This is a genomic window from Xanthomonas sacchari (assembly GCF_040529065.1).
Taxonomy (GTDB): domain Bacteria; phylum Pseudomonadota; class Gammaproteobacteria; order Xanthomonadales; family Xanthomonadaceae; genus Xanthomonas_A; species Xanthomonas_A sacchari.
In genome coordinates this window covers 4,827,333-4,935,000 of record NZ_CP132343.1, presented here as the reverse complement: position 1 = coordinate 4,935,000, position 107,668 = coordinate 4,827,333, and the positions used below count along the sequence as shown (strand labels likewise).

General features: G+C 69.9%; 88 protein-coding genes, 2 rRNA genes and 2 pseudogenes (1 of these 92 running past the window's edge). 59 read left to right on the top strand and 33 right to left on the bottom strand.

What is annotated here, in order from left to right:
• Together RAB71_RS21020 and rrf are read left to right on the top strand one after the other, a co-directional pair.
• A 23S ribosomal RNA gene (locus tag RAB71_RS21020) occupies positions 1-1,893 on the top strand; it begins 987 nt to the left of the window's first position.
• A gap of 154 nt (positions 1,894-2,047) precedes the next feature.
• Positions 2,048-2,162, top strand: a 5S ribosomal RNA gene (gene rrf, locus RAB71_RS21015).
• 223 nt (positions 2,163-2,385) lie between these two features.
• On the opposite strand, the gene RAB71_RS21010 is transcribed toward rrf, so the two are convergent.
• The 9 genes from RAB71_RS21010 to RAB71_RS20970 all read right to left on the bottom strand — a co-directional run bounded on the left by RAB71_RS21010 (position 2,386) and on the right by RAB71_RS20970 (position 17,059).
• Complete coding sequence (locus RAB71_RS21010; protein ID WP_087943468.1) at positions 2,386-3,486, bottom strand: alginate lyase family protein; 1,101 nt, start codon at positions 3,484-3,486, stop codon at positions 2,386-2,388.
• A gap of 376 nt (positions 3,487-3,862) precedes the next feature.
• On the bottom strand, positions 3,863-5,218 hold the full coding sequence (locus RAB71_RS21005; RefSeq protein WP_010342276.1) for a substrate-binding domain-containing protein: 1,356 nt from the start codon (positions 5,216-5,218) through the stop codon (positions 3,863-3,865).
• Between the two features lie 153 nt (positions 5,219-5,371).
• Complete coding sequence (locus RAB71_RS21000) at positions 5,372-6,247, bottom strand: methylglyoxal synthase (RefSeq protein ID WP_010342275.1); 876 nt, start codon at positions 6,245-6,247, stop codon at positions 5,372-5,374.
• Between the two features lie 104 nt (positions 6,248-6,351).
• Positions 6,352-7,407, bottom strand: a complete 1,056-nt coding sequence (locus RAB71_RS20995) for a glycoside hydrolase family 5 protein (protein ID WP_010342274.1) — start codon at positions 7,405-7,407, stop codon at positions 6,352-6,354.
• A 190-nt stretch (positions 7,408-7,597) separates the two neighbouring features.
• Positions 7,598-8,650: a glycoside hydrolase family 5 protein gene (locus RAB71_RS20990; RefSeq protein ID WP_010342273.1), complete on the bottom strand. Its 1,053-nt coding sequence runs from the start codon at positions 8,648-8,650 to the stop codon at positions 7,598-7,600.
• Positions 8,651-8,923: 273 nt separating this feature from the next.
• The gene (locus RAB71_RS20985) at positions 8,924-9,982 is read right to left on the bottom strand and encodes a glycoside hydrolase family 5 protein (protein ID WP_010342272.1); all 1,059 of its coding nucleotides are present in this window, start codon (positions 9,980-9,982) and stop codon (positions 8,924-8,926) included.
• Between the two features lie 417 nt (positions 9,983-10,399).
• Entirely contained in the window at positions 10,400-11,890 is a 1,491-nt protein-coding gene (locus tag RAB71_RS20980; protein ID WP_010342271.1) for an FAD-dependent oxidoreductase, read from the bottom strand.
• Between the two features lie 126 nt (positions 11,891-12,016).
• The gene (gltB, locus tag RAB71_RS20975; RefSeq protein WP_010342270.1) at positions 12,017-16,471 is read right to left on the bottom strand and encodes a glutamate synthase large subunit; all 4,455 of its coding nucleotides are present in this window, start codon (positions 16,469-16,471) and stop codon (positions 12,017-12,019) included.
• A gap of 192 nt (positions 16,472-16,663) precedes the next feature.
• Positions 16,664-17,059: an I78 family peptidase inhibitor gene (locus RAB71_RS20970; protein WP_010342269.1), complete on the bottom strand. Its 396-nt coding sequence runs from the start codon at positions 17,057-17,059 to the stop codon at positions 16,664-16,666.
• Between the two features lie 289 nt (positions 17,060-17,348).
• Here RAB71_RS20970 and RAB71_RS20965 point away from each other — a divergent pair, with 289 nt between their 5' ends.
• Positions 17,349-18,569, top strand: coding sequence for a DNA topoisomerase IB (locus RAB71_RS20965; protein ID WP_010342268.1), 1,221 nt, complete (start codon positions 17,349-17,351; stop codon positions 18,567-18,569).
• Positions 18,570-18,614: 45 nt separating this feature from the next.
• Here the strand turns inward: RAB71_RS20965 and RAB71_RS20960 are convergent, their stop codons facing one another.
• Positions 18,615-18,971, bottom strand: coding sequence for a hypothetical protein (locus RAB71_RS20960; RefSeq protein ID WP_010342267.1), 357 nt, complete (start codon positions 18,969-18,971; stop codon positions 18,615-18,617).
• A gap of 140 nt (positions 18,972-19,111) precedes the next feature.
• Between RAB71_RS20960 and RAB71_RS20955 the strand changes: the two genes are divergently transcribed.
• Both RAB71_RS20955 and RAB71_RS20950 read left to right on the top strand, forming a co-directional pair.
• Positions 19,112-19,345 carry a hypothetical protein gene (locus tag RAB71_RS20955; protein WP_010342266.1) on the top strand — a complete coding sequence of 78 codons (234 nt, stop codon included), beginning with the start codon at positions 19,112-19,114 and terminating at the stop codon, positions 19,343-19,345.
• 71 nt (positions 19,346-19,416) lie between these two features.
• Positions 19,417-20,451 carry an SDR family oxidoreductase gene (locus RAB71_RS20950; RefSeq protein ID WP_010342265.1) on the top strand — a complete coding sequence of 345 codons (1,035 nt, stop codon included), beginning with the start codon at positions 19,417-19,419 and terminating at the stop codon, positions 20,449-20,451.
• Between the two features lie 351 nt (positions 20,452-20,802).
• Here RAB71_RS20950 and ligD read toward each other — a convergent pair whose 3' ends face one another.
• The 3 genes from ligD to RAB71_RS20935 form a co-directional block, all read right to left on the bottom strand.
• Entirely contained in the window at positions 20,803-23,436 is a 2,634-nt protein-coding gene (ligD, locus tag RAB71_RS20945; protein WP_010342264.1) for a DNA ligase D, read from the bottom strand.
• A gap of 19 nt (positions 23,437-23,455) precedes the next feature.
• Positions 23,456-23,632 (bottom strand): DUF3606 domain-containing protein, encoded by a 177-nt coding sequence (locus RAB71_RS20940; RefSeq protein WP_010342263.1) that lies wholly within the window; start codon positions 23,630-23,632, stop codon positions 23,456-23,458.
• A gap of 167 nt (positions 23,633-23,799) precedes the next feature.
• Positions 23,800-26,127 (bottom strand): TonB-dependent receptor, encoded by a 2,328-nt coding sequence (locus RAB71_RS20935; protein WP_010342262.1) that lies wholly within the window; start codon positions 26,125-26,127, stop codon positions 23,800-23,802.
• Positions 26,128-26,743: 616 nt separating this feature from the next.
• Between RAB71_RS20935 and RAB71_RS20930 the strand changes: the two genes are divergently transcribed.
• Entirely contained in the window at positions 26,744-27,130 is a 387-nt protein-coding gene (locus tag RAB71_RS20930) for a BlaI/MecI/CopY family transcriptional regulator (RefSeq protein WP_010342261.1), read from the top strand.
• 3 nt (positions 27,131-27,133) lie between these two features.
• Positions 27,134-28,219, top strand: a pseudogene (locus RAB71_RS20925) (M56 family metallopeptidase); the annotation flags it as partial.
• A gap of 1,026 nt (positions 28,220-29,245) precedes the next feature.
• Here RAB71_RS20925 and RAB71_RS20920 read toward each other — a convergent pair.
• A pseudogene (locus tag RAB71_RS20920) lies at positions 29,246-30,052 on the bottom strand (ribonuclease H-like domain-containing protein); the annotation flags it as partial.
• 296 nt (positions 30,053-30,348) lie between these two features.
• On the bottom strand, positions 30,349-32,862 hold the full coding sequence (locus tag RAB71_RS20915; protein ID WP_010340950.1) for a DEAD/DEAH box helicase: 2,514 nt from the start codon (positions 32,860-32,862) through the stop codon (positions 30,349-30,351).
• A gap of 240 nt (positions 32,863-33,102) precedes the next feature.
• Between RAB71_RS20915 and RAB71_RS20910 the strand changes: the two genes are divergently transcribed.
• A complete protein-coding gene (locus tag RAB71_RS20910) occupies positions 33,103-33,759 on the top strand; it encodes a hemolysin III family protein (protein WP_010340949.1) in 657 nt (218 codons plus the stop codon).
• Positions 33,760-33,832: 73 nt separating this feature from the next.
• Entirely contained in the window at positions 33,833-34,336 is a 504-nt protein-coding gene (locus RAB71_RS20905; protein WP_010340948.1) for a hypothetical protein, read from the top strand.
• A gap of 184 nt (positions 34,337-34,520) precedes the next feature.
• Here RAB71_RS20905 and RAB71_RS20900 read toward each other — a convergent pair whose 3' ends face one another.
• Together RAB71_RS20900 and RAB71_RS20895 are read right to left on the bottom strand one after the other, a co-directional pair.
• Entirely contained in the window at positions 34,521-35,078 is a 558-nt protein-coding gene (locus tag RAB71_RS20900) for a lysozyme inhibitor LprI family protein (RefSeq protein WP_010340947.1), read from the bottom strand.
• Between the two features lie 97 nt (positions 35,079-35,175).
• A complete protein-coding gene (locus RAB71_RS20895; protein ID WP_010340946.1) occupies positions 35,176-36,999 on the bottom strand; it encodes a family 43 glycosylhydrolase in 1,824 nt (607 codons plus the stop codon).
• A gap of 152 nt (positions 37,000-37,151) precedes the next feature.
• On the opposite strand from RAB71_RS20895, the gene RAB71_RS20890 reads away from it, so the two are divergent.
• The 6 genes from RAB71_RS20890 to RAB71_RS20865 all read left to right on the top strand — a co-directional run bounded on the left by RAB71_RS20890 (position 37,152) and on the right by RAB71_RS20865 (position 43,314).
• A complete protein-coding gene (locus tag RAB71_RS20890) occupies positions 37,152-38,060 on the top strand; it encodes a DUF4424 family protein (protein WP_010340945.1) in 909 nt (302 codons plus the stop codon).
• A gap of 159 nt (positions 38,061-38,219) precedes the next feature.
• Positions 38,220-39,614 (top strand): MFS transporter, encoded by a 1,395-nt coding sequence (locus RAB71_RS20885; protein WP_010340944.1) that lies wholly within the window; start codon positions 38,220-38,222, stop codon positions 39,612-39,614.
• A gap of 121 nt (positions 39,615-39,735) precedes the next feature.
• Entirely contained in the window at positions 39,736-40,551 is an 816-nt protein-coding gene (locus RAB71_RS20880; RefSeq protein WP_175300576.1) for an EcsC family protein, read from the top strand.
• Positions 40,552-40,655: 104 nt separating this feature from the next.
• Positions 40,656-41,480 (top strand): NYN domain-containing protein, encoded by an 825-nt coding sequence (locus RAB71_RS20875; protein WP_010340942.1) that lies wholly within the window; start codon positions 40,656-40,658, stop codon positions 41,478-41,480.
• 73 nt (positions 41,481-41,553) lie between these two features.
• The gene (locus tag RAB71_RS20870; protein ID WP_010340941.1) at positions 41,554-42,156 is read left to right on the top strand and encodes a DUF938 domain-containing protein; all 603 of its coding nucleotides are present in this window, start codon (positions 41,554-41,556) and stop codon (positions 42,154-42,156) included.
• Positions 42,157-42,531: 375 nt separating this feature from the next.
• Positions 42,532-43,314, top strand: a complete 783-nt coding sequence (locus RAB71_RS20865) for a hypothetical protein (RefSeq protein ID WP_010340940.1) — start codon at positions 42,532-42,534, stop codon at positions 43,312-43,314.
• Positions 43,315-43,614: 300 nt separating this feature from the next.
• Here RAB71_RS20865 and RAB71_RS20860 read toward each other — a convergent pair whose 3' ends face one another.
• Positions 43,615-44,223, bottom strand: a complete 609-nt coding sequence (locus RAB71_RS20860; protein ID WP_010340939.1) for a hypothetical protein — start codon at positions 44,221-44,223, stop codon at positions 43,615-43,617.
• A 311-nt stretch (positions 44,224-44,534) separates the two neighbouring features.
• A complete protein-coding gene (locus tag RAB71_RS20855; RefSeq protein ID WP_010340938.1) occupies positions 44,535-48,257 on the bottom strand; it encodes an indolepyruvate ferredoxin oxidoreductase family protein in 3,723 nt (1,240 codons plus the stop codon).
• A 190-nt stretch (positions 48,258-48,447) separates the two neighbouring features.
• Here RAB71_RS20855 and RAB71_RS20850 point away from each other — a divergent pair, with 190 nt between their 5' ends.
• Positions 48,448-49,059 (top strand): M48 family metallopeptidase, encoded by a 612-nt coding sequence (locus RAB71_RS20850; RefSeq protein WP_010340936.1) that lies wholly within the window; start codon positions 48,448-48,450, stop codon positions 49,057-49,059.
• Between the two features lie 315 nt (positions 49,060-49,374).
• Positions 49,375-50,289, top strand: coding sequence for an AEC family transporter (locus RAB71_RS20845; protein WP_010340935.1), 915 nt, complete (start codon positions 49,375-49,377; stop codon positions 50,287-50,289).
• A gap of 237 nt (positions 50,290-50,526) precedes the next feature.
• On the opposite strand, the gene RAB71_RS20840 is transcribed toward RAB71_RS20845, so the two are convergent.
• Complete coding sequence (locus tag RAB71_RS20840; protein ID WP_010340934.1) at positions 50,527-52,020, bottom strand: AAA family ATPase; 1,494 nt, start codon at positions 52,018-52,020, stop codon at positions 50,527-50,529.
• Positions 52,021-52,162: 142 nt separating this feature from the next.
• Between RAB71_RS20840 and RAB71_RS20835 the strand changes: the two genes are divergently transcribed.
• The 9 genes from RAB71_RS20835 to RAB71_RS20795 all read left to right on the top strand — a co-directional run bounded on the left by RAB71_RS20835 (position 52,163) and on the right by RAB71_RS20795 (position 61,470).
• Positions 52,163-52,795, top strand: coding sequence for a ParA family protein (locus tag RAB71_RS20835; protein ID WP_010340933.1), 633 nt, complete (start codon positions 52,163-52,165; stop codon positions 52,793-52,795).
• Between the two features lie 15 nt (positions 52,796-52,810).
• Entirely contained in the window at positions 52,811-53,287 is a 477-nt protein-coding gene (locus RAB71_RS20830; protein WP_010340932.1) for a histidine phosphatase family protein, read from the top strand.
• A gap of 56 nt (positions 53,288-53,343) precedes the next feature.
• On the top strand, positions 53,344-53,898 hold the full coding sequence (locus RAB71_RS20825; RefSeq protein ID WP_234006675.1) for a YceI family protein: 555 nt from the start codon (positions 53,344-53,346) through the stop codon (positions 53,896-53,898).
• Between the two features lie 11 nt (positions 53,899-53,909).
• Positions 53,910-55,904, top strand: coding sequence for a phospholipase D family protein (locus RAB71_RS20820; RefSeq protein WP_010340930.1), 1,995 nt, complete (start codon positions 53,910-53,912; stop codon positions 55,902-55,904).
• Positions 55,905-56,049: 145 nt separating this feature from the next.
• Positions 56,050-56,469, top strand: a complete 420-nt coding sequence (locus tag RAB71_RS20815) for a hotdog fold thioesterase (RefSeq protein ID WP_010340929.1) — start codon at positions 56,050-56,052, stop codon at positions 56,467-56,469.
• Between the two features lie 114 nt (positions 56,470-56,583).
• Complete coding sequence (locus RAB71_RS20810) at positions 56,584-57,378, top strand: 1-acyl-sn-glycerol-3-phosphate acyltransferase (protein ID WP_029561821.1); 795 nt, start codon at positions 56,584-56,586, stop codon at positions 57,376-57,378.
• A gap of 67 nt (positions 57,379-57,445) precedes the next feature.
• Positions 57,446-58,438, top strand: a complete 993-nt coding sequence (locus tag RAB71_RS20805) for a YheT family hydrolase (protein ID WP_010340927.1) — start codon at positions 57,446-57,448, stop codon at positions 58,436-58,438.
• A 324-nt stretch (positions 58,439-58,762) separates the two neighbouring features.
• On the top strand, positions 58,763-60,838 hold the full coding sequence (locus RAB71_RS20800) for a tetratricopeptide repeat protein (protein WP_010340926.1): 2,076 nt from the start codon (positions 58,763-58,765) through the stop codon (positions 60,836-60,838).
• A gap of 20 nt (positions 60,839-60,858) precedes the next feature.
• Positions 60,859-61,470, top strand: coding sequence for a YbhB/YbcL family Raf kinase inhibitor-like protein (locus RAB71_RS20795; RefSeq protein WP_010340925.1), 612 nt, complete (start codon positions 60,859-60,861; stop codon positions 61,468-61,470).
• Between the two features lie 381 nt (positions 61,471-61,851).
• On the opposite strand, the gene RAB71_RS20790 is transcribed toward RAB71_RS20795, so the two are convergent.
• Positions 61,852-62,643 carry an undecaprenyl-diphosphate phosphatase gene (locus RAB71_RS20790; protein WP_010341074.1) on the bottom strand — a complete coding sequence of 264 codons (792 nt, stop codon included), beginning with the start codon at positions 62,641-62,643 and terminating at the stop codon, positions 61,852-61,854.
• Positions 62,644-62,869: 226 nt separating this feature from the next.
• Between RAB71_RS20790 and glnA the strand changes: the two genes are divergently transcribed.
• The 7 genes from glnA (at position 62,870) to RAB71_RS20755 (ending at position 70,818) form a co-directional block, all read left to right on the top strand.
• The gene (gene glnA / locus RAB71_RS20785; protein ID WP_010341075.1) at positions 62,870-64,279 is read left to right on the top strand and encodes a type I glutamate--ammonia ligase; all 1,410 of its coding nucleotides are present in this window, start codon (positions 62,870-62,872) and stop codon (positions 64,277-64,279) included.
• Positions 64,280-64,604: 325 nt separating this feature from the next.
• On the top strand, positions 64,605-64,943 hold the full coding sequence (locus RAB71_RS20780; RefSeq protein WP_010341076.1) for a P-II family nitrogen regulator: 339 nt from the start codon (positions 64,605-64,607) through the stop codon (positions 64,941-64,943).
• 19 nt (positions 64,944-64,962) lie between these two features.
• Positions 64,963-66,402: an ammonium transporter gene (gene amt, locus RAB71_RS20775; protein ID WP_010341077.1), complete on the top strand. Its 1,440-nt coding sequence runs from the start codon at positions 64,963-64,965 to the stop codon at positions 66,400-66,402.
• Positions 66,403-66,736: 334 nt separating this feature from the next.
• On the top strand, positions 66,737-67,768 hold the full coding sequence (locus RAB71_RS20770; protein ID WP_010340047.1) for a nitrogen regulation protein NR(II): 1,032 nt from the start codon (positions 66,737-66,739) through the stop codon (positions 67,766-67,768).
• Positions 67,769-67,778: 10 nt separating this feature from the next.
• On the top strand, positions 67,779-69,209 hold the full coding sequence (ntrC, locus tag RAB71_RS20765; protein WP_010340048.1) for a nitrogen regulation protein NR(I): 1,431 nt from the start codon (positions 67,779-67,781) through the stop codon (positions 69,207-69,209).
• A gap of 322 nt (positions 69,210-69,531) precedes the next feature.
• The gene (locus RAB71_RS20760) at positions 69,532-70,113 is read left to right on the top strand and encodes a superoxide dismutase family protein (RefSeq protein ID WP_029561675.1); all 582 of its coding nucleotides are present in this window, start codon (positions 69,532-69,534) and stop codon (positions 70,111-70,113) included.
• Positions 70,114-70,191: 78 nt separating this feature from the next.
• The gene (locus RAB71_RS20755) at positions 70,192-70,818 is read left to right on the top strand and encodes a superoxide dismutase family protein (protein WP_010340050.1); all 627 of its coding nucleotides are present in this window, start codon (positions 70,192-70,194) and stop codon (positions 70,816-70,818) included.
• Positions 70,819-70,981: 163 nt separating this feature from the next.
• Here the strand turns inward: RAB71_RS20755 and RAB71_RS20750 are convergent, their stop codons facing one another.
• Positions 70,982-71,548 (bottom strand): NADAR family protein, encoded by a 567-nt coding sequence (locus RAB71_RS20750; protein ID WP_010340051.1) that lies wholly within the window; start codon positions 71,546-71,548, stop codon positions 70,982-70,984.
• A gap of 212 nt (positions 71,549-71,760) precedes the next feature.
• Positions 71,761-72,648: a hypothetical protein gene (locus tag RAB71_RS20745; protein WP_010340052.1), complete on the bottom strand. Its 888-nt coding sequence runs from the start codon at positions 72,646-72,648 to the stop codon at positions 71,761-71,763.
• Positions 72,649-72,753: 105 nt separating this feature from the next.
• On the opposite strand from RAB71_RS20745, the gene RAB71_RS20740 reads away from it, so the two are divergent.
• Positions 72,754-74,034, top strand: a complete 1,281-nt coding sequence (locus RAB71_RS20740) for an acetyl-CoA C-acetyltransferase (RefSeq protein ID WP_026143786.1) — start codon at positions 72,754-72,756, stop codon at positions 74,032-74,034.
• A gap of 98 nt (positions 74,035-74,132) precedes the next feature.
• Positions 74,133-74,759: a hypothetical protein gene (locus RAB71_RS20735; RefSeq protein ID WP_353940068.1), complete on the top strand. Its 627-nt coding sequence runs from the start codon at positions 74,133-74,135 to the stop codon at positions 74,757-74,759.
• A 172-nt stretch (positions 74,760-74,931) separates the two neighbouring features.
• On the opposite strand, the gene RAB71_RS20730 is transcribed toward RAB71_RS20735, so the two are convergent.
• The 3 genes from RAB71_RS20730 to RAB71_RS20720 all read right to left on the bottom strand — a co-directional run bounded on the left by RAB71_RS20730 (position 74,932) and on the right by RAB71_RS20720 (position 78,072).
• Positions 74,932-76,200 (bottom strand): heme biosynthesis HemY N-terminal domain-containing protein, encoded by a 1,269-nt coding sequence (locus RAB71_RS20730; protein WP_010340055.1) that lies wholly within the window; start codon positions 76,198-76,200, stop codon positions 74,932-74,934.
• On the bottom strand, positions 76,197-77,177 hold the full coding sequence (locus RAB71_RS20725; protein ID WP_010340056.1) for a uroporphyrinogen-III C-methyltransferase: 981 nt from the start codon (positions 77,175-77,177) through the stop codon (positions 76,197-76,199). The genes RAB71_RS20730 and RAB71_RS20725 overlap by 4 nt, the downstream gene beginning before the upstream one ends.
• 112 nt (positions 77,178-77,289) lie before the next feature.
• Positions 77,290-78,072, bottom strand: coding sequence for a uroporphyrinogen-III synthase (locus RAB71_RS20720; protein WP_029561676.1), 783 nt, complete (start codon positions 78,070-78,072; stop codon positions 77,290-77,292).
• 33 nt (positions 78,073-78,105) lie between these two features.
• Here RAB71_RS20720 and RAB71_RS20715 point away from each other — a divergent pair, with 33 nt between their 5' ends.
• The 5 genes from RAB71_RS20715 (at position 78,106) to RAB71_RS20695 (ending at position 81,180) form a co-directional block, all read left to right on the top strand.
• Positions 78,106-78,576 carry a YiiD C-terminal domain-containing protein gene (locus RAB71_RS20715; protein ID WP_010340058.1) on the top strand — a complete coding sequence of 157 codons (471 nt, stop codon included), beginning with the start codon at positions 78,106-78,108 and terminating at the stop codon, positions 78,574-78,576.
• 45 nt (positions 78,577-78,621) lie between these two features.
• Positions 78,622-79,041: a hypothetical protein gene (locus tag RAB71_RS20710; protein ID WP_029561677.1), complete on the top strand. Its 420-nt coding sequence runs from the start codon at positions 78,622-78,624 to the stop codon at positions 79,039-79,041.
• A gap of 53 nt (positions 79,042-79,094) precedes the next feature.
• A complete protein-coding gene (locus RAB71_RS20705) occupies positions 79,095-79,529 on the top strand; it encodes a rhodanese-like domain-containing protein (RefSeq protein WP_010340060.1) in 435 nt (144 codons plus the stop codon).
• 88 nt (positions 79,530-79,617) lie between these two features.
• Entirely contained in the window at positions 79,618-80,136 is a 519-nt protein-coding gene (secB, locus tag RAB71_RS20700; RefSeq protein WP_010340061.1) for a protein-export chaperone SecB, read from the top strand.
• An 18-nt stretch (positions 80,137-80,154) separates the two neighbouring features.
• Positions 80,155-81,180 carry an NAD(P)H-dependent glycerol-3-phosphate dehydrogenase gene (locus RAB71_RS20695; RefSeq protein WP_010340062.1) on the top strand — a complete coding sequence of 342 codons (1,026 nt, stop codon included), beginning with the start codon at positions 80,155-80,157 and terminating at the stop codon, positions 81,178-81,180.
• Between the two features lie 177 nt (positions 81,181-81,357).
• Here RAB71_RS20695 and RAB71_RS20690 read toward each other — a convergent pair whose 3' ends face one another.
• Complete coding sequence (locus RAB71_RS20690) at positions 81,358-81,930, bottom strand: Ax21 family protein (RefSeq protein WP_010340063.1); 573 nt, start codon at positions 81,928-81,930, stop codon at positions 81,358-81,360.
• Positions 81,931-82,299: 369 nt separating this feature from the next.
• A complete protein-coding gene (locus RAB71_RS20685) occupies positions 82,300-82,776 on the bottom strand; it encodes a TetR family transcriptional regulator (protein WP_234006625.1) in 477 nt (158 codons plus the stop codon).
• A gap of 215 nt (positions 82,777-82,991) precedes the next feature.
• Here RAB71_RS20685 and RAB71_RS20680 point away from each other — a divergent pair, with 215 nt between their 5' ends.
• The gene (locus RAB71_RS20680; RefSeq protein WP_010340065.1) at positions 82,992-83,681 is read left to right on the top strand and encodes a DUF1349 domain-containing protein; all 690 of its coding nucleotides are present in this window, start codon (positions 82,992-82,994) and stop codon (positions 83,679-83,681) included.
• An 84-nt stretch (positions 83,682-83,765) separates the two neighbouring features.
• Here the strand turns inward: RAB71_RS20680 and trmL are convergent, their stop codons facing one another.
• Positions 83,766-84,245 (bottom strand): tRNA (uridine(34)/cytosine(34)/5-carboxymethylaminomethyluridine(34)-2'-O)-methyltransferase TrmL, encoded by a 480-nt coding sequence (trmL, locus tag RAB71_RS20675; protein WP_010340066.1) that lies wholly within the window; start codon positions 84,243-84,245, stop codon positions 83,766-83,768.
• A 41-nt stretch (positions 84,246-84,286) separates the two neighbouring features.
• Positions 84,287-84,763, bottom strand: coding sequence for a hypothetical protein (locus tag RAB71_RS20670; RefSeq protein WP_010340067.1), 477 nt, complete (start codon positions 84,761-84,763; stop codon positions 84,287-84,289).
• 411 nt (positions 84,764-85,174) lie between these two features.
• Between RAB71_RS20670 and RAB71_RS20665 the strand changes: the two genes are divergently transcribed.
• The 6 genes from RAB71_RS20665 (at position 85,175) to RAB71_RS20640 (ending at position 92,759) form a co-directional block, all read left to right on the top strand.
• Positions 85,175-88,048: a pitrilysin family protein gene (locus RAB71_RS20665; RefSeq protein ID WP_010340068.1), complete on the top strand. Its 2,874-nt coding sequence runs from the start codon at positions 85,175-85,177 to the stop codon at positions 88,046-88,048.
• A 125-nt stretch (positions 88,049-88,173) separates the two neighbouring features.
• Positions 88,174-88,491 (top strand): DUF4156 domain-containing protein, encoded by a 318-nt coding sequence (locus tag RAB71_RS20660; protein ID WP_010340069.1) that lies wholly within the window; start codon positions 88,174-88,176, stop codon positions 88,489-88,491.
• 102 nt (positions 88,492-88,593) lie between these two features.
• Positions 88,594-89,610 (top strand): 3-oxoacyl-ACP synthase III, encoded by a 1,017-nt coding sequence (locus RAB71_RS20655; protein ID WP_010340070.1) that lies wholly within the window; start codon positions 88,594-88,596, stop codon positions 89,608-89,610.
• Between the two features lie 187 nt (positions 89,611-89,797).
• Complete coding sequence (gene fic / locus RAB71_RS20650; RefSeq protein WP_010340071.1) at positions 89,798-90,961, top strand: protein adenylyltransferase Fic; 1,164 nt, start codon at positions 89,798-89,800, stop codon at positions 90,959-90,961.
• A gap of 162 nt (positions 90,962-91,123) precedes the next feature.
• A complete protein-coding gene (locus RAB71_RS20645; RefSeq protein ID WP_010340072.1) occupies positions 91,124-92,029 on the top strand; it encodes an alpha/beta fold hydrolase in 906 nt (301 codons plus the stop codon).
• A gap of 250 nt (positions 92,030-92,279) precedes the next feature.
• Complete coding sequence (locus RAB71_RS20640) at positions 92,280-92,759, top strand: hypothetical protein (protein WP_010340073.1); 480 nt, start codon at positions 92,280-92,282, stop codon at positions 92,757-92,759.
• Positions 92,760-92,875: 116 nt separating this feature from the next.
• Here RAB71_RS20640 and RAB71_RS20635 read toward each other — a convergent pair whose 3' ends face one another.
• Positions 92,876-93,250 (bottom strand): YkgJ family cysteine cluster protein, encoded by a 375-nt coding sequence (locus RAB71_RS20635; RefSeq protein WP_010340074.1) that lies wholly within the window; start codon positions 93,248-93,250, stop codon positions 92,876-92,878.
• Between the two features lie 149 nt (positions 93,251-93,399).
• Here RAB71_RS20635 and oleC point away from each other — a divergent pair, with 149 nt between their 5' ends.
• Together oleC and RAB71_RS20625 are read left to right on the top strand one after the other, a co-directional pair.
• The gene (oleC, locus tag RAB71_RS20630; RefSeq protein WP_010340075.1) at positions 93,400-95,061 is read left to right on the top strand and encodes an olefin beta-lactone synthetase; all 1,662 of its coding nucleotides are present in this window, start codon (positions 93,400-93,402) and stop codon (positions 95,059-95,061) included.
• A gap of 9 nt (positions 95,062-95,070) precedes the next feature.
• Positions 95,071-96,639, top strand: coding sequence for a winged helix-turn-helix transcriptional regulator (locus tag RAB71_RS20625; protein ID WP_010340076.1), 1,569 nt, complete (start codon positions 95,071-95,073; stop codon positions 96,637-96,639).
• Here RAB71_RS20625 and RAB71_RS20620 read toward each other — a convergent pair.
• The gene (locus tag RAB71_RS20620; protein WP_010340077.1) at positions 96,623-97,747 is read right to left on the bottom strand and encodes a serine hydrolase; all 1,125 of its coding nucleotides are present in this window, start codon (positions 97,745-97,747) and stop codon (positions 96,623-96,625) included. The genes RAB71_RS20625 and RAB71_RS20620 overlap by 17 nt on opposite strands.
• A 194-nt stretch (positions 97,748-97,941) precedes the next feature.
• Here RAB71_RS20620 and oleD point away from each other — a divergent pair, with 194 nt between their 5' ends.
• The 8 genes from oleD to RAB71_RS20580 all read left to right on the top strand — a co-directional run bounded on the left by oleD (position 97,942) and on the right by RAB71_RS20580 (position 105,724).
• Entirely contained in the window at positions 97,942-98,952 is a 1,011-nt protein-coding gene (oleD, locus tag RAB71_RS20615; RefSeq protein WP_010340078.1) for a 2-alkyl-3-oxoalkanoate reductase, read from the top strand.
• A 63-nt stretch (positions 98,953-99,015) separates the two neighbouring features.
• The gene (locus RAB71_RS20610) at positions 99,016-99,174 is read left to right on the top strand and encodes a DUF1328 domain-containing protein (protein ID WP_003468167.1); all 159 of its coding nucleotides are present in this window, start codon (positions 99,016-99,018) and stop codon (positions 99,172-99,174) included.
• A 176-nt stretch (positions 99,175-99,350) separates the two neighbouring features.
• A complete protein-coding gene (locus RAB71_RS20605) occupies positions 99,351-101,306 on the top strand; it encodes a S9 family peptidase (RefSeq protein WP_029561679.1) in 1,956 nt (651 codons plus the stop codon).
• A gap of 79 nt (positions 101,307-101,385) precedes the next feature.
• Positions 101,386-102,027 carry an SCP2 domain-containing protein gene (locus RAB71_RS20600; RefSeq protein WP_010340080.1) on the top strand — a complete coding sequence of 214 codons (642 nt, stop codon included), beginning with the start codon at positions 101,386-101,388 and terminating at the stop codon, positions 102,025-102,027.
• On the top strand, positions 102,024-103,682 hold the full coding sequence (gene ubiB, locus RAB71_RS20595; protein ID WP_010340081.1) for a ubiquinone biosynthesis regulatory protein kinase UbiB: 1,659 nt from the start codon (positions 102,024-102,026) through the stop codon (positions 103,680-103,682). Before RAB71_RS20600 ends, ubiB begins: the two co-directional genes overlap by 4 nt.
• A 26-nt stretch (positions 103,683-103,708) precedes the next feature.
• The gene (locus tag RAB71_RS20590) at positions 103,709-104,284 is read left to right on the top strand and encodes an O-methyltransferase (protein WP_236614862.1); all 576 of its coding nucleotides are present in this window, start codon (positions 103,709-103,711) and stop codon (positions 104,282-104,284) included.
• Between the two features lie 154 nt (positions 104,285-104,438).
• Positions 104,439-105,224, top strand: coding sequence for a pseudouridine synthase (locus RAB71_RS20585; protein WP_010340083.1), 786 nt, complete (start codon positions 104,439-104,441; stop codon positions 105,222-105,224).
• Positions 105,225-105,394: 170 nt separating this feature from the next.
• The gene (locus RAB71_RS20580) at positions 105,395-105,724 is read left to right on the top strand and encodes a hypothetical protein (protein WP_138985687.1); all 330 of its coding nucleotides are present in this window, start codon (positions 105,395-105,397) and stop codon (positions 105,722-105,724) included.
• Positions 105,725-105,912: 188 nt separating this feature from the next.
• Here the strand turns inward: RAB71_RS20580 and RAB71_RS20575 are convergent, their stop codons facing one another.
• The gene (locus tag RAB71_RS20575) at positions 105,913-106,437 is read right to left on the bottom strand and encodes a DUF2059 domain-containing protein (protein WP_010340084.1); all 525 of its coding nucleotides are present in this window, start codon (positions 106,435-106,437) and stop codon (positions 105,913-105,915) included.
• Between the two features lie 161 nt (positions 106,438-106,598).
• On the opposite strand from RAB71_RS20575, the gene arfB reads away from it, so the two are divergent.
• Together arfB and RAB71_RS20565 are read left to right on the top strand one after the other, a co-directional pair.
• Positions 106,599-107,030 (top strand): alternative ribosome rescue aminoacyl-tRNA hydrolase ArfB, encoded by a 432-nt coding sequence (arfB, locus tag RAB71_RS20570; RefSeq protein WP_010340085.1) that lies wholly within the window; start codon positions 106,599-106,601, stop codon positions 107,028-107,030.
• 51 nt (positions 107,031-107,081) lie between these two features.
• Positions 107,082-107,636 (top strand): lysophospholipid acyltransferase family protein, encoded by a 555-nt coding sequence (locus RAB71_RS20565; RefSeq protein WP_019800999.1) that lies wholly within the window; start codon positions 107,082-107,084, stop codon positions 107,634-107,636.
• Positions 107,637-107,668 lie beyond the last annotated feature (32 nt).

The window sequence follows — 107,668 nt, the reverse complement described above, 5'->3', positions numbered from 1 at the left end:
CAAATTCACTGCTAAGTGGAAAACGATGTGGAAAGGCATAGACAGCCAGGAGGTTGGCTTAGAAGCAGCCACCCTTTAAAGAAAGCGTAATAGCTCACTGGTCGAGTCGGTCTGCGCGGAAGATTTAACGGGGCTAAGCAGTGAACCGAAGCTTGGGGTGCATCGCGATAAGCGATGCGCGGTAGAGGAGCGTTCCGTAAGCCTGCGAAGGTGGATTGAGAAGTCTGCTGGAGGTATCGGAAGTGCGAATGCTGACATGAGTAACGACAATGCGGGTGAAAAACCCGCACGCCGAAAGCCCAAGGTTTCCTTGCGCAACGTTAATCGGCGCAGGGTGAGTCGGCCCCTAAGGCGAGGGCGAAAGCCGTAGTCGATGGGAAGCAGGTTAATATTCCTGCACCTCGCGTAAGTGCGATGGAGGGACGGAGAAGGTTAGGTGTACCGGGCGTTGGTTGTCCCGGGGAAAGGCGGTAGGTTTGGATCTTTGGCAAATCCGGGATCCTTTAAGACCGAGCACCGAGACGAGTCTTTTAGACGAAGTCACTGATACCACGCTTCCAGGAAAAGCTCCTAAGCTTCAGCTTACGCAGACCGTACCGTAAACCGACACAGGTGGGTAGGATGAGAATTCTCAGGCGCTTGAGAGAACTCGGGTGAAGGAACTAGGCAACATGGCACCGTAACTTCGGGAGAAGGTGCACCCTTTTTGGTGGCTCGTGCGAGCTATAGCTGAAGAGGGTCGCAGAAACCAGGCCGCTGCGACTGTTTATCAAAAACACAGCACTCTGCAAACACGAAAGTGGACGTATAGGGTGTGACGCCTGCCCGGTGCTGGAAGGTTAATTGATGGGGTCAGCCGCAAGGCGAAGCTCTTGATCGAAGCCCCAGTAAACGGCGGCCGTAACTATAACGGTCCTAAGGTAGCGAAATTCCTTGTCGGGTAAGTTCCGACCTGCACGAATGGCGTAACGACAGCGGCGCTGTCTCCACCCGAGACTCAGTGAAATTGAAATCGCTGTGAAGATGCAGCGTTCCCGTGGCAAGACGGAAAGACCCCGTGAACCTTTACTATAGCTTTACACTGAACGTTGAGTTCGTCTGTGTAGGATAGGTGGGAGGCTATGAAACTGTGGCGCTAGCTGCAGTGGAGCCATCCTTGAAATACCACCCTGTCGTGCTTGACGTTCTAACCTAGGTCCGTAATCCGGATCGGGGACCGTGTATGGTGGGTAGTTTGACTGGGGCGGTCTCCTCCTAAAGAGTAACGGAGGAGCACGAAGGTACGCTCAGCGCGGTCGGACATCGCGCACTGTGTGCAAAGGCATAAGCGTGCTTGACTGCAAGATCGACGGATCAAGCAGGTACGAAAGTAGGTCTTAGTGATCCGGTGGTTCTGTATGGAAGGGCCATCGCTCAACGGATAAAAGGTACTCCGGGGATAACAGGCTGATACCGCCCAAGAGTTCATATCGACGGCGGTGTTTGGCACCTCGATGTCGGCTCATCACATCCTGGGGCTGTAGTCGGTCCCAAGGGTATGGCTGTTCGCCATTTAAAGTGGTACGCGAGCTGGGTTCAGAACGTCGTGAGACAGTTCGGTCCCTATCTGCCATGGGCGTTGGAGATTTGAGAGGGGCTGCTCCTAGTACGAGAGGACCGGAGTGGACGAACCTCTGGTGTTCCGGTTGTCACGCCAGTGGCATTGCCGGGTAGCTATGTTCGGAAGCGATAACCGCTGAAAGCATCTAAGCGGGAAGCGCGCCTCAAGATGAGATCTCCCGGGACACAAGTCCCCTAAAGGAACCATGTAGACTACGTGGTTGATAGGTCAGGTGTGTAAGTGCAGCAATGCATTGAGCTAACTGATACTAATGATCCGTGCGGCTTGACCATATAACCTCAAGATGCTTCCTCGAAGCATCCCTTAGCGCGACACACGTCGATCGCTCTCACTCGCTCGCTACATCACACCCCATGAGAGGCTGGCGCCCTGCCGTCCTCGGTCCAACAACCGAGAACATGCACGCGGCGACACTCCAACCGTCTCCCTGGTGAAATTAGCGCTGTGGAACCACCCGATCCCATCCCGAACTCGGAAGTGAAACGCAGCTGCGCCGATGGTAGTGTGGCTCAAGCCATGCGAGAGTAGGTCATCGCCAGGGGCTTTACCCCAAATCCCCGTCCGAAAGGACGGGGATTTTTTATTGCGCGTGGAAAAAACAACACCACGCGCGCGCAGATGATCGGGGACGGGCGAAACCGCGCAATGACGGATCGGCGAGGCGCTGCGCGCGCCGCACCCTCACCCCAACCCCTCTCCCGGGGGGAGAGGGGCTCGGTTCCCTTGCCCCTCGGAGGTGGGGGGCCGAAGGGGCGGATACGGCGCTAGCGCTTCGAATCCGGCAAGGTGCTGATCGCCAGGCGCCAGGACGGCGTGCCGTGGCCGAGGTGTTGGGCCAGGCCGGCACAAGCAGGATCGTAGGCCGCCGCAAGCACCAGCAGCGGCACCGCGCTCTCGGCCGCGTAAGGTGCGCCGATCACGTGGCCCGCTTCCCCGTTAGCAGAGCGTGCCTTGTCGAACGGCACCTGGCTGCCGACGAACTCGGCGTGGCTGCGGTCGCCGCGCAGATACGGCAGCAGCCAGTCGACACTGCGTGCCAGCGATGCGCCGTTCGGTGCGCGCCAGTGGTACAGATCCTCGCCGCGTTCGGAGAACAGCAGTGCCAGCGTCACCAGCGGACGCAGGTCGTAGACGTGATAGGACAGCGCATCGCGTTCGACGAAGTCGATGCTGCGGCCGTCGGGCAGCAGGTTGTCGGCGATCTGCTGGCGAAAGCCGGTGCGGGCGTAGTCCAGCAAGCGCTGATCGTCGAGCGCGGCGCCGATCATGCCCACGGTCTTCAGCCGGTGGCTGTGCCAGTTGTTGGTGGCGGTCTTGCGCTTGAGGTCGCGCGAACCGATTTCGGCGTCGGCGATCTTGCGCATCCATGCGTCGATGGCGCGACGTTGTGCGTCTGGCAACGCCGGGCGCACGATGCGGTAAGCGAAGATCGCCGGTTCCAGCCCGGTTTCGTCGATCGGATTGCCGTTGGGCACATTGCGCGCGGCCCATTGTGCGAGCTGGTCGCCGGCGACCAGTGCGTCGGCGCGCTCGCCATCCAGGGCGTAGCGCAGCGCCAGCGCCTGGATGCGTGGCATGTCGCCCAGGCTGGTCTCGGTCGCCGCCTTCACTGGATCGCCGCGCAGGCGGCCGCCGGTGCTCAGCTTGTCGAGCGGGTGCGCACCTTGTGTCCGCGCCGCATCGGCCAGCCGGGCTTGCGCTGCTTCGATCTCGCGCCAGGCTGCATCGGTTGAAGCCGATGCATGCAGCTGTTGCCATTGCGCTGCGGTCGGCCATAGCCGCTGCACCGCGGCGGCGGGCGTGCTGTGGGTCAGCACGAGTCCGGCAAGCACCACGCCGAGAACGGCGTGCGATGGACGAGGCATGGCGATCTCCGGAAGCGCTGGCGAGGATGTCGGGCGACTGTAGGCGCGATGCGGTGAACGCCGGATGGCCGGAGTCCGGAGCATGGTCGCCAGCATGCGCTCGCCGGTGCGCGGATGACGACGGGTCGTATCGGCGCCAGCGTGGCGTCATGCGCACGCGGCTGCCAATGCCTGACACGCTGACCTCCCATCTTCCGCCGGCTAGAGCGCTTCGCGCTCCGTACCCTCACCCCAACCCCTCTCCCGTCGGGAGAGGGGCTTTGGCGTTCCCTTTTTCTCTTGGGATCACGGCCTGCTTTTCGGGGGAAAGGCTACGGAGGGGATGAGCGGCCGAGCGATGTCGTGCCCAACCGGCCGCCACCACGCTCCGGCTGTCCTACCGCGCCCGATCCAGCAACCACACTTCGACGCGTTCGTTGCGCGCCTTGGCCGCCGCGTCCTCGCCGCCGATCAGCGGACGCAGTGCGCCCAGACCGCGTACCCGTTCCACGGCGACACCGCGTTGCACCAGGTAGGCGGCGACGACGTCGGCGCGGTCGTTGCTGGCGATGGTCGGGTACAGCCGGTTGGCGCTGTCCGGTGTGGCGAAGCCGATCACCGCCAGGGCGCGGCCGTGCATCGCCGGCTGTTGCATGAAGGCGACCAGCCGGTCGAGATCCTGGGCGCTGCGCGCTTCGTACATGCCATTGAGCGACTGCAGGCTGAAACGCAGCGTGGTGGTCAGGCGCCGGGCAGCGGCGCTGGCCTGGACATAGGCGCCGTCCGCGCGGGCAGCGGCGGTGGCGCCGTGCGGCGCGGCGGGATCGACGTCGATCGTCATGGCGATCGGGCCGAGTCGGCGCACCACCCGTTGCGCCTGCGGGCCGATCGCGTACAGCGCCAGGCTGCGGCCGAGCGCCGACATCATCTGGCCGCCGTACAGGCTGTAGCGCTGGACCAGCGGATAGTCCTCGCCGCGCACGGCGGCGTCGGTCGGGAGCACGGCGATACCGCCGTCGGCGATGGCCAGCGCGCGCGACCCGGCCGGCACCGGCGTGGTCAGGCCGACGACCGCCAAGGCGTCGGGATGGCCGGCGACGGCGCATGCCGCCTCGGCCAGGTCGGCATGCAGGACGTTCCCCGGCGTGCGCAGCGCCGGCAGCGCCAGGCGTTCGCGCAGGAAGTCGTCGAGACCGCCGGGAATAGCACTGCGGTGCAGCGCGATCGGCAGGTCCGCGCCGCCGAGTTGCGACCAGCGCGTCGTCCGGCCGCTCAGGATGTCGCGCAGTTGCGCGACGCTCAGCGTGGCGATGGGGTTGTCGGCGGACACCAGCACCCGCGCGCCATCCAGGGCGACGACGAACTGCTGGTCCGGCGAGCCCAGGTCGCCGAGCTGCCAGGCGGCCTCGCGTTCGCGCGCATCGGGCTGGCGCGCCAGCATCGCCAGTTCGGCGTCGCCATGCACCAGGTCGGCGAAGCCGGCGGCCGCGCCGGTGCCGGCGATCTCCACGACCAGCGGCGCCTCGTCGCGGACCGCGGCGATCTCCAGCGTCGTCGCATCGATGCGATGCCGTTGCAGTTGCCGGTAGCCCATGCTCTGCAGCCAGGATTCCACCAGCGCCGGCATCAGCCGCGCACCGAGGCTGTTGGAGCCGTGCACACGCAGGCGTTCGGCCGATTGTGCGAACGCGGCCGGCAGCACGCACAGCATTGCCGCGCCGAGCAGCAGCAGGCGCAGGGTGAAACGCAACATGGGATCCCCCCTGGGATCTGGACAGGCGCGGCAGTGTTGGCGATCGGCGTGACATCGCAGTGACTGTGCGCATGGTCACGCACGACACCGCCGCGTCGCGGCGTGTCCTGCAGACGGTCAACGCGCGACGCGATCGCGCGGGACCGTCGAACCTCAGGCCGATCCGAGCCGGCGTGCGGCGGCCTGCGCCCAGCGCGCGGCGATCGCCGGCGAGGTGATGCACACGGCGCTGTCGGTGACCGTGGTGACCGCGCGTTCCAGCAACTGGATGTCGGCCTCGTGCTGACGCGCGACGTGCGGATCCTCGAAGAAGATCGCGCGATGGCAGCGCCGTTCCAGGACGCGATCGGCGATCTGCGCGTCGCCGCCCATCGGACCGCTCTGGTAGCGGTGCACCCAGTCCTGGCCCTGCGGCCAGCCGCGGCTCCAGGCCAGTTCGTTGAGCCGCTGCCCGGTGGTGCCGGTGGCCACGCGCTCGGCGAAGCGCGACAGCAGTTCGAAATGTTCGCTGGCGAAGGCCAGCATCTGCGGCTTCATCGCATCGTGGGCGATCAGCGCAAGGGTCTGCCGCGGCAGCGCGTAGAGATCGTCGGCGCCGGGATCCGGTGGCAACCCGGCGTGGATGCGCTCCATCTCGACCCAATCGCGGGCGCTGGCCACGGTGGAAATGAACGGCTTGCCGTGGATCACGCACTGGCGCTTGAGCGCGATCGCCTCGGGGAAGATCGAGGACGGGTCGACCGGATCGATCAGGTAGATGGCACCGTCCAGGGTCCGCTCGGCGCCTTCCAGGCCCACGACCTCGGCCACCAGCTTCATCAGTCCGCCCTCGCGGCCGAACGGGTAGCGCCTGAGGCCGGCATGGCCGACCAGCAGGCCGGCACGAACGATCGCCTCGTGGGTACGGCCGACCGCGTGCAGGCCGAGCTGCAATTCGCGGATACCGGCTTCGCTGGCGCGCAGCCAGCGGAACAGCGCGGCATCCTTGCCCTGGTGGTGCAGTCGGTTGGCGGCCAGGCCCAGGCGCATGCGTCGATCCGTGCGGGAAAGGTGCGACAGTCTGCGCCCGATGGCGGTGTCGACTCAATCGCCGCGATCGCCGGGCCGCCGCTGCGGACCCGGCGTTGCCGCAGTCACTGCGTGACTTGCTGGGCGCGCACCGCCAGTACGTCCATCTGCGGCTTGTCGGCGCCGCTCTTGTCCGGCTGCAGGTTGAACGCGTAGTCGCTGCGCCACCACGCGCCGCCGGCCCAGGCGGTCCAGCCCAGCCAGACGTCGCGATTGTCGTGGACGTAGCCGAGCATGGTGTCCAGCGCGGCCAGACAGGTGGGGTCGCTGCTGCCGCCGAACTCGCCGAGGAAGCCGCGATAGCCATTGGCGCGCAGCCATTGGGTGAACGCTTGCAGGCGTTCCGCGCCGATGCTGGTGCTGACGCAGGCGGCACTGGTGCCGGAGGAGTCGGCATCCAGGTACTGGTGCACTTCGAACGCCAGGTTGCCGGCCGGGTCGTGGACCGTCAGCAACCCCTGTGCATTGGAGACGCCGTACCAGGTGCTGTTCCAACTGTGCGCGCCGCTGAAGGCGGTGCCGGGCACCAGGATCAGGTTGTCGGCGCCGGTGCCGCGGATCGCGTCGATGGCCGCCTGCGCGATGGCGGCCCAATCGCCGGAGGGCAGGCCGTTGGGTTCGTTCATCAGCCCGAACACCACGCTGCCGTCGTTGCCGAACACAAACGCCAGGCGCCGCCACAGATCGGCCAGTGCCGCCGCCGGCACCGCGTCGCCGCCGATGCGCACGCCGTCGTACTTGGCGTAGTTGTGCACGTCGAGGATCAGCTGCAGGTCGTAGCGCTTGGCGCGTTCGACGGCGGTGCGCAGGGCGTCGAGTTGTGCGGCATCGAGCGGGCCGTTGGCCTGCGGCTGCAGCCGCTCCCACAGGAACGGCAGGCGCACGATGTTCATGCCCTGCGCCGCGGTGTACGCATAGTCGGCGTCGGTGGGATACACGTAGTCCTTGAACAGCACGCCCGGCTTTTTCGCCGAGTTGAATTCGGCACCGGCGAGGTTGATGCCGGCGTAGCGCAGCGTCTGTTGCGCGTGGGCGAACGGCGCGCAGGCGGCCAGGAGCAGGCACAGCGCGGCGCGCTGCCGCCACTGCGGGGAACGGGAAACACGGGTAATGCGTGGCATGGCGGATCCTTCGTGGGGAAGAGCGGCAGGCACCGCCGCGATGCGGCGTGCGCGGCCGTGCACAACGCTGCAACCGCCATGCCAGAGCGATCGTCGTCGTGGGAAATGTGCGACGCATTGCACGTCGCACGTCATGCGTTCGCGCGCACCGCGTTGTGCGCGTTCGTCGCTCTGGCGGCGTCGGCCGCGCTCAGCGCGTGATGCGCTGCGCCCAGGGCGCGAGGATCGCCATCTGCGGACGGTCGTGGCCGTCGGCGTCGGGCTCCACATTGAACGGATAGTCGGCGCGCCACCAGGCGCCGCCTGCCCAATAGCTCCAGCCCAGCCACAGCGTCGGGTGCTGCGCGATGTCGGCGAGCATGCCATCGAGCGCGCGGCGGCAGACCGGATTGTCGGCGGCGGCGAATTCGCCGAGGAAGCCGAGGTGGCCGGTCTCCTGCAACCATCCGGTGAACGCACGCAGGCGTTCGACGCCGATGTCGTCGCTGACGCAGACCGGGCTGGTGCCGCTGGAGTCCGCGTCGAGGTACTGATGCACTTCGATCGCCATGCGCTGCAGCGGGTCGTGCAGCCCGGCCAGCGCGCTGGCGTTCGAGGTGCCGCCCACCGGGGTGTACCAGCTATGCGCGCCGGTCCACAGCGCGCCCGGCACCAGGATCAGGTTGCTGGCGCCGGTGGCGCGGATCGCATCGACCGCGGCCTGCGCGGCGGCGGCCCACGCAGCCGGCGTGATGCCGTTGGGCTCGTTCATCAGCCCGAACACCACCGCATTGTCGCTGCCGTAGGCGCGCGCCAGGCGCTGCCATAAGTCGACGAAGGCGGCGACCGGCAGGCCGGTGCTGCCGACGAGGCGACCGTCGTAGCGCGCGTAGTTGTGGATGTCCACGATCACGTACATGCCCTGCGCCTTGGCCTGCTGCACGGCGTCGTCGAGCAACGCCAGTTGCGCGGCGTCCAGTGGCCCTTGCGGCTGCGGCTGCAGGCGTTCCCAGCGCACCGGCAGGCGCAGCAGGTTCATGCCCTTGCCGGCGAAATAGGTGTAGTCGCTGCTGCGCGGATAGGTGTAGTCGACACCGACGACACCGGGGATCTTCGACGGCGCGATCTCGGCGCCGGACAGGTTGACGCCGGCAAGACGCAGCGCTTGCTGCGCGTGCAACGGGACGAGCGGAACGGACAGGCACAGCAGCAGCGCGGCACGCCAGGCGTGCCGCGACCGCCGCCGCAAGGTGCGCGCGATCATGGCGGATCTCCTTCGGCATCAGAGGGGGAACCCGGCCGATGCAGAGAGAGCAGCCGGGCTGATGACAACGGTGTGCGAACACCGTAGTGCATTGCCGAGGTCAGGGCGATACGTCGCAGGCGCGCATGCATGGATCTGTGCGGCGATTGGCAGCGCGATCCGGTACTGGATCGCGCTGCATGCGCCGTGCCTGGTGTGTGCGTCGCCGACGCTGCACGCCGCGGTGCGGAGATGCGCAAGGCGTTGCCGGCATGCAGAGCCGGCAACGACGTCTCACTTCTTGCCGGTGATCTGGCGCGCGTACTTGGACAGGATTCCCATCTGCGGCTTCTCGCTGCCGTCCTTGCCGGGTTGCACGTTGAACGGATAGTCGGGCTTCCACCATGCGCCGGCCGCCCACCAGGTCCAGCCCAGGATCACGTCGTCGTTCTTCTGCATGTAGCTGAGCATGTTCTCCAGCGCCTCATTGCAGGTGGGCGTATTCGCGGTGGCGAACTCGCCGATGAAGCCGACCTTCTTGTTCTCGCGCAACCAGCTGACGAATCCGGCCAGCTTCTCGGCGCCGGCGGTGGCGCTGACGCACTCGCCCTTGGTGCCGCTGTTGTCGCGGTCCAGGTACTGGTGCGCTTCGAACGCCATGCGGTTGCGCGGGTCCTTCAGCGGCTGCAGCGCCACCGCGTTGGGCGTGCCGTAGGAGGTGCTGCGCCAGCTGTGCGCGCCGGTGTAGGCGGTGCCCGGCACCAGGATCAGGTTGTTGGCGCCGGCCTTGCGGATGGCGTCGATCGCCGCTTGCGCCGCGCTGGCCCAGTCGGTCGAGGACACCGCGTTGGGCTCGTTCATCAGCCCGAAGATGACGTTGTCGTCGCCCTTGAACTCCTTGGCCAGGCGCCGCCACAGATCGGCGAACACGTCGTCGGGGGCGCCTTCGCTGCCGACCAGCGCGCCGTTGTACTTGGCGTAATTGTGCGGATCCAGGATCAGGTACATGCGGTTGGCCTTGGCCTGCTCCACCGCCTTCTTCAACAGCGCCAGTTGCGCCGGGTCGAACTCGCCCTTGGCGGTGGGCTGCAGGCGTTCCCACAGGAACGGCAGGCGGATGGTGTTCATGCCCTTGCTGGCGAAGTAGCTGTAGTCGCTGGCGGTCGGGTAGGTGTAGTCCTTGTAGAGCACGCCGGGCTTCTTGCCGGAGTTGAACTCGGCGCCGGACAGGTTGACGCCGGCGTACTTGAGCACGCTGCGGCCTTCGGCGGCGGCGTTGCAGGCGACGGTGGCGAGCAGCAGCGCCAGCGGCAGGGAACGCCAGCGCGGGGAACACGACGAGGAAAGCGACATGGGGGAGCTTCCTGGAGTGAAGGGGGAGCGCCGCCCGCTCGGGGGAGTGCGGGACGGCAGGCGCAAGCGTGCAAGGATCGCCCCCATGACCGCCAGCTTGGACGCACCCGTGTTAGCCGGGCATTCACCTGGAACAGACAGGCCGTGCGCGGACGCCAGCCGGCATCACAGCGCGCGCGTGGTGCAACTGGCAGTGGTGGCGTGACCGCGGTCGCGATGCCCGCCTGCCAGGGCCTGCAGCGATGGCAGAGCGGGGTGTTCGTCCGCACCAGCGACCCTGCGCGCAGCCTGTTCCCGGCGCGTGCTGGCGGTACGGGATCGAGGATGCTGCCTTAGGCCGCTTCCGCCGATCCCGCAAGGTTTGTCGTCGCCGTCGTCCCCGAATGCCCGACGTCTGTCGAAGCCCGGGCAGGGCGCTCAGGCCGCTGCCTGGGTGGTCACCGGCAGGCGGTTGCCGATCCATTCGGCGATGCTGGCCGCGGCATCGCGGCCTTCGGCCACGGCGGTCACCACCAGGTCGGCGCCGCGCACGGCGTCGCCGCCGGCGAACAGCTTGGGGTTGGTGGTCTGGTACGGCAGGCGGCCGCTGCCATCGGACTCGCCGCCGCCGGCGAGGATGCGGCCGTTGGCGGTACCTTCCACGCCCTGCGCCGCCAGCCACTCCGGCACGCTCGGCGAGAAGCCGAAGGCGATGATCACCACGTCCGCGTCCAGCAGCGATTCGCTGCCTTCCACCGGCACCGCGGCCTGGCGCCCGCGCGCATCCGGCTCGCCCAGACGGGTCTGCACCACGCGCACGCCGACCAGGTTGCCGGCGGCGTCGGCTTCAACCGCCAGCGGCTGGCGGTTGAACAGGAAGCGCACGCCTTCCTCGCGCGCATTGGCCACCTCGCGCGCCGAGCCGGGCATGTTGGCCTCGTCGCGGCGGTAGACGCAGGTGACTTTGGCCGCGCCGAGGCGGATGGCGCTGCGCACGCAATCCATGCCGGTGTCGCCGCCGCCGAGCACGACCACGCGCTTGCCGCTCAGGTCGGGCAGCGCGATCTTGTCTTCCCAGCCGGCGATCGGCCGGCCCCAGGGATCGTTGCCGCCGACGATGCGGCTGTTCTGCACCAGGAACGGCAGCGCCGGCAGCACGCCGGGCAGATCCTGGCCAGGCAGGCCGCCGTCGGTGTAGCGGTACGCGCCGGTGCCCAGGAACACCGCGTCGTACTCCTCAAGCAACTGCTCCAGGCTCACGTCGCGGCCGATCTCCACGCCCAGGCGGAACTGCACGCCCATGCCTTCGAGCACCTCGCGGCGCTTGCCGATCACGCTCTTGTCCAGCTTGAAGCTGGGGATGCCGAACTGCAGCAGCCCGCCGATCTGCTCGTAGCGGTCGTACACCACCGCCTGGATGCCGGCACGGGCCAGGCGGTCGGCGCAGCTGAGCCCTGCCGGGCCGGCGCCGATGACCGCCACGCGCTTGCCGGTGGGCTCGACCTGGCTCAGGTCCGGGCGCCAGCCGTTGTTGAGCGCGGTATCGACGATGTACTTCTCCACCGCGCCGATGGTGACCGCGCCGAATTCCTCCAGCGTGCAGCTGCCTTCGCACAGGCGGTCCTGCGGGCACACCCGGCCGCACACTTCCGGCAGCGGGTTGGTGCTGTGGCACAGCGCTGCGGCCTCTTCGATGCGGTTTTCCTGCACCAGCTGCAGCCACTGCGGGATGGCGTTGTGCACCGGACACTTCCAGCTGCAGTACGGGTTGCCGCAATCCAGGCAGCGCCCGGCCTGGTACTGCGCATCGGCCTTGTCGAACTTGCCGTACAGCTCGTTCCAGTCGCCGGAGGTACGCAGTTCCACCGGGATGCGCTGCGGCATCTGCCGCGGCAGGTCGAGGAACTGGAAGGCGTGTTTGCGGCTCATGGTGTGGGGAACCGGGAATGGGGAATGGGGAATGGCAAAAGCGAATCTGCGCGCGCGATCGGAAACTGGGGGAGCCGGGCTTTTACCATTCCCGATTCTCCATTCCCGATTCCCGGCGTGCCGCCATCAAGCGGCGCGCCTCAGCGACTCGGTCAACGACTCGATGCTCGCCGCCTTCGGTTTGACCAGCCAGAACTTGCCGACGTAGTCGCGGAATTCGTCGAGGATCTGCTGCGCCCAGATGCTGCCGGTCAGTTCGCGGTGGCGGCTGATCAGCTTGTGCAGGTGCTGGCGGTGGCTCTCGAAACCTTCGGCGGAGATGCGGTGGATGTCGATCAGTTCGTGGTTGTAGCGGTCGACGAAGTCGCGGTCCACGTCGAGCACGTAGGCCAGGCCGCCGGTGAAGCCGGCGCCGAAGTTCAGGCCGACCTTGCCCAGCACCAGCACGATGCCGTCGGTCATGTACTCGCAGCAGTGGTCGCCGGCGCCCTCGATCACCGCCAGCGCGCCGGAGTTGCGCACCGCGAAGCGCTCGCCGGCGCGGCCGGCCGCGTACAGCTCGCCGCCGGTGGCGCCGTACAGGCAGGTGTTGCCGATGATCGCGGTGCTGCGCGCCTCGAAGCGCGCTCCGCGCGGCGGGCGTACCACCAGGCGGCCGCCGGCCATGCCCTTGCCGACGTAGTCGTTGGCCTCGCCTTCCAGTTCCAGGTGCAGGCCGCCGGCGTTGAACGCGCCGAAACTCTGCCCGGCCGAGCCGCGGAAGCGCAGGGTCAGCGGCGCATCGTCCATGCCGTGGTTGCCGTGGACGCGGGCGATGGCGCCGGACAGGCGCGCGCCGATCGAGCGGTCGGTGTTGTGGATCAGGAAGCGATGGTCGCCGCCGCGCTTGTGCGCGATGGCGTCGGCGAGCAGGCCGTCCATCTGCGTGGCCAGGCTGTCCGGCGATTCGTACAGGCGCTGCGCGGCGCAGTGGCCGCCGTCGTGGCGCACGTCCTTGAGCAGCCGCGACAGGTCCACGCGCACGCCTTCGCGCGGCGAGATGTCCAGTTGCTGCAGCAGTTCGGTGCGGCCGACGATCTCGTCCAGCGAGCGCACGCCCAGGTACGACAGCCATTGCCGCACTTCCTCGGCCAGCAGCCGGAAGAAGTTCTCCACGCGCTCGGGCAGGCCGACGAAGTGGTTGGCGCGCAGGCGCTCGTCCTGGGTGGCCACGCCGGTGGCGCAGTTGTTGAGGTGGCAGATGCGCAAGTACTTGCAGCCGAGCACGATCATCGGCCCGGTGCCGAAGCCGAAGCTGTCCGCGCCCAGGATCGCCGCCTTCACCACGTCCAGGCCGGTCTTTAGGCCGCCGTCGGTCTGCAGGATGGTGCGCGTGCGCAGGTCGTTGGCGACCAGCGCCTGGTGCGACTCAGCCACGCCCAGTTCCCACGGCACGCCGGCGTAGCGGATCGAGCTGACCGGGCTGGCACCGGTGCCGCCGTCGTGGCCGGACACGGTGATCAGGTCGGCACCGGCCTTGACCACGCCGGCGGCGATGGTGCCCACGCCGGCATGGCTGACCAGCTTCACCGACACCAGCGCGCTGGGATTGACCTGCTTGAGATCGTAGATGAGCTGCGCCAAGTCTTCGATCGAGTAGATGTCGTGGTGCGGCGGCGGCGAGATCAGGCCGATGCCCGGCTTGGCGTAGCGCAGCCGCGCGATCAGTTCGTTGACCTTGTGCCCGGGCAACTGGCCGCCTTCGCCGGGCTTGGCGCCCTGCGCGACCTTGATCTGCAGCACCTCGGCGTTGACCAGGTATTCGGGGGTGACGCCGAAGCGGCCGGATGCCACCTGCTTGATCTTGGAGCGCTTCTCGGTGCCGTAGCGCGCCGGGTCTTCGCCGCCTTCGCCGGAATTGCTGCGCCCGCCGAGGCGGTTCATCGCGATCGCCAGCGCCTCGTGCGCCTCCGGCGACAGCGCGCCGAGGCTGATCGCGGCGGTGTCGAAGCGACGCAGCAGGTCCTCGGCCGGCGCCACCTCGTCCAGCGGCGTCGGCGTCTCAGCGCGCTTGAGTTCCAGCAGGTCGCGCAGGGCCGAGGCCGGGCGCCCGTGCACCGCGGCGGCGTAGGCGTCCCAGTCTGCCTGCAGGCCGCTGCGGGTCGCGCGCTGCAGGGTCAGCACCACGTCCGGGTTGTACATGTGGTACTCGCCGCCGTGCACGTACTTGAGCAGGCCGCCCACTTCCGGCTTGAGCAGGTCGTTCCAGGCGCGCGCGGCGAGCTGCCGCGCCTCGGTGTCCAGCCGCGCCAGGCCGACGCCGCCGATGCGCGCGGCGGTGTCCGGGAAGCACAGCGCCACCACGTCCGGATCCAGCCCGACGATCTCGAACAGCTGCGCGCCGCGATAGCTGGCGATGGTACAGATGCCCATCTTGGAGATGATCTTGGACAGGCCCTTGTAGATGCCCTTGCGGTACTTGCGGCCGATCTGGGTCTGCTCGCCGCCGCTCTTGAGCAGCAGGATGCCGCGCCGGCCCAGGTCGAACAGGGTCTGGTAGGCCAGGTACGGATACACCGCGGTGGCGCCGAAGCCGAGCAGGCAGGCCATGTGGTGCGGATCGCGCGCGGTGCCGGTCTCGATGATCAGGTTGACGTCGCAGCGCAGGCCCACGCGCGAGAGGTGGTGGTGCACCGCGCCGGTGGCCAGCAGCGCATGCGCCATCGGCCGTTCCGGCACCGGGTAGCGGTCGGTCAGCAGCAGCATGACCTTGCCGTCGCGCGCGGCCTGTTCGGCCTCGGCGCAGATGCGCTTGAGGCCGGCCTCCAGGCCTTCCTCGACGCTGTAGGACAGGTCGATCTGCGCGTTGCGGGTCTGGTACTGCGGCATCTTCAGCAACTGCCGCAGCTTGCGCTGGCTGAGCACCGGCGAGTTGAGGATGACGTGGTTCACCGTCTCCGGGCCGGCATGGAAGATGTTGGTCTCCTTGCCGAGCTGGGTGGTCAGCGACATCACGCAGTCTTCCCGCAGCGGATCGATCGGCGGGTTGGTGACCTGGGCGAAGGCCTGGCGGAAGTAGTCGTAGAGCGGCCGGGTGTGGCGGCTGAGCACCGCCATCGGGGTGTCGTCGCCCATCGAGCCGGTGGCTTCCTGCTCGGTCTCGGCCAGCGGCCGCAGCACCTGCTCCACTTCCTCGGTGCTGAGTTGGAACAGCTTGTGGTAGCTGCGCAGGGTGCGCTCGTCGAACGGCTCCTCGACCAGCGAGGGGTCGATCAGCTCGGTCTGCAGGTAGGTCACGCCCTGCTGCAGCCACTGCTTGTACGGGGCGCGGCCGCGGTTGATGCGGTCGATGGCGTCGGAATCGAGCAGGTCGCCGCGCTTGAGGTCGATGGCCATCATCTCGCCAGGGCCGAGCTTGCCCTTGCGGGTGACGCGCTCGGCCGGCAGTTCCCACACGCCGGCTTCGGAGGCCACGAGGAAGTGGCGATCGGAGGTCAGCATCCAGCGCGCGGGGCGCAGGCCGTTGCGGTCGAGCATGCACGCGGCGTAGCGGCCGTCGCAGGCGACGATGCCGGCCGGGCCATCCCACGGCTCGGTGTTGAGGCCGTAGAACTCGTAGAACGCGGCCAGGTCGGCGTCCTTGAACTCCAGCGACTGCGTGGCCGGCGGCACCAGGATGCGCAGCGCCTGCAGCAGGTCCATGCCGCCGGCGACCAGCAGCTCGAGCATGTTGTCCAGGCTCTGCGAATCGGAGCCGTGCATGGAGATCACCGGGTCGAACTCGGCGATGTCGAAGCGCGGAGTCTTCCACACCTTGCTGCGCGCCTGCGCCCAGTGCCGGTTGCCCTCGATGGTGTTGATCTCGCCGTTGTGGGCGAGCAGGCGGAACGGATGCGCCAGCGGCCAGCGCGGCAGCGTGTTGGTGGAGAAGCGCTGGTGGAACACGATGGCGCTGGAGGCCAGGTCGTTGCGCTGCAGATCCGGGTAGAAGGTGCTGAGCTTGTCCGGCAGCACCATGCCCTTGTAGCTGATGCCGTTGGGCGAGAGCGTGGTGACGTAGAAATCGGCGACGTCGCGCAGGCGCTGCTCGGCGCGGCGGCGCGCCAGGAACAGGGCCAGGGCGAAGGCGTCCTCGCCCTGCTCGGCGCCGGCATCGACGAACACCTGCTCGATGTGCGGCAAGGTGTCCTTGGCCAATTGCCCGCACACCGCATCGTCGGTGGGGGTGAGGCGCCAGCCGCAGGGCTGCACGTCGACGCGGCGCAGTTCTTCTTCCAGCACCTGGCGGCAGCGCGCGGCGGCATCGGCGTCGCGCGGCAGGAACACGTTGCCGGCGGCGAAGCGCGCGCCGACGCTCAGGCCGGCCTCGCGCGCCAGCGCGCGCAGGAACGGCTCGGGTTTGCGGATCAGCAGGCCGCAGCCGTCGCCGGTGAGGCCGTCGGCGGCGACGCCGCCGCGGTGTGTCATGCGCGACAGTGCGGCGATGGCGGTATCCACCAGCGCCCGCGAAGGTTGGTCGTCGAGTTGCGCGACCATGCCGAAACCACAGGCATCGCGCTCGTCTTGGGGGTCGTAGAGCCCGTGGCGGTTGCGGGGGGCCATGTCTGCCTCTGAAAGCGATCCGAAGGAACGCGGCGACACTCGCCCCCGCTCTATCCTGGAGCGCTTCTTGAGGTCACCGGAATCCCGACTAAAACATAGTTGGTGCGGTGCCGCAATACACCGTTACACCTGCAACTTCAGGGCTGGCGGCGGCGTTGCCGCCGCCGCCGCACCAGGGCCGCTGGCGGCGCCTCAGCCGCAGCGAACGCCGGTGATCTGGTTCTTTTCGTCGACCTCGATGTTGAGCCGTTCGCCGTTGAACTCCATGGTCACCGCCTGGTTCGGCTTGAGCACGCGGGCGGTCTTGGCGCCGGTATCGCTGCGCGCCTGGTCCAGCAGCGCCGGAGCGAAGGTCTGGCCGACCAGGCCCTGCGCCTGCGAGGCATCGCAGCTGCCCACCGGCGGCGCGTCTGGCGCGTTGGCCGGGTCCGGCGCGGCGGCCTGCTGCGCGGCGGCCTGGGCCTTGGCGCTCACCTGTTCCTGCTCGTCCGGCGGCGGCGCGCCGCAGGCGGCCAGGGCCAGCGCCAGGCAGGCCGTGCCGAGCAGGCCGGCACGCGTGGACGCACGGGAGGAAAGGAGGTTGCTCATCGGGGCTCCTATGGATGGAGGGAAGGACGCGTGAAGCATAGAACGTGCGTCGCGCTTTGAGGCCACCCAGGGCCACCGGCGGCGAACGGCGCCGCCGGCGCGCCGGCCACGGGGATCCGGCCTTCCGGCGCGACGCACGTTCCAACGCCGGCAGCATCGGACATGGCGCGTTCGCCACTCGTTAAGCGCTGCAGCCGGCCGGCATCACGTGCCGTAGCCGTTGCGCTGCCGACAATCCAGGCTCGTGGAACCGGCGGCGCGGGCCGCGGTTCCGGCTTCCGGAGGTCCGATGTCCACCCAGTCCCGTTCCACCGCCGCCGCCGAGGCCGCGCGTGCCCGGCAGTCCCGCCAGGCCGCCAGCAGCGCCGGCCTGGTCTATGTCAGCGACCAGGAGCCGGGCATCGTCCGCCGCCGTGCCGGCAAGGGGTTCGGCTACCGCCTGCCCGACGGCAGCGCAGTGCGCGACGCCGCCACCCTGCAGCGCATCCGCCAACTGGCGATCCCGCCGGCCTATACCGAGGTATGGATCTGCACGCGCGACAACGGTCACCTGCAGGCCACCGGCCGCGACGCGCGCCGGCGCAAGCAGTACCGCTACCACGCCGACTGGGCGCAGGTGCGCGGCGACGGCAAGTTCGAGCGCATCGTCGCCTTCGGCCAGGCGCTGCCGCGGCTGCGCCGGCGCCTGCGCCGCGACATGGCGCTGCCCGGCTACCCGCGCGACAAGGTGCTGGCGATGGTGGTGGCGCTGATGGCCGAGACCCTGGTGCGCGTGGGCAACGCCGAATACGCGCGCAGCAACCGCTCCTACGGCCTGACCACGCTGCGCAACCGCCACCTGGCCTTCGTGAAAGGCGGCCGTGCGCGGCTGCAGTTCCGCGGCAAGGGCGGGCAGGAGCACGACATCGAGGTCGACGACGTGCACCTGGTCAAGCTGATCCGCGGCTGCCAGCAACTGCCCGGGCAGGCGCTGTTCCAGTACCGCGACGACGACGGCCAGTTGCAGCCGGTGGATTCGGGCGAGGTCAACGACTACCTGCGCGAGGCGATGGGCGAGAGCTTCACCGCCAAGGACTTCCGCACCTGGGGCGGCACCCGCGCCGCGCTGCAACGGCTGGCCGCGCTGCCGCTGCCCGACACCGGCGGCGAGCGCGCGCTGGCGCAGGCGCAGAATGCGGTGATCCGCGAGGTGGCCGAGGCGCTCGGCAACACCCCGGCGGTGTGCCGCAAGGCCTATATCGACCCGTGCGTGTTCGACGGTTGGCGCTGCGGCCGCCTGCACGGCCTGTGCGAGGGCGTGCGCGGCGAGCGGCAGTGGGATCTGATCACGCTGAAGTACCTGGGGCGGGCACGTACCGCGGCGCGCAAGGCGGCCGGTCGTACCGCGGCCAAGGCGCCGCCCTTGCGCAAGGCCGCGCGGACCACGCGCAACGGTGCGGTGGCAAGCACGCAGGGCAGTGGTCACCGCAGCAAGCGCAAGGCCTCGCCTGCGACCCGCAAGCGCGCCTGAGCGCCGCGCCGCCGCGGGTGCGGCGGGACGGCCTCGCGGTGCGGATCAGCCGCAATATACGGTGGTGATGTTGTTGGTCGGGCCGACTTCGACGGTCAGGCGGTCGCCGCCGGTCTCGCGGGCGCCGCGATTGGCGCTGTCCACGCCGCTGGAGGTGGCGCCGTTGTCGGCGACGCTGCTCTTGACCACCTGCACCTTGAGGCTGTCGCTGTCGACGCGGGCGCGTTCGACGGTCATGCGCGAGGCGGCCAGGCCGACCGCGCCGCGGACCTTGTCGATATGGCACTGGCCGGAGATGACACCGTCGATCGGCTGCACCTGCGCCACCTGGGTGGTGCTGCAGGCGCCGAGCAGCAGCACGGCGGCGAACGGGGCGAGGCGGGCAAGCGGGTGGCGGATCATGGGGCGTCTCCTTCGATCGATGGCGCGAGCCTGTCGCGGCGCATGTTTGCGCCGCATGAAGAGATCGCGCCGGCGGTTTCACCGGTCGTGGCCGCGGGCGGGGCCAGACTCGGGATTCCCCCCAGCAACCGGAGCCGATCATGGCCACCTGCGATGTCTGCGGAAACGACTACGACCAGGCCTTCACCCTGACCCAGGGCGCGCGCAGCGGTACCTTCGATTCGTTCGAGTGCGCCATCCACGCCTTCGCCCCGCGCTGCAGCCACTGCGAGTGCCGCATCGTCGGCCACGGCGTGCAGGCCGGCGAGCGCATGTTCTGCTGCGCGCACTGCGCCCAGCATGCCGGCGTCAGCGGTCTCGCCGACCGCGCCTGAGCGACGCCCGTTCCTTCCCTTCGAGGAGGGTTGCGCGACCGCGTCCTCCTCCCGCATCCGGAGTATTGCCGATGGCCTCCCGCAAGCGTCCTGCCGCCACCAAGTCCGCCCCGTCCAAGCGCAGTGGCGCCGTGGCGTCGTCCAGCGCCAAGACCGTGCAGCAGCAACGCGCGCTGCAACGCGCGGTCGATGCCGGCGACGCCAAGCCCAAGCCCAAGCGCTCCAAGCCGGGCGACGCGGGCCAGGCCGGCCCGCGCAAGCAGCCGCAGCGCATGCCCAAGCAGCACCTGACCAAGCCGGGCAACGAGCACGAGTTGGCGCTGCAGCCGCGCTTCGAGGCGCCGGAATACGTGGGCAGCGGCAAGCTGCGCGGCATGAGCGCGATCGTGACCGGTGCCGATTCGGGCATCGGCCGCGCGGTGGCGGTGCTGTTCGCGCGCGAGGGCGCGGATGTGGCGGTGCTGTACCTGGACGAACACGAGGATGCGCAGGTCACCCGCCAGCACGTCGAGAACGAAGGCCGCCGCTGCATCACCATCGCCGGCGACGTGAAGGATCCGGCGTTCTGCGAGGACGCGGTGGCGCAGACGGTCAACGCCTTCGGTGGGCTCGATGTGCTGGTCAACAACGCCGCTTTCCAGCTGCATTGCGATGCGCTGGAGGACCTGAGCGAGGAACATCTGCAGGAGACCTTGCAGACCAACATCGCCGGCTATTTCCACATGGCGCGCGCGGCGCTGCCGCATCTCAAGCGTGGTTCGGCGATCGTCAACAGCGGCTCGGAGACCGGGCTGTTCGGCAGCAAGTCGCTGCTGGACTATTCGGCGACCAAGGGCGCGATCCATGCTTTCACCATGGCGTTGGCCAGCCAGCTGCAGCCGCGCGGCATCCGCGTCAACGCAGTCGCGCCGGGGCCGGTGTGGACGCCGCTCAATCCGGCCGACAAGTCCGCCGAGGACGTGGCCGAGTTCGGCAAGCAGAACCCGATGGGGCGCCCGGCGCAGCCGGAGGAACTGTCGCCGGCGTACGTGTTCCTGGCCTCGCCGATCACTGCCAGCTACATCAATGGCGCGATCCTGCCCGTGATGGGTGGGCCGACGGGGTAGGGGGTGAGTGGGTTGGCGGGTGAGTTGGCTGGCGGTCGGGCCCTCACCCCAACCCCTCTCCCGAGGGGAGAGGGCTTTTGACTCCCTTCTCCCCCCGGGAGAAGGTGCCCCGCAGGGGCGGATGAGGGTACGGGTCGCTCGTGTTCAGTGTCAGCGAGGCGCTTCGCGCCCGGACCCTCACCCCAACCCCTCTCCCGGTGGGAGAGGGGCTTTTGATTCCCTTCTCCCATCGGGAGAAGGTGCCCCGCAGGGGCGGATGAGGGTACGGGTCGCTCGTGTTCAGTGTCAGCGAGGCGCTTCGCGCCCGGACCCTCACCCCCAACCCCTCTCCCGGCGGGAGAGGGGCTTCGCTCACTCCGTTTCGGCCCAGCGCGCCAGGTTCTGCTTCAGCGCGTCGATGCCGGCCCACGGATCCTTGCGTCGCCGCTTCAGCTTGGCGGGGACGTCGCGCAGCTTGAAGGCGTCGGCGCGGTGCAGTTTGGACAGGTCGCTCCAGGCGAGCGGCATCGCCACCGGGGCGCCGGCGCGGGCGCGCAGCGAATACGACGCCACCGCGGTGGCGCCGCGGCCGTTGCGCAAATAGTCGACGAAGATGCGCTGGTTGCGCAGGCGCTTGCTGGCGGTGGCGAGGAAGCGCTCGGGTTGCGACTGCGCCAGTGCGTCGGCGAAGCCGTGGGCGAAGCGCTTGGTCAGGTCCCAGTCGCAGCCCGGCGCCAGCGGCACCACCACGTGCAGGCCCTTGCCGCCGGACACGCGCAGGAACGATTCCAGCTCCAGCTGCGCGAGCAGCTTGCGGATATCGGTGGCCGCGCGCTTGACCTCGGCGAAGGGCACGTCCGGGCCCGGGTCCAGGTCGAACACCACGCGGTCGGCACGCTCCGGGGACGCGGCATGCGCGCCCCACGGGTGGAACTCCAATGCATTGAACTGCACCAGCTCCAGCAGCCCGGCCGCATCCTCGACCACCAGGTACTCGGCCTGGGTGCCGCTCTCTTCCTTCAACCGCACCGACGACACCAGTTCCAGCCCAGCGGTGTGGTGCTTCTGGAAGAAGCACGCGCGTTCGGCGCCGGCCGGGCAGCGGATGATCGACAGAGGGCGGCCGGCGATCTCCGGCAGTAGGTGATCCATCACCGCGCTGTAGTAGTCCCAGACCTCGCGCTTGGTCGCGCCGATGTCGGGGAAGACCACGCGGCCCGGGCTGGACAGCGTCGGCGGCGTGCGCGCGTTGTCAGCGGCTGCCACGCCGCGCTTGCCGCGCTTGCTGCTGGCGACCTTCGCGTCGACGGCCTTTGTTTTGGTCGCTTTGGTCGCCTTGGTCGTTTTGTCCGCCTTGGCTTTCCTGGCCGCCGGCGTTGCCCGCGCCGCCGCCGCGCGCGGTGCCGGTGCGTCGGCATCGCCCAGATCGGCGATGTCCTTGTCCGGACGCACCGCCTTCAGCGAGGCCTGGCGCAGCAACTGCTGTCCGCCGATGCCGCGGTAAAACACCTCCACCACGAAGCGCGGCGCGAACCAGCGCGCGCTGCGCAGGTCGGTCTCGGTGGTGGGCACGTGCACGCTGGGCGTGGCGCTGCCGGCCTTGCCGATCAGCGCGGTCAGCTCGCGCAACAGGGCATCGGAGAAGCCGGAGCCGACCCGCCCGACGTACAGCCAGCCATGGTCGGGATCCGGCCGCGCCAGCAGCAACGAGCCGAAGCCGCTGCGGCTGCCCTTGGGTGCGGTGTAGCCGACCACCGCGAACTCGTCCGAGCGCAATTGCTTGGTCTTGCGCCAGTCGTCGCTGCGGCCGCCGTGGTAGCCGCGGTCGGCGCGCTTGGAGACGATGCCCTCGAAGTGCTGCGTGCCGGCGAGCTGGAACGCCGCGTCGCCGTCGCCGTCGATGTGCGAGCTGAAGGCCAGGTGCGTATCGGCGTCCTGCAGCAGCCGCTGCAACAACGCCTTGCGCTCGGACAGCGGTGCGGCGGCGATGTCGATGCCGTCCAGGTGCAGCAGGTCGAACAGGGCGAGCGCCAGCTTGCCCTGGCGCTCGCCGGACAGCACCGCCTGCAGCAGGTTGAAGTCCTCCTTGGTGCCCTTGCCGGCGATCAGTTCGCCATCCAGCGCCGCCGAGCGCAGGCCCAGCGCGGCGATGGCATCGCGGATCTCGGGAATCTTGTCGGTCCATTCGATCGCGTTGCGCGACCATAGCCGCACCACGCCGTCGGCGACGGTGGCCAGGATCCGGTAGCCGTCCCACTTGATCTCGTGGATCCATTGCGCGCCCTGCGGCGGGGTATCGCCCAGCCGGGCCAGCTGCGGCGCGAACGGTCCGTCCGGCGCCGCCGCCGACACCGCGCCCGGCAGTGCCTGGGCGAGCTTGGCCCAGTTCGTCCGGCGGCCCTTGCGCACCGGTGCCACCACCGTCGTGGCCTTGCGTTTGTTGGGTTTGCCAGCGCCGGCGCGCTTGACGTCCTGCGCCGGCGCCGCGGTGACATCGGCCAGCAGGTCGTCCGCCTCCAGGTCGCCGGCGAAGGCGTCGTCCTCCTTGAACAGCAGCCACTGCGGCTGCCGCGCCGGCTTGCCCGAGCGCACCAGGTGCCAGCCGCCCTTGAGCTTGTCGCCGAACAGTTCGAAGCGCAGATGGCCCTTGGCCAGTTGCGCCTCCGGATCGTCCGCGCTGCTCCACACGCCGTGATCGAACTGGGCGACGTGGCCGCCGCCGTATTCGCCCTGCGGGATCTCGCCCTCGAACGTGGCGTAGTCGAGCGGATGGTCTTCCACTTCCACCGCCATGCGCTTGACCTTGGGGTCGTAGCTCGGCCCCTTCGGCACCGCCCAGCTCTTCAGCGCATCGCCGACCTGCAGGCGGAAATCGTAATGGCGGCGGCTGGCGTGGTGCAGCTGCACGACGAAGATCGGCCGCTGCCCCGCCGGCACCGGCTTGCCAGGCTCCGGCTCGCGGGTCTTGTCGAAGCGGCGCTTGCGGCGGTAGTCGGCGAGGCTCATGGCGCGGGCCCGGCCCCCGTCACTTGCGCAGGTGCGCGCGGACCGCGGCGGCACTGCTGCCCACGGCATGCACGGCGGCGCGCAGCTCGTCGGCGGACACGCCCAGCGCCTGCGTCCAGTAGCGCACTTCGTAGTCTTCGTGGAGGTTGATGCGGTCGCGATCGGGCGAACCGGTGTTGCGGGTGTCGTCGCTCATGCCGATGTCCTGCTGTGCAGAAGCCGCTGCGGTCGTGGGGGCGCCGCGTGTGGCGGCGAGGCCGACGGACGCGGCATGCGTCGGCGGACCGGTGCGGAAACTTCTAGTCGCGCCAGCGTGGCACCGCCGTGAACGCCGTGTCTGCCCCATGCATGCGTGCCGCCCGCTCAGAACGCCAGCGAGGTACTGAACAACACCTGCCGCGGCGCGCTGCGCTGCAGCGTCTGGTAGTCGCCGGCGAACGCCGAGCCGGCGATGTTGGCGGTACCGATGTTGCGGCGATCGAGCAGGTTGCTCACGTCCAGGCGCAGCTCCAGGCCGGGCAGCGGGCTGTCGGGCCCCAGCGTGTACGCCGTGTACGCGTTGACCTGCCAGAACGCCGGTACGCGCAGGTCGTTCTCGTAGGTGAAGGGCTGATGCAGGTACTCGGTGCTGGTGGCGCCGAAGCGCCAGTGGCGCACATGCGCCGACAGGTCGCTGACCAACGACAGTTGCGGATAGCCCGGCTGCGCCTTGCCCTGGATCGGATAGACGTTGCCGTCGACGACCACGTCGCGGTCGTAGACCGAGCGCGCCAGCGCCACCCCCTGGTAGAACTGCAGGTGCGGGGTCAGGTCGGCGGTCACGCCGAGGTCGGCGCCGAAGGTGTGCATCTTCGGCATCACCTGCACGGTGTTGACCTGCGCGAACTGGGTGCCGACCGCGGCCGACAGCAGGCGGTGGCGGATGTCGCCGTAGAACACGTCCGCGGTGACGGTGGCGCGGTCGAAGCGATGGGTGCCGCCGAGGGTGAGGTTCCAGTCCTGTTCCGGCTGCAGGTGGCGGGCGAGGCGGTCGAACGTGGCCTGGTCGGGGACGGTCCAGGCCGAGGCGGTGTAGCCGATGTTGCCGCGCTGGGCGACGCGGAAGCCGTTCATCGCGCTGCCCAGGTCGATGAAGCCGTCGGTCTGCGCGGTCGGGCTCCAGAACAGCGACAGGTGCGGCAGGAACGCGCTTTTGGCGCGCAGCGTGCCGGAGGCCGGCCGGTCCGGCGCATCGCCGACACCACCACCGCTGGTGCGGAAATCCACCGCCTTTGCCCCCAGGCCCAGCACCAGCGTGTCGCTCAGCGCGATGTCGTCGTGCACGTACACCTGGCGCGCGCGGGTGGTCCACTGCGAGACGTTGTCGGTCTTGAACGCCGGGCCGTACGTGTCCCATGGCCCGATGGTGCGCAGCGGCCGGCCTTGTCCCAGCAGCGGCTCGGTGTACCAGAAGGTCGTCGCGTCGGCGCTGGCGTGCTCCTGCCAGAGGCCGGCGCTGAGGGTGTGCCGGCCGAGCAGGTAGCTCAGGCTGAGCAGGGCGCCGCTGCGCTGCACGTGCGGTGCCTGTACCTGCTCGGAGAACGGCGCGCCATTGGGCGAGGGCGTGGTCGGATCGCTCAGCGTGGCGTGGATGCGGCTGCGCGCGCTGTAGACCTGCACATGTCCGCTGAGCGCGTCGGAGATGTGGAAGTCGTGCGCGAGCGAGGCGATGCGGTCGTCGGTGACCTGGCCGGTGTCGTACGGCAACAGCCCGGCCAGGGTGCCGCAGCTGTAGACGCCGCAGGATGCGCCGGCGTTCTGCGGCAGGGCGATGGCATAGGCCTTGGCGTAGTCGGGGTAGAGACTGTCGGCGCGCCAGCCGAGTTTGCCGAGCATGTCGAAGGACAGGTTGTTGTAGCCCCACATCGCCGCGTGGCTGGCCGACAGGAACACGGTGAACGTGCCCCAGGCCACGTCCTGCGTCGCCTTCAGGTCGCCGCGCAGGAAGCGCTGGGTGCCGCCACCCTGGTATTTGTCCGCGCCCAGCCGTTGCAGGTCCACCTGCAGCTTCGGGCCGTTGGCGCCGAGCTGTCCGCTCTGCGCGGAGACCGTGGTGACCTGGGTCGCGTCGCTGCCCACGCCCTGCTTGAGGCGCAGGCCGGGCGTGTCCTTCGGTTCGCCCAGGCGGTACTCCAGCGCGCCGCCGTTGGCACTGCTGGAGAACACGCTCACCGGTGCCGCGCCGGGGCTGACGGTGATGGTGCCGATGGCATCCGGCACGCCGACGTTGATCACGCTGGTGCCGGTCAACGACAGGAAGCCACTGTCGTTCAACGGCACGCCTTCGAAGCTGATGCCCATTTCGTTCATGCGGAACCCGCGCACGAACAGGCTGGTAGCGGAGACGTCCAGGCCCAGCCCGTCGGTGGCGGTGTAGCTGGCGCCGGGCACGGTCTTCAGCCGTGCCAGGCCGTTGCTGCCGGCGACGTCGGCGTCCATGTCGCCGGCATTGATGACGTAGCGGTTCGGGCCGACCACTTGCGTAGGCGCCACCGCCGCCGCATGCGGCGAGGCCACCACGTCCAGCGCGGACAACGTGGTCGGCGTGGTGTCCGCATCGGTGCTGGTGGCCGCGTCCGCGGCGTGTGCCGTGGACGCGGCGAGGCAGGCGGTCAGTGTCGCGGACAACAACGACGGCGTGCACGCGCGCATGCGGCGATGCGGTGCGGGCGGCGGCAAGGCGGTGGCGCGGAGACGGGAGGAAGTCGCGTGCATGGTCGGATCCGGCGTGGAGTGGGAGCGGTGGCGCAGGCGCGCACCCAGCGCTGGGCGGCGGCCTCGCGGCGACGCCCGGCTGGCTGTGCGTTTGCGATGGAAGGGCGCCCGCGGCGCGGCGCGGATCAGGGGACGTGGCGCGCGGCTTTGCGGCTGTTCGCTTCAAATCGATGAAGGCGAACGGCGCATCCGCGCGACAGCGCGTGACCCGAGGTGGAGACAGCGGCGTGAAGCGATGCAGGGAATTCTTGCACCGCATGTGCGCTTGCACCATTGCGCGTTGGTACAGCGCTGCCTGCCGCGCGTATGCGTTGCGATACCTGGGTATAGGACATTCGTGTCCCCAGCGCGAAGAGGTCGGAGCGCAGCGAACGTGAGGCATGGACGAACCGACTACCCAGACATCCGCCAGCCTGCGATAAGCGCTGCCAGCCTCGCGGCCGGACGCCATCGCCAGGCCTGCTGTCGCCTGCCGTCCATGACCTGCGACCTATTGACGACAGTTGTCGTCACGGGTAGCTTTGCCGACACGTGTAGTCATCGGAGTGGGTGGATGCGCCGCAAATCGATCGGGGACCAGGAACTGGCCCTGCTGCAGTACATCGCCGAGCACGGCGATGCCAGCGTCGGCGAGGTCGCCGCCGGGTTCGGCGAGGCGCGCGGGCTGGCGCGTTCGACGGTGCTGACCATGATGGAGCGCCTGCGCGCCAAGTCCTATCTGCGCCGCCGCCAGGTGCAGGGGGTGTACCGCTATGCCGCCACCAGCGGCCAGGACGACGTGGTGCGCAGCGCGGTCGGCAGCTTCGTCGAGAAGACCCTGCAGGGCTCGGTCTCGCCGTTCGTGGCGTGGATGTCGCAGCGCGCCGAGGTCAGCGACGCGGAACTGGCGGAACTCGAGGCCCTGGTGGCCAAACTGCAATCGCAACGGCGAGAGGACTGAGCCATGCACAGCCTGTTGGGGACGGACGTGTTCGAGAGCCTGCTGTCGCGCCTGCTGGCGACCAGCGTGCAGACGCTGGTGCTGGTCGCGCTGATCTGGGCGCTGTGCCGCTGGCTGCCGACCCTGCCGGCGGCCACGCGTTGCCGGCTGTGGTGGCTGGTGGCCGCGCAGAGCGTGCTCGGCCTGCTGTGGGCCGGCGCGGTGCAGTTGCCGGCGGTCGTAGCCACGATGCCGGCGACCCCGGGACGCGCGGCAACATCGTCCGTGCAGGCCGCATCCGCGGCGCCCGCGCAACGCAACGTCAACGCGACTGCCGCTACCGCTGTCGCGCCGATCGCCTTGCCGCCGGCCACGCCGTCCTCGGCAGCCTGGCCCTGGGCGCAGGCGCTGGCCGCGTTGTGGCTGGCCGGCGTACTGGTCTGCGCCGCGCACAGCGTGCTGGCCTACCGTCGCAGCCGCCAGCGTGCGCGCGCGGCGGCGCCGTGCACCGACGCCGCCCTGCTCGGCGCGTTGCGCCTGGCCGCCGAGGCGCATGGCCTGCGCGAGCCGCCGCAGTTGCGGCTGTGTGCGCACATCGATTCGCCGCAGCTGATCGGCCCGTGGCGGCCGGTGCTGTTGCTGCCGGCGCGGCGCATGGACAGCCTGCGCGCCGACGACCTGGACATGGCGCTGACCCACGAACTGGTGCACCTGCAGCGCCGCGACCTGTGGTGGGGCCTGCTGCCGGCCGTGGCGCAGCACCTGTTCTTCTTCCATCCGCTGGTGCACCTGGCCAACCGCGAATACGCCCTGGCCCGCGAGGCGGCCTGCGACGCGGCCGTGGTCGCCGGTCACCGCCATTGCCGTCACGACTACGCGCGGCTGCTGGTGCAGCTGGGCGTGGCGCCGCGGCCCAGCGCCGGCGTGGCCAGCGCCTCGCCGACCTTCCTGAGCCTGAAACGGAGATTGCAGATGCTGCAGACCACGTCCGCTTTTCCGCGCCTGGGCGCGGCCCTGATCCTGACCGCGGTGACCGTGCTCGGCGTGATGCCGCTGCGCCTGGTGGCCCAGCCCGGCCATGCGGCCGCGAGCGCGGCGCCGACCCGGCCGGCGCGCACGCCGGCACCCGACGTGGCGACCGACGTCGATGCCGGCACCGAAGCCGCGGCCGATGCGGCTGCCGCGGCCGCCGAGGCGGCGCAGACTGCCGCCGATGCTGCCGGCGATGCCGCCGCGCAGGCGGCCGACGTGGCCGATGCCGCGCGGGAACGTGGGCGCGAGGCGGCGGCTGCTGCGGCCGAAGCCGCCGAAGCTGCCGAAGCGACCGACGCGGCGGACATGGACGATGCCGCGCGTGCCGCCGACGTGCCCGCCGCGCCGCTGCCGCCGCGTGCGTCCAAGGCGGCCAGGGTGGCGGCAGCGACGCCCGCGCAGCCTGCACCGCCGCCGGTCGCGCCGCTGCCGCCGCCCGCGCCGCTGGCGCCGCCGGCACCGGCGGTCCCCGCTGCACCGCCGGCCATCGGCTCGCGGATCAGCACGCGGTCGGTGCAGAAGACCCGCAACGGTCAACTCGAACAGTCGTATGTCCGGGTCAAGGGCAACCATTCGACGATGAGTGGCAGCAGCGACGAACTCGCCAGCATGAAGCGCGAGACCCAGGGCGATGGCCTGTGGTTCCGCCGCGGCGGCAAGCGCTATGTGGTGCACGATCCTGCACTGCTGGCCCGCTTCGACGCGCTGTTCGAGCCGATCGGCAAGCTGGGCGCGCAGCAGGGCGAACTCGGCAAGCGCCAGGGTGCACTGGGCCGCGAGCAGGGCGAGCTGGGCCGGGAACAGGGCAAGCTGGCGCAGGAGGCCGCGGCGCGGGCGCTGGCGCGCATCGACATGGACGCCGTCGCTGCCAAGGCGCAGGCGAATGCCCAGGCAGCGCTTGCGCAGCGCCAGGACGCGCTGTCGGCGAAGATGCGCGCGCTCGGCGAACAGCAGGCCGCGCTGGGCCGGCAGCAGGGCGAACTGGGCGCGCGGCAGGGCGAATTGAACGCGCAGCTCGATCGCGAGGTCGACCGCCTGTTCGATGCGGCCATCGCCGCCGGCAGTGCGCAGCGGCTGGAGTGATCCGCCGGCGGCGTGCCGCGCCTACGCCGACGCGGCCGCCGCCAGCGCGCGTTCCTCGGCCTCGGCGGCGACCAGGCGCTGCAGCAGCAGCGCCAGCGTGACCACGTCCTGGTGGTTGTGTGCGGCGACGCGGCGCAGGTTCCGCGCGTTGCCGCCGCGCAGGTAGCCCAGCCACGCCGCCGGCGCTTCCGAGCCCGGCAGGTCGTCCTCGCGCACCACCCGCAGCAACTGCCGCTCGATGGTGGCGAGCTTGCAGTTCTCCCAGGTGCCGCGGTAGCGGCGGCGGGTGGGATGCAGCAGGTCCACGTGGTCCAGCGCCGACAGCGGATCGGCGCAGCGCGCCAGCCGGTAGCGGGTCTTCAGCAGCGGCGCGTCGTAGCAGCGGCCGTTGTAGCTGGACAGCACGGTGCCCGGCCGCAGCCAGGCGCGGAACGCCTCCAGCATCGCCTTCTCCGCGCCCATCGTGGCCATCAGCAACTGGCGGATGCGCAGGCCCGGGCCATCGGCCGGATGCACGGTCCAGTCGGCCGCGCCGATCATGAAGGCGCGCGTCCCGGTGCCGCCGGCCAGGCCGGTGGTCTCGGTGTCGAAGAACAGCAGGTCGGTCGGTTCCACCGCATCCTCGCGGCGGGCGAAGGCTAGCGACAGCGCGCCGGCAGGGATCGGCTGCGGCAGGAACGCCTCGATCAGGTGCAGCCCGGGCGCGATCTCCACCCCGGGCAGGTGCCGGTCCGGCGCGAGGGCAGGCCTGCGTGCGACCACTGCCGCGGCGGGCGCGACGGCGCGCTCGCGCAGGCCGAGCAGGCGCCGCAGGGCGGACACATCGGTGCCGCCGCGGCCGAACGGGGCGATGGCGATGGGCGGCGCCACCGCGGTGTCGGTGCCGCCGCTGCGCGGGGCAGCGGATGGCGTGCGTGCGGCCGTCGGTGCCGCGCGCGATGCGACCTCGCGCGGCTGCGCCGTTGCCTGCCGCGGCGCGTGCGTGGGCGTCGTCGCCAGAGCGTCCGTGCGCGACGCGCGAGGCGCGTCGGCTGCGGTGGGATTGCCGGCCAACGCCGGCGTGCGCACGGCGCTGGCATCGCCGGCCTGCCGGCGCAGCGCGCGCAGGCGCTCCAGGCTGATGCTCATGCGCTCCACTCCGGTAGCGCGTCGGCATCGACGTCGGCGGCGAGCGTGGCCGCGCCGCGCGCATCCAGCGCCGCGTCGTCCTCGCCGTCGAGCAACAGGCGCAGCACGCGCAACGCCAGCGCCCGCGGCGTGGTCGCGCTTTCCTCCTGCGCCGCCAGCACCGGGCCGACGCAGGCCGGGCAGCCGGCCACGCAGTCGCAGCTCTGCACCAGTTCGCGCGCGCGCTGCACCAGTTCGGCCTGGCGCCGCCACAGCGGCTCGCTCAGGCCGACGCCGCCGGGGAAGTTGTCGTACAGGTACACGGTGGGCACGAACTGCTGCAGTTCGACGCTGGCCGGCTCGCCGCTGTCGCCGCCGCGCAACTGGCCGCGGCCCTTGGCGTCGGCCACCGCGAACCAGGCACCGTCGCCGTCGCCCACCGCCTGCTGCAGATCGCGCGCATCGGCCATCACCGCCACCGTGGCCACCACGTGCAACGCGTAGGCCGCGCCGAGGAAACCGTCCAGCGCGTCCTGCTTGCTGCCGAACGCCTTGAGCAGGGTGGCCTGCGGCAACTGCCACCACACCGCGGTGGTGTGCAGTTCCTGGTCGGGCAGGTTGACCGGGCCGTAGCCGATGTTCTCGTGGGTGTAGTAGCGGATCTTCTTGTAGCCGGCCACGCGCCGCACCACGTGCACCTCGCCGTGGTGCGCGTCGCCGCGTCCGGCTGCGCCGCCGTCGAAGCGGTCCAGCACCTTGAGCTTGGTGAAGTCGATGCTGTCGGTGTAGTAGTCCACGTGGGTGCGGGTGACGTAGGCCTTGCGGCCTTCCCAGTCCAGCTTCTCCACCTGGTAGGGCGTGCTCTGCACCATGTGGATGGCGCCTTCGTACAGGGTCAGCGCGGCGGCGGAATAGTCGACCTCGGCGATGATCTGCTGCTTGCCGTCGGTCTTGTCCACCACCACGAAGTTGCCGTCGGCCACCGAGCGCAGGCTCACCGCATTGGCCGGATAGCTGTCGGCGATCCACTCCCAGCGGTCGCCTTCCTGGTGCACCACCTCGCTCTCGGCCAGCGCTTCCAGGAACACCGCCGGGTCCACCGGGCCGAACGCCTCGCCGGCGACGAAGGTCAGCTCGAACGCGGCGCAACGGATGTGGTCGAACAGGATCAGCGGCTGGTCCGGGGCGATGCGCGCGTGCTCGGGCGAGGCGTCGGCGAAGAAATCCGGATGCCGCACCACGTACTGGTCCAGCGGCTGCGAACTGGCCACCAGCACGCCCAGCGCCGGCTGCTGGCGGCGCCCGGCGCGGCCGAAGCGCTGCCAGGTGGCGGCGACGCTGCCGGGGTAGCCGTTGAGCACCACCACGTCCAGCGCGCCGATGTCCACGCCCAGCTCCAGCGCCGAGGTGGAGACGATGCCGTCGATGCTGCCGGCGCGCATCGCCCGCTCGGCCTCGCGGCGCTCGCTGGGCAGGTAGCCGCCGCGGTAGGCGCGGATGCGCGGCGGTTTGCGCGGGTCGTGGTCGAAGATGTCCTTCAGGTACTTGGTCAGCACCTCCACCATCAACCGGGTCTGCGCGAACACCAGGGTCTTGAGCCCGGACTTGATCGCGATGCGGGCGATGCGGTTGCTCTGCGAGCGCGCCGAGGCGCGCAGGCCCAGGTCGGCGTTGACCACCGGCGGGTTCCACAGCAGCACGTGCTTGTCGCCGCTGGGCGCGCCGGAATCGGTAATCGCGTGCACGCGCTGCTCGATCAGCGCCTCGGCGTGCGCGCGCGGGTTGCCGATGGTGGCCGAGCACAGGATGAACTGCGGCGTGACGCCGTAGAACGCGCAGATGCGCTTGAGCCGCCGCAGCACGTTGGCGACGTGGCTGCCGAACACGCCGCGGTAGGTGTGGATCTCGTCGATCACCACGTAGCGCAGGTTCTCGAAGAACTGCGCCCACTTGGTGTGATGCGGCAGGATCGCCTGGTGCAGCATGTCCGGGTTGCTGACCACGATGTCGCCGTGCAGGCGGATCGCCTGGCGCGCATCGCCTGGGGTGTCGCCGTCGAAGGTGAAGGCCTTCACCCCGAGGTCGCCGGCACGGTTGAGGTCCAGCAGCTCGGCCACCTGGTCCTGCGCCAGCGCCTTGGTCGGGAACAGGTACAGCGCCTTGGCCTGCGCGGTCATCGCCGCGGCCACCACCGGCAGCGTGTAGCACAGCGACTTGCCCGAGGCGGTGGGGGTGACGATGGCCACGTGCTCGCCGCGCTGCGCCGCGTCCCAGGCCTCGGCCTGGTGGCTGTACAGCTGCGCGATGCCGCGTTCGCGCAATGCCGCGGCCAGCGCCGGCGGCACGTCGTCCGGGATCGGTGCATAGCGGCCGGCCTGGCCGGGGATGGTGAAGCTGCCGGTGATGCGATTGTGGTAACGCCGCTCCAGCCGCGCGCTGAGCAGGGCGCCATCGCGCGAGGGCGCCCCGTCGGTGGTGGACAGGGCGCGCTCGGCGTCCTCGGTGCGCGGGGCTAGGGCGTGGGCGGGCATCGGCACGGCTCTCAAAGCGGAACAGGGAAGCGGAATCGCGTCTCAGGGTATGAGACGGGGCGCGCAGAGGCGAGGAGGGCAGATGAGCGGATTCAGGCGGGGCGGTTGCGGGTGCGTTGACCATCTGGGTGCCGCGCCATCGGCACGCTGCTCCGGTGGCCCTGCACGCGTTGTCGTCCTCGACAGGTATCCTGTCGTCCCCCCGACACCGGCGGCCCCTGTCGCCCACTGTTCTCGCCCGTGTCTGCTTCCGCGCTTCCCCCGCACTACCGCACCGCCGCCGCCCGCCGCGCCGACCTGCTCGTCCATGCCGCCGGCCTGCTGCTGGCCGTGGTCGGCGGCGCGCTGCTGGTCTGGCGCGCCCATGCCAACGATGCGCTGATCCTGGCCACCAGCATCTACGCACTGGGGCTGCTGACCATGTTCGCCTGTTCGGCGGCGTACAACTTCGCCCCGCCGCAGCGCCAGCCGGTGCTGCGCAAGCTCGACCATGCCGGCATCTTCGTGATGATCGCCGGCTCCTACACGCCGTTCTTCGTGCTGGCGCTGTCCGGCGCCTGGGTCTGGTCGATGACGCTGGCGGTGTGGGGCGTGGCGCTGTTCGGGGTGTTCGCCAAGCTGTTCCTGCCCGGCATCGCCAAGGGCTTCTGGGTGGCGATCTACCTGTTGCTGGGCTGGGCGGGGATGGCCGCGGTCAAGCCGATCGTGGCCGGGCTGGACACGCCGGTGCTGTGGCTGATCGCCGCCGGCGGCGCGATCTACACGGTGGGCGTGGCCTTCTACGTGCGCAAGTCGATGCTCTACAACCGCGCGATCTGGCACGCGCACGTGCTGGGCGGCGCGCTGGCGCACTGGTGCGCGATCTGGCTGTGCCTGCGGCCGCTGTCGCCGACGTGAACGGCGGTGGCGACGCGCTAGAGATGGCCGCGCCGCGTCCGTAAGCTCGGGCGCCATGGACAGCATGGGCACAATGGAACCGATCGGCCGGCGCCTGAGGGCGTTGCTGGCTGTCGCGTTGCTGGCGGCGTGCGCGCAGGTGCAGGCGCAACAGGCGGCGCCTGCGACCGATGCCGCTGCGCCGCCCGCGCCGTCCGTCGCGATGCCGCCGGCCACCGACGCTGCCAAAGACGACATCCAGACCCTGGGCGAAGTGCGCGCGCTGCCCCCGGACGAGGGCGAGCCGCTGGATCTGTATCGCTTCAAGAATCCGGTGACCCCGCCGCCCAACCGCTTCGACAAGGACTGGCGGCCGCCGCCCTCGGTGGAACAGGTCAGCCAGAGCGGCGGCTACATCGCGCTCGGCGTCTACTACCTGGCCGGCAAGGCGGCCAAGGGCCTGCACACGCTGACCGGCGGTCCCGACCAGGTCCAGGCCGCCGTCGCGCGACCGCCCCCGCAGCTGAGCGAGGCCGAGCTGCAGCGCGCCATGAAGGTGTGCGCGGAACAGGGTGGGGGTTGCGCGGCGGGGCAGTGAGATGCGCCCCGTGCGCGCTGGCCGGCTCGGCCGCCTTAGCTGCAGGCGTCTTCGAATCGCAGGTCGTTGATGCCAAGTTCTGCGACGCTGCCGTCGAAGGTGCCTCCGCGGATTCTTTCTTGAATCCGAATAGCGGCTTTGCGCTCCGCGCAGTGCATGCCCTGTTGCGGAGGTCGCTTTGCCCTCAACGCCCGCCGCGCGTATAGCCTTCCAGTTCGTCGGCACGGGAGCTGATCCGGCGCAGGGTGGCTTCGGCGCTTTGCAGGCCAGCCTCCTGGCCGCGGGCGCCGAACGCGCGGTCGAGCTGTGCGGCCTGGTCGTTGGACTGCTGCCAGGTGTACTGCGCATCCATCAGCCGGGAGCGGTCCATGCCGCTGAGGCGATAGCGCAGCTTGTCGTAGGCGCGGTCCAGGCGTTCCTGCTGCACGCGTTGTTCGCGCTGGATGCAGCGGCGGTTCTCGTCCAGGCCCTGCGCCTGCTTGCGGCAGTCGTGGTAGGTGGCGGACAGGCCATCGCTCGGTGCAGCGGCTTCGGCGCCGGCCGGCGGCGTCTGCTGCAGTTGCTGCTGCATCTGCTGGATCTGCTCGGCCTGCTGCTGCAGCAGGCGTTGCTGTTGTTGCAACTGCGCGTCGCGCGGGTCCATCTGCTGCGCGGCGGCGTTGCCGCACACGCCAGCGACCACCGCGGCGATCAGCCATGCGCGCAGCCGGCGCTGGCGCTGGGTTCCCTGGTGCTGGTGCATCGTCCTTCTCCTTCGATCGGCAACCGATCCTGCCGCGCGCCGCATCGCCGGTGCGCGGTCGAGGTGGCGCCAAGCATACGGGAAGGCCGTGATGGCTTCATGGCACGGCGATGGGTGCGCTCAGCGGGGAGACACCGCGTTCGTCGAACGCTTCGACCGCGAAAACGTAGTCCTGGTCGACGTTGAGCGCGCGGAGTTCCAGGTCGGTGCCGCGGTCGGCGAACACCTGGTAGGTGAGGGTGAGGCGGTCGGCGCGCAGGCCCCAGCGCACGTTGTAGCCGACGGCGCCGGGTACCGCCTGCCAGTGCACGCGGGCATTGCGGCGGTCGGCCTCGCGGCGCGCGACGACGCCGGTGGGCGCCGGTGGCGGGGCACCGTCGGCGTTGCCGAACACGCGCAGGTCGCTGATCGCCAGGTGCGCGGCGCCGACGTGGCCGTGCACGTAGCGGATGTAGCGGGTGCGCACCGATGCGGGCAGTTGCAGGTAGGCGTTGGGCCGGTCGCGGCGGTCGGCGCCGTCGCCGACCTCGGCCAGCGGCAGCCAGTGGCGGCCGTCGCGCGAGTGCTGCAGCCGGAACGCGGTGTAGATGTCCGGCGCATCGCCGTAGCGGCCGGCACGGTAGTCGGCGAAGTTGACCTGTACGGCGCGCACGTTGCGTTCCCCGCCCAGGTCGACGGTGAGGGTCTCGCCGGGCGCGTTGCGTGCGGCCACCCAGTAGCTGCGCGGGTCCTCGTCGGTGGCGCGGTCGGCGGCGAAGCCGTCCAGGGTGGACGAGGCGGTGGCCGGCTTGCGATAGGACAACAGCATCCAACCCGTGAACAGCGCCTCCGGGTCGGCCACCGGGCCGTCCGGCATCCAGTGCGGGAAATCGCCGAAGCGGGTGGACACGCGCATCTGCCCATCGGCGGCGAACGCGGCCGGGAACAGCACGATGCGCCGCTCGAAGGTCCAGTTGGCGCCGATCCAGGCGGTGCCGCTGTTCCACCAGTTCCCGTGCGCATCCTGGAAGGTGGAGCCGTGGCCGGCGCCCTGCATGAAACCGCCGGGCTTGTACGCCACCGGGTTGTAGGGCGCATAGACGAACGGGCCGAGCGGGTGCTCGCCGACGTACACGCCGTTGGCGTAGGCGTTGTACTCGCTGCCCGGCGCGCCGTATTGCAGGTAGTAGCGGCCCCCGGTCTTGGTCATCCATGCGCCTTCCAGGAAGCTGCCGATCGGGCTGCCGTCCGGGAAGCGGGCGCCGCGGTGATCGGGGCCGAAGCGCTCCCAGCCGTGCTGCGCCGGCTCCAGCGCGAGCAGCGGCGTCGGCACGCCGCGGAAGGCGACGCCTTGCGCACTGCGGTCCATGGCGATGCCGTACAGCGGGTAGCGGTCCGACGAGCCCCAGTACAGGTACCACTGGCCGTCGTCGTCGATGAACAGGTCCGGATCCCAGGGGCCGGGCGGCACGTCGCTCAGCGGCCGGCCCTTCATCTCGGTGCCGATCGGCTGGGCGCGTGGCAGCTTGGGCAGCAGCCGGGTCAGGAAGTCGAGCTGGCCGCTGGCCGGGTCGCGGGTCTGCAGCAGCGGGCGCGGTTCGAAGGCCGATTGCATGATCACCAGGCGGTCGCCGTCGGCGACCACCGCCGGCGCGACGATGCTCTCGAACGGCCAGCGGCTGGGCGTGACGAACTGCCAGTCGAGCAGGTTGGGGGAGCGCCAGTAGCCGTCGGCCAGGGTCTGGAACAGGTAGTAAGCGTCGCCGAAGCGCACGAACACCGGATCGGCGCCGGTGCGGTAGGAAATGCCTTCGTTCAACTGCTCGAAGTTGTAGCGGTAGTCCAGGTCGATCGGATTGGCGTAGCTGCGCGTGCCCGGCGCCTGCGCCGCGGCCAGCCCGGCGGACGCCAGCAGCGCCAGCGTTGCGAGTGCTTTGAACATGGCGATGGCCTTCCCCCCGTGACGGCGCCGGCTACCGTAGCAAACGTGGTGGCGGGGCGCGATGCGCCGCGTGATGCGCCGCGGTTACCATGGCGCCCGTTCGCCGGCGCCGCGCTGCGGTCGCGGCGCCCATCCGACCGACCCCCGATTCCATGACCGCCAAGCTCTCGCCGCCCCGCCTGCTGCCCTCCCTGCTGACGTGCTTGCTGCTCGCCGCCGCGTCCGCCTACGCCAACGACAGCAGCATCGGCGACGCCAATGGCTCCATCGAACTGATCCGCCAGCCGGACATCCGCATGAGCAAGGAAGACTTGTTCATCAGCGAGGACCGGGTGCAGGTGGACTACGTGTTCACCAACACCAGCCCGCGCGAGCTGCTGGTGCCGATCGCCTTCCCGATGCCGCCGATGTACTTCGGCATGGCCGACCACAGCGCGCTCACCGACTTCAAGCTGTGGGTGGATGGCAAGCCGGTGCGCACCGAGCGCCGGCTGGTGGCCAAGCTGGACGGTGCCGACGTCTCGCGCGCCTGGGCGACCAGCGGCTGGACGCCGGACGACCTGGCCGAGTACGTCGAGAGCAGCACCGTCCCGGCCGGGCGCAAGCCGCTGCCCGCGCGCTGGTTCGATGCGAACGGGCAGCCGCGCTTCACCCTCAACGAATACTTCGTCTGGCAGCAGCGCTTCCCCGCCGGCGGCACGGTGGCGATCCGCCACAGCTACGCGCCCAGCGTCGCCACCGGCGTGCCGATGCCGGCCAGCGACCTGATCGGCGAGTACGCCAAGCCCACCTGCCTGGACGCCGCCACCCAACAGCGCCTGCGTCGCCGCGCCGGCGCCAACGGCCTGCAGTGGAGCAACCTGCGCTACGTGCTGCGCACCGGCGCCAACTGGAAAGGGCCGATCCAGGACTTCCACCTGACCCTGAAGAAACGCGCCCCCGGCGACCTGCTCAGCCTGTGCTTCGACGGCGACCTGCAGCGTACCGACGCGCTGACCTTCGAGTTCCGCCAGCGCGATTTCGTGCCCGACCGCGACCTGGACATCCTGTTCCTGCGCTGATGCGCGATCGGCGTCCGCAGCGGCTGGCCGCACCGAAGCCGACATCCGGCTGAACGCCGATGCGGCGCGGTCGGCAGTTCTGGCTCGACGCGGTGGCGCGCGCGGCGGCGGATCGGGCAGCATGCGGCGGCGCGTTTCCTCCCCCCAGGACCCACCCGCATGCGCGATGCCGCTTTAGCCGCTTCTGATCCCGTCGCCCTGGTCGCGGCGCGCCTGGAGCGCCTGCCGCCCACCCGCACCCTGTGGCGCCTGGTCGCGCTGCTGGCGCTGGGGGGCTTCTTCGAACTGTACGACCTGTTCCAGACCGCCTACCTCAGCCCTGGCCTGCTGCGCGATGGCATCTTCGCCGAGGGCGCGGCAGGCGTGTTCGGCATCGCCGACCAGGCCGCGTTCGCCTCGGCGACCTTCATGGGCCTGTTTCTCGGCGCGAGCCTGCTGAGCCCGCTGGTCGATCGTGTCGGACGCCGCGCGGTGTTCTCCTTCGCGTTGCTCTGGTACAGCGTGGCGACCGTGGCGATGGGCCTGCAGCACAGCGCGCTGGGGGTGATCCTGTGGCGCGGCGTGGTCGGCATCGGCCTGGGCGTGGAACTGGTCACCATCGACACCTACCTGTCGGAAATGGTGCCGCGGCAGATGCGTGGCGCCGCGTTCGCGCTGGCGTTCTGCGTGCAGTTCCTGGCGGTGCCGGCGGTGGCGCTGAGCGCCTGGGCGCTGGTGCCGCACGCGCCGCTTGGCCTGAGCGGCTGGCGTTGGGTGGCGCTGCTCAGCGGCGGTTTCGCGCTGGCGGTGTGGTGGCTGCGCAGTCGCCTGCCGGAATCGCCGCGCTGGCTGGCGACGCAGGGCCGGCATGCCGAGGCCGACGCAGTGCTGCAGCGGCTGGAGGCGCGCTGTGCCGCCGACCTGGGACGGCCGTTGCCGGCGCCGGAGCCGCTCCCTGTCTCCCTTGCGCCGCCGCCGCGCGTTTCCGCGCTATGGCAGCCCCCGTACCGGCGCCGCATGGCGATGCTGGTGACCTTCCACATCTTCCAGGCGATCGGCTTCTTCGGTTTCGGCAACTGGCTGCCGGCACTGCTGGCGCGGCAAGGCGCCGACAGCGTGCACGGGCTCGGCTACGCCTTCGCCATCTCGCTGGCGTATCCCGTGGCGCCGCTGCTGCTGATGGGCGTGGCGCAGCGCTGGGAGAACAAGTGGCAGGTGGTGGTGTCGGCGCTGGGCGCGATGCTGTTCGGCCTGCTGTTCGCCTGGCAGCACCAGCCGCTGCTGCTGATCGCCTGCGGCGCGGCGGTCACCTTCTGCAATGCCTGGATGAGCTTCGCCTACCACGGTTACCAGGCCGAACTGTTCCCCACTGCGCTGCGCGCACGCGCGGTGGGCTTCTGCTATTCCTTCAGCCGCCTGTCCACCGCCGCCAGCAGCCTGCTGATCGGCATGCTGCTGGACCGCACCGGCCATCGCGGCGTGCTCGGCTTCATCGCCGCCAGCCTGCTGATTGCCGCCGCGGTGGTGGGCCGGTTCGGGCCGCGCACCCACCAGCGCGCGCTGGAGCGGATCTAGGGCAGGCCCTGGGCGCACGGGCACGCCGACCGCTGAACGTCCCGCACCGGTCATCGGCTCTCGACACCATGTCGCTGCCGCCCGGTGCATGCTGTCGCCTCCCTCGCCACGAGCTTCGGCCATGACCACGCTACTGCCCGTCCCCGTGATGGATGCCGCCGACCACCGCGACCTGGCCCAGGCGCGCGCCCTGCTGGAACACCCCGGCCTGGCGGCGAAGATCGCCAATGCGGTGGGCGCGCCGATCGAGGCGCTGATCAGCAAGCGCCTGCCGAAGATGCTGTCCTCTCGCATCGATGCGGTCAGCCAGCGCGCGCTGCGGGTGGCGTTGCGCTCGGCGTTGCTGACCCTGCGTGGGCAGGCGCCGGAACGCGCACGGCCGCGCCTGCATGGCGCCGCGGTGGCGGCGACCGGCGCCGCCGGCGGCTTCTTCGGCCTGCCCGGGTTGGTGGTGGAACTGCCGCTGACCACCACGCTGATGCTGCGCTCCATCGCCGACATCGCCCGCGCCGAAGGCGAGCGCCTGGACGATCCGGCGACCGCGCTGGCCTGCCTGGAGGTGCTGGCGCACGGCGGCCGCAGCCAGCGCGACGATGGCAGCGAATCGGGCTACTTCGCGGTGCGTGCGGCGATGGCGCAGCAGCTCAGCGCCGCCGCGCAGTACATCGCCGCGCATGGCTTGGGCAGCAAGGGCGCACCGGTGCTGGTGTCGCTGCTGTCGCGCATCGCCGCCAAGTTCTCGGTGACGGTCAGCGAGAAGCTGGCGGCGCAGGCGGTGCCGCTGGTCGGCGCGGCCAGCGGTGCGCTGCTCAACACGGTGTTCATCGCCCACTTCCAGGCGATGGCGCGCGGCCACTTCATCGTGCGTCGGCTGGAGCGCCGCTACGGCGAAGTGGCGGTGCGCCAGGCCTACGAGGCGCTGCCGGCAGGGCGATGAACCATGGCGGTCGCCGCATTGCGCTGGCTGTGGGCAGCGCGCGCTGGCACAGTGGTGACCGCTTCCACGCTTCTCCCGCTCTTTCCTTGCCGCAGGTGCACGCCATGAAAAGCCGCCACCGTTCCGACAGCGACGACGACCAGCCGCGGCTGGCGGTGCTGATCGATGCCGACAACGCGCAGCCGTCGGTGATCGAAGGCCTGCTGGCCGAAGTCGCCAAGTACGGCTTGGCCAGCGTCAAGCGCATCTACGGCGATTTCACCAGCACGCGCATGACCCAGTGGAAGCAGGCGCTACTGAAGCACTCGATCAGCCCGGTGCAGCAGTTCGCCTACACCAGCGGCAAGAACGCCACCGACAGCTCGCTGATCATCGATGCGATGGACCTGCTCTATACCGGCCGCTTCGACGGCTTCTGCCTGGTTTCCAGCGACAGCGACTTCACCCGCCTGGCGCAGCGCCTGCGCGAAGAGGGGCCGACGGTGTACGGCTTCGGCGAGCGCAAGACCCCGGATGCGTTCGTGCAGGCCTGCGACAAGTTCATCTACACCGAAGTGCTGCGCAGCGAGGCCAGCGCCGCCGAACCGGCCAAGCCAGCCGCTGCGGCCGCCAAGCCGGCGGCCAAGGGCCGCAAGAAGCCGGCCGCGACGCCGGCCAAACCCGAGCCGACGCCCGCCGCCAACGAGACCAAGCAGGCGCCGCTGACCCTGCTGCGCCAGGCCATCGAGGAAGCCTCCGACGACCAGGGCTGGGCCGGGCTGGGCAGCGTCGGCAGCTATCTGAACAAGGTGCGCCCGGATTTCGATCCGCGCCTGTACGGCCACAAGAAGCTCAGCGACCTGCTGCGCCGGCTGTCGACGCATTTCGAACTGGAGGAGCGCGGCAACGAGGGCGGCGGCAAGCGCATCTTCGTGCGCTCGCGCGGATGAGCCGTCAGCTGCTGCCATTCGCACTGGTGCGTGCCGTCGCGGCACGCAACGGCACACACAGGTGCACGCCACGATGAGCGATCGCCCCTACGCCCCGTCCTGCGACCGCAACCGCGATCCGATCCTGCAGGTGCTGCAGCGGCACTTCGCCGGTCGCCGCCATGTGCTGGAGATCGGCAGCGGCACCGGCCAGCACGCGGTGCATTTCGCCGCGGCGCTGCCGCATTTGAGTTGGCAATGCAGCGAGCGCGCCGAGCACCTGCCCGGCATCGCGCAGTGGCTGGAAGCGGCGGCGCTGCCGAATACGCCGCCCGCGCTGGCGCTGGACGTGCGCGAGGGGCCGTGGCCGCACACCGGCTACGATGCGGTGTTCACCTCCAACACCTTGCACATCATGGGCTGGGACGCGGTGCAGGCGTTCTTCGCCGGGGTCGGCCCGTTGTTGGCGAACAGCAGCGATGGTGTGTTGGCCGTGTACGGCCCCTTCAATTACGGCGGCGCTTTCACCAGCGACAGCAATCGCGACTTCGATGCGTGGCTGAAGGCGCGCGACCCGGCCAGCGGCATCCGCGATGCCGAGGCGGTGGACGCGCTGGCGCAGGCGCAGGGCCTGACGTTGCAGGACGACGTGGCGATGCCGGCCAACAACCGCTGCCTGATCTGGCGTCGCGGCTGAGGCAGGAGCGCCACCCGGCGATGCCTTGGCGTCGTGCGGGTGCGCGATCGCGCAGGCGGAGCGCCGTGAGCGCCAAGTCTGACTGCGTCAGCCATGTCGTGACTGTGCATGCGCCAGCGACGCGGAGTGCGCGGTCGTACCGAATACGCCGACGTACTTGATGCAGCACTGCCTTGGCCGGTTGCATGCCTGCGCTGCATGGCGGGCGACGCGTAGGCGTTGCGTCCAGGTGACGAAGCCGCACTCTCTCCCTCATCGCGGGTTCACTGCCGTGCCACGACGGATTCACCGCGCGCTTGCGACTGTGCGTCGACACCCGCCGCCGCCGAACGGGCCTGCGGTGGGTGCTTCCTTCCTTCGCCACGGAGCGTTCCCATGGACAACAACGACAAAGCCCGCGATCTCAATCGCGACCCGATCTCCGGCACCCCGGGTTCGCATCCGGTCGGGGTCGGCATCGGCGGTACCGCCGGCGGCGTGGCCGCAGGCGCACTGGCCGGCACCGTGTTCGGGCCGCTCGGCACCTTGATCGGCGCGGCGGTGGGCGTGGTCGCCGGCGCAGCCGCGGGCAAGGGCGTGGCCGAACGCATCGATCCCACCGGCGAAGACGCCTACTGGCGCGAGGAATATCGCAACCGCGACTACGCCAAGGCCGATTACGACTACGACCGCGACTACGCCGCGGCCTACGGCCTGGGCCTGCAGGCGCGCGAGCAGTATCCCTCGCGCACCTGGGACGAACACGAGCGCGAACTGTCGCACGACTGGGGCACGCGCCGCGGCGACTCGCGCCTGGAGTGGGACGAGGCGCGGCTGGCCGCGCGCGATTCCTGGGAGCGCGCCGACGCTACCTACCGCACCTACGAGGACAGCGACCGCTATTACGCCGATCGCTTCGACACCGTCGACTATCGCGAGACCGACAGCAGCTACGACGACTACCGCCCGGCCTACCGCTACGGCGTGCAGGCGCGCAGCCGCTACCGCGACCGGGTCTGGGACGACCGCCTGGACACGGACCTGGAAAGCGGCTGGGAACGCGCCAAGGATCGCTCGCGGCTGAGCTGGGCGCAGGCCAAGGCCGCCGTGCGCGAAGCCTTCGATTCGGATCGCTACGACCGCCCCGGCCGCGGCAACCCGCCCGATCCGCGGGTCTGATTCGACGTTCGTTCCGTTGAGTGCCTTTGCTCGAGTTGCCACCGGCACTCGACCAAGTGACGTCTCGATACGACACAGCGGCCGCTCGCCTAGGGCCGCTGTGGCGTATACGGAGTGTGCGGAAGCAACCATATGGGAGGGACTTCAGTCCCGACGCGCAGACCGTTCCGTCATCGACGGCATCGCGATCGACCGGGATCCATCTGCATGGTAGTGGTGCGCGGGACGGCGCTGGCACAGGCTGCATCGCCACCGGGTGACATGGCGGGTCGCGGCTGAAGCCGCTCCTACAGCCTGGCCCTACAGTCCGTCCGACTTCAGCGAACTATCCGCAGGTTGTTGCGCCGTCGAATGCAACGGATCGTCCTCCTGCGCATCCGTCTGCGTATCGGCCTCGGCGTCTTCCTTCAACGCCGCATCCCACCATGCCGGGGCCGCCAGAGGATCTTCTCCATAGCCGTTCATGCAACCTGTTCGTTGCTGCTCCAGGCGCTTGTAGTCCAGAGTGAGACGTTGCACGTCCTGTTGCTCTGGCCACTCGCTGTAGGCGAAGTAGCCTTCGTACTGGTTCCCATCGATGCAGGCGATATACGAATCCGCCCGCAGCCCGGCTGCCTGGAAGACCAACACCCGCGCTTCGCCGTTGCGATCCAGGCGGCCATGAAAGACCGTCCACTTGCCCGACGCGCAACTCGCGCCCGAGATCCCCATGTAGCTCAGGCACGGAATCGACCAGACGTCCTGCGTGACGCGGATCCTGGCGCCCGAGAGTGGCCGATCGGGTCCCGCCACGACACGGATCGTGATGAACCGCGGCATGATCCAGGGGCCGGCGTGCTCCGCCAGCAGATAGAACAGCAGGATGGCGCCCACCAGCGCCAGGCATGCGAGTTTGACCAAACGCTTCACGCGATGTTCCTTCGAGGCTGATGCGGCCGTGGATTGCTGGCGATCCACGCAACGTGCGGATGATGCCCAAGGCTGGCCGCCCTGGGCGATGCTGCTGTCCTGCGTGCCTGCGTGCCTGCGTGCCTGCGTGCCTGCGTGCCTGCGTGCTGCTGGAGTCGGGTCGCGGCTGCAGCCGCGCTCCTGCAGCAGATGCACGGACGCCAGGGAACGCAGGAGGGCGGCAGGCGCGGCGCCAGCCGCGCCACGTTCGGTCAGACGCCTTCGATGCTGACACTGCGCCGCCGCTGCACGGCGGCAGGCGTGTCTCCCGCTCAGGCCGCCTGCACGATATGCAGCGCCTTCGGATTGCGCCAGGTCGCCAGCAGTCGCGCCTCGCGTTGCTTGGCCTCGTGCAGGTGCGCTTCCTTGACGTGGCCGTAGCCGCGGATGTGTTCCGGGATGCTGGCGATCTGCACCGCCAGTGCCAGGTTGTCGGCCTGCAGCCGCTGCAGCAGTTCGTCCACGGTGGCGAGGTAGTCGGCGATCAACTGCCGTTCGCCGCGGCGCTCGGCGCTATAGCCGAATACGTCGAAGGCGCCACCGCGCAACCGGCGCAGCTTGGCCAGCCACTTGAACGCGGTGAACATCCACGGGCCGTATTCGCGCTTGCGCAGCCGGCCGTGTTCGTCCTTCTTCGCCAGCAGCGGCGGCGCCAGGTGGAAGCGCAGGCGGTAGTCGCCCTCGAACTGCGCCTGCAGCTGCTGCGCGAACGCACCGCTGGTGTACAGCCGCGCGACTTCGTACTCGTCCTTGTAGGCCATCAGCTTGAATGCGTAGCGCGCCACCGCTTCGGTCAGCGCGGTCGAGGCCGGGGCTACGCGCTGCTCGGCGGCGCGCACGCGCTCCACCAGCGCGGTGTAGCGCGCGGCGTAGGGGGCGTCCTGATAGTCGACCAGGAAGGCGTGGCGGCGCGCGACCAACTCGTGCAGCGAGCGCGACAGGCGGCTGTCGTCCAGCGGCGCGCGCCCGGCATCGCCGCTGTCGGCGGCAGCCGGCAATTCGCGCGCCGGACGCGGATTGGACGGATTGCGCGGGGCGGCGCTGGCGCCGGCCTCGTGGCCTTCCCACTCGCCCGGCGGCAGTTGCTGCAGGCCCAGCGCCTGGGGTTCGCCCTCGTCCGCAGCTGGATCGGCGAGACCCGCCGCCCGCCGCACCGCCGGCAGGTCCAGCGCCGCCAGGCGGCCCCAGGCGAAGGCCTGCTGATTCATCGCCACGGCCGCGCCATTGAGCTCGATCGCGCGCATCAGTGCGGCGTGCGACAGCGGCACCAGGCCCTGCTGCCACGCGTAGCCGAGCATGAACAGGTTGCTGGCGATGGCGTCGCCGAGCAGCGCGGTGGCCAGTTGCGTGGCGTCGAGCAGCAGCGGATCGCGCCCGCCCAGCGCCAGGCGCACGCCGGCAATGATGTCGGCGGCCGGGAACTGCATGTCCGGATGCGTGGTGAACGTGCCGGGCATCGCCTCGTAGGTGTTCAGCACCACCTGCGAGCGGTCGCCGCGCACCTTCGACAGCGCCCAGTAGTCGTTGACCACGACCATGTCGCAGCCCAGCACCAGGTCGGCCTCGCCGGCGGCGATGCGCACCGCGTGCAGGTCTTCCGGTTGCCGCGCGATGCGGATATGCGTGGTGACCGCGCCGCCCTTCTGCGCCAGGCCGGTCTGGTCAAGCACGCTGGCGCCCTTGCCCTCCAGGTGCCCGGCCATGCCCAGCAGCGCGCCGATGGTGACCACGCCGGTGCCGCCGACGCCGGTGATGAGGATGTTCCAGGGCTGGCGCAGGTCGCTGCGGAAGTTCGGCGCCGGCAGTTGCTCCAGCAGAGCCGCAGCGTCAGCCTTGCGGCCCTTGCGCGGCTGCCCGCCGTGCACGGTGACGAAGCTGGGGCAGAACCCGGACACGCAGGAGTAGTCCTTGTTGCAGCTGGACTGGTCGATCTGGCGCTTGCGCCCGTATTCGGTCTCCTTCGGCAGCACCGACACGCAGAAGCTCTTCTCGCCGCAGTCGCCGCAGCCTTCGCAGACCAGCGAATTGACCAACACGCGCTTGGGCGGATCGGGCAGCTTGCCGCGCTTGCGCCGGCGCCGCTTCTCGGTGGCGCAGGTCTGGTCGTAGATCAGCACGCTGGTGCCCTTCACCTCGCGCAGCCGCCGCTGCACCGCGTCCAGCTCGCTGCGGTCGTGGAAGTCCACATCGCTGGGGAACAGCTCGCGCCGCCGCGTCCACTTGCCGATGTCGTCGCTGACCAGGGCGATGGTGTGCACGCCCTCGGCGCGCATCTGCCGGGCGATGTCGGGCACGCTGAGGGTGCCGTCCACCGGTTGCCCGCCGGTCATCGCCACCGCGTCGTTGTAGAGGATCTTGTAGGTGATGTTGACGCCGGCGGCGATCGACTGGCGGATCGCCAGCGAGCCGCTGTGGAAATAGGTGCCGTCGCCCAGGTTCTGGAACACGTGCGGGGTGTGGGTGAACGGCGCCTGCCCGGCCCAGGTGACGCCTTCGCCGCCCATGTGGGTGAAGGTGTCGGTGGCGCGGTCCATCCACGTCACCATGTAGTGGCAGCCGATGCCGCCGAGCGCGCGCGAGCCCTCCGGCACCACGGTGGAGGTGTTGTGCGGGCAGCCAGAGCAGTAGTGCGGCACGCGCGGGAAGTTGGCGCGCGGCAGCGCCATTTCCGCTTCCTTGGCCTCCATCCAGCGCAGCCGCTGCTGGATCGAGTCGGTGTCGAGCGCGGCGGACTGCGGCAGGCGCAGGATGCGCCGGCCGATCACCCCGGCGATGGTGGCCGGGGTCAGTTCGCCGGTGGATGGCAGGATCCATTCGCCGGCCTCGTCGTACTTGCCGACGATGCTCGGGCGCGGGCCGGCGCTGGCCGGCCAGTTGTAGAACTGCTCCTTCATCTGCCGCTCGATGAAGGCCTTCTTCTCCTCCACCACCACGATGTCCTGCAGCCCGCGCGCGAACGCGGCGATGCCCAGCGGCTCCAGCGGCCAGGTCATGCCGACCTTGTACACGCGGATGCCGATGCGCGCGCAGGCCTCCGCATCCAGGCCCAGGTACTCCAGCGCCTGCAGCACGTCCAGGTAGCTCTTGCCGGTGGTGACGATGCCCAGCCGCGCCTGCGGCGCGTCCATCACCGTGCGGTCGATGCCGTTGGCGCCGGCGAAGGCTTGCGCCGCGCGCACCGCATAACGATGCAGGCGCATTTCCTGGTCCAGCGGCGGGTCCGGCCAGCGGATGTTGAGCCCGCCCGGCGGCAGCTCGAAATCCTCCGGCAGCACGATCTGCCGGGCGAACGGGTCCACCTGCACCGAGGCCGAGGATTCCACCGTCTCGGCGATGGTCTTGAAGCCGATCCAGCGCCCGGTGTAGCGGCTCATCGCCCAGCCGAGCAGGCCCATGTCGAGGATGTCCTGCACCCCGGCCGGATTGAGCACCGGCATCATCGCGCTGACGAACTCGTCCTCCGAGCCGTGCGGCAGGGTCGAACTGCGGCAGGCATGGTCGTCGGCGGCCAGCGCCAGCACGCCGCCGTGGCGCGAGGTGCCGGCGGCGTTGCCATGCTTGAACACGTCGCCGCAGCGGTCCACGCCCGGGCCCTTGCCGTACCACATGGCGTACACGCCATCCACGCGCGCGCCGGGGAACAGGTTGGTCTGCTGCGTGCCCCAGACCATGGTCGCACCCAGGTCCTCGTTGAGGCCGGGCTTGAACACCACGTTGGCCGCGTCCAGGTGCTTGCGCGCGCGCCACAATTCCAGGTCGAACCCGCCAAGCGGGCTGCCGCGGTAGCCGCTGACGAAGCCGCCGGTGTTCAGCCCGGCGGCGCGGTCGCGCAGTTGCTGCATCAGCGGCAGCCGCACCAGCGCCTGCACGCCGGACAGGTAGATGCGGCCGTCGGTACGGGTGTACTTGTCTTCCAGCGTATAGCCGGTATCCACGCCGCCAGCGGCCGCTGCGGCGAGGGAGGACGACGGACGCGGATCGGCGATGCGGTTCATGGCTTGCCCGGAAATGGAAGGCTGGCGGGCGCGCAGCGCCTGCCGCGCGCGATCGTCCCGATTGTATCAGCGGCGATTTTTGCGCTCGTTCTCGTCCACGTCGGCCCCGCCGGGGTAGGATGGGACCCGGGTGAGGGGATCACTCCAGGGGATTGCAGCAGTGAAGGCATACACATACGCAGTGGCCGCGATGCTGGCCTGCATCGGGCTGGCCACCGCGGCCAGCGTGCGGGCGCAGGCATTGCCGGCACCGAAAGAGTTCTATTTCGACGAAGACCGCAGCACCACGCGTCCGGTCACCGCCATCGCCGGCAGCGGCGAGGCCCTGGTCGATCGCCTGGCCAGCGCCGTGCAGCGCGATCCCAACGCCAACGAAGCGCGCGCGCAGCTGGCCGGCATCGCCATGGCCGGCGGCCGCCAGGAACTGGGCGAACAGCTGTACCAGGCCGCGTTGCACGGGTTGCCCGCCGGCGTGCAGCGGCGCCAAGTGCAGTGGAACTATGGCTGGGACCTGCTGCGTGCCGGCGACCCGGCGCGCGCGCTGGCGCAGTGGGGCGCGCTGGTCAACGGCCGCCCGGCCGCGCCGGACTGGCTGCCGCCGACCCTTGCGCTGGCGTTGTGGCGCTTGCAGCGCAAGGACGAGGCGGTGAAGTGGTACGCCGCGGCGGCGCGCACCTGGCCGGACAAATGGGGCGCCACGGCCGATTTCGCGGCCTTGCTGCCGACCTGGCGCGACGACGAACGCGCCACCCTGGCCGAAGTGCAGGCCGCCTGGAAGGCCGCGCCGCCGGCCTGGCCCTGACCGGCGCGCAACGCGCCATCCGAGGCAGGGCAGGACGCACCTCGAGGCGTGCGTCGACGGCGCGCACGGGTGGCGCTGTCGCGTTTCCTGCCGTTCGACGCACAACGCACGCGTGCGTCCCAATGCGTCGTGCCGCGGGTGATGTCGCCCATGCAAGCGCTGCCGACGCGGTGCTTGTAGGCCGCCGTGCCCGCCGCGTGGCGGAGCGCGATCGCCATCTTGATGTGCATGCGCCGGCACGCGGCCGCGTCTCCATCGCGTCCACGCAGCGCATGCGATGATGCGGGCCGATTCTCGTCGAGTTGCGTTGTCGCGATGGCCTTCGATGCCTTTGCCCTGATTCTGGCCATGCTGGCGCTCGGCAAGCTGTTCGCGCGCCTGCGCGTGCTGCCGGCCAACAGCACCGAGGTGCTCAACGGGGTCGTGCTGTATCTGTGCCTGCCCGCCTCGGTGCTGATCTACGTGCCGCGCCTGCAGTTCAATTGGGAACTGCTCGGATTGATGCTGACGCCGTGGCTGCTGACCGGTGTGAGCGTGCTGGCGATGCTGGCCTTGCGCGGGCCGTTGCGGCTGCGCCGCGAGCAGCAGGCGGTGCTGCTGCTGTGCGTGGCGCTGGCCAATTCCAGCTTCATCGGCTACCCGATGGTGCGCGCGCTACTCGGCGAGGCGGCCCTGCCGTATGCGGTGGTCTACGACCAGTTCGGCACCTTCGTGTTGCTGTCCAGCTTCGGCCTGTACGTGCTGGCGCGCTACAGCGGCGAGGCGCCGCCATCGCCGCGGCAGACCCTGTTGCGGATGGCACGTTTCCCGCCGCTGTGGGCGCTGGCGTTCGCGCTGACGCTGATGCCGGCGCAGCCGCCGGCCTGGATCGCCTCCGGCCTGCAGCACCTGGCCGACGCGATGCTGCCGCTGGTGATGCTGGCGGTGGGATTCTCGATCCAGTTGCGCTTGCCGCGCGAGGAACTGGCGCCGCTGGCCGCCGGGCTGATGTTGAAGCTGCTGCTGTTGCCGGCCCTGGCCTGGCCACTGTCGTGGGCGCTGGGCCTGAGTGGGCAGGCGCTGCAGGCAAACGTGCTGGAATCGGCGATGCCGACCATGATCACCGCCGCGTTGCTGGCGATCTCGCATCGCCTGGCGCCGCGCCTGGCCGCGGCCCTGGTCGGCTACGGAATTCTGCTGTCGCTGGTGACCTTGCCGGCCTGGGCGTGGTTGTTGGGGGCGTTGCGGTAGCGGCGATGGCACGTCTCGCCGCAAGGTGTCGAGGCTGAAGAGGGCGGTGCCTCGATCGGCATTGCATGCGTGTCCGTACCCTCATCCGCCCCTTCGGGGCACCTTCCCCCAAAAAGGGGGCCATGGTCCCGGAGGGAGAAGGAATTTAGAAGCCCCTCTCCCCCGGGAGAGGGGTTGGGGTGAGGGTCGGGCGCAGCCTCGATAGCGGCATCGCCCGGTGTCACCAACCGCCCGCCACTAATCCGCCGGCACCGTCCGCCCACTGGCCCAACTGCGCAGCGCCTGCACCTGCTCGGCCATCAACACCGAAAGCGGTCGGGTGTTGCGGATCTCCTGCATCAGCAGCTCGGTGTCCAGCGGCCGCTGTTCGGCATGCGCGGCATACAGCCCGGAGACGATCGCCTGCTCGATCTCGGCGCCGGAGAACCCATCCGCCGCGGCAGCCAAGGCCGGCAGCGCGAACGCGTCCGCGTGCAGTTGCCGCCGGGTCAGATGCAGGCGCAACAGCTCCACGCGCGCCTGCGGATCGGGCAGGTCGACGAAGAAGATCTCGTCGAAGCGGCCCTTGCGCAGCAGTTCCGCCGGCAGCTCGTGCACCTGGTTGGCGGTGGCGACGATGAACACCGCGGCGCTGCCGTCGGCGCTGCCGCGTTCGGCCATCCAGGTCAGCAGCGTGCCGAGCACGCGCCGCGACACGCCGCCGTCCTCGCCGCCGCTGGCCAGGCCTTTCTCGATTTCGTCCATCCACAGCACGCACGGCGCCAGTTGCTCGACCGCGGCAAGGGCATCGCGCAGATTCTTCTCGGTCTCGCCGTGGTACTTGGCGTACAGCGCGCCCATGTCCAGGCGGAGCAGCGGCACGCCGAACCCGGCCGCGGTGGCCTTGGCCAGCATCGACTTGCCGCAGCCCTGCACGCCGAGTAGCAGCACGCCCTTGGGCGGGTCCAATCCTGGTGGCGCGGTGCCGGCGAACACCGCGCGGCGCTGCGCGATCCATTGCTTGAGCCGGCGCGCGCCGGCCACGTCCTCGAAGCGCGTGGCGTCGTTGTCGTACTGCAGGTGGCCACTGCGGTTGAGCAGTTCGAACTTGAGCTTGGCCAGTTGCGGCAGGTCGGATGCGGTGAGCGCGCCATCGGCGTAGATCAGTTGCCGGGCGATGCGCCGCGCGTCGATCAGGCTGAGCCCGCGCAGGTTGCGCAGGATCTGCTTGACCGCCTCGCCGTCGACCTCCACCCGGCGTCCGCCGAATTCGCGCGCATAGCCCAGCGCTTCCTCCTGCACCATCTTCAGCAGCGCGTTGGCATCGGGCAGGCGTGGATTGAAGCGGGTGGCCAGCGCCTCGAGTTCGGGCGGCAGTTCGATCCGCGTGCCGATCAGCACCAGCACGTGCGGCTGGCAATGGCGGCGCTCGACGATGTCGCGCAGCAGGCGCTGGTGGCTGGCATAGCCCAGGTACGGGGTGACGTCGAGCAGCAGGTAGATGCCGCGCTGATCGGCCTGCTTGATCGCCTGCAGCACCGCGCTGGCGTCCGGCGGCCCGCTCGGCGGATCCTCGCGGTCCAGATCGATGCGGCGCAGGCCCTCGGTGATCGACCAGCGGTGCAGGGCGCGCCAGACCTGCATCAAGGCCTGCCGGAACAGATCGACGATGCGCGCCTCCTCCTGCGTCTCGATCACGATCAGGGGCGTGTTGGCGCGGATCAGCGCGACCAGGTCCTGCAGTTCGCTCATGGCATCGGAAGCCGAAGGGGGCCGCCACGATAGCAAGCCCGGCGGCGGCCGGCGTGCTGCCGGCCGGCATGCTGCATGTTGACTACCGGCTGACGTAGGGCCGGTGTACGCTCCGGCTTCTTCCCCCGGAAGCGAGGCGTGCATGAAGACGATCCTGGTGGCCGGCTCCAAGGGCGGCGTGGGCAAGACCACGGTCGCCACGCACCTGGCGGCGTCCTACGCGCTGGCCGGCAAGCGCACGGTGCTGGCCGATGCCGATCCGCAGGGCTCCTCGACCCGCTGGGCCGAACGCCGCGCCGGCCTGGACAGCGCGGTGCTGCCGATCGACGCCAGCCGCAAGCGCAGCTGGCGCGCGGCGCTGCCCGACGACGCGCAGCGGGTGATCGTCGATGCCGCCGCCGGCGCCATGGCCGAGGATCTGGGCCACTTCCTCGACGAGGCCGACGCAGTGGTGGTGCCGGTGATGCCGTCGGCGCTGGACATCGAGGCCACCGTCGGCTTCCTCAACACCCTGGCCAAGGTGCCGCGGGTGCACCAGCGCAAGCTGCCGGTCGGGCTGGTGCTCAACCGCAGCAAGCCCTGGACCAACGCCACCCAGCAGGCGCTGCAGATGCTCGGCGAATGGCCGTACCCGGTGGTGGCGCAACTGCGCGACAGCCAGGCCTACGTGGTGCTGGTGGGGCTGGGCCGCAGCCTGTTCGATTACCACTCCGTCCAGGTCCGCGACCACCAGCAGGACTGGGAACCGTTGCTCAAGTGGCTCAAGAAGGCCTGACCGATGACCATCGTTTTGCGAGAAGTGATCCTGCTGCGCCATGCCCACGCCGAACCGGCCGACACCGGCCAGGCCGATTTCGACCGGCCGCTGTCGCCGCACGGCCTGGCCGAGGCCGAAGCCGCCGGGCGCTGGCTGCTGGAGCAGCGGCTGGTGCCGGACCGGGTGCTGTGTTCGCCGGCGCGGCGCGCGCGCGAGACCCTGGAGGCGGTGCTGGAGCTGACCGGCTACGTCGAGCAACGCCTGGAGCCGCGCATCTACGAGGCCACTTCGGGCACCCTGGCCGATCTGCTGGACGGCCACCGCGACGTCGAGCGGCTGTTGCTGGTCGGCCACAACCCGGGCCTGGAGCGGCTGGCGGCACTGATGCACAGCGGCCAGTCCGGCGACTACCGCGGCATGCCCACCGCCAGCGTCGCCGTGCTCGGGGTCCCGCACGACGCGGCGATCGAGCCGGGCGTGGCGCGCTTGACCGCGTTCTGGTGGCCCTGAGCGCGCTGCGCAGGTCCCTGCGGCCGGCGCTGTGCGCCGCGCTGCTGCCGTTGTGTCTGTGGTGCGCCGCCGCCTGTGCGCAGGTCACGCCGGCCTTGCTGGCACCCGGCGAGTACGCGCTGGACCCGGCGCAGTCGCGCTTCGGGTTCGAGATCCGCACCCGCTTCGGCCAGCGCATCGAAGGCTTCTTCCCGCGCTACGAGGGCACCGTGCATGTGCTGCCCGATGGCCGCCATCAGGTGCACCTGCGCCTGTTCACCGCCTACGTGGAAATCCCCGGCAAGCCGCGCTACACCGGCTGGATGCGCGGCGAGGATTTCTTCGACGCGCCGCGCTACCCCACCGTGTCCTTCGACTCGCAGCCGTTCTCGCCGCAGGTGCTGGGCAAGGGCGGGCCGATCCCCGGCATCCTGAGCATCCGTGGGATCAGCCACGCCGAGACGCTGACCGTCATGCCGGCCGCATGCACCCGCGCAGGCTATGATTGCGACGTCATCAGCCGCGGTACGGTATTGCGTGGACGTTACGGAATGGACAAGTGGGATCTGGCCTTGAGCGACCGGGTCACCTTCGTGCTGCGCGCACGCCTGACCGAGGCGTCCACTCGGTGACATCACGATGGATGCGGGTGCTGGTGGTGGTGGCGCTGCTGCTCGGCAGCGGCTGCGCGAGCCTGTCGCAGGCGCAGCACGGCCGCGCCGTGGCGATCGCCGAGGCCGCGCGCGACCGCCAGGTCGACTGCACGCGCGGGGACCACTGCGCGCTGGCCTCGCCGCTGCGCGGGCTGGCCGGCAAGGCCTTCGCCCAGTCCGGCGACGGCGCGCCGCGGCACTACGCCACCATCCTCGACCACGGCGAAGAAGCGCTGGTGGCGCGGGTCAACCTGATCCGCAGCGCCAGCCGCAGCATCGACCTGCAGACCTACATCTTCGACAAGGACGACAGCGCACGGCTGGTGATGGACGAGCTGCTGGCCGCGGCGCGGCGCGGGGTCAAGGTGCGGGTACTGATCGACCAACTCTCGGCGATCTCCGACCTGCAGATCCTCGGCGCCCTGGCCGGTGCGCACGAGAACTTCTCGCTGCGCATCTACAACCCCACCTTCGGCCTGGCCAAGCCCAACTACTTCCACTACGCCGCCAGCGTGCTGTGCTGCTTCCGCCGCTTCAACCAGCGCATGCACAACAAGCTGCTGGTGATCGACGATGCGATCGGCGTGGTCGGCGGGCGCAACTACCAGGACGACTATTTCGACTGGGACGCCGAGTACAACTTCCGCGACCGCGACGTGCTGGTCGCCGGTCCCGTGGCGCGGTCGATGGCCGCCAACTTCGACGCCTACTGGGCGGCGCGGCGCAGCGTGCCGGTGGCGCGGCTCAACGACGTCGGCAAGCTGCTGCTGCGCGAAGGCGTGCCGGCGATGCCGCCGGCGCAGTTCCTGCGCCCGGAGCGGGTGCAGCGGGTCAGCGAGGAGGCGGCCGATCCGGCCTTCGTGGAGAACGCCTTCGTGCTGCCGGCGCTGCCGGTCAAGCATGTGGACTACGTCGCCGACCTGCCGCAGAAGCACCGCCGCGAACACGGCCCCAAGGCCATCTCCACCGCGCCCAAGCTCGACCGGCTGATCGCCGACGCGCGCGAGGAGATCATCCTGCAGACGCCGTACCTGGTGCTGTCGGACCCGGCGCAGGAGATCTTCCGCGACCTGCGCAAGCGCACCCCGCCGCCGCGCGTGGTGGTGGCCACCAACAGCCTGGCGGCCACCGACAACCCGGTGGTGTACGCGCTGTCCTACAAGTACAAGCGCCGCAACCTGCGCGAGCTCGGCTTCGACATCTACGAATACAAGCCGTTCCCGCTGGATGCGCCGGTGGACTACGCCAACCTGCTGCCGGCGCCGCTGCAGGGCGAGGTGCCGGCCGCGGCGGGCAGCGACGACAACCAGGGCGAGCCCGGCAGCGGGCGCAACACCTTGCTGGGCGGCAGCGCCGCCGGGCGCAGTTCGCTGCTCGGCAGCGGCAGTGGCGGGCCGTCCGGCGGCCGCGGCGACGGCAGCGAGGTCGCGCGCCGCGTGCTGCGCACCGAGACCCGCCCGTCCTACCTGAGCCGGCGCATCGCCAACCGGCCGTTGCCGGTGACCCGCGAGGGCGCGCGCATGGGCCTGCACGCCAAGTCGCTGGTGGTGGACCGCCGCGTCGGCGTGATCGGCACCCACAACTTCGACCCGCGCAGCGAGACCTACAACACCGAGGGTGCGGTGATCGTCGACGATCCGGCGTTCGCGCAGGCGCTGGCGGCCAGCATCGGCCGCGACATCGAGCCGGAGAACTCCTGGGTGGTGGCGCCGCGGGTCAAGCCGCCGGTGCTGTCGGGCCTGAACTACAGCATGGGCAAGGTCTCCGAGGCGCTGCCGGTGCTGGATTTCTGGCCCTGGCGCTACGCCACCGACTACGAGTTCCAGCCCGGCCCCGACTGCCCGGCGCCGCTGACCCGGCGCGACCCCGGTTTCCACCGCTGCTACAGCGCCGTCGGCGACTTCCCCGAGGTCAACGTCGGCCCGAAGTGGCTGCTGGTGCGGATGTTGACCGCGTTCGGCTCGGGCTTGGTGCCGATTCTCTGAGGGGCGGGGATTCGTGGGATTGGGGATTCGGGATTCGTAAAAACGGATTCCCTGCGACCTGATGCCTGTGCAGGCGCGATAATGTCCGTGCCTGGCATGCGCTCTTGCCAATCCCGAATCCCGAATCCCCAATCCCGGCCCCCAAATGCCCTTTCGCGAACCTGCCGATCTCGCTGTCCTCAACGCCGATTGCCGCGACACCCTGATCGCGCACCTGGGCATCGTCTTCACCGAGGCCGGGCCGGACTGGCTGCGGGCGACGATGCCGGTGGACGCGCGCACGCGGCAGCCGTACGGGCTGCTGCACGGTGGTGCCTCGGTGGTGCTGGCCGAGACCCTGGGCAGCACCGCCGGCAACCTGTGCGTGGGGCCGGGGCGGATCTGCGTGGGCCTGGAAATCAACGCCAACCACCTGCGCGCCGCGCGCAGCGGCACGGTCACCGGCACCGCGCGGCCGCTGCACGTGGGCCGGACCACGCAGGTGTGGGAGATCCACATCGAGGACGCGGCCGGCAAGCCGGTATGCGTGTCGCGGCTGACCCTGGCGGTAGTCGACCGCGGCTGAACCCGGCGCCCGGGCTGAACTCTGCCTCGGCACGCGCGGCCGCGGCGGCGCCAGCCGCGTCTTCGGGGTGACACAATTCTCCGCTAGGCCCCCGCTTCCGGTACCCTTGTTCAGATGAGCGAGTTCTCCCCACCCGCCATGCGCCAATACGGTGGGGCGCTGCGCTGGGTTCGTTACGGCTACCGCGTGCCGCTGCTGGCGTTGCACGTGCTGTTGTCGCTGCCGTTCCTGCTGGTGTGCATGGCGCTGTCGCCCGGCCGCGCCGGCACCGAATCCTTCGGCGACCGCATGGTCTGCTGGTGGTCGACCTGGCTGCTGCGCATCTTCGGCCTGCGCGTGCGCCGCATCGGCGCGCCCCTGCCCAACCCGGTGCTGTTCGTCGCCAACCATGTCAGTTGGATCGACATCGTGATGCTGCACAGCCAGCGCATGATGGGCTTCGTCGCCAAGCGCGAGATCGCCGGCTGGCCGCTGGTCGGCTGGCTGGCCGCGCGCGGGCAGACCATCTTCCACCAGCGCGGCAGCACCGAGTCGCTGGGCGGGGTGCTGCAGGCGATGCTGGAGCGGCTGCGCTCCGGCTGCTCGGTCGGCGTGTTCCCGGAAGGGCGCACCCGCAGCGGCCAGGACGTGGGACCGTTCCACGCGCGCATCTTCCAGGCCGCGGTCGAGGCCGAGGTGGCGGTGCAGCCGGTGGCGCTGCGCTACGGCGCCACCGGCTCGGCGCAGCAGATCGTCGCGTTCGGCCCGCACGAGAGTTTCTTCGCCAACTTCCTGCGCCTGCTCGGCGAGCCGGGGCGGGTGGCCGAGGTGCATTTCCTGGAGCCGATCCGGCTGCAGGACGTGGAAGGGCGCCGACGCATTGCCGAGATCTCTCGCGCGCGCATCGTCACGGCGATGGCACAACCCTGAACAGCGGGACACTGCCCCTGCCGCGCTTGACCGATTACTCCAGTCGACAGGCGCAAGCTCGCTCTCCATGAACGCGACCGATTACTCCCCCCCACGCTGGCTGCGCAACCCGCACGTCCAATCGGTACTGGGTTCCAGCCTGCTGCGCGTGCGCCGTGGCGAACAGTTGCTCGCCGCCAGCGGCGCCACTACCACCTCGCACATCCTCGACGGCGGCGATGGCGTGCGCCTGCAGGGTTGGCTCAGCGTGCCGGCCGGCGAAGCGCCGCGCGGCACCGTGCTGCTGCTGCACGGCTGGGAAGGCAGCGCCGACTCCAGCTACATGCGCCTGACCGCGGCGAAGATGCTGGCGCTGGGCTACCAGGTGTTCCGGCTCAACTTCCGCGACCATGGCGGCACCCACCACCTGAACGTGGACCTGTTCCACTCCGAGCGCCTGGACGAGGTGGTCAACGCCGCCTGCGACCTGTGGCGGCGCTTCCCGGCGCCGACCCTGCTTGCGGCCGGGTACTCGCTGGGCGGCAATTTCGCCCTGCGCCTGGCGCTGCGCGCGCCGGCGGCGGGGCTGCCGCTGCAGCACGTGGCCGCGGTATGCCCGCTGCTGGACCCGGCCACCACCATGCAGCGGATCGAGAACGGCCCGCAGTTCTACGACTGGTATTTCCGCCGCAAGTGGCGCGAGTCGCTGCTGCGCAAGCGCGAGCTGTTCCCCGACCGCCATGGCTACGATGACGCCACCCTGGCGCTGGACATGCGCGGGCTGATGGCCTGGCTGGCCGAGCGCCATGCCGGCTTCGCCAGCCTGGACGCCTACTTCGACAGCTACTGCATCGCCGGCGAGCGCCTGCTCGGCCTGCGCGTGCCGGCCGACATCCTGATGGCCGAGGACGATCCGGTGATTCCGCTGGACGACTTCCGCAGCTGGCGCCTGCCCGACATCGCCCGGCTGGAGATCGCCCGCTGGGGCGGGCATTGCGGTTTCATCGAGAACGCGCGCGGCGACGGCTTCGCCGAACGCTGGGTGGCCGAACGGCTGACCGAGGGGTTGGTGGAGGCCTGACCGGCGGTGCCGTGCAGGCCGTCGGGCGACCTCGCCCGCGCCTTGCGCGCCAAGCGGTCAGCAGCGTGGGCGTACCGCGATTCCCGGGTGCGGCACGCGTCGACGCCCCTTTCGTGGTTCCCGCGCCGGCATCGCCGCCACTACCTGTCGCTGCCCGGCGCACGTCGCCATTGCGTCGCCTCAGCCCACCCGTAGCGTGGCGGACACGGCCGTTCCCAGCGAGGCCAGACGCCGCCCGCCGTGCCCGCCGACTGGCCCCAGCCGCCAGTCCAGGGCGGCCCGATGCTGCCGCTACAATGCGGGTTTGCCCCGAGCCGGAACTCCATGCACGAGCCCATTCTCGACGCCCTGCGCCGCCAGGACACCGCCGACGCGCTGCGTCTCGCCCAGACCTGGGCCGCCGAGGTCGCCGACGACCCGCAGGCCTTCCGCTGGTTGGCGCTGGCGCAGCAGCAGCACGGCGAGACCGCCGCCGCCCTGGACAGCATCGGCCGCGCGATTGCGCTGGCGCCGGAAGACGCCAGCCTGCACCTGCTGCACGCCGGCATGCTGGTCAGCGCCAACGACCTGGCCCAGGCCGAGGACGCCCTGGCGCAGACCGCGGCGCTGGATCCCAACGAATTCCTCGCCTACGTGATGCGCGCGCACCTGGCGCTGGGCCGCGGCGACCTGGACGAAGTGGAGCGGCTCAGCCGCACCGCCGCGCGCTTGCAGCCGGAGCATCCGCAACTGCTCGGCGTGGACGGCATGCTGGCGCTGCGCCGCGGCGACGCCGACCGCGCGCTGGCGCTGCTCGCGCGCGCCAGCAACGCGCTGCCGGACGATCCGCGCCTGCTCTACGCGCTGGGTTTCGCCTACCTGGACAAGCAGCACTTCGCCTTCGCCGAGACCGCGTTCCGCCGCGTCGCCGCGCTCACTCCGGGCACCGGCGCGGCGATGATGGCGCTGGTCGCGCAGTTGGCCTACCGCCAGGGCCGCCTGGACGACGCCATCACCGCGCTGGAGACGGTGCTGGCCGATCCGGCCGGCGATACCGCCAACATGCGCCGGCTGGCCGGCGAGTACGCCCTGCAGGCCGATCGCCCGGCCGAGGCGCTGGACCACCTGCGCCGCACCCTGGCGGTGGCCCCGGCCGACCGCCGCACTCTGCACGCGGCGCTGATCGCCTGGCAGCGCCTGGGCACGATCGACGACGCCCGCGCCACCCTGGAAGCGGCGCTGGCCACCACCACCGACGCCCACGACCTGTGGCTGGCGCGGCTGGCGCTGGAGCCGGTGGGCGGCCCCGAGGCGCGCGCGCTGATCGCGCGCTGGCAGGCGGCGATGCCGGCGCACGTGCCGGCGCTGGAAGCGCAGCTGCGGGTGCACGACATGGCCGGCGAGCGCGACCAGGGCGAGGCCGTGGCGCAGCGCATCGTGGCGCTGGAACCGGGCCGGCTCAGCGGCGAGGAACGCCTGGTCGAGGCGCTGCTGGAGCGCGGCGAGCACGATGCCGCCATTGCCCACGTGCATGGCCTGATGCAGCGCATGCCCGAACGCGACCGCACCGTGGTGCGGCCGTGGCTGGCGGCGGTGCAGGATGCGGCCGGGCGCCCGGAAGACGCGCTGGCGACCTGGGTGGCCTTCCAGGAGGAGCAGTTGCCGCACCGCCTGCCGCTGCCGCCACTGGGCCAGGCCCCGGCGCAGTGGCCGCCGCTGGGTACGGTCGACCCGCAGAACCAGGCCCGCCCGCTGTTCGTCTGGGGTCCCCCGGGCAGCGGCGTGGAGCGGGTGATCGCGGTGATCGACGCGGCCAGCCCGGTGCTGCGCGGCGACCGCTTCGGCCCGCAGCCGCCGACCGACGGCCTGCAGCGCTTCCGCAGCGTCGAGGAACTGGACAGTGGCGCCCTGGACGGTGCGGCGCTGGTCGCCGAGTGGCGCGCGCAACTGCCGGCGCGCGGTGTCGGCGACGGCAACATCGTCGACTGGCTCCTGTGGTGGGACAACGCGCTGCTGCGCGCGCTGCGCCCGCACCTGCCGGAAGGGCGGCTGCTGATCGTGCTGCGCGACCCACGCGACATGCTGCTGGACTGGCTGGCCAATGGCGCCCCGGCGCCGCTGGGCCTGGCCTCGCCGGAGACCGGTGCGCAGTGGCTCGCGGCGGTGCTGGCGCAGGTCGCCGACCTGCATGAGCAGGATCTGTATCCGCACCACCTGGTGCGCCTGGACGGGACCGAGCACGATCCGGCCGGCGTGGCGGCGGCGCTGGAGCAGGCGTTCGGCGTGGCGTTCCCGACCATCGCCACGGTCGGCCCGCCGCGCCTGGCCGCCGGCCACTGGCGCGCCTACGCCGCCCCGCTGTCCGCGGCCTTCGCGCTGCTGACGCCGGTCGCGGTGCGCCTTGGCTACCCTGAAACCTGATTCCCCAAGGAGATTCACGCATGCGTCTTCGCAGTGACAGCATCCAGCCGGGTCAGCCCATCGCCGCGACCTACGCGATGGGCCAGGCCGACGGCCTCGGCGGCAACCGCAACCCCCACCTGGCCTGGGACGCGGTGCCGGCCGGCACCCAGTCCTTCGTGCTGCTGTGCGTCGATCCGGACGTGCCGACCGTGGCCGAGATGGTCGGCCGCGACGACGTGCAGATCCCGGTCGAACAACCGCGCACCGAATTCGTGCATTGGGTGGCAGTGGACCTGCCCGCGGATCTGCGGGAGATCGCCGAGGGCAGTGCCAGCGACGGCGTGGTGGCCAAGGGCAAGCAGCAACCGCCCGGCCTGGACGGCGCGCGGCAGGGACTGAACAGCTACACCGACTGGTTCGCCGGCGACGCGGCGATGGGCGGCGACTACCACGGCTACGACGGCCCGTATCCGCCGGCCAACGACCTGCGCGTGCACCGCTACTTCTTCCGCCTGTTCGCGCTGGACGTGGCGCACCTGGACGTGCCGGCACGCTTCACCGCCGCCGATGCCTTGCGCGCGATGCAGGGCCACGTGCTGGCCGAAGCCAGCCTGCACGGCACCTACAGCCTCAACCCAGCGGTGAAGTAAGCCACAAAGTCCCTCTCCCCTCGGGAGAGGGGTTGGGGTGAGGGTCGGGGCGCGAAGCGCCTCGCTAATCCTGTCATTGCGAGGCTTCGCCCGCACCCTCATCCGCCCCTGCGGGGCACCTTCTCCCGGGGGGAGAAGGGAAGAGCCAGAGCCCCTCTCCCGTCGGGAGAGGGGTTGGGGTGAGGGTCGGGGCGCGCAGCGCCTCGCCGATCTGCCATTGCGAGGCTTCGCTCGTACCCTCATCCGCCCCTGCGGGGCACCTTCCCCCGAAAAGGGGGCCGTGGTCCCGATGGGAGAAGGAAGGAGCCGAAGCCCCTCTCCCGCCGGGAGAGGGGTTGGGGTGAGGGTCCGAAGCGCGCAGCGCCTCGCCCACTCAACCCCTCACGCCGCCGGCAACCACAGCAGCAGCGCCGCGCCCAGCACGATGCGGTACACCGCGAAGGCGGTGAAGCGGTGCGACTTGATGTAGCCCAGCAGCCACTTCACCACCACGAAGCCGGTGACCATCGAGGCGACGAAGGCCAGCGCCACGTCGCCCCAGTTCTCGCTGCCCAGGCCGCCATCCTTGTACAGCTCCAGGAACGAGTAGGCGCTGGCCGCGAACATGGTCGGAATGCCGACCAGGAAGGCGAACTCGGCCGCGGCCGAGCGCTTGCTCAGGCCCAGCAGCATCGCCAGGAAGATCGTCGCCGCCGACCGCGAGGTGCCGGGGAACACGCCGGCCACCACCTGCGCCAGGCCGACCGCGATGGCCACCGTCCAGGTCACCGTCTCGCGCTCGGGCAGGCGCGCGGCGAAGTACTCGGCCACCAGCATCCACACGCCGCCGATCACCAGCGCCCACGCCACCGGTTGCACGCTGTCGGGCAACTGCCAGCCGGCCTTGCGCACCACCAGGCCGACCACCGCGGTGACCAGGAAGGCCGCGCCCAGCTTGAATGCGTAGTCGCGGTTGGCGCGGTCGCCCAGGCCGGTGGCCAGGTCCCACAGGCGCTGCCGGAACACCAGGGTGGTCGCCAGGATTGCGCCGGCCTGGATCACGATGTTGAAGAAGTCGGAACGGTGGCCGAGCCAGCGCTCGGCGATCAACAGGTGCCCGGTGCTGGAGATGGGCAGGAATTCGGTCAGGCCTTCGATGATGCCCAGCAGCAGGGCCGACAACAGATCGCTCATGGAGGAGAGGGTCGCGTTTTGGGGGAGGGGAAAGCTGCGCAAGGATAGAGCATCCTCCATGCGCACAAGTTTGGTGCGTTCAGGTGTGAATGCACCACAAAAGTGCAGTGCATTTGCATCGTTCGCGTGCACGCTTCAGCAGAATCAAGGGCTTGTGAGTGCCACACGCTTGGCATGGCGATTGCTGATACTCGCCCACGCCCTTCACAACCCGAGGTTGCATCGAATGTCTGCGGAAACTATTGAGAAGCTGGTCAAGGACAACAAGATCGAGTTCGTCGACCTGCGCTTCGTCGACATGCGCGGCGTGCAGCAGCACGTCACCTTCCCGGTCAGCATCATCGAGCCGTCGCTGTTCGAGGAAGGCAAGATGTTCGACGGCAGCTCGATCGCCGGCTGGAAGGGCATCAACGAGTCGGACATGGTCCTGCTGCCCGACGCCGACACCGCCTTCGTCGATCCGTTCATGGCCGATCCGACCCTGGTGCTGACCTGCGACATCCTCGACCCGGCCACCATGCAGAGCTACGGCCGCGACCCGCGCGGCGTGGCCAAGCGCGCCGAGGCCTACCTGAAGTCCAGCGGCATCGCCGACCAGGCGTTCTTCGGCCCGGAGCCGGAATTCTTCATCTTCGACGGCGTGCGCTTCGGCAACGAGATGGGCCACACCTTCTTCAAGATCGATTCGGAAGAGGCAGCCTGGAGCAGCGGCAGCAAGATCGAAGGCGGCAACAGCGGCTACCGTCCGGCGGTCAAGGGCGGCTACTTCCCGGTGCCGCCTACCGACTCGCTGCAGGACCTGCGCGCCGAGATGTGCAAGACCCTGGAGCAGGTCGGCATCGAAGTCGAAGTGCACCACCACGAAGTGGCCACCGCCGGCCAGTGCGAGATCGGCACCAAGTTCAACTCGCTGGTGAAGAAGGCCGACGAGCTGATGATGATGAAGTACATCATCAAGAACGTCGCCTACCGCAACGGCAAGACCGCGACCTTCATGCCCAAGCCGATCGTCGGCGACAACGGCTCGGGCATGCACGTGCACCAGTCGCTGGCCAAGGGCGGCACCAACCTGTTCTCCGGCGACGGCTACGGCGGCCTGTCGCAGCTGGCGCTGTGGTACATCGGCGGCATCTTCAAGCACGCCAAGGCGATCAACGCCTTCACCAACTCCGGCACCAACAGCTACAAGCGCCTGGTCCCGGGCTTCGAGGCGCCGGTGATGCTGGCCTACTCGGCGCGCAACCGTTCGGCCTCGTGCCGCATTCCGTGGGTGTCCAACCCGAAGGCGCGCCGCATCGAGATCCGCTTCCCGGATCCGCTGCAGTCCGGCTACCTGACCTTCGCCGCGCTGATGATGGCCGGCCTGGACGGCATCAAGAACCAGATCGACCCGGGTGCCCCCAGCGACAAGGACCTGTACGACCTGCCGCCGGAAGAAGAGAAGCAGATCCCTCAGGTGTGCTCCAGCCTCGACCAGGCGCTGGAAGCGCTGGACGCCGACCGCGAGTTCCTCAAGGCTGGCGGCGTGTTCACCGACGACTTCATCGACGGCTACATCGCGCTGAAGATGCAGGAAGTGACCAAGTTCCGCGCGGCCACGCACCCGCTGGAATACCAGCTGTACTACGCCAACTGAGTTCCACGCGCGGCGATGGCGAAGGCTTCCCCTCCCTCCTTCGCCATCGCCGCCACCTGCCCGGCTGGGGAGTCGCGCAGGTGGTCCGCGCCAGCGTTTGCGTCATCGATTGACCAGGGGATGTACCGCGCAACAGAGCGCTTGCGTGCCGTGGGCCACGTTCCCTCCCACGTCGCCGTTGCCGCCGCACCTTGGGTGCGGTGGGCCACGGCGTGATCCACGGAACGCATCGCGCAGCAGTAACCGCGCCGTTCGCGGCGCGGTCGATGGGCTCAGTGCCGGCCGGCCTTCGGCGGCCGGTTCCTTCCACCAACGGGGTATGCGCATGAAACTGATCACCGCCATCATCCGGCCATTCAAGCTCGACGAGGTCCGCGAGGCCTTGTCGCAGGCTGGGGTGTCCGGCATCACCGTCACCGAGGTCAAGGGCTTCGGTCGGCAGAAGGGCCACACCGAGTTGTATCGCGGTGCCGAATACGTCGTCGACTTCCTGCCCAAGATCAAGATCGAGACCGTGGTGACCGACGAGCGTCTGGATGCCGTGGTCGAGGCGATCCAGGGCGCGGCCGGCACCGGCAAGATCGGCGACGGCAAGATCTTCGTCACCGCCATCGAGCAGGTCGTCCGTATCCGTACCGGCGAAATCGGCGCCGATGCGCTCTAACCCCACCTTGGAGCCCTTCATGAAGACAGGTCTGTTCGCCGGGTGGAAGGCCCGGTTCTATGCGGTATGCATGCTGATGCTGGTCAGCGCGATGGCGGTCGGCGTGCCCGGCAATGCCTTCGCCCAGGCCGAAGTCACCCCGGCGCCGACGCCGGACGTGGTCACCGAACAACTGACGCCACCGCCAGCACCGGCGGCCGCGCCGGCCGCGGCCACGCCCGCGCCGGTGGTAGACAAGGGCGACGTCGCCTGGATGCTCACCTCCACACTGCTGGTGCTGATGATGGTGGTGCCCGGCCTGGCGCTGTTCTACGGCGGCATGGTGCGCGCCAAGAACGTGCTGTCGGTGCTGATCCAGGTCGGCGTGGTGTTCTCGCTGATCGCGGTGCTGTGGGTGGTGTACGGCTACAGCCTGGCGTTCGCCGACGGCGGTCCGTTCATCGGCACGCTGCACAAGGCGCTGCTGGCCGGCGTCGACACCACCACGCTGGCCGACACCTTCTCCAAGGGCTTCAAGCTGCCGGAGTACGTGTTCGTCGCCTTCCAGCTGACCTTCGCCGGCATCACCGGCGCGCTGATCGTCGGCGCCTTCGCCGAGCGGGTGAAGTTCGCCGCGGTGCTGCTGTTCGTGGTCATCTGGTTCACCTTCGGCTACCTGCCGCTGGCGCACATGGTGTGGTCGGCTCCGGGCTTCCTGTTCGGCAAGGGCGCGCTGGACTTCGCCGGCGGCACCGTGGTCCACATCAACGCCGGCGTGGCCGGCCTGGTCGGGTCCTACTTCGTCGGCAAGCGCCTGGGCTTCGGCCACACCGCGATGAAGCCGCACAACGTGACCCTGACCTTCGTCGGTGCCTCGCTGCTGTGGGTGGGCTGGTTCGGCTTCAACGCCGGTTCGGCGCTGGAAGCCAACGCCACCGCGGCGCTGGCCTTCCTCAACACCCTGCTGGCCACCGCCGCGGCGGTGCTGGCCTGGTCGCTGACGGAGAAGGTGATCAAGGGCAAGTCCTCGGCGCTGGGCGTGGCCTCGGGCATGGTCGCCGGCCTGGTCGGCATCACCCCGGCCGCCGGTACCGTGGGGCCGTTCGGCGCGATCGCCATCGGCGTGGCCGCCGGCGTGATCTGCGTGTGGGGCGTGACCGGGCTGAAGAAGCTGCTCAATGCCGACGACACCTTGGACGTGTTCGGCGTGCACGGCGTCGGCGGCATCGTCGGTGCGATCCTCACCGGCGTGTTCACCGACAAGGCGCTGGGTGGCATGGGCTACGCCGAGGGCATGACCATGGGCAAGCAGTTGGTGGTGCAGGCCGAAGGCGTGCTGATCACCGTCGGCTGGATCGGCGTGGTCTCGGTGGTCGGCTTCCTGATCGCCAAGCTGGTGATCGGCCTGCGCGTGCCGGAAGACGCCGAGCGCGAGGGCCTGGACATCACCTCGCATGGCGAATCCGCCTACGAGTTGTGAGTTTCGCCGGCCCGCGACGGCGGTCGCGGGCCTTGTCGCAGTACGTGTGGCCGGCGCTGGTGGCCGGCCCACGCACCCGCGGCCTTCGCCGGCGCTTCCTGGGGGGAAGCGCCGGCCATTCTCAAAAGATCGAGGTATTCCGCGTGGCCATTCGCCTCGCCACACCCCCGGCTTTCCGCAAGATTCCTGGCTGCGTCGCGTTGCAAGGTCCGGTGCTGGCGTCACCCGGTCCGCAGGCGGCTGCACGCCGCGCCATCCGCAACGGCAGGGGACGTGTCGTGCGCCGCTCGCCCGTGCCGCCTGCCTGGCTTTGCACTACATTGGTGCAATGCGCATGAACACCCCGCCGCCCCCGCTTTCCGCCCTCGGTACCCCGGTGGTCTGGGCCGATGGCGACGGCCGCCTGCGCGGCGCCAACCCCGCCTTCGCGCGCTGGCTCGGGGTCAGCGTGCGGCGCCTGCTCGACCAGCCGCTGGCCTCGCTGGAAGTGCAGGGCGACGCGCTGGCCCGGTTCCTGCGCAACGACGAGCGCGACGTGCTGCGCCTGCACCGCATGGCCCTGGCCGTGCCCGGCGAACCCCCGCGCTTCGCCGAGGGCTGGCTGTCGCGGCTGGACGACGGCGGCTGGCTGCTGGAAGCGCACCCGGTCGACGAGTTCCCCACGCCGGACCCGGCACAGGCCCTGCCGAACGCGCTCAGCGCGGCGCTGAAGGGCCTGGCCCACGAACTGCGCAATCCGCTGGCCGGGCTCAAGGGCGCCGCCCAGCTGCTGGCGCGCCGCGCCCAGCACCGCGACGAGGACGAGCGCGAACTGATCGAGCTGATCGGCGCGGAGATCGAGCGCCTCAACAGCCTGCTCGACCAATTGCTGTCGCCGGCGCCGGCACGCCCGCATGCCATGCTCAACATCCACGCGGTGCTGGAGCGGGTGCTGCGCCTGGCCGAGAACGAAGGCGGCTGGTCGGTGCGCCTGCAACGCGACTACGACCCCAGCATCCCCGAATTCCTTGGCGATGCCGACCGCCTCACCCAGGCGGTGTGGAACCTGGTGCGCAACGCGATCCAGGCCGGTGCCGCGCAGGTCACCCTGCGCACCCGCGTCGAGCACGGCCAGCGCATCCGCGACCGCGTGCACGCGCGCGGCCTGCGCCTGGAGATCGTCGACGACGGCCGCGGCGTGCCCGAGGAACTGGCCGAACACCTGTTCCTGCCGCTGGTCAGCGGCCGCGCCGAAGGCAGCGGCCTGGGCCTGGCACTGGCGCAGCAGGTGGCGCGCGAGCATGCCGGCTCGCTGACCTACCGTTCCCGCCCCGGCCACACCGTGTTCACCCTGCTGCTGCCGCAGAGCGCAGCGGATACCGATTAGGAGCACCGCGATGACCGACGCCCTGCAAGGAACGCAACGGATCTGGGTGGTCGACGACGACCGTTCGGTGCGTTTCGTGCTGTCCACCGCACTGCGCGACGCCGGCTACAGCGTCGACGGCTTCGACAGCGCCGCCGCCGCGCTGCAGGCGCTGGCGCAGCGGCCCATGCCCGACCTGCTGTTCACCGACGTGCGCATGCCCGGCGACGACGGCCTGGTGCTGCTGGACAAGCTCAAGGCCGCGCATCCGCAACTGCCGGTGATCGTGATGTCGGCCTACACCGACGTGGCCAGCACCGCCGGCGCGTTCCGCGGCGGCGCCCACGAGTTTCTGTCCAAGCCGTTCGACCTGGACGATGCGGTGGCGCTGGCCGCACGCGCGCTGCCCGATCCCGGCAGCGCCATCGCCGCGGCGCCGCCAGTGATCCCGGCCGGGCAGGGCAGCACCGAACTGATCGGCGACACCCCGGCGATGCGCGCGCTGTTCCGCGCCATCGGCCGGCTGGCGCAGGCGCCGCTGTCGGTGCTGATCAACGGCGAGACCGGCACCGGCAAGGAACTGGTGGCGCACGCGCTGCACACCGAGTCGCCGCGCGCGCGCAAACCGTTCGTCGCACTCAACACCGCCGCGATCCCGGCCGAACTGCTGGAGAGCGAGCTGTTCGGCCACGAGGCCGGCGCCTTCACCGGCGCGCAGCGCCGCCATATCGGCCGCTTCGAGCAGGCCGACGGCGGCACCCTGTTCCTCGACGAGATCGGCGACATGCCGCTGCCGCTGCAGACCCGGCTGCTGCGCGTGCTGGCCGAGAACGAATTCTTCCGCGTCGGCGGGCGCGAACTGATCCGCGTCGACGTGCGGGTGATCGCCGCCACCCACCAGGACCTGGAGGCGCTGGTCGAACAGGGCCGCTTCCGCGCCGACCTGTTGCACCGCCTGGACGTGGTGCGGCTGCAGCTGCCGCCGCTGCGCGAGCGCCGCGCCGACGTGCCGCAACTGGCCGAGAACTTCCTGGCGATGGCCGCGCGCAAGCTCGACACGCCGCCCAAGCGGCTGGCGCCGGCGGCGCTGGACGCATTGCGCGCCTATCCCTGGCCAGGCAACGTGCGCGAACTGGAGAACGTGTGCTGGCGCCTGGCCGCGCTGGCGCCGGCGGAAATCATCGATGCCGGCGATGTCGAGGCCGCCCTGCTGCGCGGCGGCCGCCGTGAGCGCAGCGGCGACGGCGGCGAGTGGGACACGCAGTTGTCGGCCTGGGCGCAGCAGCGCCTGTCCGACGGCGCCGAGGGCCTGCATGCCGAGGCCCGCGAACGCTTCGACAAGGCGCTGCTGGAAGTGGCGCTGCGCTTCACCCAGGGCCGCCGCGCCGAAGCCGCCGCCCGCCTGGGCGTGGGCCGCAACACCGTCACCCGCAAGCTGGGGCCCGGGCGGCGGCGGCGCTGAGGGGCGGGGATTGGGGATTGGGGATTGGGGATTCGCAACGGCGGCCCCACGTGCGGGCGGGCATCGCCCGCTGCATGGACGCGTGCTGCCGCATGGTGCACGGGCCATCGCGCCGAACCGCGTGGCGCTACGCTCCTGCGAATCCCGAATCCCGAATCCCGAATCCCGAATCCCGAATCCCGAATCCCCAATCCCCAATCCCCAATCCCCAATCCCGAATCCCCAATCCCCAATCGCACCCAACTAGACTGCACGCCGTGCGCCTTCATGAGGTCTGCACGGCCGCCCCTCTAGTTTCGCCCTGCCACAGGAGTCGATGTCGATGCGTTATGGATTGCCCCTCGCCGCGAGCGCCTTGTTGATGCTGGCCGCGTGCAGCAGCGCGCCCCCCAAGGCCCCGCCGCCGCCGCCGCCACCCAAGGCGCCGCCGCTGGCCAGCGCCGGCACCGTGCAGCAGGCGCAGGCCGTGCTGGCGCCGGCCTCCGGCAGCCTGGTCAGCGGCAAGCTGTCCCTGGTTGCCGCGCCCGGTGGCGTGCGCATCACCGGCACGCTCGGCGGTCTGCAGCCCAACCGCAGCTTCGCCTTCCACGTGCACGAGCGCGGCGACTGCAGCGCGGCCGACGCCAGCAGCGCAGGCGGCCACTTCAATCCGCTCGGTGCCCCGCACGGCCGCGCCGGCAGCGGCCCGCACCATGCCGGCGACATGGACAACCTCAACGCCAATGCCGACGGCACCGCGCAGGTCGACGTGCTGTTGCACGGTGTGGTGCTCGGCGGCGGCGCGGCCAACGACATCGTCGGCCGCGCGCTGGTCGCGCATGCCGATCCGGACGACTACCACAGCCAGCCGGCCGGCAACGCCGGCGCGCGCGTGGCGTGCGGCGTGATCCGTCCGCTGCGCTGACCCCGCATCGCTACTTCCGCCCGGGTCCGCCTGGGAGGTCCGTCCGCATTCCGCGGCTCTGCAACGAAGGAGAACCCCATGCGTCGTACCCTTCCCAGTCTGCTGTTCCTGGCCACCACCCTGGCGCTGAGCGCCTGCAAGCGCGAAGAACCCGCCGCCACGCCGGCGGCAACCCCCGAACCCACCGCCGCCCCGGCCGCGAGCGCGCCGCCGGCCGCCAGCAACGCCACCGGCAGCGCCAGCGCGGCGCTCAGCCCGACCCAGGGCAACGAAGTGGCGGGCGAGGTCAAGTTCACCACCGTCGACGGCGCCGTGCATGTCACCGGCACCATCACCGGGCTCAAGCCGAACAGCGAGCACGGCTTCCACATCCACGAGTTCGGCGATTGCAGTGCGCCCGACGGCAGCAGCGCCGGCGGCCACTTCAACCCGGCCAAGACCGAGCACGGCCAGGTCGGCAGCGATCCGCACCACGGCGGCGACATGCCCAACCTCAAGGCCGACGCCGAAGGCAAGGCGACCATCGATGCGGCGGTGTCCAACAACGTCAACATCGGCAAGGGCGACGGCTTCGACATACTCAACCACGCGGTGATCGTCCACGCCGACCCGGACGACTACAAGAGCCAGCCCACCGGCAATGCCGGCGGCCGCCTGGCCTGCGGCGTGATCAAGGGCGACGCGGCGGCCGCGCCGGCGCAGTAAGCGCACGCTGGATGGCGTTCTCATGGCGGCGTCCGCGTTGCGGGCGCCGCCGTTTTGCCGTTTCTTCGATCTGAACTTGCCTGATGGGCGCTGATATCCGGCAAACGGCTCAAGTCGCGCCGGATCGTGGCTGGATGCCGCAGAGCGGCGGCGTGTGTCGCGCTCAGCGAGGATCTGATTCCGCCAGTCGCTGGCGGACCTCCATCAGGGCGAAGCCCAGCAGGTTCTCGCCCTGCCACGTCGTGGGACCGGCGGCGCGCGGGTCGTCCGCCGCCAGGCCGATGCCCCAGATCCGATCGACCGGACTGGCTTCGACCAGCACCCTGTCGCCGGTCCCGAGCAGGAAGGTTTTCAGCGCCGCGTGCTGGCCGAACTTGCCCAGGTTGCCCGCGATGACCAACTGCATGCGGGCGTCGCGCCAGGTGGATTCATCGAAACCCTGGATCTCCCGCCCGATCGCCTTTGCCTCGCCGGGATGCGCGGCGGCCAGAATGCGGGCACAGGCGGCGTGATCGCCGAATAGCCGCGCCTTGCCGGCCATCATGTAATGCTCGGCGGTGGGATAGGTCACCGAATCGAGCACGAAGGGCGCCTCGAACCATTGGCTGAAGCAACTGCGGTCGATGGCGCCGGGCTGTTTCGGCGTATGCCCCCAGAAGTGGACGAACTTGAGGTGTTCCCCCGCTTGCTGACGCGCGCACAGCGCTTCCACGGTCAACACGGTGTGCATGGATGTCCCCGCTGGAAATCAAGCTCGTTTGCGCCGCTGCAACCCCTCGGTGCCGGATAGCGCCGCGGATGCTGCGACATGCCGTTGCGGCCGCCTGTTGCCGCGTCAGCCCGGCGTCGCTTTCTCGCTGCAACGCGCGCCTGCCCGCAGGTCACCGCTGGCCCGCTTGCTCCGGTCGGGCGGTGACACGCCACCGGATCTGCCGAGGCGGCTCAAGCCGCAAGCAACGCCTGCTTGGCGTCCTGCCCGCTTTCGCAATGCACGTACAGCACCGGCAGGCCGTGGGCTTCGAGCACCGCGGCCAGTTGCCGCTGGCGCGCCAGGTACTGCTCGTAGACCCGCTGCAGGCGTTCGCAGTCCTGGCGGTCGTAGGCGTAGTGCGCGCACCAGCTGGCCGGGTCGAACAGCGCCATGCGCACCTCGCCTTCGCGGTAGCGCAGCAGCGGCTCGGGCGGGGACTGCAGCCATTCTTCCTGGTCCGGCGCCAGCAGCGCGGTCTCGATCAGCGGCCACAGCGGCGCCAGGCCCTGGTTGTCGTACTGCATCGACATCATCGCTGCCAGGTCGTTGCCGGTCAGGTAGCGGGCGTGCTCGATCTGCGCGCCGAAGCCCTGCTGTGCCAGCAGCGCGGTGTCCGCTTGCGCCATGCCCTGTGCCAGCAACACGTCCTCCAGCGCTTCGGCTACGGCCTGCACGGTGTCGGCGGGGCCGCTGAGAAGGAACGGCACCACCCGCAACGCGCCGCCGCGCAGGCCAGGGTCGGCCTGGAACGGCAGCGGCACACTGCCGTCGGCATCGGTACCGAAGGCCAGCAACCGCGGGCCTTCGGCGCGGCCGGGCGCGCGGGCGGCGAGTTCCTCCAGGCGCCGGTGCAGCGGCCAGCCCGGACGCAGCGCTTCGGCCGGGTCGAAATGCGCGCCGGCCAGGCTCAGTTCCAGTTCGCGCACCGCCGGCACCAGTTGCGCTAGGTCGCGGCCGACCTTCTCGGCCAGTTCGGCGGCCTGCGCATGCGGCAGCGCCGGCTGCGCCGGTTCGCGCCCGGAGGACAGTTCCAGGGCGATCACCCCGTGGGCGTGGCGGTTGGCGGAGGCTTGGGTCATGGGATTGGCGGTTGGCCCGTCGCGGGCGCATAGCTACACTCGCTTCATTATGCCTGCGCTACCGTGCAGGCCATGTCCCCGACTCCCCTCGCGCGAGGTAATCCCATGCCAGCAGCCCGTCCCGTCGCCATTCTCGGCGGCGTCCGCATTCCGTTTTGCCGGCAGAACACGGCGTATGCGGATGTCGGGAACCTCGGCATGTCGGTGCGTACGCTGGGCGCGCTGGTCGAGCGTTACGGGCTGCACGGGCAGCAGCTGGGCGAAGTGGCGATGGGCGCGGTAATCAAGCACTCCAGCGACTGGAACCTGGGCCGCGAGGCGGCGCTGTCCTCCGGGCTGTCGCCGCTGACCCCGGGCATCACCCTGCAGCGCGCCTGCGGCACCAGCCTGGACAGCATCATCACCGTCGCCAACAAGATCGCGCTGGGGCAGATCGAGTCGGGCATCGGCGGCGGCTCGGACACCACCTCCGAAGTGCCGATCGTCTACGGCAAAAAGCTGCGCGCGCGGCTGCTGGCGGCCAACCGTGCCAAGAGCACCGGCGACAAGCTGCGCGCGCTGACCCGCGGCTTCAAGTTCGCCGAGCTCAAGCCCGAGTTCCCGGGCGTGGCCGAGCCGCGCACCGGCAAGAGCATGGGCGACCACTGCGAGGACATGGCCAAGCAGTGGAACATTTCGCGCGATTCGCAGGATGCCTGGGCGGTGTCCTCGCACCACAAGCTGGCCGCCGCCTACGAGCGCGGCTTCTTCGCCGACCTGATCGCGCCGTTCCGCGGCGTGGAGCGCGACAACATCCTGCGCGCGGACACCTCGCTGGAGAAGCTGGCCACGCTGAAGCCGGCCTTCGACAAGGTCAGCGGCCGCGGCACCCTGACCGCCGCCAATTCCACTCCGCTCACCGACGGCGCCGCCGCGGTGCTGCTGGCCTCGGAAGAATGGGCGCAGGCGCATGGCCACGTGCCGATGGCCTACCTGCGCGATGCGCAGGTGTCGGCGGTGGATTTCGTGCACGGCGAAGGCCTGCTGATGGCGCCGACCGTGGCCGTGCCGGAGATGCTCAAGCGCCATGGCCTGCGCCTGCAGGACTTCGACATCTACGAGATCCACGAGGCCTTCGCCGCGCAGGTGCTGTGCACCCTGCGCGCGTGGGAGAGCGAGGACTACTGCCGCACCCGGCTCGGCCTGGACGCGCCGCTGGGGCAGATCGATCCGGCCAAGATCAATCCGGTGGGCTCGTCGCTGGCCACTGGCCATCCGTTCGCCGCGACCGGCGCGCGCATCGTCGCCACCGTCGCCAAGCAACTGGTCGAACGCGGCGGTGGCCGCGCGCTGATCTCGATCTGCACCGCCGGCGGCATGGGCGTGGTGGCGATCGTCGAGCGCTGAGCGTCACCCGCGCGCGGGCTCCCGTGCCGGCGCGCCGCGCCCAGGCCTTCGGCCCTGCGGCGCCGCCCCGGCGCTGACCGCGCCGCATCCGCGCTACCATGCCCGCCGATTCGCCCGCGCCACGCGGGCGACACGGCGCGCAGGGGGCGCAGGCCATGACCGAGCAGGGCAGTTTCAATCCGTACCAGGCGCCAAGCGTCGCCAGCCCGTCCAGCCTGCCGCCGCCGTTGCCGGGCGAAACGTTGTGGCGCGCCGGTGGCGAGTTGGTGTGCCTGCGCGATGCGCCGTTTCCGCCGCACTGCGTGAAGTGCGGGGCGGCGCTGCAGGCCGACGAACTGAAACAGCGCACCTTCTATTGGCATGCGTCCGGCTGGTATGTGTTGCTGCTGGTGAACATCGTGGTCTATGCCGTAGCGGCCTTGGTCGCGCGCAAGCGCAGCAGCCACATGCTGGGGATGTGCGCCACGCATCGGCGCCGACGCAACAGGTTCATGCTGCTGACGGCAGGCGCCTTCCTCGTCGGGCCATTGCTGGGGTTCGCTGTCGGTGGCGACCTGGGAGCCGGGCTGGGCGTGGTCGCGTTCCTGACCATGCTGATCTGGGGCATGGTCGGCGCGCGCATCCTGGTGCCGCGGCGCATCGATCAGCGCTATGCGCGCTACAAAGGGCTGGCGCCCGCATTCCTGGAGCGCCTGCCGATGTTGCCGCCCTATCTGCGCCGTTGAGCGGAGCACGCTGCTGGCCATCCGCGCGGTGATCGTTGCACAAGTGCAGCTGCGTCCAACTGTATGGTCGCGTTGCGCTCCCAAAGCAATCTCGTAGGAGCGGCCTCAGCCGCGACAGGCATTCCCGGTAACGCCCGTCGCGGCTGAAGCCGCTCCTACGGAGCGATCGGACTCAGCCCTCCAGCCGCGGGAACCCATGCTCGTCGCGGTGCTCCGTGCTGCCCGGCTCCGGCGCGATCGAGGATACCGGCGCCACCGGCTCCGGCAGCGGCTGGGCCGGCTCGCCGCGCTGCACGCGCAGTGCATTGGCGTAGCAGCGCTGCGCCGCGAGCATGTCGCCGGCGTCGGCATAGCCGTCGCCGAAGATCTCCCAGGCCTCGGCGCCGGCGCCGAGCGCCAGCGCGCGGTGCAGGAATTCCTCCGCCTGCGGCCACTGCTGCTGGTGCCGGGCCAGGCGCGCCAGGGTCAGCAGCAGCGCCGGGCTGTCCGGATGCGCCTGCAGCCAGCGCTGCGCACTGGCACGGCGCGAATCGTATTTCTCCACCGGCAGCCGTCCGTACAGCGCGGCCAGGCCTTCGTCCCAGCGCGTGTCCAGCGCCTGCTCCAGGCTGCGCAGCGCCGCATCGTCCCAGCGTAGCGACGCCGCGCGCACCGCGTAGGCGGCGACCACCGCCGGCTCGCTGCGCAGCGACTTGGGCAGGCTTTCCCAGCGTTCGGCCAGGGCATTGGCATCGGTCGCCTGGTCCAGCGACGCCGCGGCCAGCCGCGTTTCCAGCGTGGCGATCGCCTCCAGCGGCAAGGCCTGCTGCTGGCGGATCGCGCCGAGCTGGCCATAGGCCTCGCCGGCACGGCCGATGCGGGTCAGTGCTTCGGTGCGCAGCAGCAGCCCGCGCGGCGGCAACGGCTGCGCCGCGGCCACGTCCAACGCGTTGATCGCATCGACCGGGCGCTGCTGCTCCAGGTGCAGCTCGGCCAGCAGCAGCGCATGCGCGGCGGCATCGCGGTCGGCCAGGCGCCGCAGGTGGCGCTCGGTCGCCTCGCGGTCGCCGCGCGCATCGGCCGCGCGCACCGCGGCGATCATGGCGATGGCGCTGACCTCGGGATCCTCCGCGGCGGCGTTGAGTTGCTTCTCGGCCCGCGTCCACTGGCCGGCGTGGGCAGCGGCCAGGCCGTCGAGCAGGCGCACACGCGACTGCTTGCGGCGCCGACGGCCCCAGGCGCGGAACGGGAAGCTGAGCACGTTCCACACCAGCCACAGCGCCAGGAACGCGATCACCAGCAGCAGCGAGGCCTGCGGCAGCGAGGCGATGTAGTCGGTGCCGCCGACGCGCACGATCACCTCGCCCAACTGGCGCACCGGGTCCTGCCCCAGCCATTGCGCACCGATCACGCCCAGCGCGATGACGATCAACAGCACGATCAGGGAACGAAGGGATTTCATGACGGGCTCCTTGCGTCGCGCATCGCGCGCAACTGTTGCAGGGTGGTTCCGAGTTCGGGAATGGTCGGACGCAGATCGGCGTTGGCCAGGGTGCGCAGCGCGGCGCGGCGTTCGCGCAGTTGCGGCGACTCCGGCCACAGCCGTGACAGCCAACGCCCGGCGCCGGCCAGCGCGCTGCGATAACCGCGCGTGTCGCCGCGTTCCAGCGCCGCGCGCGCCAGGGTCAGGTCGAGCTGCAGCGCATCGTGGGCGGCCACGCGCTCCGAGCCGGCGGCCAGGACGCCGCCCTGCGAGGGGCGGATCTTCACCAGCGGCGCCAGCAGGCGCTGCCACAGCGGCTGCTGCGCACTCTCCGGCAATTGCGTCGGCAGCTTGTCCAGGCTGGCGGCGAAGGCATCCAGCTGCGCCGCCAGGCGCGCCTGTGGGCCGTCGCCCAGCGCGTCCAGCGCGGTGCGTTCCTGCAGCAGCGCCTGGCGCAGATTGAGGAATTGCGGATCGTCGATGCCGTCCAGCACGCCGCTGGCCAAGGCGTAGGCGCGGCGCGCGCCGACTGCGTCGCCGGCCAGCAGCAGGCGCTGCTGGCCCTGGTTGAGCAGCAGTTCGACCTCGTCCAGGCGCAGCGCCTGCGCGCCGTGGCGGTTGGAGTCGGCCAGCTTGGCGACATTGGCCTCCAGCAGCGCGCTGCGCTGGCTCAGCCCGAGCATTTCGTCGCGCAGCACACGGTTGGTGCTGGCCGCGTCCTGCAGCCGCTGCGCGGTGGCGCGCTGGTCGCGGCGCAGGCTGTCCTGGGCCTGCTGCAAGGCCTGCAGTTGCTGCTGCAGGTCCGACTGTTGGGCCAGTTCGCGCGCGCTGCGCGCCTGCCACCAGTCCCAGCCACGCCAGCCGGCGAACGCCAGCGCGGCCAGCGTGGCGAGTACCAGCAGCAACCAGATCCAGCGTGTGGAACGGCGAGGCGTGATCGGGATTTCGTCGGTCATCGGCAGCGTCCTGGAGAGCCGTCGCCCGTCGCGAGCAAGGCGGGGGTCGGCGCGGCACCGCCGAGCATGGCGTGAGCGGCAGTGCGGCCGCAACCCGTGCGCTGGCCCGCGTTCAGCGAGGTGGCGAACGCGTCACGATCGCCATCGCGGCGGCCACCAATTGCTGCGGCATCGGCCCGGCCGCCTGCGCGACGTCGACGAAGCCAAGGTCCGCGGCCAGGGTCGCCAGGCGCGCGCTGGCCGCGACCAGCGGACGCATGCGCCAGGCCAGCGCCAGGTCCTCGGGCAATTGCGCGAGGACCTGTTGGAGCGCCTCGCCACTGCTCAGCGCCAGCACCCCGGGCGCTGCCGCACGCAGGCGGGCCAGGTCGGCCGGGCGCAACCTCACAGGTTCGCGGACATACACGTCGGCGCGCCGCAGCGGCGTGCCGCGCGCCTGCAGGTGCGCGGCGATCAGGCCGCGCCCGCCGGGAGCGGTGACCAGGCCCACCGGCAACTCCGGCGCAGCCAGTTCCGGCAGCGCCAGCAGCCCGTCGCTGTCCATGCGCGTCGGCGTCGCCACCTCGGCGATGCCGTGTTCGCGCAAGGCGCGCGCCGTGCCTGCGCCCACCGCCAGCCAGCACTGGCCGGGGCGTGCGGTCAGCGGCTGCAGCGCCGCGGCCGCGCGTACCGCCGCCGGGCTGCTGACGATGACCCGCGGCGCAGCCAGCGCTGCGGCCAGGGCCGCACGGGTGGCGGGATCGGCGCGCGGCCGTATCCGCCATGGCGACACCGCCAGCACCCGCCCGCCGCAGCGCGCCGCGGCCCGCCGCAGCGGTGCGTGCTCGCCCTGCGGGCGCAGCGAGATCAGGATCCAGGCCGGGGCCGCGGTTGCATGCGCGCTCATGCCAGGCATTATGCGAGCCCCCACCGGCAGCACAATCGCACCATGGCAGCGGATCTTTCCTTCGAGGCGTTCCTGCAGCAGTTGCAACGGCAGTTCCAGGCCATGCCGCCGGTGGCGGCGCTGCAGGTCGCCGTGCAGGACTATGCCGAGCAGCGCCTGCACCTGCTCGCGCCGCTGGCGGCCAATATCAACGACAAGGGCAACGCCTTCGGCGGCAGCTTGGGATCGGTGATGACCCTGGCCGGCTGGGGGCTGGTCAACTGCGAACTGCACCGCGCCGGCCTGCAGGCCGACGTCTATGTCGCCGACAGCCAGGTGCGCTACCTGTCGCCGCTGTACGCCGATCTGCATGCCCAGGCCAATGCCGACGCGGAGGGCGACTGGGACGTGTTCGTGAACACCTTCCGCCAGCGCGGCCGCGCCCGCATCGGCATCCAGGCCCAGGTCGGTGCGCCCGGCGCAGCCGCGGCGGCGACCTTGAGCGGTCGCTTCGTGGCCATCGCCAAGGGGTAGGATGCGCGGATCGCGCACCCCGCGCGCCGCCACCTGGACGCTGCCATGCCTTCGATGTTCCGCGCGCTCGCGCTGCTGTTGCTGCTGGGCTGGACCGGAGCGGCCGCGGCCGGCAGCGGCGCGCAGCAGCGCAAGCTCGACGACCTGCAGACCGCCTATGCCGCGGCGGTGCGCTGGAGCGAGTTCGAAACCGCCTGGCAGGCGGTGGATCCGGCCTACCGCCAGGCGCACCCGCTGACCGACCTGCAACTGGAGCGCTACCGGCAGATCCAGGTCTCCTCCTACAAGGTCGGCGCCGCCGCGGTCGGCGACGGCGAGGCGCTGCGCGAGATCGAGCTGGGCGTGATCAACCGCAATACCCAGGCCGAGCGCATCGTCCGCTACCGCGAGCGTTGGCGCTGGGACCCCGCGGCCAAGACCTGGTGGCTGCAGGACGGCCTGCCGGACCTGTGGAACGGCCAGTAGCGCGGTCGCCGAGCTGTGCGACAATCGGCGCCCGCTTCCCGCCCCTGAGTCCCGTGAACTTCGAAGAACTGCTGGCCTTCGCCGGCCGCAACCCGATGCTGGCCCTGGCCCTGGTGGGCCTCACCATCGCCCTGATCGTCACCGAAGTGGCGCGCCTGTTCCGTGGCTACAAGAGCCTGCGGCCGGCCGAGCTGACCCGCCTGATCAACGTCGGCAACGCGGTGGTGGTCGACCTGTCGGCCTCGGCCGATTTCGAGAAGGGCCATATCGCCGGCAGCCGCAACGCCACCGCCAGCCAGTTCGGCCCCGAGCACAAGCTGGTGGCCAACGCCAAGGCGCAGCCGGTGGTGCTGGTCTGCCGCACCGGCACCACCGCCGACGGCGCCGCCAAGCAGTTGAAGAAGGCCGGCTTCGAGCAGGTCTACGTGCTGGAGGGCGGCATCGCTGCCTGGCAGCAGGCCGAGCTGCCGCTGGTCAAGGGCCGCTGAAACACCCCGTCCGGCCGGCCCTGGAGTGTCGCGGCCGGCGTGTGATAATCCCGTTTCTTTCTGTTACCGAATCCACCGGAGTCAAGCAATGTCCGACCTCACCAATAACGGCGCCGCGGCGCCGGCCGACGCCGCGGCCGGTCCCGCCTTCACCATCGAGAAGATCTACGTCAAGGACGTGTCCTTCGAGTCCCCCAACGCGCCGTCGGTGTTCAACGACAACGCGCAGCCGGAACTGCAGCTCAACCTCAACCAGCGCGTGCAGCAGCTGAACGAGCAGGCCTTCGAAGTCGTGCTGGCCGTGACCCTGACCTGCAACGCCGGCGGCAAGACCGCCTACGTGGCCGAAGTGCAGCAGGCCGGCGTGTTCGGCCTGGTCGGCCTGGACCCGCAGGCGGTGGACGTGCTGCTCGGCACCCAGTGCCCAAGCATCCTGTTCCCGTACGTGCGTTCGCTGGTCAGCGACCTGATCCAGGCCGGCGGCTTCCCGCCGTTCTTCCTGCAGCCGATCAACTTCGAGGCCCTGTACGCCGAGACCCTGCGCCAGCGCGCGCAGCAGGGCGAGGGCCAGTCGCTGGCCGATTCGGAGCCGGCCGGCAACGCCTGAGCGCGTTCGCCGTTGCGCATGCGCGATAACGCCAAGAAGAAGATCGCCGTCCTCGGCGCCGGCTCCTGGGGCACGGCGCTGGCGTCGCTGACCGCACGGCACGGGTATCCGACCGTGCTGTGGGGTCGCGACGCCGTGGTCGCCGAGGCCATCGCGCAGCGCCACGAAAACCCGCGTTACCTGCCGGGAATCGCGCTGCCGGAGGGCCTGCAGGCCACCACCGACCTGGCGGCGGCCATCGACGGCGCCGACTGGATCCTGGTGGTGGTGCCGTCGCATGCGTTCACCGACACCCTGCAGCAACTGGCGCCGCTGCGCCCGGCGCAGGCCGGCGTGGCCTGGGCGACCAAGGGCTTCGAGCCCGGGTCCGGGCGGTTCCTGCACGAAGTGGCGCAGGAGATCCTCGGCGAGGACGTCCCGCTGGCGGTGGTCACCGGCCCGTCCTTCGCCAAGGAAGTGGCCCTGGACCTGCCGACCGCGGTGACCGTGCACGGCGATGCCGCGTTCGCGCAGCAGGTCGCCGACGCCATGCACGGCCCGACCTTCCGCGCCTATACCGGCGACGACATGGTCGGCGCCGAGCTGGGCGGGGCGATGAAGAACGTGCTGGCGGTGGCCACCGGCGTGGCCGACGGCATGGAGCTGGGCCTCAACGCCCGTGCCGGCCTGATCACCCGCGGCCTCAACGAGATGCTGCGGCTGGCCGCGGCGATCGGCGCCAAGCCGGAGACCCTGATGGGCCTGGCCGGGCTCGGCGACCTGGTGCTCACCTGTACCGGCGACCTGTCGCGCAATCGCCGGCTGGGCCTGGCGCTGGGCCGCGGGCAGCCACTGCAGGAGGCGGTGCGCGCGATCGGCCAGGTGGTCGAGTCGGTGCAGACCGCCGACGAGGTGATGCGCCAGGCCGAGCGCCACGGCATCGACCTGCCGATCTCCAACGCGGTGCGCGCGGTCCTGCACGGCGAACTGACCCCGGCGGTCGGCCTGCAGCAGTTGCTGGCGCGCGAGCAGAAGCCCGAGTACCCGACCACCCTGTTCAGTTGATCCAGCCCGTTGCCGGACACGAAAACGCCCGGCCTGGCCTGGGCGTTTTCGTGTCCGCGCGTCGGTGTGTCATCGACGACGGCCGGATCGACAGGCAAAAAAAAGCCCGGTCGTGGGACCGGGCTTTCCGAACCGCGCGCGGCGGGAGAGAACGACGCGCGCAGTGCTAGGCAACGCTTACCAGCTGAAGCGCGGGCCGACGAACCATTCCTTGTCGCCGTGGCGGTCCATCTTCAGGTCGGCGCTCAGGCCCCAGTTCTGGTTCAGCTTGGCCTGCGCGCCCAGGCGGCCGTAGAACTGGCCTTCCGGATTGATGCCGTCCTTCTTCGCGTAGTCCTCGTAGCCGCCCAGCGCATAGACTTCCAGGTACGGGTTGAACGCGGTGCGGATACCCGCTTCGGCGCTCCAGCCGTTGAACTTGGTGCCGTATTCCGGGTCGAAACGGTTGTAGGCCACGCGGGTCACCAGGTCGGTGCTGGTCGCGATCTCGTGGTTGTAGCCGGCGCCGATGCGCCACTGGTCGACGCGCACGTCGCCGAAGTCGGTCTTCTGGCGGTTGAAGTCGCCGAACACGCTGAAGTTCGGGTGGAACGCGTAGGAACCCTTGACAGCCCAACCGTCGGCATCGCCGCCGCTGGCGTCGGTCTTGACGTAGCCGCCCTCGACATAGTTGTAGGAAAGGCCTTCGGCAGCCGAAGCGGCGAACGGCAGGGTGGCCAGGAGGCCGAGAGCAAGCAGAGAGGTCTTCATAATCGGGTACCTTCGTTATTAGGTTTGTCGGCGCTGAGGCGTGGGGCCGTTCGCTGCCGATATGTAAATTATCCGTTAGCGACCCGAACTCGCCCTGAATCCCGAACTGACTAGTACATAAATTAAACGCCGTGTTCAGAAACGGCAGCACGCTGCCGGGATGCAGTTCACACCGCTCTGCAAGCGCTGCCGGCAAGCAGTTGATGATCCACATCCAAAGCGTGCTTCTGCGCGTGGTCCAGGGTGCGCCGGATCAGCCCGGCTTGGCTGGGCACGCCACGGCGCGACCCTGCAGGCTCGGGGTCATCACCGAAGCCGTGCCTCGCGTTGCTGGGGGAGCGAGGATGCCCGCGTGCCTCTGTCGTCTCCCTACAGCGCGGCGAGCGTCTCGATCGCGTCGCGGACGCGCTGCCTGTCCATGGGCACCACTGAGCGGTGGATCGTGGCGCCTTCGATGAAGGCGTCGATGGCCGCGGATGCGGCGGCGGAGAAATGCGTTTCCAGCGCGGCCCGGCTCCTGGCCATCCACTGCTGCATGATCGCGGTCAGCGCCGGGTGCCGGCGGGCGAAGGCATACAGTTCGTAGCTCAGCAGCAGCACCCGGGGGGAGGCCGTTCCCTCGGCGAAGATGATGTTCACCACCGCGTCCAAGGCCTGCGCGAGGTTCTGCGCGGCGCGGATTTCGGCGGCGAAATCGGTGGATACCTCCTGGGAAAACCGGGTGAACGCGGCCACCAGCAGGTCGTGCATCGAACCGAAGTAATAGGTGGTGGCGCTCAGTGGAACACCGGCCTCCGCAGCCACCTTGCGGAAGGTGGTGCCGGCGACGCCGTGGTCCAGGATCACCCGCAGCGCGGCCTGCTCGATCGCTTCCTTCCGATGCGGATCCTGGCGCCAGGTCCTGCCGCTCATGCCTGTCCAACGCTGTCTCGACGATGGCCGATGATCGCAGGTCGCGGTTGACGCCTCAATTGGTACGGATGTACAAATTCACCGATGAGGTCGACGAAGGCCATTGCCGCGATGGCGCCTCGCAACCAACGACGGTGAGGAGCGGCGCGATGGCCAATGGCGGAGAGCGGGACGTGGATATCGGGCGCCGGGCGACCGTGGGCGGGCTCGCCGCTGGTGGCGTGGTGCTGGCCACCGGGGTGCACGCCGCCGCGCCCTCCGGCTGGGAGGCCGGCACCTGGCTCAATGCGCCCAAGGTGCATCGGATCCTGACGGGCGGCGTGCTCGACGTGGTCACCGACAAGGGCAGCGATTTCTGGCGCGAAACCCATTACGGGTTCACCCGCGACAGCGGGCATTTCCTCGGCATCGCCGCACCCGCGCGCTTCACCTGCCAATTGCGCGTGCGCGGCAAGTTCGAGCAGCTCTACGATCAGGCCGGCCTCATGGTGCGGGTCGACGAGCGCCGCTGGGTCAAGGCCGGGATCGAACTGAGCGACGGGCGGCCGATGCTCAGCAGCGTATTGACCGACGGCCGTTCGGACTGGGCCACCGGCCCGTACGAAGCGGACGCGTCGGATTTCTGGATGCGTGCTACCGTGGACAAGGGCGTGCTGCGCCTGCAGGTCTCGCGCGACGGCGAGTCCTGGCCGCTGGTGCGGCTGTGCCCGTTCCCGGTGGCGTCCTCTTACCTCGTCGGCCCGATGACGTGCACGCCGGAGCGCGAGGGCCTGAGCGTCCGTTTCTCCGATTGGCGGCTGGGGCCGCCGCTGGGCAAGGACCTGCACGATCTGTCCTGACGCCTGCAGTGCCGCAACGCAGGCCGGATTGGCGATACAGCGATAGAGCCTCGATGGCGTTGCCGGGCGCTGCGCGCCACGCGCTCACTCGGCGCCGGGAAAGCCCAGTTGTCGCCACGCCTCGAACACCACCACCGCGACCGCGTTGGACAGGTTGAGGCTGCGGTTGTGCGGCTGCATCGGCAGGCGCAGGCGCTGCGCGTCGGGCACCTGTTCCAGCACGGTGTCGGGCAGGCCGCGGGTTTCCGGGCCGAACAGGAAGGCGTCGCCGTCGGCGAAGGCGGGCGTGTCGTAGCGGGTGCTGCTGCGGGTGCTGAGGGCGAACAGGCGGCGTGGCGCGATGGCCTGCAGGGCCGCTTCCAGCGACGCGTGGACCTGCAGTCGAGCGTATTCGTGATAGTCCAGGCCGGCGCGCTTGAGTTGGCGGTCGCCGAGCTCGAAGCCCAGCGGCTCGATCAGGTGCAGTTGCGCGCCGGTATTGGCGCAGAGGCGGATGACGTTGCCCGTGTTGGGCGGAATCTCGGGCTGGTACAGCAGAACGTGCAGCGTTGGGGTCGCGATCATCGGCGCAGTGTACGCGCCTGCGCGGAGGCCTTGCTGCCGATTCAGCGCATCAGGCCGACCGCCATGTCCTGGCCCAGCTTCTGCAGGCTCGGCTGCAGCTGCAGCATCGCGGTGTCCAGCGTCTCGCCGACCACGTCGCCGATCGCCAGCATGCTGCCCATGTCCGCATCCGGACGCACCTGCACGGTGGCCAGGGTCACTACGTGCTGGCCGGCGGCCTGCGCGAAGTTGCGTTCGGCGACCTGCTCGGCCGACGGGCGCACCTGCACCGCGGCCAGGGTGGTGATGCCGCTGGACAGTTCGGCGTCGCGCTGGGCGATCTGCTCGGCGGAGGGGCGCACCTGCACCGCCGCCAGGGTGGCGATGCTGCTGGTCTGCTCGACGTTGCGCTGGGCGATCTGGTCGGCCGACGGGCGCACCTGCACGGTCTCCAGGGTGGTGATCTGCGCGGCGGCGAAGGACGGCGCGGCGAACAGGGCGGCGATGGCGGCGGTCAGGAGCAGGGTGGTGGTTTTCATGGCGGGCCTCGTTGGTGTTGTTGATCAGTGGTGTGGTAGTAAGGTAGTACACCTAATCAGGGGCTGCAAGAACTTTTTCGCGCTCGGCAGTTTCATTAAGCTTGCATTCACTAAATCGGATGGACTTCTGCGTTCGAAGATGTGTAAGCAGGCCGCGTGCCAACTTCAAGTTGCTGTATTTGAAGGGAAATTTTGTCGCTCAAAGTGTCCGGGGGCGGACACCCGGGCGCTCGCGTACGCCGGACGCGGACACGTGGCGCCGTTGGCGGCGGCAGCCGCCCCGTGGGTGGTGGGGTTGCGACACCGTTGAAAAGGACGTCAGCGACAACGGCGGAATGCGCGCCGTGCAGTACGCCCGGTACGATCGGCGTTCACCGGCTGTTTCACCGGCCCCAAGGAAGAAGGATCCGCATGACTGTCTCGACACGCCCGCGTGGCGCCCTGCTGGCCGTTGCCCTGTCCGCCGCGCTCGGCGCACTGAGCTACGCGCCGCCTTCGACGGCGGCCAAGCCCGCCGCCGCCACGTCGGTGGATATCGCCTACGAACAATTCACCCTGCCCAATGGGCTGCGGGTGGTGGTGCACACCGATCGCAAAGCGCCGATCGTGGCGGTCAACCTCTGGTACCACGTGGGCGCCAAGGACGAGCCGGCCGGGCGCACCGGGTTCGCGCATCTGTTCGAGCACCTGATGTTTCAGGGCAGCGAGAACCACCACGGCGAGTTCTTCGAGCCCTTCAAGCAGGTCGGCGTCACCGACCAGAACGGCACCACCAACAGCGACCGCACCAATTATTTCGAGACCGTGCCGACCACTGCGCTGGACATGGCGCTGTGGATGGAGTCGGACCGCATGGGCCACCTGCTCGGCGCCATCGACCAGGCCGCGCTGGACGAACAGCGCGGGGTGGTGCAGAACGAGAAGCGCCAGGGCGAGAACCAGCCGTACGGCCAGGCCTGGAGCCGGCTGAGCCGCGCGCTGTACCCGCCCGGCCACCCGTACCACCACACCGTCATCGGCTCGATGAACGACCTCAATGCGGCCTCGCTGGCCGACGTGAAGCAGTGGTTCCGCACCTGGTACGGACCCAACAACGCGGTGCTGGTGCTGGCCGGCGACATCGACGCGGCCACGGCCAAGGAGAAGGTGACGCGCTACTTCGGCGACATCCCGGCCGGCCCGACCATGGCCCAGCCCAAGGTCGACGTGGCCCAGCGCAGCCAGTCCAGCCGCGAGACCATGACCGACAAGGTGCCGCAGACGCGGATCTATCGCGTCTGGAACGTGGCGCAGACCGGCACCGAGGATGTCGATCGCCTGCAACTGCTGGCGCAGGTGCTGGGCGGCGCCAAGTCCTCGCGGCTGGACCGGCGCCTGGTCCACCAGGACAAGCTGGTCGACCAGATCAGCGCTTCGGTCTGGGCGTCGCAGCTCGGCTCCGGCTTCGGCATCATCGCCATGGTCAAGCAGGGCGTGGACCCGGCCAGGGTCGAGGCGGCGATCGACGAGGAAGTGCGCCGGCTGCTGGACAAGGGGCCGGACAAGGCCGAATTGGCGCGCGCCAAGACCGCCTTCCGCGCCGGCTTCATCCGCGGCGTCGAACGCATCGGCGGCTTCGGCGGCAAGGCCGACGTGCTGGCCGAGTGCGCGGTGTACACCGGCGACCCCGGCTGCTTCCGCACCTCCCTGGCGACCATCGCCTCCACCCGCCCGCGTGATCTCACCTCGGTCGGCCGCAAATGGCTGGGCAAGGGCGACTACACCTTGCTGGTGCAGCCGGGCGAGCGTGTGGCGATGGCCGAGGAGCCGACCGTGCAGCCGGCGCCGCTGAATCCGCCGCCGGTCGATCCCAAGTACAGCGCGCTGCCCAGCGTGGTCGACCGCAGTGCCGGCCCACCCAAGACCACCCAGTTCCCGCAACTGAAGTTCCCGGCGCTGCAGCGCGCCACGCTGAAGAACGGCAGCACGGTGATCCTGGCCGAACGCCACGACGTGCCGGTGGTGCAGTTCAGCTACGAATTCAAGGGCGGGTACAGCGCCGACCAGGGACGCAAGCCGGGCACGGCCAGTTTCGCCATGGGCATGCTCGACGAGGGCGCCGGCGACCGCGATGCGTTGGCGTTCGCCGATGCGGCCGAGGCTCTGGGCGCGTCGCTGTCCGCTGGCGCCTCGCTGGACGGCAGCAATGCCTATCTGTCGGCGCTGAAGGAGAATCTGGCGCCGTCGCTGGCGCTGTATGCGGACATGCTGCGGCGGCCGCGCTTCGCGCCGAACGAGATCGAGCGGATCCGCGCCAGCTGGATCGCCGGCATCCGCCAGGAGAAGGCCCAGCCCAACGGCGTGGCGATGCGGGTGCTGCCGCCGCTGCTGTACGGCGCCGGCCATCCGTACGCGATCCCGTTCAGCGGCACCGGCACCGAGCCGGCGATCGCGGCGCTGCAGCGCGAGGACCTGGTCGACTTCCACCGCGACTGGGTGCGCCCGGAGAACGCCACCCTGATCGTGGTCGGCGACACCACCCTGGGCGAGATCGTGCCGCTGCTGGACGCGCAGTTCGGCGATTGGAAGGGCGAGGGGGCGACGCCGTCGGTGCCGGCCCCGGCCACGGTGGCACGGCCGGGCAAGCCGCGCGTGTACCTGATCGATCAGCCCGGCGCGGTGCAGGCCAACCTGTTCGCCTCGGAGCTGGTGCCGCCGACCACCGATCCGGCCGCCGTCCGCTTTGACATGGCCAACGGCGTGATCGGTGGAGACTTCACCTCGCGCCTGAACATGAACCTGCGCGAGAACAAGCATTGGTCCTACGGCGCGCGCAGCGGCGCGGCCAGCGCGCTCGGCCAGCGGCCGTGGACCGCCTCGGCGCCGGTGCAGATCGACAAGACCGCGCCGGCGTTGCAAGAAATGGCCAAGGAGATCAGCGCCTTCGCCAACGGCAAGGCGCCGCCGACGGCGGAGGAGGTGGCGCGGATCCGCAACATCCAGACCCTGAGCCTGCCCGGCGCCTACGAGACCGCCAGTTCGGTGATGGGCGCGATCGGCGGCATCGTCCGCTATGGCCGCCCCGACGACTACGTGTTCAAGCGCAAGGCCGAGATCGAGGTGATGACCCCGGCGCAGGTGCGCGAGGCGGCGTCGATGCTCGACCCCAGCAGCCTGACCTGGGTGGTGGTGGGCGACCTCAAGCAGATCGAGGCGCCGGTGCGCGCGCTGAAGCTGGGCGAAGTCACGGTGATCGATGCCGATGGGGTGCCGCAGGGCGGGGCGGCGAAGCCGACAGGACGCTGATCCGGGTGGGCGCGCGTCGGCAATGGCCGGCGCGCGCTGCTCGCGGCCGCTGGGGGGCCGATCGTGTCATGGCCGATTCAGCGTTTTGCGGCACAATCCGGATTCACCCGCCAATGGCCCACTCCATGCGTCTACCGATCGCCCTCGCCTTGCTCGCCACGCTCGCCGGCTGCACCTGGGTGCCGATGGCGCCGGAAGGCAAGGGGGTACGGGTGCTGCCCCCGGGGCAGGCCCCCAGCGGCTGCGAGAAGCGCGGCGAGGTGGTGGTGTCGGTGAAGAGCAGCGTCGGCTTCTACCAGCGCAACCCGCTGCGGGTGCGCGAGGAACTGGAAACACTGGCCCGCAACGAGGCCCCCGGCGTGGGCGCCAACACCGTGCAGGCGATGGGCGACCCGGTCGACGGCGACCAGCGCTTCACCGCCTACCAGTGCGGCGGCCGCTGAACCGCTCAGACCATACGCTTTCCGCGGATTTGTTAAAGATGCGGTAAACCCCCGCAACCGCTAGAATTGGCGCCCCCTCGCCTGACCCTGGCGTACACCTCGATGCTCTTCAACAACGTCTCCATCGCGGGACTGGCGCACATCGATGCGCCGCACACGCTCACCTCCAAGCAGATCAACGAGCGCCTGCAGCCGACCTACGACCGGCTCGGGATTCGCGCCGACGTGCTCGGCGACATCGCCGGCATCCACGCGCGGCGCATGTGGGATCAGGACATGCAGGCCTCCGACGCGGCGACGCTGGCGGCGCGCAAGGCGATGAGCGATGCCGGCATCGAGGCCGGGCAGATCGGGCTGCTGGTCAACACCTCGGTCAGCCGCGACTACCTGGAGCCGTCCACCGCCAGCATCGTCTCGGGCAACCTGGGCGTGAGCGAGCAGTGCATGACCTTCGACGTCGCCAACGCCTGCCTGGCCTTCATCAACGGCATGGACATCGCGGCGCGGATGATCGAGCGCGGCGAGATCGACTACGCGCTGGTGGTCGACGGCGAAACCGCCAACCTGGTGTACGAGAAGACCCTGGAGCGGATGACCTCGCCGGACGTGACCGCCGACGAGTTCCGCGACGAGTTGGCCGCGCTGACCCTGGGCTGCGGCGCCGCGGCCATGGTGATGGCCCGCGCCGAACTGGTGCCGGACGCGCCGCGCTACCGCGGCGGCGTGACCCGCTCGGCGACGCAGTGGAACACCCTGTGCCGGGGCAACCTGGACCGGATGGTCACCGATACCCGCATGTTGCTAATCGAAGGCATCAAGCTGGCGCAGAAGACCTTCGCCGCCGCGCGCCAGGCGCTGGGCTGGGCGGTGGACGAACTGGACCAGTACGTCATCCACCAGGTCAGCCAGCCGCACACCCAGGCCTTCATCAAGAACTTCGGCATCGACCCGAAGAAGGTGATGACCATCTTCGGCGAACACGGCAACATCGGCCCGGCCAGCGTGCCGATCGTGCTCAGCAAGCTGCGCGAGCTGGGCCGCCTGAAGAAGGGCGACCGGATCGCGCTGATGGGCATCGGCTCGGGCCTGAACTGCTCGATGGCCGAGGTGGTCTGGTAACGGGTTGGCAGAGACCGCCTGGTCGGTTTCTGCGACGTGCATAGAAAGCGGCCAAAACGATACATGACCCTGCTGTCATGTATCTGGATTGGACGTTTCTTCAGTGCAAGTGCTGTTGATCCACCCCATCATGTTAAAAAAAATGGATTTTTAGTACGTGTCATTGCATCATGTTCGTTCCCCGAACATGATCGACGCAGCCATGGAAGACGTGTCCAGGTTCAAGGCCGAGCTCCCGTTCAATGATCTCCCGTCGCTTCCACCCGCGGCAGAGATCGAGACGCGGCATCTGCTCAAGGTCTGCATAGAAGCCCGCACTGCACTGGCCGAGCTGAAACAGGCCACGGCGCTGCTGCCCAATCCCACCGTGTTGATCAACACGATTCCGATCCTCGAGGCGCAGGCCAGTTCGGAGATCGAGAACATCGTCACCACCACGGACGATCTGTTCCGCTATGCCGACGATCAGGACAAGGCGCAGAAACCGGCCACCAAGGAGGCATTGCGCTACCGCAGCGCGCTCTACGAAGGCTTCCAGTCGTTGCGGCAGCGCCCGCTGTGCACGGACACCGCGATCGTGGTCTGCAGCCGCATCAAGGCGGTGCAGATGCAGATCCGCCGCGTGCCCGGTACTGCCCTGGCCAACGACCAGACCCAGCAGGTCATCTACACCCCGCCCGTCGGCGAAACCCTGCTGCGCGACAAGCTGGCCAACTGGGAGCGCTTCATCCACGAGCACACCGACATCGATCCGCTGATTCGCATGGCGGTGGCGCACTATCAGTTCGAAGCCATTCACCCCTTCACCGATGGCAACGGACGCACCGGACGCGTGCTGAACCTGCTGATGCTGATCGAGCAGGGATTGCTCGACCTGCCGGTGCTGTATCTGTCGCGCTACATCATCCGTCACCGCAGCGATTACTACCGTCTGCTGCTGGACGTCACCCGACACGGACAGTGGGCCGAGTGGATCGAGTACATGCTCAGCGCCGTGGCCGAGACGGCGACGTGGACGACGGCCAAGATCCAGGCGATCCGCGGCCTGGAGGCGCAGGCCCGCGACTACGTCCGCGAGCAGGCACCCAAGGCGTACAGCCGCGAGCTGGTCGAGGTGATCTTCAACCAGCCATATTGCCGCATCCAGAACGTCGTGGACCTGGTGGGAGTGACCCGGCAGACTGCAGCCCGCCACTTGCGCGAGCTGGTGCAGATCGGCGTGTTGCAGGAGCAGCGCATGGGCAAGGAGAAGCTGTTCCTGCACCCTGCTTTTCTGCGCCTGCTCTCCAATGACGACCATCACCTGCCTGCCTACCGTGTGACTGCGCTTGGCGAGGACTTGATGGCGTGATGGCAAGCACGGCATTTTTCGCGTGCGATGTGGCCCGTCCAGAGGAGGGGGCAACCGTCATGGTGGGATGTGAGTGTGGTGAGCGTAATTTTTCTACCCGCGGCAATTGGACGGATGCCGACAAGACGCGGGTTCCTTCGATCTGGATCGGATGCGATTGACATGAACTACCCCGGCTACCCCTTCACCCCGCAGCGCTTCCAGGTCCGCCCGGGGCTGCACATGTCCTATCTCGACGAAGGCCCGCGCGAGGGCGAGGTGGTGGTGATGCTGCACGGCAACCCATCGTGGAGCTATCTGTGGCGCACGCTGGTGAGCGGGTTGTCGGACCGCTATCGCTGCATCGTGCCCGACCACATCGGCATGGGCCTGTCGGACAAGCCGGACGATGCGCCCGGCGCGCAGCCGGGGTACGACTACACCCTGCAATCGCGCGTGGACGATCTGGATGCGCTGCTGCGGCACCTGCGCATCGACGGGCCGGTGACGCTGGCGGTGCATGACTGGGGCGGCATGATCGGCTTCGGCTGGGCGCTGTCGCATCACGCGCAGCTGCGGCGCCTGGTCATCACCAATACCGCGGCGTTCCCGCTGCCGGCGGCCAAGCCGATGCCGTGGCAGATCGCGATGGGCCGGCATTGGCGCCTGGGCGAGTGGTTCATCCGCACCTTCAACGCATTCTCCTCCGGTGCGTCGTGGTTGGGCGTGTCGCGGCGCATGCCCGCCGGCGTGCGCCGCGCCTACGTGGCGCCGTACGACAGTTGGGCCAACCGCATCTCCACCATCCGCTTCATGCAGGACATCCCGCTGTCGCCGGCGGACAAGGCCTGGTCGCTGCTGGCGCGGGCCGAGCAGGCGCTGCCGTCGTTCGCCGATCGCCCGGCCTTTATCGGCTGGGGCCTGCGCGACATCTGCTTCGACCATCATTTCCTGGAGGGCTTCCGCCGCGCGCTGCCGCAGGCCGAGGTGATGGCCTTCGAGAACGCCAACCACTACGTGCTGGAAGACAAGCACGAGGTGCTGGTGCCGGCGATCCGCCGCTTCCTGGACGCGCATCCGCTGTCCTGAGCACACACGCGCACACGCGATGCGGCGTGCCGTTTTCGCTGCATCGGCAGGCGTGCCAGGAGCATGGCATGGCCGTGCGGTGATGTGGGAGGGGTACGCCGCTGCGCCGTGGACCGTCTACACCGGCGCACGCAAACTGCTACCGATTGCCGTGATGCAACATTGTTGGCTAGGTACAGTCGCCGCCGACATGCGCGGCGCACCCAGCGGACGCTGTGCGCAATCCGAGCGGAGACAGAGAGTGAAAACGATGGCGATGGCGATGCTGCTGATGGCGATGAGCGTGCCCGGCGCGCATGCGGAGGATCTGACCACGTCCGCGGACGGCAAGACGCTGACGGTCGGATTCGGCCAGCCCACCTGGAAGCAGGTGCTGCACTACCGCAAGTTGTACGACAAGAAACCGTTCCCCGATGCGGAGATCTATTACTACAGCAACGGCATGTACAAGATCATCTCGCAGGGCGAGAACCACTACGGCGTGTACGTGCTGCAGGGCAGCTTCGACGACCAGACCTATACGATCCGCTTCATCTCGCTGCCGTCCGAGGACTGGGGCAACAAGACCGCCTTCCATCAGTTGACCTTCATTCGCGGCGAGCACCAGAACGTCTTCATCCAGAACGCGATCGTCGACACCGGCGAGGCCATCGCCCAGCAGAACGGCACCTACATGCTGGAAAAGAACACCGTGACCAATCCGGTGCCGACGGCCTGGAAGCATCGCTGAGCCGATGCGGTGCGCGGATGCGGCGTGCGTCACGCCGCTCGCCGAATGCCACCAGGCTAGGCATTGCACAGCTTCTCGCTCCTACGGCATCCCGGCCATGCGGGTAGCCCCGCCGCTTAGGCGTCCGGCAAGTTGCGTTCGACCACCCCGTCCCAGTCGGCCGCGGTCAACAACGGCAGCCCATGCGCCAGCCGAGATTTGTCGCATTGCGCGCTGCGTTCGCCGAATTCCAGCGAGGCCGGCACCGCCGCGCACACCGATGGCCGCCGCTCGTGGATGCTGCAGCGGCTGTAGCGGCCGATGTCGGCGTCTAGGGCGATGCAGCGCGGCTGCGCCTGCGAGGTGCCGCGCATCACCCGCTCATGGGTGCGCAGCGGCTCGGTCAGTTCGAACGGGACCCTGCCGCCCAGCGCGGGATCGGCTTCGCTCCAGTGGAAACTGACGCGGAAGTAGGCGCAGCAGGCGCCGCAGGTGAGGCAGGGATGGGACATGGCGGCCGGGCCTTGCGCGGCGAACAGCGGTGGGGGGCGCGGCATTCTGACCGAACCGCGGCAAGCTGCAAGCGCGCCGGCATTCAGCCGCGGCCGCTGGCGACGGGAGGTCGTCGGCCATCGCCCGGCGCTTCGGCGATAATCGGCCCATGACCACGACCTGCAACATCGCGGCCACGCTGCCGCGGCTGGCGCGCGAGCGCCCGGACCAGATCGCCATGCGCTGCCCCGGCCGGCCCGGCGCCGGCGGCATGGCCGCCTACGACGTGACCCTGAGCTACGCGCAGCTGGACGCACGCAGCGATGCCATCGCCGCCGGCCTGGGCAGCTATGGCATCGGCCGCGGCACCCGCACCGTGGTGATGGTGCGGCCGTCGCCGGAGTTCTTCCTGCTGATGTTCGCGCTGTTCAAGGCCGGCGCGGTGCCGGTGCTGGTCGATCCGGGCATCGACCGCCGCGCGCTCAAGCAATGCCTGGACGAGGCGCAGCCGGAGGCCTTCATCGGCATTCCGCTGGCGCAGCTGGCGCGGCGTCTGCTCGGCTGGGCACGCTCGGCGAAACGGATCGTCACCGTCGGCCGGCGCTGGGCCTGGGGCGGGACCACGCTGGCGCGAATCGAGCGCGCCGGCCAGGGCGCCGGCAGCCAGCTGGCCGACACGGATGCGGACGACGTTGCCGCGATCCTGTTCACCAGCGGCTCCACCGGCGTGCCCAAGGGCGTGGTCTACCGGCACCGGCATTTCGTCGGCCAGATCGAGCTGATGCGCAATGCCTTCGACATGCTGCCCGGCGGGATCGACCTGCCGACCTTCCCGCCGTTCGCGCTGTTCGACCCGGCGCTGGGGCTGACCTCGGTGATCCCGGACATGGATCCGACGCGTCCGGCCAAGGTCGATCCGCGCAAGCTGCACGATGCGATGCAGCGCTTCGGCGTGACCCAGCTGTTCGGCTCGCCCGCCTTGATGCGGGTGCTGGCCGACTACGGCAAGCCGTTGCCCAACGTGCGCTGCGCCACCTCGGCCGGCGCGCCGGTGCCGCCGGGCGTGGTGGCGCGGATCCGCAGTCTGCTGCCGGAGGACGGACGCTTCTGGACGCCCTACGGCGCCACCGAATGCCTGCCGGTGGCGGTGATCGAGGGCCGCGAGCTGCAGGACACACGCGCGGCCACCGAGCGCGGCGCCGGTACCTGCATCGGCACGGTGGTGCCGCCCAACCAGGTGCGCATCATCGCCATCGACGACGCGGCGATTCCCGAGTGGAGCGGCGTGCGCGAAGTGCCCACGGGCACGGTCGGCGAGATCACCGTGGCCGGCCCGACCGCCACCGACACCTATTTCAACCGCGACGCGGCCACGCGCCTGGCCAAGATCCGCGAACGCCTGGACGATGGCAGCGAACGCATCGTGCACCGCATGGGCGATGTCGGCTATTTCGATGCGCAGGGTCGCCTTTGGTTCTGCGGGCGCAAGACCCAGCGCGTGGAAACGGCGCAGGGGCCGCTGTACACCGAACAGGTGGAGCCGATCTTCAACGCACTGCCGGGCATCGGCCGCACCGCCCTGGTCGGCATCGGCGAGCCGGGGCAGCAACGCCCGGTGCTGTGCTACGAGTTGGACAGCATGGCCTGGATGGCGAGCCAACTGGAACTGGACGAACTGCTCGCGCAACTGCGCGCCACCGCCGCTGCGCATCCGCACACGGCCGGCATCGTCGACTTCCTTGGCCATCCGGGGTTCCCGGTCGACATCCGCCACAACGCCAAGATCGGCCGCGAGAAGCTGGCGCTGTGGGCCGCGGAAAAGCTGCACTGAGGCAAGACGATGGCCGCGCGCTACCGGCTGGGCGACCTGCGCATCGACGCGGCGCGGCAGCGGGTCGAGCGCGACGGTGCGGTGCTGGAGGTGGGCGGGCTGAGTTTTCGCCTGCTGCATTACCTGCTGCTGCAGGGTCAGCGCGTGGTGGGGTTCGATGAACTGATCGCGCAGGTGTGGGCGCCGGCGCTGGTCAACGAGGAGACCGTCACCCAGCGCGTGCGCCTGCTGCGCCAGGCGCTGGGCGACGCCTCGCGGCAACCGCGCTATCTGCGCTCGGTGCGCGGCCAGGGGTATCAACTGTGCCTGCCGGTACAGCCCGATGCCGATCCCGTTCCCGCCGATGCCGCGCCTGTGCCTGCGCCGCGGCCGATGTGGCGCAGCCGTGGTGCCTGGGCGATCGCGGCCGGTGCGATGGCGATCGTCTCGGCAGTGGCGGTATGGCGCTGGCAGGCGCCCGCGCCGACGCCAGCCGCGTCGCCGCTGCTGCAGCGCGCCGAGTACTACGCCGGCATCGGCCAGCGCGACGACAACGCGCGTGCGATCGCGCTGTATCAACAGCGCCTGCAGCAGGCACCGGACGAGGTGGCGGCCCTGCTCGGCCTGAGCCGCGCCTACAGTGCGCGCGTCTGCCAATACGACGGCGACCAGCAGGTCGCATTGCGCGCGCAGCGGTTGGCGACGCAGGTGCTCGCGGCGCACCCGCGTCTGGCCGCCGCGCATGCCGCGCTTGGCTATGCGTACGATTGCCGCGGCGACAACGCCGCGGCGCTGGCCGCCTACGAGCGCGCGTTGCAACTGGACCCGCAGGCCGATGCCGTGCGCGGCTCGGCGGCCTATCTGTACGAGCGCCAGGGCCGCCTGGCGCAGGCGCTGGCGGCGAACATGCGGGTGCGCGATCCGGCGCGGGTGCGCTTCCTGACGCTGCAGATCGCCAGCAACCTCGACCTGCTGGGCTACGCCAGCGCCGCCGAAGTCCGCTACCGCGACAGCTTCCAGCTCTATCCGGACAGCGCGTATTCCAATCTGGCGTGGCCGCGCTTCCTGTTCGTGCATGGCCGCACGGCCGAAGCCCAGGTCGCGCTGGACCAGGCGCTGGGGCGCGGCACCGACTACGCCGGGCTGTTCCTGCTGCAGGCGGAGCTGGCGCTGGCGCGCGGCGACACCACCCACGCGCGCCAGGCCAGCCAGCAGGCGATGCGTCTGCGGCCGCAGGGCAGTTTCGCCCAGACCGTGGCCTGGACGCTGCAGGCGCAACCGCTGCCGCCGGTGCCGCAGTTGCGCGCGCGGGCCCAGGCCTTGCTGGACGGCGTGACGCGCGGCACCGACCCGCTGGATGCGGTGGATGCGGCGCTGCTGCTGCAATTGGCCGGCGACCGGCCGGCGGCCCTGGACGCGCTGCGCCGGGCGCAGGCCGCGGGCTATCGCGACGGCGCCTACCTGCGGGTGTCGCCGCTGCTGGCGCCATTGCGCGCCGAGCCGGGTTTCGCGGCGCTGCTGGCGCGCAACGAGGCCGATGTCGCCGCGCAACGCGTGCAGGCACAGCGTGTCGGACTGGTGCCTACGGCAGTGCCGTGAGCACGTAGTCGGCGAGCAGCGCCTGCGATTGCGGGTGCATCTGCGGCCGGTTGTAGGCACGCCGGGTGATCACCACCACTAGGTGTTCCTCCGGTAGCACGAACACATAGTTGCCGCCGTTGCCCGACATCGCCCAGACCCCGCGTTCGACGCCGTGCACCTGGAAGCGGAAGCGCCACAGCAGATAGCCGTAGTCGGCATCGGCGCGGGCCTGCGCATGCACCTGGGTCATTGCCCGGATCCATGCCGCCGGCAACACCTGCGTGCCGTGCCAGCGGCCCTCGTCGAGCAGGAGCTGGCCGAACTTGGCCAGGTCGCGGCTGCGGTAGCGGGTGCCGCCACCGCCCATGCCGACGCCTTCGGCGGCGTGCAGCCAGCGCGCACCGACGATGCCGAGCGGCCGCTCCAGGACCTGCCCGGCGAAGTCCTCCAGGCGCTGCCCGGTGGCCTTCTCGAGCAGCGCACCGAGCAGGAAGCTGCCGGCGGTGCAGTAGGAGAAGGCGCGCCCATACGGACTCTCCTCGGGACGGCGCATCCATGGAGCATAGCCCTTGAGCGGCAGGTCCAGTGCGAACTGCGTCCAGTCGGCGCTGACGTACATGCGTTCCTCGTGGCCGCTGGAGAAGGCGTTGTCGTCGTCGCACTCCCATTGCGAACTCATCGTCAGCAGATCTTCGACGGTGATCGCGCGCTTGCGCGGCGCATCGTGCTGCCAGCGACGGTCGCCGAAGAAGTCGTAGACGCGTGCCTGCACGCCGGGCAGGCGGCCGCGGGCGATCGCCGCGCCGACCAGCAGCGCGGTCACGCTCTTGGTCGCCGAGCGGGTGTCGTGCAAGGTCTGCCGGTCGGCACCGCCGAAGTAGCGCTCGTAGACCAGGGCGCCGTCGCGCACGATCAGCACGCTGGTGGTGTCCGGCGCCGCGCCGTCGGCGATGGCGTGTTCCATGGCGGCCAGCCGCTCCAGCTTCCAGCCGCCGGCGGCGGCGTCGGCGACGGACCAGCCGTCGTCCTGCGCCGGCGGTGCGGTCGCGGCCGCTGGTACGGCGGCGGAAGCACACGGAACGACGAGGGAGAGGGTGAGGCACAGCAGCGGCGGCAGGGGCGACATGGCGGAACTCCGGTGGAAGGCCAGCGCACTTACGCCCGTGGCATCGCTGAAGTGCCTGATGCCAGAGTGAAGAATTCTGAAGGTCAGTCGGATCAAGGGCTTGCGCGGCTTGCATCGCCGTCGTCGTCGTCGCGGATCGCCTTCGCCGGCGCCCCCGGCTATCGTGTGCGCCCTGGTTCGATCGGTACGACGCGATGAAGATTGTGGTGACGGGCGGTGGTGGGTTCCTGGGCCAGGCGCTGTGCCGCGGGCTGGTCACGCGCGGGCACCAGGTGGTCAGCTACAACCGTGGCCACTACCCGGAACTGCAGGCGCTGGGCGTGGCCCAGGTGCGGGGCGACCTGGTCGACGCGCAGGCGCTGCAGCATGCGCTGGCCGGGGCCGATGCGGTGTTCCACAACGCCGCCAAGGCCGGGGCCTGGGGCAGCTACGACAGCTACTACCAGCCCAACGTGGTCGGCACCGAGAATGTGCTGGCCGCCTGCCGCGCGCATGGCGTCGGGCGGCTGGTCTACACCTCCACGCCGAGCGTGACCCACCGCGCCACGCATCCGGTCGAGGGCCTGGGCGCCGACCAGGTGCCTTACGGCGAGGATTTTCAGGCGCCATATGCGGCGACCAAGGCGATCGCCGAGCGCATGGTGCTGGCCGCCAACGATGCGCAACTGGCGGTGGTGGCGCTGCGCCCGCGGCTGATCTGGGGGCCGGGCGACAACCAGATCCTGCCCAAGCTGGTGGCGCGCGCGCAGGCCGGGCGCGTGCGCCTGGTCGGCGGCGGCGACAACAAGGTCGATTCCACCTACATCGACAACGCCGCGCAGGCGCACTTCGATGCCTTCGAGCACCTGGCGGTGGGCGCGCCCTGCGCCGGCAAGGCCTACTTCATCTCCAACGGCGAGCCGTTGCCGATGCGCGAACTGCTCAACAAGCTGCTGGCCGCCGTCGGCGCACCGGCGGTGACCAAGTCGCTTTCGTTCAAGGCCGCCTACCGCATCGGCGCCGCCTGTGAAACCCTGTGGCCGCTGCTGCGCCTGCGCGGCGAGCCGCCGCTGACGCGGTTCCTCGCCGAGCAGCTGTGCACCCCGCACTGGTACAGCATGGAGCCGGCGCGGCGCGACTTCGGCTACGTGCCGCAGGTGACGATCGAGCAGGGCCTGCAGCGGCTGGCGTCCTCATGGCGCCACGACATGCCCGTCACTCCTTGACGACCCGCGGTTTCCGAAGATGATGCCGCGCCGATTCGGCACGACAACTTTCTGGACATTGCCATGCTGCATTACGCCATCATCTTCTTCGTGATCGCCATCATCGCCGCTGTGCTCGGTTTCAGCGGCATCGCCGGCGCGGCGACCAACATCGCCTGGATCCTGTTCGTGGTGTTCCTGATCCTGGCGGTGATCTCGATGTTCCGCCGCGGCAAGGTGTAGTCCGCCGCGACAATCGAACCTCGATGCTTGCCCGCGGCGCCCTGCGTCGCGGGCAAGTCGTTTCTGGGCCCCGCGCCGCGAGGGCCCGCCGTCCGCAGGCAGCGCGGCAGGGCCGGGCTGGACGTTTCGCCCGGCGCTTGTCACCATCTTCCGCTCAGGGGACAGGGGCGGATCGAATGCGAGCGTGGATCGTGTGGGCAGGCCTTGCGCTTGCGGGGAGCGCGTGCGCGCAGGTGGCGCCGGTGGACCTGGCGCCGTATCTGCAGCGCGACCAGTTCGACCGGGTCAAGATCTCCCCGACCGGCGCCTATTACACGGTAATCGCACCGCTCGAGGACCGCACCGTGCTGGCGGTGATCCGGCGCAGCGACAAGCAGGTCTCGGCCAAGATCATGGGCCAGGCCGATTCGGTGGTGCACGATTACTGGTGGGCCAGCGACGAGCGCATCGTGGTGTCGATGGCCGAGCGCCTGGGCGCACTGGACCGCCCGGTGGCGATCGGCCAGCTGCATGCCATCGACGCCGACGGCAAGAATGCGCGCTTGCTGGCCAGCCCTTATGGGCTCAACGACAGCGTCAACGGCGTCACCTACAAGGCCGGCCTGGACCCGTCGGTGTTCATGCTCGACACCTTGCCGGACGACCCGCGCGCGGTGCTGGTATCGGTGGTGGAGCAGACCAATGACCCCACCGTGCATGTGGACAGGCTCGACATCTACAACCACCGGCGCACGCCGGTGGCACGCGCCCCGGTGGCCCGTGCGGACTTCGTCACCGACCATGGCGGCCACGTGCGCTTCGCGCAGGGTGCCGAGACTGGCAGCAACACCAACAAGCTCTTCTACCGCAACGACGACTCCAGTCCCTGGAAGCTGATCAACGACGAGGCCAGCAGCGGACATCGCAGCTTCCCGCTCGGCTTTTCCGCGGACGACAGGATCGCCTACCTGCAGGTGGAGCAGGCCGAGGGGCCCGATGCGGTGGTGGCATGGGATCCGCAGAGCGAACGCGCCACGCCGCTGCTGCGCGATGCGAAGGTCGATCCCTACCAGGTGCTGCGCGACCTGGATGGCCGCACCCCGATCGGCGTGTCGTTCATGAGCGACCGCGTGCACAACCGCTTCTTCGACGAGACCGCGCCGACCGCACGGCTGTACCGCGCGCTGGAGCAGGCCTTCAACGGCGATGCGGTGTTCATCACCTCCGCCACCGCCGATCGGCGCCTGCTGATGCTTTATGTGTGGAGCGATCGCAACAACGGCGATTATTTCCTGTTCGACACCGCCGACAAATCGGCCAAGCGGGTCTTCAGCCGACGCGAATGGTTCGTGCCGGAGCGGATGCCGTCGACCCGTGAGGTGGCGTTCAAGGCCAGGGATGGCATGGCCCTGCATGGCTATCTCACCCTGCCGCTGCAGGCGCCGGCCGGCAAGCCGCTGCCGATGGTGCTGCTGCCGCATGGCGGGCCGTTCGGCCTCTTCGATGGCTGGGAGTTCGACGACGATGCGCAGGTGCTGGCCGCAGCCGGCTACGCGGTGTTGCGGGTGAACTACCGCGGCTCCGGCAACTACGGCCGCGCCTATACCCAGGCCGGCGCGCGGGAGTGGGGCGGGCGCATGCAGGACGATCTCACCGATGCCACCCGTTGGGCGATCGACCAGGGCATCGCCGATGGCGCACGCATCTGCATCTATGGCGCCAGCTACGGCGCCTATGCCGCGCTGATGGGCGCGGCGAAGGAGCCGGACCTGTACCGCTGCGCGGCCGGCTACGTCGGCGTCTACGACCTGGAGACGATGTACCGCGACCAGGCCAGGTACGCGCGCTGGACCAAGGCCTGGGCCGGCGACTGGCTGGGCGAACGCGACAGCCTGGCGGCGCGGTCGCCGGTCAATCTTGCCGCGCGCATCCGGGTGCCGGTGTTCCTGGCGGCCGGCGGCAAGGACGAGCGTGCTCCGATCGAACATACCGAGCGCATGGAGAAGGCGTTGAAGAAGGCTGGGGTGCCGGTGGAGTCGTTGTATTTCCCCAACGAGGGCCACGGCTTCTATACCGAGCCGCACCGGCGCGCCTATTACACGCAGTTGCTGGCGTTCCTGAGCAAGAACCTGGGCGGTGCGCAGGCGCAGTAACGGCGCGCGGCGCAGCGGGCGGGACATCTGTCTCGCCCCGCGCACGGCCTTGCGACGTGTCTGCCGCTAGAATGCGGGGATGTCTGGATCCCCCCTCGATGCTCTCAAGCCCCTGGCCGGCCGCGCGCTGGAAGCGGCGCTCAATCGCGCGCTGGCGCTGGACCCGGAAACCGGCGAGGCCCTGCGCGACCTCGATGGCCAGCGCGTGGCGCTGACCCTGGAGGCGCCGGCACTGGCCCTGCAGATCCGCGTCGACGGCACGCAGTTGCGGGTCGGTCCGGTGGATCCGGCGCAGGAGCCGGAGCTGGCGGTGCGCAGCACCCTCGGCGGCCTGCTCGCGCAGTTGCCGTTCCTGGCCCAGGCGCGGCGCACTGGCGGCCCCGGCGGGCGGGTGCGGGTTTCCGGCGACGCCGAACTGGCGCGGCGCCTGCAGCAGCTGGCAACGCGCTTCGATCCGGACTGGCAGCGGCCGTTCGTGCAGGTGTTCGGCGAGGTGCTCGGCGTGCAGGTGGCCAATACAGCGCGCTCGGCCCTGCAGCAGGCCCGGCGCAGTGCGCAGGACCTGGCGCAGAGCGCGGCCGAGTACGTCACCGAGGAGTCGCGCGATGTGGTCGCGCGCGCCGAACTGGAGGCCTTCTACGACGATGTCGACGTGCTGCGCGACGACATCGAACGCCTGGCCGCGCGCGTGGCGCGGCTGCAGCCGGAGCGCGGCGCATGAAGGCGATGTTCCGCGCCAGCCGCATCGGCCGGGTGATCCTGCGCTATCGCCTGGACGACCTGCTCGACGGCACCCCGGCCGAACGCTGGTTGCGCCTGGCCAAGCCGTTCGTGCCGCGCGCCAGCCCCGACATCGCCGCGCAGTCGCGCGGCGCCCGGCTGCGTCTGGCGCTGCAGGACCTGGGGCCGATCTTCGTCAAGTTCGGGCAGATCCTCTCCACCCGACGCGACCTGATGCCGCCGGATGTGGCCGAGGAACTGACCCTGCTGCAGGACCGGGTGCGCCCGTTCGACGGCGAGGCCGCGCGGCGCATCGTCGAGCAGGCGCTGGGGCGGCCGATCGCAGTGGCCTTCGCCAGCTTCGACACCGAGCCGCTGGCCTCGGCCTCGATCGCGCAGGTGCACGCGGCGACGCTGCACGACGGCCGCGAAGTGGTGGTCAAGGTGCTGCGCCCGGACATCGAGCGGCAGATCGACGCCGACATCGCCTTGCTGAAATCGGCCGCCGCGCTGGTCGAGCGCACCCATCCGCGTGCCGACAAGATCCGCCCGCGCGAGGTGGTGGCCGAGATCGAGACCACCCTGGCCGCGGAGCTGGACCTGCAGCGCGAGGGCGCCAACGCCAGCGTGCTGCGCCGCTTCTGGCTGCACTCGGACGACCTGTACGTGCCGGAGGTGATCTGGACCCACACCGCCGAGCGCGCGCTGACCCTGGAGCGGGTGCGCGGCATCCCCTCCGACGACATCGCCTCGCTGGACGCCGCGGGCATCGACCGCCGCGCGCTGGCAGCCAAGGGCGTGCGGGTGTTCTACACCCAGGTGTTCCGCGACAACTTCTTCCACGCCGATGCGCACGCCGGCAACATCTGGGTCGACAGCGACCCGGCGCGCCGCGACAACCCGCGCTTCATCGCGCTGGACTTCGGCATCATGGGCCAGCTCTCGCAGGAAGATCAGTACTACCTGGCCGAGAACTTCATGGCCATCTTCAACAAGGACTACCGGCGCATGGCCGAGCTGCACGTGGAGGCCGGCTGGATGCCCGCCAACGTGCGCATCGACGAGCTGGAGGCGGCGGCGCGCTCGGTGTGCGAGCCGTACTTCACCCGGCCGCTGTCGCAGATCTCGCTGGCCGAGGTGCTGATCAAGCTGTTCCGCGTGGCCCAGCGCTACCAGCTGACCCTGCAGCCGCAGCTGATCCTGCTGCAGAAGACCCTGCTCAACATCGAAGGCGTCGGCCGCCAGCTCGACCCGGAACTGGACATCTGGGCGGTGGCGCGGCCGGTGCTCGAACGCATCCTGATCGAGCGCTACAGCCCGCAGCGGGCGCTGCACGAACTGCGCAAGCGCCTGCCGGAGATCATGACCCACGCGCCGGACATGCCGCGGCTGATCCACGGCTGGCTGCGCCAGCAGGTCGAGGGCCGGCACGAGCTGTCGATGCGCTCGCGCGACCTGTTCGAACTCAACCTGCTGGTGCGGCGCATGCAGCGGCGGGTGGTGGCGGCGATCGCCGGCGTCGGCCTGCTCACCGTGGCCACGCTGCTGTACGCGCTCGACGCCGGCGGCCCCCAGTTGGGCGGGGTGTCGCTGTGGGCGTGGATCAGTGGCGGCGCCGGCACCGCGGCCCTCCTGTCGGCTTGGTGGCGGCGTTGAGCGTGACGGTGCTCGACCGCGCGCGCCTGCAGGCGGTGCGCGATGCGCTCGGCGCGGAAGGTCCGCGCCACGATGCCGGCCAGGCCGAGCGTGCGCAGCGCCTGCTCAACATCACCCCGGAAACCGGCGAACTGCTGGCGGTCCTGGTGCGCGCCACGGGCGCGCAGCGGGTGCTGGAGATCGGCACGTCCAATGGCTATTCCACCCTGTGGCTGGCCGAGGCCACGGCGGCGCTGGGTGGCCGCGTGACCACGCTGGACTACGCCGCGTACAAGATCGCGCTGGCGCAACGCAACTTCGCCCACGCCGGCGTGGAGGCCTGTGTCGACTTGGTCCAAGCCGATGCCGGCGCCTGGCTGGCCGATGCGGCGTCGGCCACGTTCGACCTGGTGTTCCTGGACGCCGAGCGCACGCTGTATTGCGACTGGTGGCCGCAACTGCGCCGGGTGCTGCGGCCGGGTGGGCTGCTGGTGGTGGACAATGCGCTGTCGCATGCGGCGGAGATGGCGCCGTTCGCCGCGCTGCTGCAGGCCGATGCGGCATTCACCCGCACCACGTTGCCGGTCGGCAATGGCGAACTGCTGGCGGTCAAGGACGCGTAGCGTCTGCGTTGGCAGGTGCGTCTTCGGGTGACGGTGGACATACGCCAAAGCGTACGTCATCCAGGCGCGGCATCACGGTGGTGTCTCCGCCGCAATGCGGGTGTCTCCGTGCCGGATCGTGCCGACGCATCACGCGTCTGGACGCAGACATGCGATGCGCATTGTGGCGCGCCGATGCGGCACGGATAATCCGCAGGTGAATACCGCCGAAGCCCCTTTGCAGATCCTTTACCAGGACGCGCTGCTCGCCGTGGTCGACAAGCCCGCCGGGCTGATGGTCCACGACAGCAAGCTCGCCCGCGGCGAGGACGATTTCCTCGCCGATCGCCTGCGTGCGCAGTTGGGCCGGCCGATCTTCCTGGTGCACCGGCTCGACCGCGCCACCAGCGGCTCCCTGCTGCTGGCCTTCGACCGCGACACCGCCAGTGCGCTGGGCAAGGCGCTGATGGGGGGCGAGGTGGACAAGGACTACCTGGCGATCTGCCGCGGCTGGCCAGCCGAAGACCGTTTCGACGTCGACCACGACCTCGACGGCGGCCCCGGCAAGCCGCTGAAGAAACCGGCGCAGACCCGTTTCGCGCGCCTGGCCTGCGGCGAACTGCAGGTACCCTCGGGCGAGTTCGCCACCTCGCGCTATGCGCTGCTGCGCTGCAGTCCGGTGACCGGACGCTTCCGCCAGATCCGCCGCCATCTCAAGCATCTGTCGCATCACCTGATCGGCGACACCAGCCATGGCGATGGCCGCCACAACCGCATCTTCCGCATGCAGGGCGTGCACCGCATGCTGCTGCACGCCGAACGCCTGGCGTTTCCGCATCCCGAAGGGCATCGGATCACGGTGACGGCGCCGCTGGATGCAGAGTTCGTGCGGGCGTTCGGGTTGTTCGGGTGGGATCCTGCGCCGTGGCAGGCGGATGCGGGACGTGGAGCGGCGGGATAGCGCCGCGGCTACCATGGGGCTGTGGTCGCAGCAAGGAACGCCGCCGCTGGGTGATCTGTTCGAGGCTGATCTCTTGTACGCGCGGTGCGCACGCCTCCGCGGCGGGATGGCAACGAAGCTTGTTTTAGCCTATCTTGCCCGACTGAATTCCGTGGTTTCCAGGGGGATATATGTGGAATAAGGTTCGTTCGGCACTTGTTGTCTCGATTATTGCCATCCTGCCATTTTCTGCATCGGCAGGAGATGCATCGGGAAAGGTGGTAACGATCATGGCGCACTCTCAGGATGTCGTGTTTTTTTCCCTCGATGGGCCCTACACGAACGTGCCCGCGTGCTCCAGCACGGCATTGGCGTTGTCATTGTCGACCCAATCGGGAAGAGCCCAGTACGCACTGCTGCTAAGCGCTTCCGCACAAGGCAAGGTGGTCTATGTGCATGGAACAGGCAATTGTGCTGTCTGGGGCGATCGCGAAACGGCCGATTATATTTATATGAACTGAAATGCTGCGTTATCCGGCGGGGTATCGCGGACCGCGAAGTGGCGAGCGTGCTGATAGCACACTCATGGAACGCTATCGCGCATCCCTGAGCAGCGAACTGTAGGAGCGGCTTCAGCCGCGACCGGACTTCATCGGTAACGCCCGGTCGCGGCTGAAGCCGCTCCTACGAATGCAGATGGTTGTGGGCGCTACTTGGCCGGCGACGCGTTGACCGTCTGTTCCAGATCCTTCTGCAGGTCGGCGAACAGCGGGGTCATCTTCTGCTGGATCGCGCCCATCAGGTTCTGCATCAGCTGCGGGGTCTTGTCGAGCAAGCTCTGGCCGGCCGGGCTCTCGTAGAACTCGGCCATCGCCAGCACGTCCTGCTTGGAGAAGGTCTGCTTGTACAGGTTGACGTAGAGCGGACGCATCTCCTGCCACGACAGCGCCTTGCGCACGGTGGCCTGGGTGCGCTCCTGGATCTGCTGCAGCTTCTGCTGCTGGGCGGCGTCGAGCGGGTGCTGCGCGGTCAGCTGGGCGAACTGCTGGCGCTGCATCGCCTCGATCTGCGGCAGCATGGTGTCGAGCATGTTCTGTGCGCGCGAGGCCGACAGCAGGCGGTTGACGTCGGCATCGGTGGGCGGTTCGGCCAGCGCCGGGAGGGCGGCCAGGGCCAGCAGCAGGGCCAGCAGCAGGCGCTGCGGCCAACGGAAGAAGCGCGGAGTCGGGGACATGGAGCATCCTGCAGAACGATGACCGGCGGCCAGAATACGGCAATCGCCGCGCCGCCGCCGGCTGCGGGGACGCGCGACCGGCCGGCGTCCGCTCCCTGGCTCGTTCAGGCGGCGCCGACGCGGAAACCGGGCGGTCCGGCGAATACCCTACAATCCGCGCCATGGGTAACGGGGCCATCCACATCTCGAGCAGCCTGACGATTCCGGAGGACGAAATCGTCGAGCGCTTCGTGCGCGCCAGCGGCGCCGGCGGGCAGAACGTCAACAAGGTCGCCACCGCGGTCGAGTTGCGCTTCGACCTGGCCGGCTCGCCGTCGCTGCCGGAGCCGCTGCGCGCGCGCCTGCTGGCGCGGCGCGACCGCCGCATCACCGCCGAGGGCGTGCTGGTGATCGACGCGCAGCGCTTCCGTACCCAGGACCGCAACCGCGACGATGCGCGCCAGCGCCTGGCCGAGTTCATCGCCGCCGGGCTGTCGGTGCCGAAGCGGCGCATCGCCACCAAACCCTCGCACGGCGCCAAGTTGCGACGCCTGGACGCCAAGCGCGAGCGCAGCCAGATCAAACGCGGCCGCTCGCCCGGCCGCTGGGAGTGACTTTTGACCGAACGCGATTACCGCCTGCCCGCCGCGCCCCCGAACATCCCGATGGTCAAGCCCAGCCGCTTCATGCGCTGGCTCGGCCGCACCGCCTTGCGGCTGACCGGTTGGCGGGTGGTGGGCGAATTTCCCAATGTGCCCAAGCTGGTGATGATCGTGGCCCCGCATTCGTCCAACTGGGACGGGTTCCTGGGCTTTGCGGTCAAGTTCGCGGTCGGCTTCGAGGTGCGCGTGCTGGGCAAGACCCAGTTGTTCTGGTGGCCGCTGGGGCCGCTGCTGCGCAAGCTCGGCGGCATCCCGCTGGACCGCAAGTCGCCGCGCGGGGTGGTGGAACAGGCGGTGGCGCTGATCCGCGGCGCCGAGCGCATGTGGTACGTGATCACGCCGGAGGGCACGCGCAAGCGCGTGGAGAAGTGGAAGACCGGCTTCTGGAAGATCGCCCACGGCGCGCAGGTGCCGATTTTCCCGGTGTACTTCGACTACCCCAGCCGCACCGTCGGCCTCGGCGAGGTGGTGTGGACCAGCGAGGACATGCAGGCCGACATTGCCGCGATCCGCGAATGGTACCGGCCGTGGCGCGGCAAGCATCGCGATACGTTGTGACGGGCCGCGGCGGCTGACGGCGGCGCGCATCC

Bases quoted from the DNA above. Each gene is read 5' to 3' on its own strand.
- RAB71_RS20655 (WP_010340070.1), top strand. From the start codon at position 88,594: ATGCTCTTCAACAACGTCTCCATCGCGGGACTGGCGCACATCGATGCG.
- RAB71_RS20660 (WP_010340069.1), top strand. From the start codon at position 88,174: ATGCGTCTACCGATCGCCCTCGCCTTGCTCGCCACGCTCGCCGGCTGC.
- RAB71_RS20865 (WP_010340940.1), top strand. From the start codon at position 42,532: ATGGACAACAACGACAAAGCCCGCGATCTCAATCGCGACCCGATCTCC.
- arfB (WP_010340085.1), top strand. From the start codon at position 106,599: ATGGGTAACGGGGCCATCCACATCTCGAGCAGCCTGACGATTCCGGAG.
- RAB71_RS20620 (WP_010340077.1), bottom strand. From the start codon at position 97,747: ATGTCGCCCCTGCCGCCGCTGCTGTGCCTCACCCTCTCCCTCGTCGTT.
- RAB71_RS20895 (WP_010340946.1), bottom strand. From the start codon at position 36,999: ATGTTCAAAGCACTCGCAACGCTGGCGCTGCTGGCGTCCGCCGGGCTG.
- RAB71_RS20760 (WP_029561675.1), top strand. From the start codon at position 69,532: ATGCGTTATGGATTGCCCCTCGCCGCGAGCGCCTTGTTGATGCTGGCC.
- RAB71_RS20740 (WP_026143786.1), top strand. From the start codon at position 72,754: ATGCCAGCAGCCCGTCCCGTCGCCATTCTCGGCGGCGTCCGCATTCCG.
- RAB71_RS20715 (WP_010340058.1), top strand. From the start codon at position 78,106: ATGGCAGCGGATCTTTCCTTCGAGGCGTTCCTGCAGCAGTTGCAACGG.
- RAB71_RS20750 (WP_010340051.1), bottom strand. From the start codon at position 71,548: ATGCACACCGTGTTGACCGTGGAAGCGCTGTGCGCGCGTCAGCAAGCG.
- RAB71_RS20745 (WP_010340052.1), bottom strand. From the start codon at position 72,648: ATGACCCAAGCCTCCGCCAACCGCCACGCCCACGGGGTGATCGCCCTG.
- RAB71_RS20840 (WP_010340934.1), bottom strand. From the start codon at position 52,020: ATGAGCGAACTGCAGGACCTGGTCGCGCTGATCCGCGCCAACACGCCC.
- RAB71_RS21000 (WP_010342275.1), bottom strand. From the start codon at position 6,247: ATGCGCCTGGGCCTGGCCGCCAACCGACTGCACCACCAGGGCAAGGAT.
- RAB71_RS20805 (WP_010340927.1), top strand. From the start codon at position 57,446: ATGAACGCGACCGATTACTCCCCCCCACGCTGGCTGCGCAACCCGCAC.
- RAB71_RS20885 (WP_010340944.1), top strand. From the start codon at position 38,220: ATGCGCGATGCCGCTTTAGCCGCTTCTGATCCCGTCGCCCTGGTCGCG.
- RAB71_RS20670 (WP_010340067.1), bottom strand. From the start codon at position 84,763: ATGAAAACCACCACCCTGCTCCTGACCGCCGCCATCGCCGCCCTGTTC.
- RAB71_RS20870 (WP_010340941.1), top strand. From the start codon at position 41,554: ATGAGCGATCGCCCCTACGCCCCGTCCTGCGACCGCAACCGCGATCCG.
- RAB71_RS20875 (WP_010340942.1), top strand. From the start codon at position 40,656: ATGAAAAGCCGCCACCGTTCCGACAGCGACGACGACCAGCCGCGGCTG.
- RAB71_RS20955 (WP_010342266.1), top strand. From the start codon at position 19,112: ATGGCCACCTGCGATGTCTGCGGAAACGACTACGACCAGGCCTTCACC.
- glnA (WP_010341075.1), top strand. From the start codon at position 62,870: ATGTCTGCGGAAACTATTGAGAAGCTGGTCAAGGACAACAAGATCGAG.
- RAB71_RS20835 (WP_010340933.1), top strand. From the start codon at position 52,163: ATGAAGACGATCCTGGTGGCCGGCTCCAAGGGCGGCGTGGGCAAGACC.
- RAB71_RS20995 (WP_010342274.1), bottom strand. From the start codon at position 7,407: ATGCCACGCATTACCCGTGTTTCCCGTTCCCCGCAGTGGCGGCAGCGC.
- trmL (WP_010340066.1), bottom strand. From the start codon at position 84,245: ATGATCGCGACCCCAACGCTGCACGTTCTGCTGTACCAGCCCGAGATT.
- RAB71_RS20680 (WP_010340065.1), top strand. From the start codon at position 82,992: ATGGCCAATGGCGGAGAGCGGGACGTGGATATCGGGCGCCGGGCGACC.
- RAB71_RS20850 (WP_010340936.1), top strand. From the start codon at position 48,448: ATGCTGGCCTGCATCGGGCTGGCCACCGCGGCCAGCGTGCGGGCGCAG.
- RAB71_RS20625 (WP_010340076.1), top strand. From the start codon at position 95,071: ATGGCCGCGCGCTACCGGCTGGGCGACCTGCGCATCGACGCGGCGCGG.
- RAB71_RS20635 (WP_010340074.1), bottom strand. From the start codon at position 93,250: ATGTCCCATCCCTGCCTCACCTGCGGCGCCTGCTGCGCCTACTTCCGC.
- RAB71_RS20755 (WP_010340050.1), top strand. From the start codon at position 70,192: ATGCGTCGTACCCTTCCCAGTCTGCTGTTCCTGGCCACCACCCTGGCG.
- RAB71_RS20585 (WP_010340083.1), top strand. From the start codon at position 104,439: ATGCGCATTGTGGCGCGCCGATGCGGCACGGATAATCCGCAGGTGAAT.
- amt (WP_010341077.1), top strand. From the start codon at position 64,963: ATGAAGACAGGTCTGTTCGCCGGGTGGAAGGCCCGGTTCTATGCGGTA.
- oleD (WP_010340078.1), top strand. From the start codon at position 97,942: ATGAAGATTGTGGTGACGGGCGGTGGTGGGTTCCTGGGCCAGGCGCTG.
- RAB71_RS20605 (WP_029561679.1), top strand. From the start codon at position 99,351: ATGCGAGCGTGGATCGTGTGGGCAGGCCTTGCGCTTGCGGGGAGCGCG.
- ntrC (WP_010340048.1), top strand. From the start codon at position 67,779: ATGACCGACGCCCTGCAAGGAACGCAACGGATCTGGGTGGTCGACGAC.
- RAB71_RS20820 (WP_010340930.1), top strand. From the start codon at position 53,910: ATGCGGGTGCTGGTGGTGGTGGCGCTGCTGCTCGGCAGCGGCTGCGCG.
- RAB71_RS20970 (WP_010342269.1), bottom strand. From the start codon at position 17,059: ATGAGCAACCTCCTTTCCTCCCGTGCGTCCACGCGTGCCGGCCTGCTC.
- RAB71_RS20735 (WP_353940068.1), top strand. From the start codon at position 74,133: ATGCCCGCCGATTCGCCCGCGCCACGCGGGCGACACGGCGCGCAGGGG.
- RAB71_RS20565 (WP_019800999.1), top strand. From the start codon at position 107,082: ATGGTCAAGCCCAGCCGCTTCATGCGCTGGCTCGGCCGCACCGCCTTG.
- RAB71_RS20800 (WP_010340926.1), top strand. From the start codon at position 58,763: ATGCACGAGCCCATTCTCGACGCCCTGCGCCGCCAGGACACCGCCGAC.
- RAB71_RS20665 (WP_010340068.1), top strand. From the start codon at position 85,175: ATGACTGTCTCGACACGCCCGCGTGGCGCCCTGCTGGCCGTTGCCCTG.
- secB (WP_010340061.1), top strand. From the start codon at position 79,618: ATGTCCGACCTCACCAATAACGGCGCCGCGGCGCCGGCCGACGCCGCG.
- RAB71_RS20985 (WP_010342272.1), bottom strand. From the start codon at position 9,982: ATGTCGCTTTCCTCGTCGTGTTCCCCGCGCTGGCGTTCCCTGCCGCTG.
- RAB71_RS20730 (WP_010340055.1), bottom strand. From the start codon at position 76,200: ATGAAATCCCTTCGTTCCCTGATCGTGCTGTTGATCGTCATCGCGCTG.
- RAB71_RS20845 (WP_010340935.1), top strand. From the start codon at position 49,375: ATGGCCTTCGATGCCTTTGCCCTGATTCTGGCCATGCTGGCGCTCGGC.
- RAB71_RS20600 (WP_010340080.1), top strand. From the start codon at position 101,386: ATGTCTGGATCCCCCCTCGATGCTCTCAAGCCCCTGGCCGGCCGCGCG.
- RAB71_RS20815 (WP_010340929.1), top strand. From the start codon at position 56,050: ATGCCCTTTCGCGAACCTGCCGATCTCGCTGTCCTCAACGCCGATTGC.
- RAB71_RS20990 (WP_010342273.1), bottom strand. From the start codon at position 8,650: ATGATCGCGCGCACCTTGCGGCGGCGGTCGCGGCACGCCTGGCGTGCC.
- RAB71_RS20575 (WP_010340084.1), bottom strand. From the start codon at position 106,437: ATGTCCCCGACTCCGCGCTTCTTCCGTTGGCCGCAGCGCCTGCTGCTG.
- RAB71_RS20780 (WP_010341076.1), top strand. From the start codon at position 64,605: ATGAAACTGATCACCGCCATCATCCGGCCATTCAAGCTCGACGAGGTC.
- RAB71_RS20915 (WP_010340950.1), bottom strand. From the start codon at position 32,862: ATGCCCGCCCACGCCCTAGCCCCGCGCACCGAGGACGCCGAGCGCGCC.
- ligD (WP_010342264.1), bottom strand. From the start codon at position 23,436: ATGAGCCTCGCCGACTACCGCCGCAAGCGCCGCTTCGACAAGACCCGC.
- RAB71_RS20905 (WP_010340948.1), top strand. From the start codon at position 33,833: ATGGAACCGATCGGCCGGCGCCTGAGGGCGTTGCTGGCTGTCGCGTTG.
- RAB71_RS20795 (WP_010340925.1), top strand. From the start codon at position 60,859: ATGCGTCTTCGCAGTGACAGCATCCAGCCGGGTCAGCCCATCGCCGCG.
- gltB (WP_010342270.1), bottom strand. From the start codon at position 16,471: ATGGCCCCCCGCAACCGCCACGGGCTCTACGACCCCCAAGACGAGCGC.
- RAB71_RS20645 (WP_010340072.1), top strand. From the start codon at position 91,124: ATGAACTACCCCGGCTACCCCTTCACCCCGCAGCGCTTCCAGGTCCGC.
- RAB71_RS20890 (WP_010340945.1), top strand. From the start codon at position 37,152: ATGACCGCCAAGCTCTCGCCGCCCCGCCTGCTGCCCTCCCTGCTGACG.
- ubiB (WP_010340081.1), top strand. From the start codon at position 102,024: ATGAAGGCGATGTTCCGCGCCAGCCGCATCGGCCGGGTGATCCTGCGC.
- RAB71_RS20950 (WP_010342265.1), top strand. From the start codon at position 19,417: ATGGCCTCCCGCAAGCGTCCTGCCGCCACCAAGTCCGCCCCGTCCAAG.
- RAB71_RS20855 (WP_010340938.1), bottom strand. From the start codon at position 48,257: ATGAACCGCATCGCCGATCCGCGTCCGTCGTCCTCCCTCGCCGCAGCG.
- RAB71_RS20980 (WP_010342271.1), bottom strand. From the start codon at position 11,890: ATGAGCCGCAAACACGCCTTCCAGTTCCTCGACCTGCCGCGGCAGATG.
- RAB71_RS20770 (WP_010340047.1), top strand. From the start codon at position 66,737: ATGAACACCCCGCCGCCCCCGCTTTCCGCCCTCGGTACCCCGGTGGTC.
- RAB71_RS20610 (WP_003468167.1), top strand. From the start codon at position 99,016: ATGCTGCATTACGCCATCATCTTCTTCGTGATCGCCATCATCGCCGCT.
- RAB71_RS20880 (WP_175300576.1), top strand. From the start codon at position 39,736: ATGACCACGCTACTGCCCGTCCCCGTGATGGATGCCGCCGACCACCGC.
- RAB71_RS20640 (WP_010340073.1), top strand. From the start codon at position 92,280: ATGGCGATGGCGATGCTGCTGATGGCGATGAGCGTGCCCGGCGCGCAT.
- RAB71_RS20695 (WP_010340062.1), top strand. From the start codon at position 80,155: ATGCGCGATAACGCCAAGAAGAAGATCGCCGTCCTCGGCGCCGGCTCC.
- RAB71_RS20720 (WP_029561676.1), bottom strand. From the start codon at position 78,072: ATGCCTGGCATGAGCGCGCATGCAACCGCGGCCCCGGCCTGGATCCTG.
- RAB71_RS21010 (WP_087943468.1), bottom strand. From the start codon at position 3,486: ATGCCTCGTCCATCGCACGCCGTTCTCGGCGTGGTGCTTGCCGGACTC.
- RAB71_RS20930 (WP_010342261.1), top strand. From the start codon at position 26,744: ATGCGCCGCAAATCGATCGGGGACCAGGAACTGGCCCTGCTGCAGTAC.
- RAB71_RS20725 (WP_010340056.1), bottom strand. From the start codon at position 77,177: ATGACCGACGAAATCCCGATCACGCCTCGCCGTTCCACACGCTGGATC.
- RAB71_RS20900 (WP_010340947.1), bottom strand. From the start codon at position 35,078: ATGCACCAGCACCAGGGAACCCAGCGCCAGCGCCGGCTGCGCGCATGG.
- RAB71_RS20690 (WP_010340063.1), bottom strand. From the start codon at position 81,930: ATGAAGACCTCTCTGCTTGCTCTCGGCCTCCTGGCCACCCTGCCGTTC.
- oleC (WP_010340075.1), top strand. From the start codon at position 93,400: ATGACCACGACCTGCAACATCGCGGCCACGCTGCCGCGGCTGGCGCGC.
- fic (WP_010340071.1), top strand. From the start codon at position 89,798: ATGATCGACGCAGCCATGGAAGACGTGTCCAGGTTCAAGGCCGAGCTC.
- RAB71_RS20965 (WP_010342268.1), top strand. From the start codon at position 17,349: ATGTCCACCCAGTCCCGTTCCACCGCCGCCGCCGAGGCCGCGCGTGCC.
- RAB71_RS20710 (WP_029561677.1), top strand. From the start codon at position 78,622: ATGCCTTCGATGTTCCGCGCGCTCGCGCTGCTGTTGCTGCTGGGCTGG.
- RAB71_RS20790 (WP_010341074.1), bottom strand. From the start codon at position 62,643: ATGAGCGATCTGTTGTCGGCCCTGCTGCTGGGCATCATCGAAGGCCTG.
- RAB71_RS20810 (WP_029561821.1), top strand. From the start codon at position 56,584: ATGAGCGAGTTCTCCCCACCCGCCATGCGCCAATACGGTGGGGCGCTG.
- RAB71_RS20940 (WP_010342263.1), bottom strand. From the start codon at position 23,632: ATGAGCGACGACACCCGCAACACCGGTTCGCCCGATCGCGACCGCATC.
- RAB71_RS20960 (WP_010342267.1), bottom strand. From the start codon at position 18,971: ATGATCCGCCACCCGCTTGCCCGCCTCGCCCCGTTCGCCGCCGTGCTG.
- RAB71_RS21005 (WP_010342276.1), bottom strand. From the start codon at position 5,218: ATGTTGCGTTTCACCCTGCGCCTGCTGCTGCTCGGCGCGGCAATGCTG.
- RAB71_RS20580 (WP_138985687.1), top strand. From the start codon at position 105,395: ATGTGGAATAAGGTTCGTTCGGCACTTGTTGTCTCGATTATTGCCATC.
- RAB71_RS20935 (WP_010342262.1), bottom strand. From the start codon at position 26,127: ATGCGCGCGTGCACGCCGTCGTTGTTGTCCGCGACACTGACCGCCTGC.